Source organism: Actinoplanes sp. NPDC024001, from assembly GCF_040638955.1.
Lineage (GTDB): Bacteria > Actinomycetota > Actinomycetes > Mycobacteriales > Micromonosporaceae > Actinoplanes.
Genome location: NZ_JBEZZB010000005.1, coordinates 1 through 110699, shown reverse-complemented (window position 1 = coordinate 110699; position 110699 = coordinate 1). Strand labels below are relative to the sequence as shown.

112 protein-coding genes and 2 pseudogenes (1 of these 114 running past the window's edge) are annotated in these 110699 nt (G+C 71.8%); 53 read left to right on the top strand and 61 right to left on the bottom strand.

Going from position 1 to position 110699, the window contains the following annotated elements:
* A protein-coding gene (locus tag AB0F81_RS04175) for a GNAT family N-acetyltransferase (RefSeq protein ID WP_360190633.1) crosses the window boundary here: on the top strand, window positions 1-52 show its final stretch. The gene continues 233 nt to the left of window position 1, outside the view; only the last 52 of its 285 coding nucleotides appear in the window; its start codon lies beyond the left edge, outside the window; its stop codon occupies window positions 50-52.
* Window positions 53-138: 86 nt separating this feature from the next.
* Here AB0F81_RS04175 and AB0F81_RS04170 read toward each other — a convergent pair whose 3' ends face one another.
* Window positions 139-1704 (bottom strand): glycoside hydrolase family 3 protein, encoded by a 1566-nt coding sequence (locus AB0F81_RS04170; protein WP_360190630.1) that lies wholly within the window; start codon window positions 1702-1704, stop codon window positions 139-141.
* A 259-nt stretch (window positions 1705-1963) separates the two neighbouring features.
* Between AB0F81_RS04170 and AB0F81_RS04165 the strand changes: the two genes are divergently transcribed.
* Together AB0F81_RS04165 and AB0F81_RS04160 are read left to right on the top strand one after the other, a co-directional pair.
* The gene (locus tag AB0F81_RS04165) at window positions 1964-2914 is read left to right on the top strand and encodes a TIGR03557 family F420-dependent LLM class oxidoreductase (RefSeq protein ID WP_360190627.1); all 951 of its coding nucleotides are present in this window, start codon (window positions 1964-1966) and stop codon (window positions 2912-2914) included.
* On the top strand, window positions 2911-4548 hold the full coding sequence (locus AB0F81_RS04160) for a RecQ family ATP-dependent DNA helicase (protein ID WP_360190624.1): 1638 nt from the start codon (window positions 2911-2913) through the stop codon (window positions 4546-4548). The genes AB0F81_RS04165 and AB0F81_RS04160 overlap by 4 nt, the downstream gene beginning before the upstream one ends.
* A gap of 25 nt (window positions 4549-4573) precedes the next feature.
* Here AB0F81_RS04160 and AB0F81_RS04155 read toward each other — a convergent pair whose 3' ends face one another.
* From AB0F81_RS04155 to AB0F81_RS04135, 5 genes are all read right to left on the bottom strand, one after another.
* Window positions 4574-4843 carry a hypothetical protein gene (locus tag AB0F81_RS04155; protein ID WP_360190621.1) on the bottom strand — a complete coding sequence of 90 codons (270 nt, stop codon included), beginning with the start codon at window positions 4841-4843 and terminating at the stop codon, window positions 4574-4576.
* On the bottom strand, window positions 4840-5583 hold the full coding sequence (locus AB0F81_RS04150; protein WP_360190618.1) for a hypothetical protein: 744 nt from the start codon (window positions 5581-5583) through the stop codon (window positions 4840-4842). The genes AB0F81_RS04155 and AB0F81_RS04150 overlap by 4 nt, the downstream gene beginning before the upstream one ends.
* A 3-nt stretch (window positions 5584-5586) precedes the next feature.
* On the bottom strand, window positions 5587-5925 hold the full coding sequence (locus AB0F81_RS04145) for a hypothetical protein (RefSeq protein WP_360190616.1): 339 nt from the start codon (window positions 5923-5925) through the stop codon (window positions 5587-5589).
* A gap of 19 nt (window positions 5926-5944) precedes the next feature.
* Window positions 5945-6238: a hypothetical protein gene (locus tag AB0F81_RS04140; protein WP_360190613.1), complete on the bottom strand. Its 294-nt coding sequence runs from the start codon at window positions 6236-6238 to the stop codon at window positions 5945-5947.
* 85 nt (window positions 6239-6323) lie between these two features.
* Complete coding sequence (locus AB0F81_RS04135) at window positions 6324-7355, bottom strand: LacI family DNA-binding transcriptional regulator (protein ID WP_360190610.1); 1032 nt, start codon at window positions 7353-7355, stop codon at window positions 6324-6326.
* Between the two features lie 100 nt (window positions 7356-7455).
* Between AB0F81_RS04135 and AB0F81_RS04130 the strand changes: the two genes are divergently transcribed.
* From AB0F81_RS04130 to AB0F81_RS04100, 7 genes are all read left to right on the top strand, one after another.
* A complete protein-coding gene (locus AB0F81_RS04130; protein WP_360190607.1) occupies window positions 7456-8667 on the top strand; it encodes an amino acid ABC transporter substrate-binding protein in 1212 nt (403 codons plus the stop codon).
* A 7-nt stretch (window positions 8668-8674) separates the two neighbouring features.
* Window positions 8675-9562, top strand: a complete 888-nt coding sequence (locus tag AB0F81_RS04125; protein ID WP_360190604.1) for a branched-chain amino acid ABC transporter permease — start codon at window positions 8675-8677, stop codon at window positions 9560-9562.
* Complete coding sequence (locus AB0F81_RS04120) at window positions 9546-10580, top strand: branched-chain amino acid ABC transporter permease (protein ID WP_360190601.1); 1035 nt, start codon at window positions 9546-9548, stop codon at window positions 10578-10580. The genes AB0F81_RS04125 and AB0F81_RS04120 overlap by 17 nt, the downstream gene beginning before the upstream one ends.
* On the top strand, window positions 10577-11305 hold the full coding sequence (locus AB0F81_RS04115) for an ABC transporter ATP-binding protein (RefSeq protein ID WP_360190598.1): 729 nt from the start codon (window positions 10577-10579) through the stop codon (window positions 11303-11305). Before AB0F81_RS04120 ends, AB0F81_RS04115 begins: the two co-directional genes overlap by 4 nt.
* A complete protein-coding gene (locus AB0F81_RS04110; RefSeq protein ID WP_360190595.1) occupies window positions 11295-12044 on the top strand; it encodes an ABC transporter ATP-binding protein in 750 nt (249 codons plus the stop codon). Before AB0F81_RS04115 ends, AB0F81_RS04110 begins: the two co-directional genes overlap by 11 nt.
* A gap of 148 nt (window positions 12045-12192) precedes the next feature.
* Window positions 12193-12987, top strand: coding sequence for a LamG-like jellyroll fold domain-containing protein (locus AB0F81_RS04105; protein WP_360190592.1), 795 nt, complete (start codon window positions 12193-12195; stop codon window positions 12985-12987).
* Window positions 12988-13029: 42 nt separating this feature from the next.
* On the top strand, window positions 13030-15054 hold the full coding sequence (locus tag AB0F81_RS04100) for a PQQ-dependent sugar dehydrogenase (protein WP_360190589.1): 2025 nt from the start codon (window positions 13030-13032) through the stop codon (window positions 15052-15054).
* A 166-nt stretch (window positions 15055-15220) separates the two neighbouring features.
* Here the strand turns inward: AB0F81_RS04100 and AB0F81_RS04095 are convergent, their stop codons facing one another.
* Both AB0F81_RS04095 and AB0F81_RS04090 read right to left on the bottom strand, forming a co-directional pair.
* Window positions 15221-15895 carry an MBL fold metallo-hydrolase gene (locus AB0F81_RS04095; protein WP_360190586.1) on the bottom strand — a complete coding sequence of 225 codons (675 nt, stop codon included), beginning with the start codon at window positions 15893-15895 and terminating at the stop codon, window positions 15221-15223.
* 12 nt (window positions 15896-15907) lie between these two features.
* Window positions 15908-18475 (bottom strand): AAA family ATPase, encoded by a 2568-nt coding sequence (locus AB0F81_RS04090; protein ID WP_360190584.1) that lies wholly within the window; start codon window positions 18473-18475, stop codon window positions 15908-15910.
* A gap of 97 nt (window positions 18476-18572) precedes the next feature.
* Between AB0F81_RS04090 and AB0F81_RS04085 the strand changes: the two genes are divergently transcribed.
* A complete protein-coding gene (locus tag AB0F81_RS04085; protein ID WP_360190581.1) occupies window positions 18573-19628 on the top strand; it encodes a class I SAM-dependent methyltransferase in 1056 nt (351 codons plus the stop codon).
* Window positions 19629-19698: 70 nt separating this feature from the next.
* Window positions 19699-20202: a hypothetical protein gene (locus AB0F81_RS04080; protein ID WP_360190579.1), complete on the top strand. Its 504-nt coding sequence runs from the start codon at window positions 19699-19701 to the stop codon at window positions 20200-20202.
* Between the two features lie 37 nt (window positions 20203-20239).
* Here AB0F81_RS04080 and AB0F81_RS04075 read toward each other — a convergent pair whose 3' ends face one another.
* A complete protein-coding gene (locus AB0F81_RS04075) occupies window positions 20240-21358 on the bottom strand; it encodes an FAD-dependent monooxygenase (protein WP_360190577.1) in 1119 nt (372 codons plus the stop codon).
* A 37-nt stretch (window positions 21359-21395) separates the two neighbouring features.
* Between AB0F81_RS04075 and AB0F81_RS04070 the strand changes: the two genes are divergently transcribed.
* Window positions 21396-22232: a helix-turn-helix transcriptional regulator gene (locus tag AB0F81_RS04070; protein WP_360190574.1), complete on the top strand. Its 837-nt coding sequence runs from the start codon at window positions 21396-21398 to the stop codon at window positions 22230-22232.
* A gap of 16 nt (window positions 22233-22248) precedes the next feature.
* Window positions 22249-22626, top strand: coding sequence for a VOC family protein (locus AB0F81_RS04065; protein WP_360190572.1), 378 nt, complete (start codon window positions 22249-22251; stop codon window positions 22624-22626).
* Here AB0F81_RS04065 and AB0F81_RS04060 read toward each other — a convergent pair.
* The 5 genes from AB0F81_RS04060 to AB0F81_RS04040 all read right to left on the bottom strand — a co-directional run bounded on the left by AB0F81_RS04060 (window position 22623) and on the right by AB0F81_RS04040 (window position 27427).
* The gene (locus tag AB0F81_RS04060) at window positions 22623-23249 is read right to left on the bottom strand and encodes a response regulator transcription factor (protein WP_360190569.1); all 627 of its coding nucleotides are present in this window, start codon (window positions 23247-23249) and stop codon (window positions 22623-22625) included. The genes AB0F81_RS04065 and AB0F81_RS04060 overlap by 4 nt on opposite strands.
* On the bottom strand, window positions 23246-24469 hold the full coding sequence (locus tag AB0F81_RS04055) for a histidine kinase (RefSeq protein ID WP_360190566.1): 1224 nt from the start codon (window positions 24467-24469) through the stop codon (window positions 23246-23248). Before AB0F81_RS04055 ends, AB0F81_RS04060 begins: the two co-directional genes overlap by 4 nt.
* Window positions 24470-24475: 6 nt before the next feature.
* Window positions 24476-25216 carry an ABC transporter permease gene (locus AB0F81_RS04050; protein WP_360190563.1) on the bottom strand — a complete coding sequence of 247 codons (741 nt, stop codon included), beginning with the start codon at window positions 25214-25216 and terminating at the stop codon, window positions 24476-24478.
* Entirely contained in the window at window positions 25213-26127 is a 915-nt protein-coding gene (locus tag AB0F81_RS04045; protein WP_360190560.1) for an ABC transporter ATP-binding protein, read from the bottom strand. The genes AB0F81_RS04050 and AB0F81_RS04045 overlap by 4 nt, the downstream gene beginning before the upstream one ends.
* 94 nt (window positions 26128-26221) lie before the next feature.
* Window positions 26222-27427, bottom strand: coding sequence for a glycosyltransferase (locus tag AB0F81_RS04040; protein WP_360190557.1), 1206 nt, complete (start codon window positions 27425-27427; stop codon window positions 26222-26224).
* 109 nt (window positions 27428-27536) lie between these two features.
* On the opposite strand from AB0F81_RS04040, the gene AB0F81_RS04035 reads away from it, so the two are divergent.
* Complete coding sequence (locus AB0F81_RS04035) at window positions 27537-27998, top strand: SRPBCC family protein (protein ID WP_360190554.1); 462 nt, start codon at window positions 27537-27539, stop codon at window positions 27996-27998.
* Here AB0F81_RS04035 and AB0F81_RS04030 read toward each other — a convergent pair.
* Window positions 27974-28864: a helix-turn-helix transcriptional regulator gene (locus tag AB0F81_RS04030; RefSeq protein ID WP_360190552.1), complete on the bottom strand. Its 891-nt coding sequence runs from the start codon at window positions 28862-28864 to the stop codon at window positions 27974-27976. The two genes, AB0F81_RS04035 and AB0F81_RS04030, sit on opposite strands and share 25 nt — an antisense overlap.
* A gap of 23 nt (window positions 28865-28887) precedes the next feature.
* Window positions 28888-29235 (bottom strand): hypothetical protein, encoded by a 348-nt coding sequence (locus tag AB0F81_RS04025; protein ID WP_360190549.1) that lies wholly within the window; start codon window positions 29233-29235, stop codon window positions 28888-28890.
* Between the two features lie 163 nt (window positions 29236-29398).
* Here AB0F81_RS04025 and AB0F81_RS04020 point away from each other — a divergent pair, with 163 nt between their 5' ends.
* Both AB0F81_RS04020 and AB0F81_RS04015 read left to right on the top strand, forming a co-directional pair.
* Window positions 29399-29575, top strand: coding sequence for a hypothetical protein (locus AB0F81_RS04020; protein WP_360190546.1), 177 nt, complete (start codon window positions 29399-29401; stop codon window positions 29573-29575).
* Window positions 29572-29838 (top strand): hypothetical protein, encoded by a 267-nt coding sequence (locus tag AB0F81_RS04015; protein ID WP_360190543.1) that lies wholly within the window; start codon window positions 29572-29574, stop codon window positions 29836-29838. Before AB0F81_RS04020 ends, AB0F81_RS04015 begins: the two co-directional genes overlap by 4 nt.
* Here AB0F81_RS04015 and AB0F81_RS04010 read toward each other — a convergent pair.
* On the bottom strand, window positions 29807-31396 hold the full coding sequence (locus AB0F81_RS04010) for an NAD(P)/FAD-dependent oxidoreductase (protein ID WP_360190540.1): 1590 nt from the start codon (window positions 31394-31396) through the stop codon (window positions 29807-29809). The genes AB0F81_RS04015 and AB0F81_RS04010 overlap by 32 nt on opposite strands.
* Window positions 31397-31468: 72 nt before the next feature.
* Between AB0F81_RS04010 and AB0F81_RS04005 the strand changes: the two genes are divergently transcribed.
* The 3 genes from AB0F81_RS04005 (at window position 31469) to AB0F81_RS03995 (ending at window position 32587) form a co-directional block, all read left to right on the top strand.
* Window positions 31469-31855 (top strand): DUF2795 domain-containing protein, encoded by a 387-nt coding sequence (locus tag AB0F81_RS04005; protein WP_360190537.1) that lies wholly within the window; start codon window positions 31469-31471, stop codon window positions 31853-31855.
* Window positions 31856-31867: 12 nt separating this feature from the next.
* A complete protein-coding gene (locus AB0F81_RS04000) occupies window positions 31868-32332 on the top strand; it encodes an SRPBCC family protein (RefSeq protein WP_360190534.1) in 465 nt (154 codons plus the stop codon).
* Window positions 32333-32401: 69 nt separating this feature from the next.
* A complete protein-coding gene (locus AB0F81_RS03995) occupies window positions 32402-32587 on the top strand; it encodes a hypothetical protein (RefSeq protein WP_360190531.1) in 186 nt (61 codons plus the stop codon).
* A 159-nt stretch (window positions 32588-32746) separates the two neighbouring features.
* Here AB0F81_RS03995 and AB0F81_RS03990 read toward each other — a convergent pair whose 3' ends face one another.
* Complete coding sequence (locus tag AB0F81_RS03990; protein WP_360190528.1) at window positions 32747-33442, bottom strand: hypothetical protein; 696 nt, start codon at window positions 33440-33442, stop codon at window positions 32747-32749.
* Window positions 33443-33563: 121 nt separating this feature from the next.
* On the opposite strand from AB0F81_RS03990, the gene AB0F81_RS03985 reads away from it, so the two are divergent.
* Window positions 33564-33773 carry a hypothetical protein gene (locus tag AB0F81_RS03985; RefSeq protein ID WP_360190525.1) on the top strand — a complete coding sequence of 70 codons (210 nt, stop codon included), beginning with the start codon at window positions 33564-33566 and terminating at the stop codon, window positions 33771-33773.
* Here AB0F81_RS03985 and AB0F81_RS03980 read toward each other — a convergent pair.
* The gene (locus AB0F81_RS03980; protein WP_360190679.1) at window positions 33761-34201 is read right to left on the bottom strand and encodes a hypothetical protein; all 441 of its coding nucleotides are present in this window, start codon (window positions 34199-34201) and stop codon (window positions 33761-33763) included. The two genes, AB0F81_RS03985 and AB0F81_RS03980, sit on opposite strands and share 13 nt — an antisense overlap.
* A gap of 528 nt (window positions 34202-34729) precedes the next feature.
* On the opposite strand from AB0F81_RS03980, the gene AB0F81_RS03975 reads away from it, so the two are divergent.
* A complete protein-coding gene (locus AB0F81_RS03975; RefSeq protein WP_360190522.1) occupies window positions 34730-35086 on the top strand; it encodes a DUF6401 family natural product biosynthesis protein in 357 nt (118 codons plus the stop codon).
* 280 nt (window positions 35087-35366) lie between these two features.
* Here AB0F81_RS03975 and AB0F81_RS03970 read toward each other — a convergent pair whose 3' ends face one another.
* Window positions 35367-37760, bottom strand: coding sequence for a hypothetical protein (locus tag AB0F81_RS03970; protein ID WP_360190519.1), 2394 nt, complete (start codon window positions 37758-37760; stop codon window positions 35367-35369).
* A gap of 309 nt (window positions 37761-38069) precedes the next feature.
* Between AB0F81_RS03970 and AB0F81_RS03965 the strand changes: the two genes are divergently transcribed.
* The 8 genes and pseudogenes from AB0F81_RS03965 (at window position 38070) to AB0F81_RS03930 (ending at window position 44212) form a co-directional block, all read left to right on the top strand.
* Window positions 38070-40244, top strand: a complete 2175-nt coding sequence (locus tag AB0F81_RS03965; protein ID WP_360190517.1) for a SpoIIE family protein phosphatase — start codon at window positions 38070-38072, stop codon at window positions 40242-40244.
* A complete protein-coding gene (locus AB0F81_RS03960; protein WP_360190514.1) occupies window positions 40241-40906 on the top strand; it encodes an HAD family hydrolase in 666 nt (221 codons plus the stop codon). The genes AB0F81_RS03965 and AB0F81_RS03960 overlap by 4 nt, the downstream gene beginning before the upstream one ends.
* 1 nt (window position 40907) lies before the next feature.
* The gene (locus tag AB0F81_RS03955) at window positions 40908-42140 is read left to right on the top strand and encodes a cation:proton antiporter (RefSeq protein WP_360190511.1); all 1233 of its coding nucleotides are present in this window, start codon (window positions 40908-40910) and stop codon (window positions 42138-42140) included.
* 144 nt (window positions 42141-42284) lie between these two features.
* Window positions 42285-43001 carry a VOC family protein gene (locus tag AB0F81_RS03950; RefSeq protein ID WP_360190509.1) on the top strand — a complete coding sequence of 239 codons (717 nt, stop codon included), beginning with the start codon at window positions 42285-42287 and terminating at the stop codon, window positions 42999-43001.
* Window positions 43002-43055: 54 nt separating this feature from the next.
* On the top strand, window positions 43056-43265 hold the full coding sequence (locus AB0F81_RS03945) for a DUF3072 domain-containing protein (protein ID WP_360190506.1): 210 nt from the start codon (window positions 43056-43058) through the stop codon (window positions 43263-43265).
* A gap of 100 nt (window positions 43266-43365) precedes the next feature.
* Window positions 43366-43602, top strand: coding sequence for a helix-turn-helix domain-containing protein (locus tag AB0F81_RS03940; protein WP_360190503.1), 237 nt, complete (start codon window positions 43366-43368; stop codon window positions 43600-43602).
* 1 nt (window position 43603) lies between these two features.
* Window positions 43604-43795: pseudogene (locus AB0F81_RS03935) on the top strand (Clp protease N-terminal domain-containing protein); the annotation flags it as partial.
* Window positions 43796-43891: 96 nt separating this feature from the next.
* Window positions 43892-44212 carry a Clp protease N-terminal domain-containing protein gene (locus tag AB0F81_RS03930; RefSeq protein ID WP_360190677.1) on the top strand — a complete coding sequence of 107 codons (321 nt, stop codon included), beginning with the start codon at window positions 43892-43894 and terminating at the stop codon, window positions 44210-44212.
* On the opposite strand, the pseudogene AB0F81_RS03925 reads toward AB0F81_RS03930, so the two are convergent.
* Window positions 44189-44476, bottom strand: a pseudogene (locus AB0F81_RS03925) (GNAT family N-acetyltransferase); the annotation flags it as partial. The gene AB0F81_RS03930 and the pseudogene AB0F81_RS03925 sit on opposite strands and share 24 nt — an antisense overlap.
* A gap of 114 nt (window positions 44477-44590) precedes the next feature.
* Between AB0F81_RS03925 and AB0F81_RS03920 the strand changes: the two are divergent.
* The 3 genes from AB0F81_RS03920 to AB0F81_RS03910 are packed head-to-tail and all read left to right on the top strand — an operon-like array spanning window position 44591 to window position 47196.
* Window positions 44591-45031 carry a MarR family transcriptional regulator gene (locus tag AB0F81_RS03920; protein WP_360190501.1) on the top strand — a complete coding sequence of 147 codons (441 nt, stop codon included), beginning with the start codon at window positions 44591-44593 and terminating at the stop codon, window positions 45029-45031.
* 3 nt (window positions 45032-45034) lie between these two features.
* Window positions 45035-45982 (top strand): pirin family protein, encoded by a 948-nt coding sequence (locus tag AB0F81_RS03915; protein WP_360190498.1) that lies wholly within the window; start codon window positions 45035-45037, stop codon window positions 45980-45982.
* A gap of 14 nt (window positions 45983-45996) precedes the next feature.
* Window positions 45997-47196 carry an aminopeptidase gene (locus AB0F81_RS03910; protein WP_360190495.1) on the top strand — a complete coding sequence of 400 codons (1200 nt, stop codon included), beginning with the start codon at window positions 45997-45999 and terminating at the stop codon, window positions 47194-47196.
* 124 nt (window positions 47197-47320) lie between these two features.
* Here the strand turns inward: AB0F81_RS03910 and AB0F81_RS03905 are convergent, their stop codons facing one another.
* Entirely contained in the window at window positions 47321-47446 is a 126-nt protein-coding gene (locus AB0F81_RS03905; RefSeq protein ID WP_360190492.1) for a hypothetical protein, read from the bottom strand.
* A gap of 100 nt (window positions 47447-47546) precedes the next feature.
* On the opposite strand from AB0F81_RS03905, the gene AB0F81_RS03900 reads away from it, so the two are divergent.
* Window positions 47547-49130 carry a phospholipase D-like domain-containing protein gene (locus tag AB0F81_RS03900; protein WP_360190489.1) on the top strand — a complete coding sequence of 528 codons (1584 nt, stop codon included), beginning with the start codon at window positions 47547-47549 and terminating at the stop codon, window positions 49128-49130.
* Here the strand turns inward: AB0F81_RS03900 and AB0F81_RS03895 are convergent.
* Genes AB0F81_RS03895 through allB form a run of 5 tightly spaced genes read right to left on the bottom strand, consistent with a single transcriptional unit; the run spans window position 49121 to window position 54261 of the window.
* Entirely contained in the window at window positions 49121-49720 is a 600-nt protein-coding gene (locus AB0F81_RS03895) for a GNAT family N-acetyltransferase (RefSeq protein ID WP_360190486.1), read from the bottom strand. The genes AB0F81_RS03900 and AB0F81_RS03895 overlap by 10 nt on opposite strands.
* Before the next feature lie 11 nt (window positions 49721-49731).
* Complete coding sequence (locus tag AB0F81_RS03890) at window positions 49732-50826, bottom strand: methyltransferase domain-containing protein (RefSeq protein ID WP_360190483.1); 1095 nt, start codon at window positions 50824-50826, stop codon at window positions 49732-49734.
* Between the two features lie 17 nt (window positions 50827-50843).
* Complete coding sequence (locus AB0F81_RS03885) at window positions 50844-51977, bottom strand: phosphotransferase (RefSeq protein ID WP_360190481.1); 1134 nt, start codon at window positions 51975-51977, stop codon at window positions 50844-50846.
* Window positions 51974-52948: an allantoicase gene (alc, locus tag AB0F81_RS03880; protein WP_360190479.1), complete on the bottom strand. Its 975-nt coding sequence runs from the start codon at window positions 52946-52948 to the stop codon at window positions 51974-51976. Before alc ends, AB0F81_RS03885 begins: the two co-directional genes overlap by 4 nt.
* Complete coding sequence (gene allB / locus AB0F81_RS03875; RefSeq protein ID WP_360190476.1) at window positions 52948-54261, bottom strand: allantoinase AllB; 1314 nt, start codon at window positions 54259-54261, stop codon at window positions 52948-52950. Before allB ends, alc begins: the two co-directional genes overlap by 1 nt.
* 92 nt (window positions 54262-54353) lie before the next feature.
* Between allB and AB0F81_RS03870 the strand changes: the two genes are divergently transcribed.
* The gene (locus AB0F81_RS03870) at window positions 54354-54782 is read left to right on the top strand and encodes a glutaredoxin domain-containing protein (RefSeq protein ID WP_360190474.1); all 429 of its coding nucleotides are present in this window, start codon (window positions 54354-54356) and stop codon (window positions 54780-54782) included.
* 12 nt (window positions 54783-54794) lie between these two features.
* Here AB0F81_RS03870 and AB0F81_RS03865 read toward each other — a convergent pair whose 3' ends face one another.
* The 4 genes from AB0F81_RS03865 to AB0F81_RS03850 all read right to left on the bottom strand — a co-directional run bounded on the left by AB0F81_RS03865 (window position 54795) and on the right by AB0F81_RS03850 (window position 58142).
* Complete coding sequence (locus AB0F81_RS03865; RefSeq protein WP_360190471.1) at window positions 54795-55073, bottom strand: hypothetical protein; 279 nt, start codon at window positions 55071-55073, stop codon at window positions 54795-54797.
* Between the two features lie 134 nt (window positions 55074-55207).
* A complete protein-coding gene (locus AB0F81_RS03860; protein ID WP_360190468.1) occupies window positions 55208-56347 on the bottom strand; it encodes an aldolase/citrate lyase family protein in 1140 nt (379 codons plus the stop codon).
* A 16-nt stretch (window positions 56348-56363) separates the two neighbouring features.
* On the bottom strand, window positions 56364-57911 hold the full coding sequence (gene aceB, locus AB0F81_RS03855; RefSeq protein ID WP_360190465.1) for a malate synthase A: 1548 nt from the start codon (window positions 57909-57911) through the stop codon (window positions 56364-56366).
* Between the two features lie 54 nt (window positions 57912-57965).
* The gene (locus tag AB0F81_RS03850) at window positions 57966-58142 is read right to left on the bottom strand and encodes a hypothetical protein (protein ID WP_360190462.1); all 177 of its coding nucleotides are present in this window, start codon (window positions 58140-58142) and stop codon (window positions 57966-57968) included.
* Between the two features lie 315 nt (window positions 58143-58457).
* Between AB0F81_RS03850 and AB0F81_RS03845 the strand changes: the two genes are divergently transcribed.
* Window positions 58458-60290, top strand: a complete 1833-nt coding sequence (locus AB0F81_RS03845; protein ID WP_360190459.1) for a helix-turn-helix transcriptional regulator — start codon at window positions 58458-58460, stop codon at window positions 60288-60290.
* Window positions 60291-60513: 223 nt separating this feature from the next.
* Here the strand turns inward: AB0F81_RS03845 and AB0F81_RS03840 are convergent, their stop codons facing one another.
* Genes AB0F81_RS03840 through uraD form a run of 4 tightly spaced genes read right to left on the bottom strand, consistent with a single transcriptional unit; the run spans window position 60514 to window position 63580 of the window.
* Window positions 60514-61860 (bottom strand): 8-oxoguanine deaminase, encoded by a 1347-nt coding sequence (locus AB0F81_RS03840; protein ID WP_360190456.1) that lies wholly within the window; start codon window positions 61858-61860, stop codon window positions 60514-60516.
* Entirely contained in the window at window positions 61857-62717 is an 861-nt protein-coding gene (gene pucL / locus AB0F81_RS03835; RefSeq protein WP_360190453.1) for a factor-independent urate hydroxylase, read from the bottom strand. Before pucL ends, AB0F81_RS03840 begins: the two co-directional genes overlap by 4 nt.
* Window positions 62718-62721: 4 nt before the next feature.
* Window positions 62722-63084: a hydroxyisourate hydrolase gene (gene uraH / locus AB0F81_RS03830; RefSeq protein ID WP_360190450.1), complete on the bottom strand. Its 363-nt coding sequence runs from the start codon at window positions 63082-63084 to the stop codon at window positions 62722-62724.
* Entirely contained in the window at window positions 63074-63580 is a 507-nt protein-coding gene (gene uraD / locus AB0F81_RS03825) for a 2-oxo-4-hydroxy-4-carboxy-5-ureidoimidazoline decarboxylase (RefSeq protein ID WP_360190447.1), read from the bottom strand. The genes uraH and uraD overlap by 11 nt, the downstream gene beginning before the upstream one ends.
* Window positions 63581-63776: 196 nt before the next feature.
* Here uraD and hrpB point away from each other — a divergent pair, with 196 nt between their 5' ends.
* Window positions 63777-66323, top strand: a complete 2547-nt coding sequence (gene hrpB, locus AB0F81_RS03820) for an ATP-dependent helicase HrpB (RefSeq protein ID WP_360190674.1) — start codon at window positions 63777-63779, stop codon at window positions 66321-66323.
* A gap of 130 nt (window positions 66324-66453) precedes the next feature.
* Here hrpB and AB0F81_RS03815 read toward each other — a convergent pair whose 3' ends face one another.
* From AB0F81_RS03815 to glgX, 8 genes are all read right to left on the bottom strand, one after another.
* Complete coding sequence (locus AB0F81_RS03815) at window positions 66454-68895, bottom strand: EAL domain-containing protein (protein ID WP_360190445.1); 2442 nt, start codon at window positions 68893-68895, stop codon at window positions 66454-66456.
* A 57-nt stretch (window positions 68896-68952) separates the two neighbouring features.
* The gene (locus tag AB0F81_RS03810; RefSeq protein WP_360190442.1) at window positions 68953-69675 is read right to left on the bottom strand and encodes a protein phosphatase 2C domain-containing protein; all 723 of its coding nucleotides are present in this window, start codon (window positions 69673-69675) and stop codon (window positions 68953-68955) included.
* 81 nt (window positions 69676-69756) lie between these two features.
* Window positions 69757-70791, bottom strand: coding sequence for a hypothetical protein (locus AB0F81_RS03805; RefSeq protein ID WP_360190440.1), 1035 nt, complete (start codon window positions 70789-70791; stop codon window positions 69757-69759).
* Complete coding sequence (locus AB0F81_RS03800) at window positions 70788-72026, bottom strand: transporter substrate-binding domain-containing protein (RefSeq protein WP_360190437.1); 1239 nt, start codon at window positions 72024-72026, stop codon at window positions 70788-70790. The genes AB0F81_RS03805 and AB0F81_RS03800 overlap by 4 nt, the downstream gene beginning before the upstream one ends.
* A gap of 78 nt (window positions 72027-72104) precedes the next feature.
* A complete protein-coding gene (gene yidD / locus AB0F81_RS03795) occupies window positions 72105-72470 on the bottom strand; it encodes a membrane protein insertion efficiency factor YidD (RefSeq protein WP_360190434.1) in 366 nt (121 codons plus the stop codon).
* Window positions 72471-72494: 24 nt separating this feature from the next.
* Window positions 72495-74225 carry a malto-oligosyltrehalose trehalohydrolase gene (treZ, locus tag AB0F81_RS03790; RefSeq protein WP_360190432.1) on the bottom strand — a complete coding sequence of 577 codons (1731 nt, stop codon included), beginning with the start codon at window positions 74223-74225 and terminating at the stop codon, window positions 72495-72497.
* A complete protein-coding gene (gene treY, locus AB0F81_RS03785; protein WP_360190429.1) occupies window positions 74222-76489 on the bottom strand; it encodes a malto-oligosyltrehalose synthase in 2268 nt (755 codons plus the stop codon). The genes treZ and treY overlap by 4 nt, the downstream gene beginning before the upstream one ends.
* Entirely contained in the window at window positions 76490-78601 is a 2112-nt protein-coding gene (gene glgX, locus AB0F81_RS03780) for a glycogen debranching protein GlgX (RefSeq protein WP_360190426.1), read from the bottom strand.
* A 288-nt stretch (window positions 78602-78889) separates the two neighbouring features.
* On the opposite strand from glgX, the gene AB0F81_RS03775 reads away from it, so the two are divergent.
* Both AB0F81_RS03775 and AB0F81_RS03770 read left to right on the top strand, forming a co-directional pair.
* Complete coding sequence (locus tag AB0F81_RS03775) at window positions 78890-80755, top strand: amylo-alpha-1,6-glucosidase (RefSeq protein WP_360190423.1); 1866 nt, start codon at window positions 78890-78892, stop codon at window positions 80753-80755.
* Window positions 80755-82005 carry a glycosyltransferase family 4 protein gene (locus AB0F81_RS03770; RefSeq protein WP_360190420.1) on the top strand — a complete coding sequence of 417 codons (1251 nt, stop codon included), beginning with the start codon at window positions 80755-80757 and terminating at the stop codon, window positions 82003-82005. The genes AB0F81_RS03775 and AB0F81_RS03770 overlap by 1 nt, the downstream gene beginning before the upstream one ends.
* Before the next feature lie 212 nt (window positions 82006-82217).
* On the opposite strand, the gene AB0F81_RS03765 is transcribed toward AB0F81_RS03770, so the two are convergent.
* Genes AB0F81_RS03765 through AB0F81_RS03745 form a run of 5 tightly spaced genes read right to left on the bottom strand, consistent with a single transcriptional unit; the run spans window position 82218 to window position 86274 of the window.
* Window positions 82218-83117 carry a ketopantoate reductase family protein gene (locus AB0F81_RS03765; RefSeq protein WP_360190418.1) on the bottom strand — a complete coding sequence of 300 codons (900 nt, stop codon included), beginning with the start codon at window positions 83115-83117 and terminating at the stop codon, window positions 82218-82220.
* 1 nt (window position 83118) lies between these two features.
* On the bottom strand, window positions 83119-83382 hold the full coding sequence (locus AB0F81_RS03760; protein WP_360190415.1) for a UBP-type zinc finger domain-containing protein: 264 nt from the start codon (window positions 83380-83382) through the stop codon (window positions 83119-83121).
* Window positions 83379-84953: a Na+/H+ antiporter gene (locus AB0F81_RS03755; protein ID WP_360190413.1), complete on the bottom strand. Its 1575-nt coding sequence runs from the start codon at window positions 84951-84953 to the stop codon at window positions 83379-83381. The genes AB0F81_RS03760 and AB0F81_RS03755 overlap by 4 nt, the downstream gene beginning before the upstream one ends.
* A 33-nt stretch (window positions 84954-84986) precedes the next feature.
* On the bottom strand, window positions 84987-85574 hold the full coding sequence (locus tag AB0F81_RS03750; RefSeq protein WP_360190411.1) for a fibronectin type III domain-containing protein: 588 nt from the start codon (window positions 85572-85574) through the stop codon (window positions 84987-84989).
* A 31-nt stretch (window positions 85575-85605) separates the two neighbouring features.
* Window positions 85606-86274, bottom strand: coding sequence for an EcsC family protein (locus AB0F81_RS03745; RefSeq protein ID WP_360190408.1), 669 nt, complete (start codon window positions 86272-86274; stop codon window positions 85606-85608).
* Window positions 86275-86409: 135 nt separating this feature from the next.
* On the opposite strand from AB0F81_RS03745, the gene AB0F81_RS03740 reads away from it, so the two are divergent.
* Window positions 86410-87315, top strand: coding sequence for a PAC2 family protein (locus AB0F81_RS03740; protein ID WP_360190405.1), 906 nt, complete (start codon window positions 86410-86412; stop codon window positions 87313-87315).
* Here the strand turns inward: AB0F81_RS03740 and AB0F81_RS03735 are convergent.
* A complete protein-coding gene (locus tag AB0F81_RS03735) occupies window positions 87312-88079 on the bottom strand; it encodes an alpha/beta hydrolase family protein (RefSeq protein WP_360190672.1) in 768 nt (255 codons plus the stop codon). The genes AB0F81_RS03740 and AB0F81_RS03735 overlap by 4 nt on opposite strands.
* Before the next feature lie 204 nt (window positions 88080-88283).
* Between AB0F81_RS03735 and AB0F81_RS03730 the strand changes: the two genes are divergently transcribed.
* The 3 genes from AB0F81_RS03730 (at window position 88284) to AB0F81_RS03720 (ending at window position 92786) form a co-directional block, all read left to right on the top strand.
* The gene (locus AB0F81_RS03730) at window positions 88284-88910 is read left to right on the top strand and encodes a hypothetical protein (RefSeq protein ID WP_360190669.1); all 627 of its coding nucleotides are present in this window, start codon (window positions 88284-88286) and stop codon (window positions 88908-88910) included.
* 1390 nt (window positions 88911-90300) lie between these two features.
* Window positions 90301-91224, top strand: coding sequence for a DMT family transporter (locus AB0F81_RS03725; RefSeq protein ID WP_360190402.1), 924 nt, complete (start codon window positions 90301-90303; stop codon window positions 91222-91224).
* Window positions 91225-91538: 314 nt separating this feature from the next.
* On the top strand, window positions 91539-92786 hold the full coding sequence (locus AB0F81_RS03720; protein WP_360190399.1) for a serine hydrolase domain-containing protein: 1248 nt from the start codon (window positions 91539-91541) through the stop codon (window positions 92784-92786).
* Here AB0F81_RS03720 and AB0F81_RS03715 read toward each other — a convergent pair whose 3' ends face one another.
* Together AB0F81_RS03715 and AB0F81_RS03710 are read right to left on the bottom strand one after the other, a co-directional pair.
* A complete protein-coding gene (locus AB0F81_RS03715; protein WP_360190397.1) occupies window positions 92787-93068 on the bottom strand; it encodes a sulfurtransferase TusA family protein in 282 nt (93 codons plus the stop codon).
* Complete coding sequence (locus tag AB0F81_RS03710; protein ID WP_360190394.1) at window positions 93065-93721, bottom strand: metalloregulator ArsR/SmtB family transcription factor; 657 nt, start codon at window positions 93719-93721, stop codon at window positions 93065-93067. Before AB0F81_RS03710 ends, AB0F81_RS03715 begins: the two co-directional genes overlap by 4 nt.
* Window positions 93722-93789: 68 nt before the next feature.
* Between AB0F81_RS03710 and AB0F81_RS03705 the strand changes: the two genes are divergently transcribed.
* Complete coding sequence (locus AB0F81_RS03705; RefSeq protein ID WP_360190391.1) at window positions 93790-95037, top strand: MFS transporter; 1248 nt, start codon at window positions 93790-93792, stop codon at window positions 95035-95037.
* 50 nt (window positions 95038-95087) lie between these two features.
* A complete protein-coding gene (locus AB0F81_RS03700) occupies window positions 95088-95552 on the top strand; it encodes a MerR family transcriptional regulator (RefSeq protein ID WP_360190388.1) in 465 nt (154 codons plus the stop codon).
* Window positions 95553-95608: 56 nt separating this feature from the next.
* On the opposite strand, the gene AB0F81_RS03695 is transcribed toward AB0F81_RS03700, so the two are convergent.
* From AB0F81_RS03695 to AB0F81_RS03685, 3 genes are read right to left on the bottom strand one after another with little or no spacing between them, the layout of a single operon-like run.
* A complete protein-coding gene (locus tag AB0F81_RS03695) occupies window positions 95609-96331 on the bottom strand; it encodes a cation transporter (protein ID WP_360190385.1) in 723 nt (240 codons plus the stop codon).
* The gene (locus AB0F81_RS03690; RefSeq protein ID WP_360190382.1) at window positions 96331-96660 is read right to left on the bottom strand and encodes a metalloregulator ArsR/SmtB family transcription factor; all 330 of its coding nucleotides are present in this window, start codon (window positions 96658-96660) and stop codon (window positions 96331-96333) included. The genes AB0F81_RS03695 and AB0F81_RS03690 overlap by 1 nt, the downstream gene beginning before the upstream one ends.
* A 44-nt stretch (window positions 96661-96704) precedes the next feature.
* Complete coding sequence (locus AB0F81_RS03685; protein ID WP_360190379.1) at window positions 96705-97097, bottom strand: hypothetical protein; 393 nt, start codon at window positions 97095-97097, stop codon at window positions 96705-96707.
* 68 nt (window positions 97098-97165) lie between these two features.
* Between AB0F81_RS03685 and AB0F81_RS03680 the strand changes: the two genes are divergently transcribed.
* The gene (locus tag AB0F81_RS03680; protein ID WP_360190376.1) at window positions 97166-97615 is read left to right on the top strand and encodes a nuclear transport factor 2 family protein; all 450 of its coding nucleotides are present in this window, start codon (window positions 97166-97168) and stop codon (window positions 97613-97615) included.
* A gap of 3 nt (window positions 97616-97618) precedes the next feature.
* Here AB0F81_RS03680 and AB0F81_RS03675 read toward each other — a convergent pair whose 3' ends face one another.
* From AB0F81_RS03675 to AB0F81_RS03665, 3 genes are all read right to left on the bottom strand, one after another.
* Window positions 97619-98365: a L,D-transpeptidase family protein gene (locus tag AB0F81_RS03675; RefSeq protein WP_360190373.1), complete on the bottom strand. Its 747-nt coding sequence runs from the start codon at window positions 98363-98365 to the stop codon at window positions 97619-97621.
* Window positions 98366-98414: 49 nt separating this feature from the next.
* Entirely contained in the window at window positions 98415-99284 is an 870-nt protein-coding gene (locus AB0F81_RS03670) for an NAD(P)-binding domain-containing protein (protein ID WP_360190370.1), read from the bottom strand.
* 65 nt (window positions 99285-99349) lie between these two features.
* Entirely contained in the window at window positions 99350-99781 is a 432-nt protein-coding gene (locus AB0F81_RS03665) for a MarR family transcriptional regulator (RefSeq protein WP_360190367.1), read from the bottom strand.
* Between the two features lie 85 nt (window positions 99782-99866).
* Between AB0F81_RS03665 and AB0F81_RS03660 the strand changes: the two genes are divergently transcribed.
* Window positions 99867-100673 carry a hypothetical protein gene (locus AB0F81_RS03660; RefSeq protein WP_360190364.1) on the top strand — a complete coding sequence of 269 codons (807 nt, stop codon included), beginning with the start codon at window positions 99867-99869 and terminating at the stop codon, window positions 100671-100673.
* 3 nt (window positions 100674-100676) lie between these two features.
* On the opposite strand, the gene AB0F81_RS03655 is transcribed toward AB0F81_RS03660, so the two are convergent.
* A complete protein-coding gene (locus AB0F81_RS03655) occupies window positions 100677-101186 on the bottom strand; it encodes a hypothetical protein (RefSeq protein ID WP_360190362.1) in 510 nt (169 codons plus the stop codon).
* A 288-nt stretch (window positions 101187-101474) separates the two neighbouring features.
* Between AB0F81_RS03655 and AB0F81_RS03650 the strand changes: the two genes are divergently transcribed.
* Entirely contained in the window at window positions 101475-101825 is a 351-nt protein-coding gene (locus AB0F81_RS03650; protein WP_360190359.1) for a hypothetical protein, read from the top strand.
* Here AB0F81_RS03650 and AB0F81_RS03645 read toward each other — a convergent pair.
* On the bottom strand, window positions 101798-102115 hold the full coding sequence (locus tag AB0F81_RS03645) for a hypothetical protein (RefSeq protein WP_360190356.1): 318 nt from the start codon (window positions 102113-102115) through the stop codon (window positions 101798-101800). The two genes, AB0F81_RS03650 and AB0F81_RS03645, sit on opposite strands and share 28 nt — an antisense overlap.
* 175 nt (window positions 102116-102290) lie before the next feature.
* Here AB0F81_RS03645 and AB0F81_RS03640 point away from each other — a divergent pair, with 175 nt between their 5' ends.
* The gene (locus tag AB0F81_RS03640) at window positions 102291-103028 is read left to right on the top strand and encodes an SDR family oxidoreductase (protein ID WP_360190667.1); all 738 of its coding nucleotides are present in this window, start codon (window positions 102291-102293) and stop codon (window positions 103026-103028) included.
* A 123-nt stretch (window positions 103029-103151) separates the two neighbouring features.
* On the opposite strand, the gene AB0F81_RS03635 is transcribed toward AB0F81_RS03640, so the two are convergent.
* On the bottom strand, window positions 103152-103775 hold the full coding sequence (locus tag AB0F81_RS03635; protein ID WP_360190354.1) for a hypothetical protein: 624 nt from the start codon (window positions 103773-103775) through the stop codon (window positions 103152-103154).
* 252 nt (window positions 103776-104027) lie between these two features.
* Between AB0F81_RS03635 and AB0F81_RS03630 the strand changes: the two genes are divergently transcribed.
* On the top strand, window positions 104028-106157 hold the full coding sequence (locus AB0F81_RS03630) for a DUF4132 domain-containing protein (protein ID WP_360190351.1): 2130 nt from the start codon (window positions 104028-104030) through the stop codon (window positions 106155-106157).
* On the opposite strand, the gene AB0F81_RS03625 is transcribed toward AB0F81_RS03630, so the two are convergent.
* Window positions 106147-106863, bottom strand: coding sequence for a carbon-nitrogen hydrolase family protein (locus tag AB0F81_RS03625; protein WP_360190348.1), 717 nt, complete (start codon window positions 106861-106863; stop codon window positions 106147-106149). The genes AB0F81_RS03630 and AB0F81_RS03625 overlap by 11 nt on opposite strands.
* Before the next feature lie 179 nt (window positions 106864-107042).
* Between AB0F81_RS03625 and AB0F81_RS03620 the strand changes: the two genes are divergently transcribed.
* The 3 genes from AB0F81_RS03620 to AB0F81_RS03610 all read left to right on the top strand — a co-directional run bounded on the left by AB0F81_RS03620 (window position 107043) and on the right by AB0F81_RS03610 (window position 110562).
* On the top strand, window positions 107043-107444 hold the full coding sequence (locus tag AB0F81_RS03620; protein ID WP_360190345.1) for a hypothetical protein: 402 nt from the start codon (window positions 107043-107045) through the stop codon (window positions 107442-107444).
* A 218-nt stretch (window positions 107445-107662) separates the two neighbouring features.
* A complete protein-coding gene (locus AB0F81_RS03615; protein WP_360190342.1) occupies window positions 107663-107857 on the top strand; it encodes a hypothetical protein in 195 nt (64 codons plus the stop codon).
* Window positions 107824-110562 (top strand): AAA family ATPase, encoded by a 2739-nt coding sequence (locus tag AB0F81_RS03610; RefSeq protein WP_360190339.1) that lies wholly within the window; start codon window positions 107824-107826, stop codon window positions 110560-110562. The genes AB0F81_RS03615 and AB0F81_RS03610 overlap by 34 nt, the downstream gene beginning before the upstream one ends.
* Window positions 110563-110699: the final 137 nt, after the last annotated feature.

Sequence of the window (110699 nt, the reverse complement as noted above, 5' to 3'; positions counted from 1 at the left end):
CGCCCACTACATCGCCGAGCACCCGGAGTACGCCGACCTGGTCGCCCGCTGAACCGGCCGCGGCGCCTGAGCCGGCCGGCGGCGGCTCAGGCGGCCGGCGGCGGCTCAGGCGGCCGGCGGCGGCTCAGGCGGCCGGGCTCAGGCGGCGACCGGCTGGGGTGCGGGCTCGGGCACGTCCACGCCGGCGATGATCTCGGCGGCGGCCCGGCCCAGCGCCCGGGTCGCGCCGAAGGTCGCGATGTGCACCCCGCCCAGGACGGTCTCCGGGATGCCCATCTCCACCACGATCGCGTCCGGGCGCAGCGCCAGCACGCGGGTCAGGGTCTCGGCGATCCACGGGTGCCGGTGCACGTCGCGGACCACCAGCACGATCGGGCGCTCACCGGCGCCGGCCAGCACCGGCTCCGCCGGGTCGGGCAGGCCGGCCAGGTCGTCGGCGGTGAGCCGGCGCGAGGTGGTGCCGGGAAGCAGGTCGGCCAGCGGCGCGCCGAGCCCCCACGGCGTCTCGCTGCCGATCGCGATGTTGCGCGGCGGGGCGAACTCGACCACGTGCGGGGCGGTGGCGACCGGCAGGGTCGTGGCGTCCGAGGTGGTCACCTTGACCGCGCGGCGGGCCGCGGCGAAGCCGACGGTCGAGCCGAGCACGGCCACCTCGGTCTGCGCGGCGGCGTCGGCGATGGCGCGGGCGCCGGTCTCGATCTGCCGCCGGGTGGTCCAGGCGGCGAGGCGGCGGACCCGGGCGACCGCGTCGTACAGGCGCTCCTCGGGCAGCTCGCCGCTGCGCACGGCGGCCACGATGGCGTCGCGCAGCCGGGTCGCGGTCTCCTCGTCGGCGTGGTCACCGCCGACGCAGATCGCGTCCACCCCGGCGGCCAGGGCGCGGACCGTGGCGCCGGTGAGCCCGTACCGCCGGCGCACGCCCTGCATCTCGATGCCGTCGGTGACGATCAGGCCGTCGAAGCCCAGCTGCTCGCGGAGCAGGCCGGTGAGGATGCGCGGGCTCAGGGTGGCGGGCAGCTCCGGGTCGTACGCCGGGATGAGCAGGTGGCCGGTCATCACGACCTGCGCGCCGGCGGCGATCGCGGACCGGAACGGGACCAGCTCGCAGGCCTCCAGCTCGGCGGCGCTCTTCGCGATCAGCGGCACGTCGTGGTGCGAGTCGACGGCGGTGTCGCCGTGACCCGGGAAGTGCTTGGCGCAGCCGGCCACCCCGGAGTCCTGCAGGCCACGGATGAAGGCGGCGGTGTGCCGGGCGACCAGCTGCGGCTCGGCGCCGAACGCACGGACCCCGATGACCGGGTTGGCCGGGTTGTTGTTGACGTCGGCGTCCGGCGCGTAGTCCAGGGTGATGCCGGCGTCGGCCAGCTCCCGGCCCAGGTCACGGGCGACCGTCTCGGTCAGCTCCGGGTCGTCGATCGCGCCGAGGGCCAGGTTGCCGGGGCGCGAGCTGCCGAGCCGGGACTCGAACCGGGTGACGTCACCCGCCTCCTCGTCGATGGCGACGATGACATCGGGGTTCTCGGCACGCAGTTGCGCGGTCAGCGCGGCCACCTGGGCCGGTGACTCCACGTTGCGGGCGAAGAGGGCGACGCCCCCCAGACCCTCCCCCAGCCACCGGCGGACCCAGTCCGGTGCGGAAGTGCCGACGAATCCCGGCTGCAGGACCGCAGCGGCGAGTTCCGGCAGATCGCCGTGAATGGACATGAGCCCCCGTACCTCCATATTCGCGAGCGTCGATGTGAACGCTCTCCCCCGTCCGGGGACCAATGGTCACACCCGCCCCAGGCATTAGTCAACAAACCTTTCTATTAAGTGTTCCTGAAGGATCGGTACGATGCCGGGATGCAGGTCGACTGGTCCGAGGTGCACGCTGTACGGCTACTCGGTGTAGCCCTGGCCGTCCTGTTCCTGCTCTGGGCCATCCGCCGCATGTTCGGCGGCAAATAGGGGTAACGGGGCGCCCATGCGCATCGGATACTTCCTGTCGAGCGAGGAGTACTCGCCGGCCGAACTCATCGAGCAGGCCAAAGGTGCGGAGCGAGCCGGCTTCTCCGGCCTGTGGATCTCCGACCACTACCACCCGTGGGTCGACGCCCAGGGGCAGAGCGCGTTCGTCTGGTCGATGATCGGCGCGCTCAGCCAGGCGACCCAACTGGAGATCACGACGGCGGTGACCTGCCCGACCGTACGCATCCATCCGGCCGTCATCGCGCAAGCCGCGGCAACCAGCGCGGTCCTGACCGGCGGGCGTTTCCGGCTCGGCGTCGGCACCGGCGAGGCGCTCAACGAGCACATCTTCGGCGACGCCTGGCCGGAGGCCGAGGTTCGGCTGGAGATGCTGGAAGAGGCCGTCGAGATCATGCGGGAGCTGTGGAAGGGCGGCGTCGTCTCCTACCGGGGCAAGCACTACACGGTCGAGAACGCCCGGGTCTACACGCTGCCCGAGAAGCCGGTCGAGATCCTGGTGTCGGGCTTCGGACCGAAGGCGATCGAGGTGGCCGCCCGCATCGGCGAGGGATACGTCAGCACGATGCCCGACGGCGACATGGTCAAGCAGTTCCGCTCCCAGGGCGGCGGGAACCGGACATGCCAGGCCGGATTCAAGGCCGCGTTCGCCGCCACCGAGGAGGAGGGGGCGCGCATCGCGTACGAGAAATGGCCGAACGCCGGCGTGCCCGGTGAGCTCTCCCAGGTGCTGCCCTCGCCCAAGCATTTCGAGCAGGCCTCGCAGCTGGTGACCCAGGACATGATCGCCGAGGCCTTCGTGTGCGGCAACGATCCGGAGAAGCACCTCGAGATGATCAAAAAGTACGCCGACGCCGGCTTCGACGAGGTCTACGTGGCCAACACCGGGCCGCACTACCAGGGCCTGTTCGACCTGTACGCCCGCGAGATCCTGCCGAAGTTCGCATGAGACTTCCCGTCTACGGACCCCGGCTGCGCAGGGTCGCCCGGAAACACTTCGGGTGGCCCTCGCTACGCCCCGGCCAGTTCAAACCGATGCGCGCGGTGCTGCGCCGCAAGGACGCCCTGGTGGTGCTCCCCACCGGCGCCGGCAAGTCGGCGATCTACCAGATCCCGGCGGTGCTGCTGCCCGGCCCGACCGTGGTCGTCTCGCCGCTGCTCGCCCTGCAGCAGGACCAGATCACCGCCCTCAACGAACGCGACGACCCCCGCCTGCGCGCGGTCCGGGTCAGCTCGGCGGAGACTCCGGCCCAGCAGCGGGAGGCCATCGAGGCGATCCGCACCGGACAGGCCGAGTTCCTGTTCATCACGCCGGAACAGCTCAGCGACCCGGAACGACTCGCCGAGGTCCGCTCGCTCAAACCCGGCCTGGTCGCGGTCGACGAGGCGCACTGCATCTCCGCGTGGGGCCACGACTTCCGCCCCGACTACCTGGCGCTCGGCGACATGATCAAGCAGATCGGCCGCCCGCCGGTGCTCGCCCTCACCGCCACCGCCTCCCCGCCGGTGCGCGAGGACATCATCGCCCGGCTGCGCCTGCACAAGCCCGAGATCCACGTGTCCGGACTGGACCGGCGCAACCTGTTCCTCGAGGTCGCCTACTGCCCCGACGAGGACTACCGCTGGCGGCGGCTGACCGCGCTGCTCGACGAGGGCGAACGCCCCGGCATCATCTACGTCCCCACCCGCCGGGCCGCCGAGGAACTCGCCGAGCGCCTCACCGAGTCCGGCTACCCGGCCGCGTTCTACCACGGCGGCATGGCGTCCGGGCTGCGCGAGCAACGGCACGAGGAGTTCCTCGACGACAAGGTCGACATCATGGTGGCGACCTCGGCGTTCGGCATGGGCATCGACAAGCCGAACATCCGCTGGGTCGCCCACGTCGCCCTGCCGGACTCCCCCGACAGCTACTTCCAGGAGATCGGCCGGGCCGGCCGCGACGGCGAACCGGGCCGCACGGTGCTGCTCTGGCGCTCCGAGGACGAGGCGATCCAGCGCTTCTTCAGCGGCGGCTCCCCCGACGCCGAGGAGCTGCAAACCCTGGCCGGCGCGCTCCACAAGGGACCGCAGACGAAGACCGCGCTGCAGAAGGAGACCGGGCTGGGCCCGCGCAAGCTGGGCCAATATCTCAACCTGCTGGAGCAGGCCGGCGCGGTGCGCACCGGCGCGGGCAACAAACTGACGGTCCCGGCCCGCGCGCCCCTCCCGGCCGCAGCCGCCGCGGCGGCGATCGAGGAGTACGAACGGCAGCAGGCGGTGGTCCGCTCCCGCACCGACATGATGCGCGGTTTCGCCCAGAGCCGGCAGTGCCGCACCGAGACCCTGCTCGCCTATTTCGGCGAAGACCTGAAACGCCCGTGCGGCCATTGCGACAACTGCGCCGACGGCACCGCCCAGGCCGTCGCCGAGGCCGAGGCCGAGGGCCCGTTCCCGGTCCACAGCCGCGTCGCCCACGGCGAATGGGGCCAGGGCACGGTGATGAACTACGAGGAGGAGCGGATGACCGTCCTCTTCGACAGCGTCGGCTACAAGACCCTCTCGGTCCCGGTCGTGGTCGAGCAGGAGCTTCTGACCGGCGCTTGATCCACTCAACGGCCGAGCGGACCAGTCAATCCTGGTCCGCCAAGTCGTCGATCTCGGCTCGACAGCGCCCCACGTGTTCGGCGAGTTCCTGGGGTTCGAGGTTTCGGTACCAGTTCGTGAAGCCGGACAGGGACGGCTCGAATGCCTCGGCGTAGGCCGACGCCCTCATTGCCGCGATCAAGCTGATCCGTCCGCCCAGCACCTCACCCGCCAGTTCACGGATACGCTCGTCACCGGCCTCGCGGTGAAGATGAACCAGGAGCCGCTCGACGAGTCGCTCTTCACCCGGGCTCATGGCAGCGCCGTCCCAGGATGGTGATAGGCGCTCTGAGGCAACCGATGTTGCGCCAGCACATCCACGTCGGCCGCCGCCGACTGGACGTATCCGGTGGCGCCGCTGACGATGGCAGATCCGGTCGCTATCAACTTCCGCGCCCGCTCCGTCAGCGTGGCGATCCGATAAGCCTCATAGGCAGCGATGCCCCACCCGGTGACGGCACCGACTCCCGTCCCGAAGGACGCGGTTCCGGCATATGCGGCCAAGGCCGCGATCATCGCAGCGTCGGAGATGTCCTTCAGGATCCCGGACACTCCCTCCATGAGGCGGTAGGTCCCCTCGGCGGCGGTCTCGTAGGCCTTCGCGAGTTCGTTGAGCGGAACCTGTTGTTCGCTGACCGCGGCGCTCAGCCCGGCGAAGTACGTGAAGGCCGCGTCGGCGGCATTGCCGTCCCAGGAGAGATCGAGCTCGACATTGCCGCAGGAAAGGTTGATACCGAGGTCCTGCAACGCGCCGGCAAGGTTGCGAAAAGCACCGGCACACTGCCAGACCAGCTCCCAGTCACCGGCGAACGCTGCCGCGGCCTCTCCGAAGACATCGTGTCCGGTCGTCTGTTTGACCAGCTCATTGACCACGTGCGACGGGCTGAGCCAGTCCAGCGCGACAGAGACGTTGGAGAACGGCTGACCGAGTATCGACTCGCTGTGCTCTTCCGGGTTCGTCAACCGCCGCAGGGGATCGGTAGCGTCGCTGAACATCGCTCAGCTCCTGTCGGGGTCTGGTCGCTCGACGCCGGGAAAGGCAGAGTCCAGGGACGCGGCAGCCGCCTGATCGGTCTCGCGGTACACCATGGATGCGTCATCGACTCCGGCCTGTGAGGCGTCCAGCAACCCCACGAGTTCGTCGAGCATGGCGACGAGCGTCCGGCGGACGGTGAGGTGCTCGTAGGTCAGCGGGTTGATGATCCCGCCGGTCACCGGCGAGATTTCCGGCACGTAGGCGTCGAGGTAAGTCCGGAATTCGCGAGCGTCGTCGGCAGCCCTGCGGATCAAGCCGGCATAGCTGTCCAAGGCCGGTGGGTGGACGCGAAGAGCGGTCATCGTTCCCACTTCCGTTTACTCAGGCGACGAGTGCCCGGATCCCGAACAATGCGATATCACCGAGCAGCACCACTCCGACGGCTGTGGCCAGCCGCCTCGCGGAGATCCGGGAGTCACGAGTCGACATGCTCATCACGGCGAAGACGGCGCCGACGAGATTGATCGGCACGGCTACGAGCACCGGCGCCCATGCGCCGGCCGCTCCGGCATCGCTTGCCACCAGCGCGAGGGCGACCACGGGGCCGACCGCGAAGAACAGCACGGCCAGGCTGAGGTACCAGCGCAACTCGTGTGTCGGGTCATCCAGTCCCACGGGCCCTCCAGTTCTCGCGGGCAGTCACAGGGGAGTACCCGCACCGGGCAGTAGCCGGTTCAAAAGCCGGCCGAAGACGGCATGCTCATCGAGGTGCCGGGCCCGTCGAGTTTCTGACGATCAACTCCTGGCCGGTCGCGCGCTTGCGGGGGCGGCTCGTCGGGGGCTTCAGGGCCAGCTCCAGGGCCATCCGGCCCATCTCGGTCATCGGCAGGCGGACCGTGGTGAGGCTGGGCGAGAGGTCGCCGGCGACGGAGACGTCGTCGAAGCCGACCACGGACATCCGCTGCGGCACCGGGATGGCGCGTTCACGCAGGACGGCGAGGACGCCCATCGCCATGGCGTCGTTGAGGGCGATGATCGCCGTGGTGTCGAGGCGCTCGCGCAGGATCTTCTCGGTGGCGACGCGGCCGCCCTCGCGGACGAAGTCGGTGTGCACGACCGGCATGTCGTCGAGTGACAGGCCGTAGGAACGCAGTGCGGCGGCCACACCGGCCATCCGGTCGGTCACGGTGTTCAGTTCCGGGGGGCCGGCGACCAGGGCGATCCGGCGGTGGCCGAGTTGGAGCAGGTGCTCGCCGAGGGCGCGGCCGCCGGCCTCGTTGTCGGGCAGGACCGCGTCGGCGCCGAGGGCGTGCCGGCCGATCACCGCGACCCGGCCGCCGCCGCGCTGATATCCGGCCAGGACGGTACGGGCCTCGGCCTCCACGCGCGGGTCGCCGTAACCGGAGCCGGCCACGATGATGATGCCGACGCGCTGGGCGATCAGGTTGCGGATCTGGCGCAGCTCATGTTCCGGGTCGCGGCCGGAGTGGCAGATCTGCACCAGCAGGTTCTGCTCGTCGGCGAGTTTGATGACGCCGCCGGCGATCTCCGAGAAGTACGGGTCGTCGACCTGGTGCACGATCAGGCCGACGGTGGAGCTGGCGCCCCCGGCGAGGGTGCGGGCGAACGGGTTGGCGACGTAGCCGAGCTCCCGCGACACCTCGCGGACCCGGTTCGCCACCTGCTCGCTGACACCGTCACGGCCGGCCAGGGCGCGTGACGCGGTGGCCAGCGAGACGCCGGCTCGTTCGGCCACGTCGATGAGGCGCAGCCCGGGGCCCGGTTTCGGCATCGACCACTCCCACACTATTGCTGGTGATCAATATCACAGCATAGAGTACGAAAGCGCTTACGGAAGCGCTTTCGCACTCGGTGCAGAGGAGCGTCCGAGGATGTCAAAAGCTTCGAAAGCCCTGGCCGCGGCCATGATCCTGACACTTGGCGCCTGCTCCGGAGGGGGCGGGGACGATTCCGGCGAGTCCACTGACGACCCGATCGTGGTCGGCATCTCGCTGCCGCTGACCGGCGACTTCTCCGAGCCCGGCAAGGGCGTCCAGCAGGGCTACGAGGCCTGGGCGAAGATCGTCAACGACAGCGGCGGGCTGCTCGGCCGCCAGGTCGAGCTGAAGATCCTGGACGACCAGTCCAACGCGGACCGGGTCGTCGCCGACTACGAGCAGCTGATCGGCAAGGACCAGGTCGATCTGGTCTTCGGCCCGTTCTCCACCCGCCTCGTCGTGCCCTCCGCCCGCGTCGCCGAGGAGTACGGGATGCTCTTCGTCGAGCCGGCCGGCGCCGCCAAGGAGGTCTTCGAGCAGGGTTTCAAGAACCTCTTCTACGCGGCTCCCGCGGTCGCCAACGACCACTACAACCACCTGGCCGAACACATCCTGGCGATGCCCGCCGACCAGCGGCCCAAGACCGCCGCCTACGCGGCGATGGACGATCCGTTCGCGCAGGGTACGGCGTACGGGCTGAAGGAGAAACTGGAGGCCGGCGGGGTCAGGACCGTGGTGAACGAGGTCTACCCGCCGAACACCACCGACTTCAGCGGCATCGCGGCGAAGGTCGCCGACGCCAAGGCCGACGTGCTGGTCGGCGGCTCGCAGCACCAGGACGGCGTGAACCTGATCGTGGCCCTGCAGCAGCTCGGCTACCAGCCGAAACTGGCCGCGTTCTCCACCGCGCCGACCAACCCGGAGTTCGCCAAGGCGGTCGGCAACAAGACCGAGGGGATCCTCTCCCCCACCGGTTACAGCCAGGACGCGCAGTACCCGAGCAACAAGGAGTTCGTCGAGAAGTTCACCGCGCAGTTCGGCAAGGCACCGGAGGAGGACCAGGCCAACGGCTACACCACCGGCCAGGTGGTGGCGGCCGCGGTCACCGCGGTGGGTTGCGCCGAGCAGGGCGACTGCCAGAAGAAACTGGTGGATTGGGTACGCGCGAACACCGTGGAGACCGTGGTCGGTCCACTGTCCTGGGACGGCACCGGCAAACCCAAGGGTGCTCACATGATCCAGCAGTGGGTCGGCGGCGACATCAAGATCGTGTTGCCGGCCGACGTCAAGGAGGCCGAGTTCGTCTTCCCGAAGCCGGCCTGGTGAGTCGCTGATGCCCTCCGGCGCGCTGCTGTTCCAGAGTGTGCTCCTGGGGATCCTGCTGGGCGGCCTCTACGCCCTGCTCGCCTCGGGGCTCACGCTCTACTTCGGCATCATGCGGGTGGTGATGATCGCCCACTCGGCGTTCCTGATCCTCGCCGCCTACCTGGGCTGGTGGCTGCACGAGCGGGCCGGGCTGGATCCGCTGCTGACCATGCTCGGCACCGTCCCGCTCTTCTTCGCGGCCGGCGTCGGGCTGCAGCGGCTGCTGCTCACCCGCCTGCGCCCGGCCACCCTGACCATGATGTCGGTGCTGCTGACGTTCGCGATCGCCCTGCTCATCGAGGGTCTGCTCGGGTACGCGTTCACCGGCACGCAGCGGCGCGTCCAGCTGGGCTACGGCTCGGCCAGCTTCGAGGTGTTCGGCGCCCGGGTCGCGGTGGTCAAGCTGATCGCCTTCGGGCTCGCCGTGGTCGCGCTGACCACGCTGTACGTGCTGATGAAGCGCACCCGGTTCGGCTGGGCACTGCGCGCGACCATCCAGCACCGGGACGCGGCCCGGCTGCTCGGCATCGACACCGACCGGGTGGCCGGGTACGGCTTCGGCATCGGCCTGGCCACCGCGGCGGTCGGCGGCACCGCGCTGTCGCTGGACACCACGATCTACCCGTCGCTGCACTGGCACTGGATCGGCCCGCTGATGGCGATCATCGTGGTCGGCGGGCTGGGCAGTGTGCCGGGGGCGGCGATCGCGGCGATGGTGCTCGGGATGGCGCAGAGCCTGCTGCAGATCCCGATGGGCACCACCTGGGCGCAGACGGTCTTCTACGTGGCGCTCTTCGCGACCCTCGCGATCCGACCACAGGGGTTCTTCGGAGGTCGCCTTGCCCAACGCTTCTAGGATCCTCAAGCTCGTCGCGATTCTGCTGCTCGCGGTCGCCGTGCTGGCGTTCCCGAGCCTCGCCCCGAACCCGTACATCCTGTCGGCGGGTGTGCTGGTGGTCTACTACGCCGTCCTCGCCACCTCGTGGAACTTCGTGGGTGGCTTCACCGGATACATCTCCCTCGGGCACGGGGCGCTGGCCGGGCTCGGGGCGTACGCGACCGGTCTGCTCGCCGCGAAAGCCGGAGTGCCGTCGTTCCTGGCGCTGGCGCTGGCCGGGCTCTTCGTCGGGCTGCTCGCGGTGCCGATCGGGCTGGCCGCGCTGCGGGTCCGCGGGGCCTCGTTCGTGATCGTCTCGATCGCCCTGGTGCTGATCATGCTGCTGGTCTTCCAGAGCTGGGCGTCGGTCACCGGTGGTTCCCGCGGGCTGGTGGTGCCGCGGCCGTTCTCGGTGACCCGGCCGGAGCACCACCGGATCTTCTACTTCCTCTTCGCCGGTCTGCTGGCGCTCGCGCTGCTCACGTGGTGGCTGATCGACCGGTCCCGGTTCGGGCTGGGCCTCAAGTCGATCCGGGAGGACGAGGACAAGGCCGAAGCCCTCGGGACCGCGACGTACGCGTACAAATTGATCGTTTTTGTGGTCTCGGCGGTGTTCACCGCGCTCGGCGGTGGTCTCTACGCGCTGTGGTTCGGCGACCTGGACCCGGTCTTCCAGTTCTCCATCCTGACCGGCTCCTACCTGGTGCTGATGGCGCTGCTCGGCGGCGTGCGGCAGCTGTTCGGGCCGGTCGCCGGGGCGCTCATCGTGGGCAGCGCGCTGGAGTACTTCAAGGTCCAATACGGCGACACCCCCATGCATCTCGTGACCACCGGTCTGCTGCTGGCTCTGGTGGTGCTTTTCATGCCGGACGGGGTGCTGCCCGCAATCGGCGATCTGATCAAACGGTTCTCCCGGTCGAACCAGACGTCGATCCGCGAGGTCAGCGCGGCCGAACTGCGCGAGCAGCGGCTGCAGAAAGCGGGAGGGACCAAATGAGCCTCGCGACCACCGAGCTGCGCAAGGCCTTCGGCGGGGTGACGGCTCTCGACGGGGCCACGGTCGACTTCCAGCCGGGGAAGGTGAACGCGCTGATCGGGCCGAACGGGTCCGGCAAGACGACCTATTTCAACTGCGTGACCGGCATGATCAAACCGGACGGTGGGCGGGTCACCTACCGGGGGCGGGACCTCACCGGCAGGGCGCCGCACCGGATCGCCCGGGCCGGCGTCGGGCGGACGTTCCAGCTGTGCCGCACGTTCCCCCGGATGACCGCGCTGGAGAACGTGCTTGCCGCCGTACCCCCGCGGGGTTTGACCGGGGGACTGCGCAGCGCGCGCGGCCGTGCCGAGATCGAGCGGGCAATGGGCTGGCTGACCCGGCTCGGCATCGAGCATCTGGCCGGCTCCGAGGCCCGGGACATGTCGTGGGGCCAGCAGAAACTGCTGGAGCTGGCCGGGGTGCTGATGGCCGAGCCGGAGACGGTGCTGCTCGACGAGCCGGCCGGCGGGGTGAACCCGGCGCTGCTCGAACGGATCGGGACGCTGATCCGCGAGCTGAACGCGGAGGGCCGGACCTTCGTGATCGTCGAGCACAACATGGACCTGGTAATGAGCATCAGCGATCACATCGTGGTCTTCGACCGCGGGCGGCCGATCGCCGCGGGCCCGCCCTCGGTGATCCGCACCGACGAGCGAGTCCTGGGGGCATACCTTGGCGTCTGAGCTGGCACTGACCGACATCGTGGCGGGTTACGGGCGGGCCGCGCCGGTGCTGCGCGGATTCAGCGTCGAGGTGCCGGCCGGGAAGATCGTCTGCCTGGTCGGGCCGAACGGGGCCGGCAAGTCGACCGTGCTCAAGGTGGCCGGCGGGTTGCTCCGGCCGCGCGAGGGACGGGTCGAGGTCGGCGGCGCGGACGTCACCGGCCGCGGACCGCAGGCGATGCTCGCCGCCGGGGTGTCGCTGGTGCTGCAGGGCCACAGCGTCTTCCGCGAGATGACCGTCGAGGAGAACGTGCTGCTCGGCGCGTACACGATGCGTGACAAGGCCCGCGTCGCCGAGCGTGTGGCCTTCGTGAAAGAGGTCTTCCCGGTGGTCGCGGACCGCTGGGGATCGCTCGCCGGGCTGCTCTCCGGCGGGCAGCAGAAACAGGTGGAGTTCGCCCGGTCGCTGATGGTCGACCCGAAGGTCGTCCTGCTCGACGAGCCGTCGATGGGTCTCGACCCCAAAGCGACCAGCACGGTGTTCGCACAGGTCGTGCGGATGCGTGACGCCGGGACCGCGGTGCTGCTGGTGGAGCAGAACGCTCGGCGCGCGCTGGAGACCGCCGACCTCGGGTGCGTGCTCGATCTCGGGCGCGTGCACATCTCCGGGCCCGCCCGGCAGCTTCTGGCCGATCCGCAGCTCGGGGAGCTCTATCTCGGCGGGCGTCCCGCCGAACCTCCGGTACAGCCGAAGATCTGAAAGGTCGCCCATGAGACTCGCGATTGCTGTCTCTGCGGTACTGATCCTGGCCATCGGAACACCGGTCAATGCGGGCGATCACGGTCCGCGTGACGTACACCCATCCCTGCGATCCGATCTGATCGCCTTCTACGACTTCGATCATCCGATGCCTGACGATCCGGCCCTCGAACGGGACCAGGGCCGGTCGTCCACGGAGATCGAGCTGATCAACGGCGGCGCGGATCAGCGCGTCGTCGACTCCGCCTACCCGGGCGCACGGCGGGCCTTGCAGACCCGCCAGGTCGGGCTTTCCCTGTCGAACGACGACTGGAAAGCCGGCATCTATTCACCGACCGGCGTGCGTACGCTGCGCGCCTTCAACGCCGTCAGCGGCACCACGGTGGCCGGCTGGTTCAAACGCTCGATGGACGGCCCGGCGCTCAACACGGTCACGCCGGCCCCGGACGACCGGTTCAACGCGATCGGGCTGGCCGGCGTCCTGACCGGTGACTCCGACGGGCACGCGGTGCGCGCCCTGCTCGAACTGATCGACGTGCAGGGCACGCTGCGCCTGGTCGCCCTGGGACGGCGGCTGGACGGCGGCGCCTCGCAGACGTTCGCGGCGAGCGCCGACTGGCAGACCCTGCTGCCCAAGGACCAGTGGGTGCATCTCGCCGCCACGTTCGACTTCAACACCGCAACCATGGCGCTCTACCGCAACGGCGTGCCGGTGGAGGGCTTCTACACGGTCGCGGGTGACCCGTGGCAGGTCGCCGGGCCCGGTCCGCACGTCACCACCGCGACCGACCCGCGCGGCATCAAGATCGGCGGGAGCTTCCCGCAGAACACCGTCGAGCGCAACCCGTGCGACTGCCGGATGGACGCGCTGATGTTCCTGGACCGCTCACTGACGGCCCGGGAGGTCGCGAACCAGTACCGCTTCATGAAGACCCGGGGGTAATTCATGCGCCGCTTAGTCGTTTTATTACTATTCTCCACATTAGTGGGTCTGCCAAGTCCGGCCTACGCCGCCGAGGCGATCGACGACCCGGTCCCCCACGAGCCGGTGATGTCCCGGCTGGGCCTCGTGCTCGAGGAGTACGCGCAGTTCCCGCAATCGTTCACCAACCCGCCGCTGACCGATCAGCGGCTCAACCGGATCGCCCGGATCAACACGATCATGGAGGTGCCGGACGGGTCCGGCCGCCGGGCGGTGCCCGACCTCAACGGCAACCTGTACCTGGTCGAGGACGGCGTACCCCACGTCTACCTGGACGTGGCCGCCACCTTCGCGCCGCAGTTCTTCTCCGGCCGCGGCCTCGGCCAGGGCTTCGGCTACGTCACCTTCCATCCCGACTTCAAGAACAACGGCCTGTTCTACACGATCCACACCGAGCAGGCGTCGCTGACCACGGCCGTGCCGGACTTCCAGCAGTCCGGGACCACGCTGTTCCACGGCGTGATCAACGAGTGGACGGCCACCGACCCGGCCGCCGGCACCTTCGCCGGCACCCGGCGGGAGATCGTGCGGTTCGGTTTCGCCGGCCAGATCCACGGCGTCCAGGAGATCAACTTCAACCCCACCGCGCGGCCGGGCTCGGCCGACTACGGCAAGCTCTATCTCGCGGTCGGGGACGGCGGGATCGGCGTACGCACCACCGACCCGCAGAACCTCGCCATCCCGCACGGCAAACTGCTCCGGATCGACCCGGCGGGCACCAACTCGGCCAACGGCAGGTACGGCATCCCGGCCGACAACCCGTTCGTCGGCCAGGCCGGCGCGCTCGGCGAGATCTGGGCGTACGGCTACCGCGACCCGCACCGGTTCAGCTGGGACCGGGCCACCGGGAGGATGTACCTCGGCCACATCGGGGAGAAGTCGACCGAGGCCATCTACGAGGTACGTAAGGGCGACAACGGGGGCTGGAGCGAGCGCGAGGGATACCTGCTCTTCGACCGGGCCGCCACCAACGTCTGCGACCGCCTCTACCCGCTGCCCGCCGACGACGCGCAGTACGGCTACGACTACCCGGTCGCGGTCTACGACCACAACCCGGCGCCGGGCTGGAACTGCAGGGACGACGTGGGTGTCGCGGTGGCCGGCGGCTTCGTCTACCGCGGCACGGACATCCCCGCGCTGCGCGGCAAATACGTCTTCGGCGACCTGGTCGCGGGATACGTCTTCTACACCGAGGTGAGCGAGATGCGCCGCGGCGGGAGGCCCGCCACGATTCACCGGATGCACCTGTTCAACTCCGCCGGCGAGTCGGTGCGGATGCAGCAGCTCTCGTCGCCCGGCGCGCCGGGTGACCCGGAGCGGGTCGACCTGCGGTTCGGCACGGACAGCCGGGGTGAGCTCTACATCCTGGCGAAGGCCAACGGGAAGATCTGGAAGGTGACCGGCCTGAGGACGTTCGCGGCCGGACCGGTCGGGCACACTCGGGTGACGCACACCGCGGGTGCGGCCAACTGGGCGCCGGTGACCCCGGCGAAGTGGCAGTTCACCAACCGTGAGGTGATCCTGGCCGAGGCCGGGGTCGAGCGGCCCGGTCCGCGGCGGCCGTTCGAGTACGCCGTCCTGACGAAGGGACCGGCGTTCGGCAGCGTGGAAATCCACGCGGACGTCCGGCTGGACACCCCGGTGGAGATCTCCAACCGGGACGTGATCATCGTGTTCGGCTACCGGTCGGACACGGAGTTCTACTACGCGCATCTCTCGTCGGACAACACGATCTATCCGCACAACGGGATCTTCAAGGTGAACAACGCCGACCGGGAACGGATCGACTACCAGTGGAACGGGCGGTCCCGGGGCGCCAACCCGGCGATCACCGATGCCGCGTGGCACGACGTCAAGGTCAAGCATCTGCCGGCGAGCGGCGAGATCGCGGTCTACGTGGACGGCGAGCGTGACCCGGTGATGACGGCGGTGGACAGGACGTTCACCTCGGGGCGGGTCGGGTTCGGCTCGTTCGACAACATCGGCCGGACCCGGAACTTCACCGTCACCGGCACCCCAGCCGGCTGACCGCCAGGGTCGCGTCCCGCGCCCGGAGGGAGCACTGGCGGTCAGCTCGGGTTGCCGGCTGACGGGCAGGGTCGCGTCCCGCGCCCGGAGGGAGCACTGCCGGTCAGCCCGGGGAGCCGGGCTGACCGGCAGTGTCGTTTCAGCGCGCTTGAGGCAGCACTGGGCGTCAGCCGGATACGGCCTTGCGGAAGGCCTCGACGGCCATGCCGGAGACAGCCCGGCCATGACCGAACACCGCATGCTCGAACTCCAGCTCGGCCAGCCGCGCGAGGCTGTGCCCGGCCCGCACCGGATCCGCGGTCACCACCCGGGGCGGGCCGGTCACCCGGCCCCGCCGGCTGCCCGCGGCGTCGCCGGCGAAGAGCACCCCACCGGAGCGATCCAACAGGTACGAAACGTGCCCGCGAGTGTGCCCCGGTGTGTGCAGGGCGGTGAACCCGGGCAGCGGCTCCGAGGTGTCCGCACTGATCAGCTGATCGATCTTCGTCGGCTGGACCGTGCCGATCACCCGGGCGGCCAGCCTGCCGAACAGGCCGGTCGGCGTGGCCGGCGGGTTCGCCCCGGTGATGTCCGGCGCGTCCGCGGCGTGCGCGATCACCCGGGCCCCGGTGCGTTCACGCAGGTCGGCGAGGCTGCCCACGTGATCCGGGTGGTGGTGGGTGATCAGGATCGTGCTCACCTCGCCGAGCGGACGGCGGATCGAGCGCAGTGCCCGCTCGATCAGCGGCGACCGGCCCGGCAACCCGGTGTCGACCAGCACCACACCGTCGTCGGTGACGACCACGTGCACGTTCACGTACCCCAGCCGGAGCTCGAAGACCCCGTCGACCACCTCTCGCACCTGATCATTGTGTCAGCCGGTGGACAGCAACCCCAGCTCACGGGCCTTCGCCACGGCCTCGCGCCGGGTGCGGGCGGCCAGCTTGGTGAACACGGCGGCCACGTGGGCGTCGACCGTACGCGTGGACAGCACCAGCCGGGCGGCGATCTCCGGGTTGCTCAGCCCCTCGGCGAGCAGGCGCAGCACCTCGGCCTGCCGGCCGGTCAGCCCGGCCGGATTGCCTCGGGTACCCGGCTGCGGTCCGCGCGGGATCCGGGCCACCCCCAGCTGCCGCAGGCGGGACCGGACCCGGCGGGCGAGCGGGTCGGCGCCCAGCGCGTCGAGCAGCCGGACCGCGGTGAGCAGGTCGTCCGGGTCCGTGCTGTGGCTCAGCGCCACCGCCTGGTCGTAGCGGCAGCCGGCCCGTTCCCAGAAATCGGCCGCCTCTCTCGGGTCGCCGTGCGCCTGTATCGCGTACGGCTCGGCAAGCGGGACGTCGGCGCCCAGCCGGTGCAACCAGTAGGCAAAGGCGCCCAGCCGATGGCCGCCCTCCGCCGCCCGCGCCCGGCGGAAGACCGGCAGCAGCCGGCCGGCGGCCGCGGCGTCGCCGCGCAGCCAGGCCGCCTCGGCCATCGCCGCGCCCGCGGGACCGATCCGCTGAGCCTCACCGATGCTCTGAGCGATCTCCCAGGCCTCCGCGATCAATTCCTCGCCGCCGGGCAGGCCGCGGCGGATCCGGGCGAGACCGAGCACGACCAGGGCCGGGGTACGCATCATCGCCGGCGCCCCGGACTCCCAGCGGGCGTGCCGTTCCGCCTCGTCCCACTCGCCGCGCAGCAGGAACGGCATCGCGCTGGTGATGTGCAGGTAGGTCAGGAAGCCGATCAGCTCGGTCCGCTCGGCGTAGGCCCGGCCCTCGTCCAGCAGCCGGCTCGCCTCATCCAACTGCCAGTTGTAGATCAGGTACCAGCCGATGTTGGCGTAGGCCCGGCAGGCGTGGTCGGCCTCGCCGGCGGCGATCGCGACGGCCAGGCTCTCCTCGAGCAGCTTGCGGCCCCGCACGTCGTCGGTGTCCCAGACCGCGAAGCCGACGTTGTTCAGTGCGTGCGACAGGATCCCGGGCTCTCTCTGTTTCCGGGCCAGCTCGATCGCCCGCTCCCCCACCGCCACCGCGGCCGCGTTCTGCCCGCCCAGCGCGTAGAGCTGCGACTGATTGCTCAGACCGAAGGCGAGCGCGGCGTCGTCGCCCGCGCCCTCCAGCACGTCGACCGCCTCGACCGCGGTCGCCTCCGCAGCGGGCCGATCGTTCCAGTACCAGTACAACCGGCTGAGCCGGCGCAGAGCCAGGCCGAGGGCGGCCCGGTCGGGCAGGCCGCGGCGCAGGGCGACCGCCTCGCGCTGGGCGGTCACGGCCGGTTCGGCCATGCCGAGCATGTAGGACTCCTCGGCGTACGCCTCCAGCAGGCCGGCGCGCTCGGCCGGAGCAAACGCGGAACGGTGCTGCAGCACCAGCCGGTAGTGCGCCACGGCCTCCCGGTGCGAGCCGGCGGCGGCTGCCTCGGCCGCCGCGGCCGGCGCATAGCGCACGATCAGGTCGGCGTCGCCGGCCTCGTCCGCATGGTGCACCAGCCGGGACAGGTCGGCGCCGCCGCGCTCCAGCAGGGCGGTGAGCACCGCGCGGTTCGCAGTGATCCGGTTGGAGGCGGTGAGCGACGCCTCCACGGCACGCCGCATCAACTCGTGCCGGAAACCCACCCGGGCCGGGGTCACCGTGAGCATGCCCCGCTGCTCGGCCGGGACCAGCGTGTCCAGCCCGCCGGGCACGATCGCCTCGACCAGCCAGCGCTCCACTGTCGACGGCACCACGGCCAGCCGGGTCAGGGCGTCCCGGCAGTCCGGCGGGAGGGTCCGCAACCGGGCGTACACCGCCTCGGTCACCGTGGCCGGCACCTTGTCGGCGTCGCCGGCGCCGAGCAGTTCGGTGACGAAGAACGGGTTCCCCGAGGTGATCGCGAAGACCCGGTCGGCGTCCTGGTCGCCGACCAGGCTGCGCACCGCCCCACGGGAGAGCCGGGTCAGCGGCAACCGGCGCATCGGCGCGCCGGTCACGCCGAGCAGCCCGCGCACCGGGTGGTCGGCGCCGATCTCGTCGTCCCGGTACGTCGCCACCAGCACCGCCGGCAGTGCGGCGATCCGCCGCACCAGGAAGCGCAGCACGTCGAGGGTCGCGTCGTCGGCCCAGTGCAGGTCCTCGACCACCAGCACGGTGGGGTGACCGGGCCAGTCCAGCTCGGCGCGGAACGCCTCGAACACCTGGGCCCGGTCACCGGAGGTAAGCGCCTCGGTGAGCGAGGTGCCCACCTTGCCGATCAGGTCGCGCAGCGGGCCGAGCACCCGCGGGGTGGCCAGGTCGTCGCAGTAGCCGACCAGCAGGCGCCCCTCCGCCGGCAGCACCGACCGGACCGCCTCGACCACACTGGACTTGCCGATCCCGGCCTCACCGGTGACGAGCACGACGGAACCCTGGCCGTCCAGCGCCCGCCGCGCGGCGGCGCCCAGCTCGGTCAATTCGTGATCGCGTTCCAGCAGGGCCCGTGCCATGGCGCCGATCTTAGGTACCGGACTAGGTGACCGCGGCGCCCGAGCTAGGTATCCGACACCGATTTCCGCAGCCAGCGGGGCCCGTAGAAACGAATGCATGACAATCAACGAAGCGAAACTGATGGAATTCGTGCACAAGTTCGTCGGCGACGTCGCCGCCACGATGGCCGCCGGCGGCGTCGTCGTCGGTGACCGGCTCGGCCTGTACCGGGGTCTGGCCGAGGGGCCCGCCCTGCCGGAGGAACTGGCCCGCCGCACCGGCACCGCACCCCGCTACGTCGAGGAGTGGCTGCGCGGCCAGGCCGCCGGTGGCTACGCCGAGTACGACGCGGCGACCGGCAGGTACTCGCTCACCGAGGAGCAGGCGTTCGCGCTGACCGACCCGAACGGGCCGATCTTCGCGCCCGGGGCGTTCCAGCTGGCCCTCGGAGCGCTGCGGGCGGAACCGCGGATCACCGAGGCGTTCCGGACCGGGGCCGGGCTGGGCTGGCATCAGCACGACGAGGACGTGTTCACCGGCTGTGAGCGGTTCTTCCGGCCGGCGTACAGCGCCCACCTGGTCAGCGAATGGCTGCCGGCGTTGGAAGGGGTCGAGGAGAAGCTGCGGCGGGGCTGCCGGGTCGCCGACGTGGGCTGCGGGCACGGCGCCTCGACGGTGCTGATGGCGCAGGCCTATCCGGCGTCGTCCTTCACCGGCTCGGACATGCACCCCGAGTCGGTCGATCAGGCCCGCAAGCGGGTGTCCGAGGCGGGGCTGGCCGGCCGGGTGGACTTCGAGGCGGCCGGGGCGCAGACCTTCGGCGGCGGGCCGTACGACCTGGTCACCACGTTCGACGCGCTGCACGACATGGGTGACCCGCTGGGCGCCGCCCGCCGGGTCCGGTCCCAGCTGGCCCCGGACGGCACCTGGATGATCGTCGAGCCGGCGGCCGGCGCGTCGGTCAGCGACAACTTCAACCCGATCGGCCGGGCGTACTACTCGTTCTCGGCGTTCCTCTGCGTGCCGAGCGCGCTCTCCCAGGAGGGCGGTTACTCGCTCGGCGCCCAGGCCGGCGAGGAGCCGATCCGGCGGCTGGTCACGGACGCGGGCTTCACCCGCTTCCGGCGGGTCGCCGACACGCCGTTCAACATCGCGTACGAAGCGCGCCCCTGAACGTTTCTGATCATGTGCCGGTCGGGTAGGTAAGAATGCTGTCGGCCATCCGATCGGAAAGGATCCGCGAGTGACGGACGAACCGCTCTACGCCCAGCTGGGTTTCACCGACGCTGAGTGGGGGCTGCTCACCGGCCTGCCACAGTCGGTGCTCACCGCGGCGAGTGCCGCCACGCCCGACAGCGCCCGCAAGACCCGCGCCGAGAGCGCGGCGGGGCTGGACCGCATCTCGGACGCCCGCGCCTCGGCGAGCGGGCTCGTCTCCGCGGTCGCCGCCGCGGCTGTCGCCGAGGCCGGCGACCCGGAGATCGGCGAGGAGCCGCCGGTCATCGAGCCGAGCGACCCCGCGGGGTACGCGGCGGACGTGCTGGTCCGGGCCGGTGAGGCGGCGACGCTGCTGTCCACGAAGGCGTCGCTCGCCGACGCCGAGACCTACCGGCACTGGCTGCTGGAGATCGCCGACGCGGTGGTCGGGGCGGCCTCGACCGGTGGGCTGCTGGGGATCGGCTCGGAGACGGTCACCGAGGACGAGCGGTCGTTCCGCGACGAGCTCGCCCAGGCCCTGACCGCCTGACCTCGTGTGGAGTTCGGGTGCGCCGCGCGCCCGAACTTCACACGGCCGGCGGACGCCAGGTCAGAACCGGGTCCATCTGGCGCAGCACCAGGTCGGGACCGAGCCGGCCGGCCAGCGCCATGCCGGTGTTGCGCAGCCACTCGGCGGCGGGATTGCTCAGGCCGGCCATGCGGGCGATCCGCCGGGAGGCCTTCATCACCGCCGACGTGCGCGGCAGCCGCTCGGCGGTGTACCGATCCAGGTCACCGGCGTAGGCGGCCAGCACCGCGGCGTCCTCGATCGCCTGGCAGGCGCCCTGGCCCAGGTTCGGCGTCATCGCGTGGGCCGCGTCGCCGAGCAGCGCCACCCGGCCCGCGTGGAACCGCGGCAACGGCTCGTCCAGACAGCGGATGTCGGTGCGGGTGACCACGGTGGCCGCCCGGATCAGCGACGGGATCGGCTCGTGCCAGCCGCCGAAGTGGCGCAGCATCTCGGCCTGCTCGTCGTCGGCTCGGCCGTCGGCGGGGGCGGGCGCGGTGGCATAGCAGTAGACCCGGCCGTCGCCGAGCGTGGCCACCCCGAACACCTTGCCGGCGCCCCACGTCTCGGCCGGCTCGAGCGTCCCGCCCGGGTGCGGCACCACGATCCGCCAGCTGGTCACACCCGTGTAGACCGGACCGGGGTGGGTGGGGAAGAGCTTTGCCCGTACCGGGGAGCGCAGTCCGTCGGCCGCGACCACGAGATCGGCGGTGAGCGAACCGTCGGCCGTGACCACCTGCCCGGTCGCCGGGTCGACGTCCTCGGCCGGCAGGCCGAGGCGGAGCGCGCCCGGCGCCAGGCCCTCGGTGAGCACGTCGACCAGCGTCGCGCGGTGCACCACGATGACCGGCTCGCCGTAACGAGCGGTGGCCCGGTCGGCGTCGGTCCGCGAGATCCAGCCGCCGTCGGGACGCTGGATGCCGGCCGCGCCCTGCAGGGCGGCGAGTTCCCGCAGGCGCCCGCCGACGCCGAGCGCGTCGAGGACCCTCAGCGCGTTCGGCGCGACGGCCAAGCCGGCGCCCACCTGGTCGAGTTTCGCGGCCCGTTCCAGCACCGTCACGTCCCAGCCGCGGCGCTGCAACGCCACCCCGGCTGCCAGCCCACCGATTCCGGCTCCGATGATCACCGCGCGCGACATGCCACGATCTTCGCATCATCGGGGGACACTCGAACACATGGTGCTCGACGAGTACGCGCAGGCCCGCCCGGCCGCCCACCTGCGGCCGTTCGTCGCGCTCTACTCCGGTTACCGGCAGCAGGGCCTGCCGCCCGCCCGGCATCGCGGCCTGCCGTCGCCGTACCTGACGTTGATCTTCACTTTGGACGATCCGCTGGTGATCGCCGCGCACCCGGACCGACGGCAGACCCCGGGCGCCTATCGCGCGCTGGTCGGCGGCCTGCACCTGGGCCCGGCCGTCATCACCCACGACGGCAGCCAGTCCGGGGTGCAGGTCGCGGTGCACCCGATCGGCTGCCGCGCGCTGCTCGGCCTGCCCGCCGGCGAACTCGCCGGCCTCGACGTGGAGGCGACCGCGGTGCTCGGCGAGCGGTTCGTCGGCGAGACCCGGGAGCGGCTGCGCGAGGCCGCGGACTGGCCGGCCCGCTTCGCGGTCCTGGACACCGTGCTGGGCGGCCTGCTGCGCGACGGTCACGGTCCCGACCAGGTGGGGTACGCGTTCCGCAGGCTGCTGCGGCACGACGTACCCATCGCTGACCTGGCCGCCGAGGTGGGGTGGAGCGGGAGATATCTGACCGACCGGTTCCGGGCCGAGCTGGGGTTGCGGCCGAAGGAGACCGCCCGGGTCGCCCGTTTCGACCGGGCCAGGCGGTCGGTGCGGCCGGATCGGCGGCTGGCCGACGTGGCCGCCGCGCACGGTTACGCCGACCAGTCCCATCTGGTCCGCGACTTCCAGGCGTTCGCCGGGTGCGCGCCGTCGCAGTGGCTGGCCGACGAGTTCGGTTTCGTCCAAGCCCTGCCGCTGTTACCCGGCGACGATGAGTTTCATGACTGACTCACCTTCGCCACAGGTGTGGCCCACGCTGGTTGCGAACGACGCCCGAGCCCTGATCCGTTTCCTGGTGGACGCGTTCGGGTTCACCGAGACGGTCGTGCACGGCGAAGGCGACCGGGTGGACCACTGCGAACTGGCCTGGCCGCTGGGCGGCGGCATCATGCTCGGCTCGGTTCGCGAGGCCCCGGACAATCCGTGGCCACTCAAGCCCGGAACATTCGGGGCATACGTGGTCGCTGATGACATCGATGCGCTGTATGCCCGCGCGGTGGCGGCCGGCGCGGAGATCACCCGGAAGCCGTTCGACACCGATTACGGTTCCCGGGACTTCAGGGCACGCGACCCCGAAGGCAACCTCTGGAGCTTCGGCACCTATCGCGGGGAACCCCGCTAGTCCCGGCGCAGCAGGCCCTGTTCGAACGCGGCGGCGACGGCCGAGGCGCGATCGCGGACGCCCAGCTTGGTGTACGCGTGCAGCAGATGCGTCTTGACCGTCGCCTCACTGATGAAGAGCCGCCCGGCGGTCTCCCGGTTGGTGCAGCCGCGCGAGATCAGCGTCAGCACCTCCAGCTCACGCTGGCTCAGCGGCTCCTTCGCGGGTGAGCGCAGCTCGCCCATCAACCGGCCGGCGACCGCCGGGGAGAGCACCGACTCGCCGCGGTGCGCGGCCAGCACCGCGCGGAACAGATCCTCCCGCGGGGTGTCCTTCAACAGATATCCGGTCGCCCCCGCCCTGATCGCCGGCAGCACGTCGCTGTCGGTGTCGTACGTGGTGAGCACCAGCACCCGGATCGCCGGCTTGCGCGCCTTGAGCTCGCGGATCGTGCTGACCCCGTCCATCACCGGCATCCGCAGGTCGAGCAGGACCACGTCGGGGCCGACCGCGTCGATCACCGCGAGCGCCTCCCGGCCGTCGCCCGCCTCGCCGAGCACCGTGAACCGGTCGTCACCGGCGAACATGCCGCGCAGCCCGTCGCGCACCACCGGATGGTCGTCGACGATCACCAGCCCGATCACGCCGTCCCCCCGACCGCGATCGCCGGCACGCAGGCGGAGATCGCCGTGCCCATGCCCGGCTCCGACTCCACCTCGAGCGTCCCGGCGATGCGGGACAGCCGTTCCCGCATGGCGTGCAGCCCGAACCCGCCGCTGTCGGAGACCTCCCGGGGGTGCTCCGGGTCGAAACCGGCGCCGTCGTCGCGCACGTCCAGGGTGACCACGTCCTCCATGTAGGAAAGGGTGAGCCCGACCCGGCCGGCGTCCGCGTGGCGGGCCACGTTGGCCAGCCCTTCCTGTGCGGTGCGCAGCAGCGTCGTCTCGATCTCGGGGAGCAGCCGGCGGGGTGTCCCGGTCGTCACCAGCTCGGCCCGCACCCCGGTCATCTCGGTCCAGCTCTCCACCACCTCGCCGAGCGCGTCGGGCAGGGCGGCGCCGTCCAGGTGCTGCGGCCGGAGCGCCTGCACCGAACGGCGCGCCTCGGCGAGACCCTCGCGGGCCAGCCGTTTCGCGGTGTCCAGGTGACGCCGGCGGTCGTCCGGCCGGCCGGTGGCCGCGTCGGCCGCCTCGAGTTGGGTGACGATGCCGGTGAAACCCTGGGCCAGCACGTCATGGATCTCGCCGGCCATCCGCTGCCGCTCGTCGAGCACGCCCGCCTCCCGCGCCTGCACCAGCAGTTGAGCGTGCAGTCCGGCGTTCTCCCGGAGGGCCGCCTCCAGCTTCTCGAGCATCTCGTCGCGCCGGAGGCTGTTCTGCTCGGCACGGTTCTCGGCGAGGAGCATGACACCCGCGATGAACAGGTTGATCACGACGGCGATCCCGTAGAAGACGCGCCCGCCGCCGGCCGGCTCGACCGTCGGGATGCCGCCGACCTGGGCGAGTGCCGCGAGGGCGGCCACCGGAGCCGCCGCGACGACCCGCCACCTGCCCCGGAACGCGTAGCCGGCGAAGATGTAACCGGTCCAGGTGAAGAAGCCGAAGAGCGGGCTGCTCCAGATCAGCAGCGCGTTGCAGGCCAGCAGGCCGACGAAGAAGACCAGCATGAGGCGCGGGCGCTGGTCCCAGTGCGGGTGCAGAGTGACCCACCAGAGGACCCAGGCCGCGGTGAGCGCGACGACCAGGCCGATGACCCAGAAACTCTGCCGGGGCACCGGGGTGTCCTGGGCGGCGATCACCAGTCCGAGCGAGACGGCCAGCGTCCCGAACGGCAGCCAGGTGCGCCAGACCTCGCGGTCCACCATGGTGCGTCACTCCCACCTGAAAAGCCTCGCCGCGGCGGCCCCGAAGACCACCAGGTATCCCACGAGCACGGTAACCGAGAGCAGGTTCGGCCAGTGACCCGTCATCGCCTCGTGCATCAGGCGCTCGCCGGCGGCCAGCGGGGTGAAGTCGGCGATCCGCTGCACCACGTCCGGCAGCACCTCACGCGGTGCGTAGAGGCCGGCCAGGAACATCAGCGGGAAGAACAGGATGAGGCCGATCGCGTTGGCCGCCTTGCCGCTCGGCGCGACCGCCGCGATGAGCAGGCCCACCGCGAAGACCCCGATGACCGCCAGCAACACGGCGAACAGGAACGCGAGCGGCGACTCCGGGAACGGTACGTCGTACACGATCCCGGTCACGACGAACACCAGGATCGAGGAGAACACCACGGTGACCGCGGAGAACGCCAGCTGGGCGCCGAGCAGCGCGATCGGGCTGACCGGGGTGGTGGCGAGCCGGCGCAGGATGCCCTTCTCACGGTAGTTGGCGAGCACGGTGGGCATGCCCTGCAACCCGATCATGGCGATGCTCAGGGCGATCACGATGCCGGCGTAGACGTCGACCACCCGCAGGCCGCCCAGGTCCGGATTCGGCTCCCGGAACGACGGAATCGCACCGAGGATCATGATGAGGACGAGCGGGAAGAGGGCCGCGAAGAAGAAGTACATGGGTTCGCGCAGCGCGGTGCGGAACTCGGTCACGACGAGCTTGCCGAAGACGTTCATCGCGGGGACTCCTCTGCGGTGCGGCCGGTCAGGCGTACGAAGGCATCGTCGAGAGTGGCCTGCTCCAGGCGCAGCTCGACGGCGACGATGCCGTGCGAGGCGAGCACCGAGGTGACCGCGTGCAGCAGGTTGCCGGTGCCGACGACCTCGATCCGGTCACCGTGCCGGTTGATCCGGCTGACCTCGGGCAGCGAGGTGAGCAGCTCGTCCTCGATCGGGGCGGACGGGCGGAACCGGATCGTCTGATCCGCGGTGGCGGTCTGCTCGACCAGGCCGGCCGGGGTGTTCAGGGCGACCACCTCGCCGCGGTCGATCACCGCGATCCGGTCGCAGAGCCGCTCGGCCTCCTCCATGAAATGGGTGACCAGCAGCAGCGTGACGCCCCGGTCCCGGACCCCGGAGATCAGCTCCCAGGTGTCCCGGCGGGCCTGCGGGTCGAGGCCGGTGGTCAGCTCGTCGAGGATCGCGATCTGCGGGTTGCCGATCAGCGCGAGCGCGATCGAGAGCCGCTGCTTCTGACCGCCGGAGAGCTTGCCGAAATAGGTGTTCAGCTTCTCGCCCAGACCCAGGTCGCCGGCGAGCCCGCGCCAGTCCGCCGGCTGCGGGTAGAACGCGCTGTAGAGCTCGAGCACCTCGCGGACGGTCAGCTTCTCCTGCAGCTCGCTCTCCTGCAGTTGCACACCGACCAGCTTGCGCAGGGCCGGATCACGCGGCGACCGGCCCAGGACGGTGATCTCGCCGCCGTCCGGCGACCGCAGCCCGGCCACACACTCGACCGTGGTGGTCTTGCCGGCGCCGTTCGGGCCGAGAATCCCGAAGATCTCGCCGGCTTCGACCGTGAAGGACACGTCCCGGACGGCGACGGTTTCGCCGTACCTCTTGCTGAGGTTCCTGACTTCGATGACTGGCATGCACCCAGCGTCACGTAGACGCCGGGGCGCCCGATTCCACCAGCGAGCGATCGCTGCGATCAACCGATCGGTGGATGCCGGCCTCCACCGGTGTCTAGGCCACCGCCTCGGTGTTCACCTCGGCGTTGCTGCCGCTGCCACCGCGGCGCAGGCCGGCTACCGCCGAATAGATCGAGCCGACCTGGGCGGCCACGCGCTTCCAGGAGTACGCCTGCCGGGCCCGGTCCAGCGCCGCCGTGGCGTAGGTGAACCGGCGCACCTTGTCGTTGACCAGGCGGCGCAGCGCGCCACCGAGCGCGCGCGGATCGCGCGCCGGCACCAGATCGCCGGTCAGGCCGTCCACGACGGTCTCGGTGAGCGCTCCCTCAGCGGTGCCGATGATCGGTACGCCGCAGGCCATCGCCTCCAGGGCGGAGCGCTCCTCCCACGGCGTGGCGACCAGCAGGTCCGCCGAGCGGTACCAGTTCGGCATCTCGTTGCGCGGCACCGCCCCGACCAGCCGGAACCGGTCGGCCACCCGGAACTGCTCGGCGAGCGCCCGCAGCACCTTGGCGCCCGGGTCGGCGGGCAGCTGCTCGGCCGGCGGGCCGCCGACCACCACCACCTCGGCGCCGGGGACGTAACGCATCGCCTGGATGACGTCACCGAACCCCTTGCGCTCGACCAGCTTGCCGACGGACAGGATGCGGGGACGCTCCGGGTCACGCGGCACGGCCGGGCCGTCGGGGCTGAACCGGTCGCTGTTCACGCCGGCCGGGACGATCGACAGGCGCGCCCTCGGCACACCGATGCGGACCAGCCCGCGTACCTCGTCCTGGGTCTGTGCGACCACCCGGTCCACCGCCCGGCCGAGCGCGCGCTCGTAGCCGGACCGGGACGGACCCGGCGTGCCCGCGCCGGACTCGGCGGCGCCCAGCTCATGGAAGGACTGCACCACCGGGATGCCGACCTGGCGGGCCGCGGTCACCGCGGCCAGGCCACTGGTCCAGAAGTGGGCGTGCGCGACGTCCGGCACCCAATCGGTCTCGCGCCACTGCTCGCTGAGCACCCGTGCGAACTCGCCCATGTGCGGCAGCAGCAGATCGTCCGGGACCGGCTGGGCCGGGCCGGCCGCGACGTGCACCACCCGCACGCCGCTCGGGGTGAGCACCACCTCGGCGGCGTCCGGGTCCTCCCGCCGGGTGTAAACGCGTACGTCGTGGCCGAGCTCCGCCAGCGCCTCGGAGAGCTCGGCGACGTGGGCGTGCTGGTCGCCCGCGCCGAGCGGGCTGGCGTGCTCGGAGATCATCGCAATTCGCACGGGGTCTCCTCCAGCCGGAATCGAGTACGCGGTGCCAGTTGCCCGAGTCCCCCATACGTAAACATGGCTGGATCGTTACGAGCGTCGCAAGCAGGGTATTCGGGGTGCCGTGGCGATAGTTGCGCGTACGGTTCAGGCCCCACCCGATCGTGTGTTCGCCGTCCTCGCCGACGGCTGGACCTACAGCGACTGGGTGGTCGGCACGGTGCACATCAGAAACGTGGACGAGTCCTGGCCCAGCCCGGGCTCGAAACTGCACCACAAGGCCGGCCCGTGGCCGCTCTCCCTGCACGACGCCTCCACGGTGCTCACCTGCACGCCCAACCGGCGGCTGCGGCTGAACGCCGGGCTGTGGCCGCTGGGCGAGGCGGTGGTCGACATCCGGCTGGAGCCGGTCGGCGACCACGCCACCAGGGTGGTCATCGAGGAGGACTTCGAAGCGGGTCCGCTGCGCTGGGTCCAGAACAAGGTCAACGATCTGATCCTGCACCGGCGCAATGTCGAGACGCTACGGCGGCTCGCCGACATCGCCGAGCGGGACCGGACTCAGCGGGGCGCGGACAGGCGGTGAAAGAGGTCGGCGTACTTGTCGAGGATCGGGTCGATGTCGGTCACCGCGTTGACGGCGATGCTGTCGAAATACTGCCGGTAGATCCGGATGTCGGCGCGTGACCGGGAGGTCGTCGAGGCGCTGACCAGGTCGATCATCAGCCACTCGTCGTCGAGCAACTCGAAGCCGACCAGCGGGGCCTCGCCGAGAACGGCGTCGGCGGGGATGATGCCGAGCCAGACGTTGGGCTGGGCGGCGATGGCGCGGATCCGTTTGATCTGGGCGAGCTGGTCCTCGGGAGTGCTGAGGCGGTTGCTGAGCGCGGACTCCATCAGCAGGAAGAAGAACCTCTTGTCGGGGGCGGCGAGGATCTGCTGACGGTCGAGGCGCCTGGCCACGGCGTTCATGAGAGCGGCGGGCACCCGGTCGCCGTGGACCGCGGTCATCAGCCGCTGAATGGTCCCGATCACGGCCTCGGCGTAACCGCTGTTCTGCAGCAGCCCCGGAACAACGGTCGGCTGAAATACCCGGATCTCCCGCGCTTCGCGCTCGAGCCTGCCTACTTCGATCTGTTTCTTCGCCAGGGTGGAACTCGTGAGGGACGGCTCCGGAGGCCGTTCCGCCGCTCCGCGGACGGCGACAGCGAGCTTCACCAGTTCGTCAGCCTCAGCCGGCGACATCTGCAGCGCGTCGGCAATCCGGCGCACGTCCTCGGGAGTGACGGAACTGCGGCCTGTTTCGATTCGGGAGATCTTCGCCTGACTCATCGAAACCCGCTCAGCGAGAGCCTGTGCGGTGAGGCGCAGTTCCTCCCGGCGCTCTCTGATCCGTCCGCCGACCTCACTCGAACTCGGTCGAGGGGTGCCGGACTCCCCGTTGTCGGACATCAGTCCGGCCCCCTCCTTCGCGGTCACCCCCGCGCGGTCGCACCCAGGGCTTGGGCGAGCAGTTCCGCGGGAATTTCGACGAGTTGTTCACCCTCCGGAAGAGTGACGCCGGCGGCCGACGCCGCTTCACTCGATACCGTGTAGCCCTGCACGAGAATGGTGCCGCGGTTGGTGGCAAAAACCGTCGGACACGTGCCTGTTACGCACGAAGCCGCCAGAACCTCGACGGATAGGGCGGTGTCCGCCTTTTCGGAAATTTCGCTTTTGGTCACGGCCGTATAGCTTAGCGCCGCGATGGGGTGCAATCCAGGTGCTATCTGGCTGAAAACCTTATGGCCAATTGCCAGTTGGCTGCAAGCGGAGATCGCCATGGGACTTTCAGAAGCTGAACGCTGCATTGCAAGTGCGCTCCGCCGACTTGCATATTCGAAGCAAGCGCCGCGTCGCAACGGATGACAGAGCCGTCACCGCTTCTCCCTGCACCACCACCGTGGTCTCGGACGGGGGTCCGACATGTTATCGAGCCAACCAAGCTTGATCTATCTCATCGCCGCAGCCGCCTGCCTGCTCCTCTCGCTCCGCCTGATCAGAACCGTTCTCGTCCCGATGGGCGCGCTCCTGCGCGCCGCCGCGGCCGCGACGGTGGCCGCGCTCGCGATCGTCGCCGCGCTGCTGCTGGTGGTCGCTGCCCTCGCCGGCGCGCTGCTATGAGCGCCGCCGACGTGCTCGACCTGACCGTCTTCGCCGTCGTCGCCGTCCTGGTGCTGCTCCTGCTCATCGTGGAGATCAGCGCGGCCACCCTGCCGGTCCTGATCGTGATCACGATGGTGCCGCGCGAGGAGCGCCGCGAGCTCGCCGAGCTGATCGCGTCGATCGACAGCTCCCGCCGCCTGCGGTTGTGGCCGGCTCTGCGCGCCGCGACCGTCCGGCGACGGCAGCTGCTCAGGCGTAGATCATCCGGTGTGCACCGTTGATCGCCGCCCGGTAGAGCTTCCCGGTCAGCGCCCGGTCCCGGGCGAGCGCCGCCCGTGCCGCGTTCGCCCCCGGCGCCCCGTGCACACCTCCGCCCGGATGCGCCGACGCACTGCCCAGGAAGAGCCGGTCCACCGGGGTGTCCGGCCGGCCCAGGCCCGGGATCGGGCGCAGGAAGAGCTGCTGGAAGGCGGCCGACGTACCGCCGCCGAGCGCGCCGCCGACCAGTGACGGGTTCGTCTGCTCCATGTCCGCCGGCGAGTAGACGTGCCGGCCGGCCACCTGGCCCAGGAATCCGGGCGCGTACTCCTCGACCACGCTCTCGATGCGCCCGACGTGCTCGTCGATCTCGCCGGCCGACCAGGACGCCCGGTGCGGCAGGTGCGTGTACGCCCACACCGACTCGGTGCCGGCCGGCGAATGCGTCTCGTCCGCCGTGGTCATCTGCCCGAGCAGCAGGAACGGGTTCCGGGGAATGGTGTCGGTGGCCAGGTCGGCGGCGAACCGGGTGAGGCCGTTGAGGTCCGCGCCGAGGTGCACGGTGCCGGAGCCGGCCGCGGCCGGGTTCTTCCACGGCACCCGGGTGCGCAGCGCCCAGTCCACCTTCACGGTCGCGCCGTCCCACCGGAAATGGGCCAGGTCCTCGGCGAACCGGGACGGCAGCCAGCGGTCACCGACCAGGTCGAGGAAGAGCGCCGGGGCCGGCACGTCGGCGATCACCGCACGCCGGGCCCGCCAGTCCCGGCCGTCCACGGTGCGCGCGCCCATCGCCTTGCCGCGCGCCACCAGAACCCGGCTGACCGGCGCGTCGTAGACAATCTCGCCGCCGCGTTCGGTCAACCGGCGGACCAGGGCGGTGGTGATCTCCTGGGCGCCGCCGACCGGGACCGGCCAGCCGTGCTCCTGCCCCAGCATGATCAGCAGCCAGCCGAACACGCCGCCGCCGGCCTCCTCGGGCGAGAGGTCGGTGTGCATGGCGCAGCCGGCCAGTGCCACCTTGCCGCCCTCGCCGCGGAACAGTTCCGAGCCGAGTTCGCGGGCGGAGAGCACCAGGCGCCGGGCCAACCGCAGTGAGCCGCCCACCCGGAGCCGGCCCGCCAGCCCCAGCCCCGCACGGACCGGCGGGAACGGGGTGAACAGCGTGTCCAGCATCGGGGTGGAGACGTCGCGCCAGTCGTCGTACGCATGCCGCCACCGCTCCCCGTCGCCCGGAGCGAACCGCTCCATCGACTCCATGGTCCTGGCCAGGTCGCGGTTGATCGTGGCGGCGCGGCCGTCCGGCAGCAGGTGGGTGAGCACGTCCGGGGCGTGTGTCCAGCGCAGGCCCTGCTCGCCGAGGCGCAGCGACCGCATCACCGGCGACGCGTACCCCAGCGGATAGAACGAGCTGAACAGGTCGGACAGGTAACCGGGGGCGGTCACGTAACCGGAGCGGACCGCGCCGCCCGGGTCCGCGGTGGCCTCCAGGACGCGCACCGACCACCCCGCGTCGGCCAGCAGGTTCGCTGCCACCAGCCCGTTGTGCCCGGCTCCGATCACGATCGCATCCACAGTCTCCACTACCGCACGCTACCCAGCGGATGCTCCGGAAAACACCGTTTAGTCCGGCGGTCGCCGGGCACTCGAACAATCATGGAACGGGGAAGCACGAAGCACGGCGTCATCCTCGACGAGCAGATGAAGAGCGAGACCCGCGGCAACGTCCGCGGAACCGCTGGAGGACGCGCCGAGGAATGGAAGACGCCCGAGCCCGCCGGCGAGGACCAGCCGGAGGTGACCGTGGTGCCGGAAGGCGGCTACGGCCGCGGAGTACCCGACGGGGTCGGCAGCGCCCACGGTGAGGCGTTCAGCAGATTCGGCACCTATCTCGGCCTGTCCGCGTTCCCGGGTGACCGGGCCGCGCTGGAGGGGTCGGCACGGACCTTGGAAGCCCCGGACGAAGTGATGCGACGTTTGGCCCGCCTCCCTGAGGGGACGGTTTACCAGAACGTCGCGCAAGTCTGGGAAGCCAGCAAGTGAAGGGAGAACCACGTGAGTACGGTTACCGAGTTCGTTGATGTCAACGTCCCGGTACGGACCGCTTACAACCAGTGGACCCAGTTCGAGGAGTTCCCTCGGTTCATGGAGGGTGTCCAGGAGATCAAGCAGATCGACGACACCCACACGCACTGGAAGACGGAGATCGCCGGCGTCAAGCGCGAGTTCGACGCGGAGATCACCGAACAGCTCCCGGACGAGCGGGTGGCCTGGCACGCGACCGGCGGCGAGAAGCAGGCCGGCGTGGTCACCTTCCACCGGCTCGACGACGACCACACGCGGGTGACCGTCCAGATGGACTTCGACCCGCAGGGCCTCGTCGAGACCGCCGGTGACAAGCTCGGCGTCGTGGACCGCCGGGTGAAGGGCGACCTGCACCGGTTCAAGGAGTTCATCGAGAGCCGCGGTGGCATCGAGACCGGCGCCTGGCGCGGCCAGGTGGACCGGCCCGGTATCTGATCATCCATGACGAGACGGCCGCCTTCGGGCGGCCGTTTCGCTTTCCCGCCCCCGGGTACCCGATCAACCATGACTGATCGTGAGAACGACGGCGTCTGGCGCGACGAGGAAAAGCTGCCGCTCGACGAGCTGAACAAGGCGATGGCCACCTGGGACACCGACGGCCAGAACGACCCGAGCGACAACGACACCGGCCAGGAGCCGGCCGAGGCCGATCCGCGGCCGAGCACGACAGGCCGAAGCGGTCCGCATTAAAACCATTTTTTGTACGGTCGTGCGAGGTTCCGTGGCATCGACGGCCCGCCGGGTGCCAGTCACTCTGGTCACCCGGCCGCCGGGCTCACCCTTGCGGTTGCGCTCCCGGCCCGCTCCTCCCATGGCGCCGACGCGCCCCTGGCCGCGCTGTCGGCCTGCTCAGCCGGCGGAGTCGGCCCGGCGCAGGATGAGCTGGCCGACGCCGCCCTCGGAGCGGATCTGGTAGCGGTTCGCGGCGTGGGCGTAGCCCCGTTCGCGCAGGACCGTGCCGGCCGCGGTGCCGTTGTTCGCCGCCCACGGCGTCTTCACCGACCCGGCCCCCTCGGTGAAACGGATCTTGAACGGGGCGGTGGTGTCCGCCGTCAGCACGGCGGTTCCGGTCCCACCGGTGAAGGTCACCGGCACCGTGCCGGCCGGATCCGGCAGCCACACCTCGGCCAGGCCGGACGCGCCGAGGTCGATCCGGTTCACCCGGCCGTTGCGCAGGTTCAGCTGTTGCTCGCCCGCGCCGGCCGGCAACCGGATGTCCCAGCGGACGTGCCGGTTCAGCACGATCCGCACCTCGTCCGGGCCGTCGGCGCCGGTCCCCCGCAGCCGGACCAGGATCCGTCCGCCGCGGCGGTTCACCACCGGCGCCACACCGGAATCGGGGCCGGTGCTGATCCGGTACAGCTGGCCGGGGAGGGAGGCGAGCTGTACCCGTACGCGACTGGCTGCGTCACCCAGAGTGAGCCACGCCCCGGTCCGGCCCTGCAGCGGACCGGCCAGGACGCGGTCCGGCGCCGGCGGCGCCGGCTGCGGCGGCCGCGACTCGGACGCCGAGCAGGCGGCCGTCGCGACCACCGCGACCAGCACGGACAGGCTTGTGGCAAGAGCGCTTGAGCGACAGCGACGCAAGGCGGTGGGCACCATCGGACAACGGAGAATCGGCCGAACGGGTGACGGCGATCCGTCCTGATCGAGCCAGACTGTCCGAGTGCGATCTGCCGGTTTTCTGTCCGAACGTCAGCGCCGCTTCGCGTGGCTGGGTTTTCTCCTCGCCGCCTTCCAGGCTCCCCTGGCAGCGAAGCTGGTCGATGACGCGTCCTGGTTCTTCGCCATCGTGGTGTCTCTCGTCGTCGCCACCGTGATCATCGCGGACGACGCCCAGCGCCGCCGGCCCACACCCGCCGACTACCCGGAGTAACCCGGCAGCGCCTCATGCCCCGGCCGCCCATGGGTGCGCCGGCGCTCTTTCAACTCCGCCTCGTAGAGGTGGCGTCGCCCCTGCGCCAGCTGGTTGCGCGCGTCCCGCTCCACGTCGCGGAACTCGGCGTAGTACCCGTCGTCGTACGCCTCGACGATCTGGAACGTCCAGTGCCCGGGGATGACGTTGCGCCCGATCAGCTCACGCTGAATCCGGTCCGCCATCTCGGTGTGCCCGGCTTGCATGAACAGCGAGACCGCCTCGTCGAGCATGAAGTCGGCCGTGCCGGTGAGCTGATGCATGGCGTAGAGGTGCCCCCGCACCCGCTCCACCGTCTCCAGCGCCTCACTCAGCTTCCCCAGCGCCTGGACGGTCACGTCATCGAGTCCTTCGGGCCGCCGATGCTCCGCATCCGGCCCCTCCACCAGCTGACGCTCCGCACCCTGCCCGTCCACCTGGTCCTCCGCACCCCGCCCGTCCCGCGGCTGCTCCGCATCCGGCCCGTCTCCGTGCTGGCGTTCCGCACCCAGCTCGGCGGCTCGCTGTTGCTCCGCATCCGGCCGGGTGAGCCGGTGGCGTTCCCCTCCCAGCCCGCTGACCGGCTGACGCTCCGCGTCCGGGCCGCTGGCCCACTTCTCAGCCTTCGCCATCCCTGTCCCCTTCCCGCGCGTTCCCCCGCGGCCGCCTCACCGCGCTGCCCGCGTCGCTCTCACCACGCTGACAGCCGACCATGCCGGGCCGCTGCTCTCCAGCGCTGCCTCAATACCTCCGAATCACCACCCCGAACCTCCTCGTTGCCTCCCGGCACCCCCAACGGGCCGGAGCGATCCAGCGATCGCGAGCGAGTTCCGGCCGGGACGTGGATCTCGGGCGTTGACGCAGACCGGGTGGGTTCAACCGAGCTGCAACGGTACGAAGAACCGTTGGCTACCCGAAGCTCCATAACGTTTCTTCTCATGAATGGCCTGTTCAGCAACGCCGCCGCCCGCGCTGCTCACCGCTCCGCCCACGCCTCGCTCGCCGACCTGACCGCCGCTGTCGGCGTCAGCGGCCTCGCCGCCGCGCAGGAGAACCCCGGCCTGATGTCCGTGATCGACCAGCACGCCGCCGGCGTGCGGGACAGCCTCTCCGCCGACGAGCGCCCGCTGACCGCGATCCTGCTCGCCGCGTACGCGGAGGGCGTCCGCGACGCCGCCTTCCAGCACGGCTGGACCGCCCCCGAGGGCACGATCGACTGGACCGAGAACGACTGGGTCCTGCGCCGCCTGCTCGCGGTCTGCGTGCTGGCCCGCACGCTGCCGACCTCCCGCTGACCCGAACCCCACCCACCCGGCACCCACCGGCCGGAACCCGCTCCCGCCCCTCAGCCGTCCACCAGCCACCCAGTAACTGACCAGCCCACGTAGTAACTGACCAGCCACAGGGCCGGCACCGGACACCCGGTGCCGGCCCTCAGTCATTCCCGAGCAACCCGACAGACCCGGATTCACCACCAGGGTCCCGTCCGGCAGCGGCACCGGCGGCCAGGGTCGCTGTCGCCGTTGCCTCGGCCGTCGCCGAGCCGAGGGCCAGAACGACCGCCGGAGCCGATGACTACGTTCGGCGCCGGTCGCTGCCGGGTCCGGGATCGGTGGGTGGCTCGTCGTCAGGAACGCCCTGCTCGTCGTGGGCCTTCTCTGCGCCGGGCAGGGGAACCACCTGCGTGCGGTCGGCCTCGTCGGCGGGTTCGATCACTACCGAACGGTCGGGTCCGGGGATGCGGATCAGGCTCGATTCCCGCACATCCGACCCCGAAGTGATCACCGTCGTGTCGGCGGTGTCGTCGTCACCGCTCCGGAAGATCACCGTGTCAGTCGTCTCCTCGCCGGCCGCAGACGTGTCGGCAGCGTCGCCGCCGCGCCGGAAGATCACTGTGTCGGTGGTGTTCTCAGGAGACTCCGCCGCGCCGCGACCCTGTGCCCCAGCGACGTCCTTGCTTTGCGACGCCGAGCCATCACCGCCGCGCCCCGAAAGACCTGCCGCGCTTCCAGCAGCTGCGCCGTCGTCGGCAGCTGCGCCGTCGTCGCTTCGCCTGGATGCAGCAGAGCTTGGGACGGAAGCCGCGTCTCCGCCGGCCTGCCCGGAAGCGCTCGCGGGAACACCGTCGTCGTCCCGCTGCCGGGATGCCGCGGAGTCAGCGGCCGACTCTGCTGCCTGCGGAGAGGTTGCCGACGGCGACGCTGCCGCGCCGGCGGCAGGCTTCGCCGACTGCCCAGACGCCGCCGAGTCACCTACCTGCCCAGACGCTGCCGCGCCGGCGGCAGACTTCGCCGACTGCCCAGACGCCGCCGAGTCACCTACCTGCCCAGACGCTGCCGCGCCGGCGGCAGGCTTCGCCGACTGCCCGGGCGCCGCCGAGTCGCTTGGCGGCTCGGAGGCTGCCGCGTCGGCTGTTGGCTCCGGTCCCTGCTCAGATGTCGCAGAGTCACTTGCCGGACCGGACGCTGCGGGCTCGGGCGCTGCCGCGGACACTGCGGGCTCGGGCGCTGCCGCGGACACTGCGGGCTCGGGCGCTGCCGCGGACGCTGCGGGCTCGGGCGCTGCCGGCTGCCGGGAGGCTGTGGGCCCGGTAACGGCTGAGCCGGGCGCGGCGGAGGCGGGCGCGGCGGGGGCGGATTCGGGCGTCGAGGCCCGCGCGGATGTGGCGGCTTGCGTCACGTCCTCGGTGGGGGACGACGTGTCCACGGTGTCGTCGCCTCGGCGGAAGATGACCGTGTCCGTCGCGTTCTCCGGGGAGGTGGACGGCTCGCCGGGCGGGCGGAAGACGACCGTGTCGGACGCCGTCGTGTCGACGGTGTCGTCGTCGCCTCGGCGGATGACTGTGGTGATCTCGTCTTCCGGGTCGCTGGTGAAGCCGGGGACCGGGGCCACCCGCTCGCCGGGCGGTGCGGAGATCACCTGGGTGACGTCGGCGTCGCGCTCCTGAGCACGACGGTCCTCGGCGGCCTGGCGTGCGGCACGGGCCCATTTCTCGGCGTCGGAACGGCGTTCCTCCTCGGCACGACGCTCCTGCGCCAGGCGGGCTTCCTCGGCCAGGCGGGCTTCCTCCAGCTTGCGGGCCTCCTCGGCGGCTCGCGCCTCCTCGGCGCGGCGGGCCTGCTCCGCGAGGCGAGCTTCCTCGGCGAGGCGGGCCTCCTCCGCCAGGCGCGCCTCTTCGGCGAGCCGCGCTTCCTCGGCCAGGCGCGCCTCCTCGGCCAGGCGCGCCTCTTCGGCCTTGCGGGCCTCCTCCTCGGCGGCCTGCCGGGCCCGCTCCTCCGCGTAGGCGCGGGCCTGGCGGCGGATCGCGGCGGACTCGGTGGCGGCCCGGTCGAGCCAACCCTCCCAGCGTTGCTGCATGGGGCGGATCAGACCGCCGCCGACACCGACGATGATCACGCCGGCGACGGTGGCGAGGATCGCGATGAGCAGCGGGCGGGTGACCGAGGTGGCGATGCCGATCTGGTCCAGGCCGGCGATCACACCGAGCGTGACGATGATGGCGGCGACCGCTTTGGCGAGGACCCGCGCGTAACCGAGGTCGCCGAGGGCGGCGACGATCAGATCGTGGGCGGCGCCGGCGACCGCGGCGGCGACCACCACGACGACGATGCCGACGAACACCTGCGGCAGCCAGGAGATCAGGGCGTTGAGGAGGTCGCTCACCGGGTTGGGACCCCAGAGACCGAAAGCGATCTGCAGGGCGATCAGCAGCACGACGAAGAACGCCAGCCGGGCGCAGACGTCGCTGGCGCTCGGCGCGTTGCCCCGGAACAGCCGCCCGGCCGGGCCGCGCTCGACCGCCCGGTCGAAGCCGACGCGGCGCAGCGCCTTGCCGGTGACCGTGCGGGCCAGCCGGGCCAGCAGATACCCGACGATCAGGATGGCGAGGAACGCCAGCGCATATGGCAGGAACAGCACCACTGATCGCCACAGGTCACTCAGCCCGCGACTCAGCCCGTCCTGGCTCATCCGCCCTCCTTCGCTCGGCGCTCGGCCACCTCAACGAACGATAGGACTCCGGAGTACCACGCGCCTGCGACAATCTCACCGGCCCCGACAGCCCCAGCGGGGATCAGCGGCGGCGCGGCCGTTGACGGTGCAGCCCGTCGGCCACTCAGCGGGTGTGCCGTCGACGCCGAGAGCGATCGCCACAAGATCGCCTCTGACCTGGCACTTCGCGTCACCCTGAGCGTGAAAAACGCTCGCCAACCAGTCAATAACCGGACGGACGGCCGGTGGGGCATCGTACAAACGGACCACTCGGGATAGGCTTTCCGCATGGTCGGCTCGGGAGGGATGGGCTCCGGTGGGCTCAGCTCGGGTGGGCTGCGCCCGTCAGCGATCTCGGCATTGCCCGTGCAGGGGGTCGGGGCGGAGCACACCGGCAAGGGCTGTGCGGCGCTGGTGCACGCCCTCGACTGGTCCCGCACTCCCCTGGGCCCGATGGTCGGCTGGGACCCGGCGGTCCGGGCGGCCGTCGAGCTGATGCTGGCCTCCCCGGTGCCGATGATGCTCACCTGCGGCGACGAGTTCGTGGTGCTCTACAACGACGCCTATGCCGAGGTGCTGCACGCCCTGCATCCGACGGCGATGGGCCGCCCGGCCGAGGAGGCTTTCGGCCAGGCGTGGCGCCAGCCCGGCATGGGTGACGTGGTCGCGCAGGTCTATCGCAGCGGCCGCGCGGTCCTCGAGCCGGAGAGCCAGGTGCCGGTCACGCCGGGCGGCACCGAGCCCGCCTTCTACACGCAGGGTTATTCGGCGATCCGCGACTCGCGCGGCGCCATCGCGGGGGTCCTGACCGTGGCCGCCGAGACCACCCAGGTGATCCACCGCCTGCAGAGCCTCGGCGAGTTGACCGCTCGTCTGGCGGGCGCCCTCACCATCGATGACGTCACCCGGGTCGTCCTGACGTACGCGATGGCCTCTTTCGACCTGGACCACTGCGTGCTGGCGGTGGATGACGGCGGTGCGTACCGCTATGTTCGCCGCATTCGCGGCGAGATGCTGGACGAGGCGGACGAGCGTCTCCCACCGGTGTGGCGCCGGATCGGCGCCGATCCGGCGGCGCCGCTGGTGGCGGCGGCGGAGAGCGGGCGGGCGAGTTTCGTCGCCGACGGCGAGCCGCTGCGGGCGGTGGCGACCGACCGGCACGAGCGGCGGATCCGTTCGCTGGCCGTGCTGCCGCTGCGCACGCCGTCCCTGCGCGGCGCGCTGACCATGGGTTTTCGGCACGCGCACGCCTGGCTGCCCGCGGAGCGGGCGCTGCTGAAAGCCGCGGCCGAGCTGGTGGCCCAGGCCGCGGAGCGGGCGCGGCGTTTCGAGGCCCAGCACGGTACGGCGCAGCTGCTGCAACGGAGCATGCTGCCGGAGCACCTCCCCGAGCTCGACACCTTCCGGATCGCCGCCCGTTACGACGTCGGCGTGGACGGCAACGCGGCCGGTGGCGACTTCTACGACGCCTTCCACCTGCTCGACGGCCGGCTCGCCATGGTGCTCGGCGATGTGGCCGGGCACGACGTGCGCGCGGCGGCGGTGATGGGGCAGGTGCGGGCCGCGCTGCGGGCGCTGGCGCTGACCGATCCGGCGCCGCCGAGCGTGCTGGCCGGCCTGGACCGGCTGGTCGGTTCGCTGGGCGCCGAGTCGCGCAACGAGGAGATCTTCGTGACCGTGGTGTACGGCGTGCTCGACCCCGCCGACGGCACGATCACCCTGGCCAGCGCCGGTCACCCGCCCCCGGTGCTGCGCCGCGCCGGGCAGGGCGGCGAGCACGCCACCGCCGAGCTGGTGAAGGTGCCGCCGGGCGCTCCGCTGGGGCTGGGTGGCCGCTGGCAGACCGGTTCGCTGGTGCTGGAGCCGGGCGACACGATCCTGATGTTCAGCGACGGCGTGGTGGAGCGCCGCGGCCGGCCGCTCAACGACGGCCTGGACGCGCTGGTCGCCGCCGCCGCGGCGTCGCCGAGCGGGGATCCGCGCAACCTGTGTTCGCTGGCCACCGCCGCGGTCGAGGGCACCACCGACGACGACGTGGCGGTGCTCGCGGTGGAGCACGCGCTCGCGATGAGCCGGTCCGCGACGATCAAGGTGCCGGCCGAGCCGACCGGGCCGAGCCGGGTGCGGCAGTGGATGACGACCCGGCTGCGGGAGTGGTCGGTGCCGGAGCCGGTGATCGGCGCGGCGATCCTGTGCACCAGCGAGCTGACGACGAACGCGCTGCTGCACGCGGGCACCCCGGCCCAGGTGCACATCGACCTGAACGCGGAGCGCCTGCTCGTGTCGGTGGCCGACACCGGCACCCGGGGCAGCGTGATCCGGGCGCAGACCGACACGCTCGCCAGCCGGGGTCGCGGGCTGGGACTGATCGAGGAGCTGAGCGACTCGTGGGGCACCGACCCGACGGTTCGTGGATCAACGGTCTGGTTCGAGATGTTGCTGGCGGGTAATGCCAGGGCATGAGGCCCGGAGTTCTGTTCGACGTCGACGGCACCCTGATCGACACCACCTATCTGCACGCCGTCTCCTGGTGGGAGGCGCTGCGGCAGCACGACCGTGACGTGCCGATGTCGGAGATCCACCGCGGCATCGGGATGGGCTCCGACAAGCTGCTCGACCATCTGCTCGGCACGGACCGGGACCGCAGCGCGGACGAGGAGATGACCACCGCGCACGACGTGCTCTACGGCGCCTGGTGGGAGCGGTTGCGGCCGCTGCCGGGCGCGGCCGATCTGCTCCGCGCGGTTTCTCAGAGGAATCTGGCTGCGGTGCTCGCCTCGTCGGCTCGTGCGGCCGAGCTTCAGCAGCTGCGCCGGGTGCTCGGCGCGGACGACGTGATCGCGGCCGCCACCTCGTCGGCGGACGCCGAGGAGAGCAAGCCCGCCCCGGACATCCTGCAGGCGGCGCTGGACCAGTCGGACGTCGACCCGAAGCGGGCGGTGTACGTCGGCGACTCGGTCTGGGACGTGCAAGCTTCCGGCAAGCTCGGCATTCCCTGCATCGGTGTGACCTGCGGTGGCACCAGCGCCGCGGAACTGCGCGAGGCGGGCGCGATCGCGACGTACGCGAACCCGGCCGACCTCCTGCGCGACCTGGAGTCCAGCGCCATCGCCCAGCTCGGCTGACATGCAGCTTTCCGATGTGGTGTTCGCCCTGATCGGGGTGGGCGCCCTGCTCGCAGGCATCCTGCCGCGCCTGGTGGAGCGGCGCCCGCTGTCCATGCCGATCGCCTTCCTGGCGCTGGGCCTGCTGGTTTTCGGGCTGCCGCTGGGCCTGCCCGAAGCCGATCCGCTGCGGCACGCCAAGCTCACCGAGCACCTCACCGAGGTCGGCGTGATCGTCGCGCTGATGGGTGCCGGGCTGAAGATCGACCGCCCGTTCGGCCGGCGGCGCTGGGCGTCGACGGGCCGCCTCCTGATCATCGCGATGCCGGTGACGATCGCCGCGATGGCGCTGCTCGGCTGGTGGTGGGTGGGCCTGGTGCCGGCCTCCGCGATGCTGCTCGGCGCCGCGATGGCACCGACCGACCCGGTGCTCGCCTCGGACGTGCAGGTGGGTGAGCCGACCGACGAGGAGGACTCGGAGGACGAGGTCCGGTTCGCTCTCACCTCGGAGGCCGGCCTCAACGACGGCTTGGCCTTCCCGTTCGTCTACGCCGCGATCGCCATGGCGATGGGCGGCTCGTGGTTCGGCGAGTGGGTGCTGCAGGACGTCCTCTACAAGGGAGTCGTCGGGCTGGTCGGCGGCATTCTGATCGGACGGCTGCTCGGCAAGCTCTTCTTCCGGGCGAAGCGGGACGAGCTGCGCCTGGCCCGGCACTCCGAGGGCTTCCTCGCGCTGGCCGCCACGTTCCTGGCGTACGGGCTGGTCGAGGTGGTCGGCGGCTACGGTTTCCTGGCCGTGTTCGTGGCGGCGCGGGCGATCCGGGCGGCCGAGCGGTCCCACGAGTACCACCAGGTGCTGCACAACTTCGCGGAGCAGACGGAGCGGCTGTTGACCGTACTGTTGCTGCTCCTGCTCGGTGGCGCCGTCGTCGGCGGCCTGCTGGCGCCGCTCACCTGGCAGGCCGCCGTGGCCGGCCTTCTCCTGATCTTCCTGGTCCGGCCGCTGGCCGCGTTCGCGGCGTTGCGCGGCGCGCCCGGCACCACCGCGGAACACTGGGTGATCGCGGCGTTCGGGATCCGTGGCATCGGCTCGTTTTATTACCTTGCGTATGCAATGACGCACGCCGATTTTCCGTCCGCGGATCTCATCTGGGCGACCGCCGGATTCGTGGTCGTCGTCTCGGTCGTCCTGCACGGAATCGCCGCAACACCCGTGATGCGTCACCTGGATCACTCAACCGCTCACGCTAAGTGATACTTTTCTGCTCTAAACCGGACAATGAACCGTGCGGTGGTGACGAAGCGTTATCAGTGCCGTAGAGTGCTCAACCAACTGGGGATGTCCACAACGGAGCGGCTCATGCGGATCAGAGGCTATGCACCCTTGACACCATGCTGGGTGGAACTGGCGAGTGCGGACCCCGCACGCGCGGCAGAGTTCTACGGAGAGTTGTTCGGCTGGGAGTCGGCGGGTGATCGGTTCAAGCTCGGGGGGCGTGCCGTCGCCGGCCTCACCCGCAGCCGGCTCGACCGGCCGGACGGCTGGCTCACCCATCTCAGCACCCCCGACCTGGAGGAGACCCTTGAGCAGGTCGCCCTCTCCGGCGGGCACTGCCTGAGCCATCCGGCCGAGGCACACGGCGGGCGCCGCGCGATCGTGGCCGACCCGTCCGGCGCGATCATCGGTCTCTGGCAGGGCTACGACTTCGCCGGCGCGCAGGCCGGCGGCGAGCCGGGCACGATGTCGTGGCCGGAGCTGATCACCGACGACCCGCACGCGGCGGCCCGCTTCTACGGCTCCGCGTTCGGCTGGCTGCTGCGGCACGAGTTCGGCACCGGCGAGTGGCTCAACCAGGCACACGACGCGATCGCCGGGCTGGCCGCCGGTTACCGCGGGGCCTGGTGGCGGGCCGCCTTCCAGGTGGACGACATCGAGCAGGCGGCCGTCCACTGCGAGCGGCTGGGCGGCACCGTCGTCAGCCAGCCGGCCGAGGCCGGGCTGACCGCGTTCGCCGAGCTGGCCGACCCGTACGGGGCGCGCTTCACGGTGGCGGCGCCGGTGCACCACCCGGTCGAGCTGACGGTTTCCCTGGGCAATCTGCCCGCATGGGAATGACCTTCGGCGGGTAATGGCACAGGCGTTCGAGTTCACGACCGGAAGGACGGCGTCATGGCCGACCAGACGAGCGCCGATAGCGGCAACAAGATCAAGGACCCCGCCGACTGGACCACGGGCGAGGAACCGGCGACTGGTGCGCAGGAGTCGTATCTGCACACCCTCGCCACCGAGGCGCACGAGGAGGTCCCGGAGGACCTCACCAAGGCGGACGCCTCCCGCATGATCGACGAGTTGCAGGAGAAGACCGGCCGGGGACGCTGAGCCCCGGCCCGCAGGACCGGCCCGGTCGGGCCGGTCCTTCTCTTTGCCCTCAACGTCAACCTGAGTTGACAGACGACGCCTGTCAACGTACGTTGACAGCATGACTGAAGCGACCGATCTGGCCGCGGCCGCGAGCAGCGCGGACCCCCGTGTCGGCCTGCGCGCCGTCGTGGCCCTGCGCCGCCTCCTGGAGGGCCTGGAGCACCTTCAGGTCGCCAACGCGCGCGCCAAGGGCTGGTCCTGGCAGGAGATCGCGGACGCACTCGAGGTGACCCGCCAGGGCGTGCACAAGAAACACGCGAAGCTGATGCCGATGCCGGATCCACGGGAGGACTGAGATGTTCGAGCGATTCACCAAGGACGCCCGCACGATCGTGGTCAGCGCGCAGAATCAGGCCCGCGAGCTGGGCCACGAGATCATCGGCACCGAGCACACCCTGCTCTCGCTGCTCGCCTCCGAGAACGGCTCGACCCGTGACGCGCTGCGCGACGCGGGCGTCGACCAGGCCTACGTCCGGGAGGCGATCATCCGGCACGTCGGGGACCGCAGCGAGGCGGCCGCCATCGCCGACCGCGACGCGGAGGACGCCGCGGCACTCAAAGCGATCGGCATCGACCTCGACGCGGTGCGCGCCGCCATCGAGGAGAACTTCGGGGCCGGCGCATTGCGGCTGCCCCGGCCCGCGCCGAAGAAGAAGGGGATCTTCGGCCGGTTCTCCGCCGGGACCAGCCACATCCCGTTCTCGCCGCGCAACAAGAAGGTGCTGGAGCTCTCGCTGCGTGAGGCCATCCGGCTCAAGCACAACTTCATCGCACCGGAGCACATCATGCTGGGCATCCTGCGCGAGGGCCAGGGCCTGGCGGCCCAGATCCTCGCCGAGCGCGAGGTCGATTTCGCTGCGGTGCGCGAGCAGCTGACCCGCTCACTCAACAGCCACGCGATCTGAACCCTCATCGGTACGACCGAGCGGCCGCCCCGTCCCGCGGCCGCTCCGCCTCGCCCCGGCGTAGAGCGGCTCACCCTCCGGCGACGCGCGCGGGTCGACGGCACCGGCACCGCGCTCGCGCAACCAGTCCAGCAGGGCGGTCATGCAGGCACGGGGGTAGCCCCGGCACCGCATGTCGACGTCGGTGGCCACGCTGAAGACGTACCCGACGAGGCCACCCGGGTTGCCGGGGTTGCCGAGGCGTTCCTCCAGAATCCCGAGCGCGCAGGCAGCGAGGCCGGCACCGTCGGGGCGGTCGGCGACGAAGGCCGCGAGTGCGGGTTCCGCCGATCTTCTTCAGATTTGAAGTTTCAGATTTGAAGGAGTATCGTTCGCGGCATGGCCGAACCGCTCACCGAGATCCAGCTGCAGCACTGGCGCTCGTTCCTCGAGAGTTCCTGGGCCCTGCACACCCGCCTGGAGGACGAGCTGCGCGCCGCCACCGGGCTGAGCATGAACGATTACCACGTGCTGGTCGTCCTCGCCGAGGCCCCCGGCCGCCGGATCCGGATGGGCGAGCTGGCCAACCGCCTGGTGCTCTCGCCGAGCCGGGTCACCTACCAGATCAACTCGATGATCAAGCGCGGGCTGGTCCGCAAGGAGAGCTGTCCCGAGGACGGCCGCGGTTACGAGGCCGTCCTCACCGAGGAGGGGCTCGAGACGCTGCGCGCCGCCGCGCCGGCCCACCTCACCACGGTCCGCAAGAGCTTCATCGATCAACTCGACGACGAGGAGCTGGCCGTGATCGGCCGCGCCTTCGCCCGGATCAGGAAGGTGTGAACCATGCCCGCCATCACCGTCGACGACGTCCTCGTCCTGCCCCGCCTCCCCCGGCTCGACCCGATGACCGAGTTCCGCCCGGTGCGCCGGCTGACCACCGCGCCGCAGGGTTACGAGGGAGAGGGCTTCCCGGTCCGGCGCGCCTTCGCCGGGGTCCCGCTGACCGAGCTCGACCCGTTCATCCACCTGGACCAGATGGGTGAGGTCGACTACGCGCCGGGCGAGCCGAAAGGCACGCCGTGGCATCCGCACCGCGGGTTCGAGACGGTCACCTACATGATCGACGGCATCATGGACCACCAGGACTCGCTGGGCGGCGGCGGCTCGATCACCAACAGCGACACCCAGTGGATGACCGCCGGCTCCGGCATCCTGCACATCGAGGCGCCGCCGGAGCACCTGGTGATGAGCGGCGGCCTCTTCCACGGGCTGCAGCTCTGGGTCAACCTGCCCCGGGCCGCCAAGATGATCGACCCGAAATATCAGGACATCCGGGGTGGGGCGGCGGCGCTGCTGACCACGCCCGACGGCGGCGCCCTGATCCGGGTGATCGCCGGCGAGATCGCCGGGCACAGCGGGCCGGGCTCGACGTTCACCCCGATCAACCTGGCCCACGTCACGCTCCAGCCCGGCGCGCGGCTCGACCTGCCCTGGCAGCCGGACTACAACGCGCTGGTCTACACGCTCTCCGGCGAGGGCTGGGTGGGCACCGACATGCGCCCGCTCCAGCTCGGCCAGCTCGCCACCCACGGCCCGGGCGACGCGATCCGGGTCGAGGCGAAAACCGAGATGGACCTGTTCATCATGGGCGGGCAGCCGATCCGGGAGCCGATCGCGCACTACGGCCCGTTCGTGATGAACACACGCGACGAGCTCAAGCAGGCCTTCGAGGACTTCCAGAAGGGACGCCTGGGCGTGATCCCGGCGGCCCGCATGCCGCACGTGGATTAACTACGCTGGCCGGCATGGACCGGATTCAGCGTTTCGCCGAGGTCGCGGTCCGGGCTGGGGTCAATCTCCAGCCCGGGCAGGGCCTCGTTCTGCGCACGGACACCGCACACCTGGAGATCGCCCGGGCAGTCGTGGCCGCCGCCTATGCGGCCGGTGCGGCCTGGGTGGAGCCCGTCTGGTCGGACGGGCCGATGCGGCGCTCCGCCGTCGACCACGGCGACCTCGGTCAGTTGACCGCCGACCGGCCGTGGGCGCTGCAGCGCATCCAGGAGTGGGCCGAGCAGGGCGCCGCCTCTCTCACCCTCAGCGGGGACGCGGACCCGCATCTGCTCGACGGCGCCGACCCGGTGCGCGCGGCCGCCTTCCCCGCCGGGGAGCGCAAGGCCATGCGCACGGCCATGATGAGCGGCCGGGTGCGCTGGTCCGTGGTGAGCGCGCCGAACCCGGGCTGGGCCCGGCAGGTCTTCGGCGAGCCGGACCTCGACCGGCTCTGGGACGCGGTGGCGACGGCGATGCGGCTCGACGCCGCCGATCCGGCGGCCGCCTGGCGCGAGCGGGCAGCGACTCTCGCCGAGCGGGGCGCGGCACTCGATGCGCTGGAGTTGACCGAGATTCGGTACGTGGGAAGCGGCACCGACCTGACCGTCGGCCTGATCCCCGGTTGCCACTGGACCGGTGGCGGGATGGTCGATCCGGACGGCATCGAGTACATGCCGAACATCCCGACCGAGGAGGTGTTCACCAGCCCCGACCGCTCCCGCGCCGAGGGTGTGCTTCAGGTGACCCGGCCGCTGGTGCTCAACGGCCGGCTGGTCACGGGCCTGCGGCTGACCTTCTCCGGCGGGCAGATCACCGAGGTGTCGGCGGAGTCGGGTGTGGACGCCGTCGAGGCGCAGCTGGCCGTCGATCCGGGCGCGCGGCGGCTGGGTGAGGTGTCGCTGGTCGACCGGGACAGCCGGATCGCCCGGGCCGGCATCGTCTTCCACGACACGCTCTTCGACGAGAACGCCGGGTGCCACGTCGCCTGGGGCAACAGCTTCCCGTTCGCGGTGCCGGGCGCCGTCGCGATGGCCGAGGAGGAGCGCACCGCCCTGGGCCTGAACACCTCGAGCGTGCACACCGACGTGGTGGTCGGCGGCGACGGCATCACCGTGACCGGCACCGGCCCGAAGGGCACGATCGAGATCATCCGCGACGACGACTGGGTGCTGTGACCGCCGGGCCCAGCGTGTGGGCCCAGCGGCCGCGCGTCACCACGGGAGTGGTGGTGTCCGGGGCGCGATAGCCCGTACCGGGAAAGAGGGTGAGTGGGAAGCCGGGCTGGACCGGCGGGGGTTTTCAGGCCATCAGCAACATTGCTGTGGTACCCATCACCACCAGGAGCAGGACTGCGATGAGCAGGCCCTTTTCGGCCGAATCGGCGGTTTCGGGCATGGTCGTGGTGGCCAGCGGCTCGCTGCTCATGTGATCCACTCCTCCGCGGGATCGGGGGGTCGCCGCTCGGCGTGCGAGCGACGGGCGGGAGGCTTACGGTGAGGGCGTCGTCGACCTCGAAGGGGTTGCAGTGCCGCCGCAGGAATGGCTTCTCACCGCTGCCGAACGCGGCAACCCGGACACCTCCATACCCACATGGAACACCGGAAACACGGCTGAACCACTTATTCACGGGCAAATGTACTTCGATCGGCTGGTGGCCGAGGTCGAGGCACTGGAAGCCGGTGATCACCTCTTCTTCACCGACTGGCGCGGTGACCCGGACGAGCGAATGCGCGACGGCGGTCCCACGATCGTGGAGCTGTTCGCCGCGGCCGCCAAGCGGGGTGTCGTGGTCAAGGGCCTGCTCTGGCGTTCCCATCTGGACAGGCTCGCCTACAGCGAGGAGGAGAACCGCACGCTGAGCGACGACATCGAGGCGGCGGGCGGCGAGGTGCTGCTCGACCAGCGGGTCCGCCGGGGCGGCTCGCACCACCAGAAACTGGTGGTGCTGCGCCATCCGGGGCGCCCGGAGCTCGATGTGGCGTTCGCCGGCGGCATCGACCTGTGCCACAGCCGGCGCGACGACCCGGATCATCACGGTGACCGGCAGGCGGTGCGGATGGCGAAGGCCTACGGGCCGCATCCGCCCTGGCACGACGTGCAGCTGATGCTGCGCGGCCCGGTGGTCGGCACGCTGGACACCTCGTTCCGGGAGCGGTGGAACGACCCGGCGCCGCTGGACCAGCACGGGCCGATCTCCACCACCACCGACATGCTGCGGCACGAGGACATGCGCGCCGACCGGCTCCCGCCGCAGCCGCCGGACCCGCCGGAGTGCGGGACACACACGGTGCAGGTGCTGCGGACCTATCCGGCGATGCGCCCGGCCTACGGATTCGCCAAGCTCGGCGAGCGTTCGGTGGCCCGCGGCTACACCAAGGCGATCAAGCGGGCCCGGCGGCTCGTCTACCTGGAGGACCAGTACCTGTGGTCCAAGGAGGTGGCGCAGCTGTTCGCCGAGGCGATGCGGGACAACCCGGAGCTGCACCTGGTCGCTGTGGTGCCGCGGCACCCGGACGTGGACGGAAGGTTCGCCCTGCCGCCCAACCAGGTCGGCCGGGAACAGGCGGTCGAGCTGTGCAAGCGGGCCGCCGCCGACCGGGTGCACGTCTTCGACCTGGAGAACCACGCCGGCACCCCGATCTACGTACACGCCAAGGTCTGCGTGATCGACGACGTGTGGAGCAGCGTGGGCAGCGACAACTTCAACCGTCGTTCGTGGACGCACGACAGCGAGCTGTCCTGCGCGGTCCTCGACGGCACCCGCGACGAGCGGGAACCGGCCGACCCGGCCGGGCTCGGTGACGGTGCCCGGCGGTTCGCCCGGGAACTGCGCCTGGCGCTGATGCGCGAGCACCTGGACCGGGCCGACGGCGACGACGCGGACCTGCTGGACCCGGGCTCGGCGATCGAGGCGATGACCGCCGCGGCCGACCGGTTACGCGACTGGCGCGACGGCGGCCGGCAAGGGCCCCGCCCGCCGGGGCGGCTGGTGCCGCACGAGACGAACCGGCTGCCGTGGTACCAGCGGTGGTGGGCGATCCCGGCGTACCGGCTGGTCTACGACCCGGACGGCCGGCCGTGGCGGGAGCGCCGCGCCGCTCACTGGTGAAGATCGATCCGCATCACCGCGCGCCGCGGGGTGGGGCGGCTGACCTCGGTGAAACCGGCCTCCAGGAAGATCCGGTGGCTGCCGACGTAGAGCTCGCCCCAGCTGTACTCCCGGCCGGTGACGGTGACGATCGGATAGCCCTCCAGGGCATGGACGCCACGCTCACGCGCGAACGGCACCGCGGCCGCGGCGAGGGCCCGGCTCACCCCCTGCCGCCGGAAGCCGGTGCGGGTGACGAAACAGGTCACCGCCCAGACGTCCGGATCGGTGGGGTTCTCGTCGCGCCCGGCCCACGGCACCCGGGCCGTGGCCAGGCGCGGATAGACGGTCCGCGACTCGACCGCGCACCAGCCGGCCGGTTCGCCGTCCACGAACGCCACCAGGCCGCTGGTCGACTCGGCGGCCGGGTCGTCGCAGCCGGTCTGCTCGTGCAGCCGGCGGGCCCGCTCCCCGACCGGGACGGCACGCCACTCGGCTGCCGTGATCTTGAACCACTGGCACTGGCACCGGGACGGCTCACCCCGGGTACCGAAGATCGCCTGCAGGTCGGCCCAGGACGCCTCGTTCGCCGGAACCACCGAGATGCCCATGACACCGCATCCTAGGGGCGCCGGGTCAGATGCCAGGCCCGTGGAACCCAGATCGGGGCGGCCGGATCGCCGTCGAGCGTCATCACGGCCCGCCACGCCCGCATCGGGGGGCGGCCCAGCGACCACCAGCGCCCGGCGAGGGCCACCGCGACCGCGGTGTACCGCTCGGCGTCCGGCCCGGAGGAGAGGACCGAGCCGTCCGGCAGCATCGCCGCGCCGGCGCTGCCGCTGTCGTCGAGCAGCGCCAGATAGCTCTGGTCCCGGGACGGCACCGCGGCGTGGGTGACCCGGCGGTGCCAGGCGCCAGCCGCGAACCAGAGGTCCCGGTAGGCGAGCGCGTCCAGGGCCGGGTCCCACCGGGCCGGTGCGGTCTCGGTCATGTCGCCCAGGGTGGCGGGTGGCGGGTGGCTGCCCCGGTGACGGGCGGTCAGCGGGCCGGCGGCGCTCATGAAACCGGCGGGGCAGACGACCGCGGCGGCCGGGCCGTCGGCGCCGGTGCGCACGGCCAGGACCGGGTGGGTGCCGGCATGCTCGACCGGGGCCACGATCAGGCCGTCCGGTTCCAGCCGGTCCAGCCAGTGCGGGGAGACGCCGGCCACGCCGACGGTCACGATGATCCGGTCGTAGCGGTCGTCCGAGCCGGTGGTGTAGCCGTCGGCGGTGCTCACCCGTACCCCGTCGATGCCGGCGCGGGCCAGCGCCGAGCGCGCCCGGTCGGCGACGTCGGCCTGCACGTCCACTGTGGTCACGGTGGCGCCCAGGGTGGCGAGCAGGGCGGCGTTGTAGCCGGTGCCGGCGCCGATCTCCAGCACCCGCGCGCCGGGGCGCACGTCCAGCGCGTCCAGCATGATCGCCATCAGTGAGGGCTGGCTGGAGGAGCTGCACGGGCGGCCCTCGTTGAGCTTGGTGACCAGCACGTCGTTGCTGTAGACGGTGGGCAGGAACTCCGGGTCGGCGGGCAGCACCCGGCGGCCGTCGCCGCGATGGAAGCCGTCCGGGACGAAGACCTCCCGTGGCACCGCGGCGAACGCCGCGGCCAGGGCCGGGGTCAGTGTGACGCCGTCGCGCCGGATCTGGTCGAGGTAGTGCCGGCGGGCATCTTCCATGCCTGCCACGGTACGTCTCACCGCTGCTCGACAGCGGCCCGAAGACAGTCCGGAACGTCGCCGGCATGGTACGGCCACTCCGCCGGCTCGATCCGGGTGAGGAAATCGGCGTAGGTCACCGCCCCGCGCAACGAGGCGACCGGCCGCAACAGCTCGACGGCCCGCAGCGCGTCGCATCCCGGCCAGCGCGCCGCCCAGTCGCTCAGCACCGCCGGGTCGTCGGTGAGTCGCAGCACGTCGAAGGCCGGGTTGCCGACGCCCGAGTCACCCCAGTCGACGATCACCGGCGGGCCGTCGCCGTCGGTGCGGACGTTGCCGGGGTGCAGATCACCGTGGATCAGCGTGTCCGGCAGGCCGCACGCCGCCACCTCGGCGAACCGTTTCGGCAGGCCGTCGATGAGCTCGGCGAGCCCGGGCAGGTCGTCGAGGTAGGGCTCGGCCACCGCCGCGAACCGCTCGGCGTCGAGCCGGTGGTCCGGGAGCCCGGCGGCGATCAGCTCGGCCGCCCGCCCGGCGAAGTGCTCCTGCACCGGGTGGAAGGCGGCGGCCACCTCGGCACACAGGTCGGGGCCGGCGCCGTAACGGTCGTCGCCGGGCACGTGCGCGAGCAGCATCCGGCCGTGCTCGCCGGCCGCCAGCAGGTACGGGACCAGGCCGGGCGCCATCGCGTCGACCCGGCGCAGCACCTCCGCCTCGTGCGTGAAGAAGTGGGGCACCTGTTTGAGCCAGGCGGCCGTCGTACCGTCCGGCAGGTCGAACCGCCAGATCGCCGACAGGTTCCAGGTGCGCTGCTGGCGGGCGACCGTTGCGGTGACGCCGATCCGGTCCAGCGCGCCGGCCGCCCAGGCCAGCGACGCGGCCGGGCCGCCGACCTCGGCGTACGGCGCGCGCCGCGGGTGCGGGGCGAGATCGGCGCCGGCCGGGATCAGCCCCGCCGGGCGGGCCGTGGTCTCGGCCAGGTAGGTCACGTGCCCACCGGGCGGCGCGGGGCGGTCACCGTGCAGCAGCCGCAGCACGGTCACGTCCACCCCGGCTCCGGCGACCACGTCGGTCACCTCCTGCCACCACGGTGTCGCCACCGGGAACGGCGGCAGCGCGCCGAGCAGCTCACCGGCAGGGTCGACCAGGACCAGGGAAACGGTTCGCGTCACCGTCGCATTCTCGCCCACAGGTGCGCCCGGTCGGCGCGGCCGTGCAGACGCAGCCGGGCCATCCCGCCGTCGGGGAAGACGTCCAGCCGCACGTGGGTCACCTCCGGCCCCTTGACCAGCCGGAACCGGTGCGGGGTGTCCGGGCGCAGCGCGGTCCTCGCCAGCAGCTCGACCTGATCGCCCTCGGCGGTGATCCCGGTCAGCGCGGCCCAGCCCGGTGCGTTGCCCTTGAAGTGGCTGGTGTCCAGGTCGGCGAAGCGCAGCCGGGCCGGGGCGGCGAGCCGCACCAGCACCCAGTCGTTGCCGTCGTCGCGGCGGCGGGACGTCTCCCAGCCGTCGCCCATGTCGCGGGCCAGACCGGGCATCAGCATCCGCTGCGGGTTGCCGTAGAACATGTTGCTGCAGTCGACGACGCGGCCGCCGTACTCCGCCGCGGCCACGTCGAAGATCTTCGGCAGCAGCGCCGGATCGGGCACCACCTCGCCGTGCACGCGCAGCCGGGCCACCCCGCCGTCCGGGAAGATGCGCAACCGCACGTGGGTCCAGCGGCGCCGGTCGGTGACCGGGAACAGGTTGTGGCTGTCACCCTCCAGCGGCGAGCGCGGCACCAGCTCCACCCAGTCGGCGCCGGCCAGGTCCGCCGGGCCCGGATAGCCGGGGACCTCGACCGCCTCGACCGCGGCGAACGGCGGATAGTTGCCGGTGAAGAACGCGGTGTCCACGTCGACGCCGTGGATCTGCCCCGGCGCGCCGAGCCGCACGATCGCGAAGTCGTGCCCGGTCTCGCGACGCCGGCGGGTCTCCCAGCCGTCGTAGACCTGCCCCTTGTGGTCGAAGGTTCGCGGGGCGTGCCCCGGCGGGTGCGGCAGGACCAGATGGTCGGCGGCGGCGAAGAACTCGTCGTTGGCGGTGACCACGCCGCCGCCGAAGGCCCGGGACGCCAGGTCGGGCAGGGCGGTGAAGTCCGCCATCAGTGCTCCCCTCGGACAAGGAAACGGCCGCCGGCCCGGCTGCCGGTCACCGCGCGACCGCGCAGCCAGGTCGTGCGCACCACACCCCGCAGGACCATTCCGGCGTACGGGGTGACGGGGTTGCGGTGGTGCAGTGCGTGCGGGTCGACGGTGAGCCGGTCGTCCGCGGCGAACGCCACCAGGTCGGCGTCGGCGCCCACCGCGATCCGGCCCTTGTGCCGCAGGCCCACCAGGTCGGCGGGGCGGCGGGCCATCCAGTCGGCCACGTCGGCGAGGGTGTGCCCGCGGGCCGCGGCGGCGGTCCAGATCACCGGCAGCCCGAGCTGCACCGAGGCGATCCCGCCCCAGGCGGCGGCGAAGTCACCGGTGTCGCGCCGTTTCAGCTCCGGCGTGCAGGGCGAGTGGTCGCTGACCACACAGGTGATCAGCCCGTCGGCGAGCGCGGCCCAGAGCAGGTCGGCGTTCGCGGAGTCCCGGATCGGCGGGCAGCACTTGAACTCGGTGGCGCCGTCGGGGATCTGTGCGGCGTCCAGGGTCAGGTAGTGGGGGCAGGTTTCGGCGGTCACCCGTACGCCATCGGCTCTGGCCCGGGCGATCAGGGGCAGCGCGGAGGCTGCGGAGAGATGCAGGATGTGCACGCGCCGGCCCGCGGCGCGGGCCACCGCGATCGCGGTGGCGACCGCGGCATGCTCGGCGTCAGCCGGGCGGGAGGCCAGGAAGTCGGCGTACGTGGCGGAGCTCGCCGCCGTCCGCAGGTGGTGGGGGTCCTCGGCGTGCACGACGAACAGCGTGTCCACGGCGTGCATCGCCTCGGCGAGCTGGGCGGCGTCGACGGGTGGGAACTCCGGCACACCAGAGTCGGCGAGGAACGCCTTGAAGCCGAAGACCCCGGCGGCGTGCAGGCCGGGCAGCTCGCCGGCGTTGCCCGGGATGGCGCCGCCCCAGAACCCGACGTCCACGTGGCACTGGCCGGCCGCCGCCGCCTGCTTCACCTTCAGCGCTGCCGGGTCGACGGTGGGCGGCAGGCTGTTCAGCGGCATGTCGACGATCGTGGTGACCCCGCCGGCCGCCGCCGCCCGGGTCGCGGTGGCGAAACCCTCCCACTCGGTGCGGCCCGGCTCGTTGACGTGCACATGCGTGTCCACCAGGCCGGGCAGCAGGGCGAGATCGCCGAGGTCGGTCTCGGCGGCGGCATCGACCGGGGTGCCGTAGTCGTGGACCGCGACGATCCGGCCGTCCGCGACCGCGACCGCCGCCGGCCGCACGCCCTCGGGCGTCACCACCCGCCGGGACCGCACCACCAGATCAACCATGGACTGACCCTACTCACGCTTTGTTTCACCGGGCGTCCATCCGGCCAGCCGGGGATATCGTTACCGGCGGTAGCGGAGTAGCCTCCCGCACCATGGTGCGACGGTGGAGGCTGGCGGCGCTGACCGCGGCCTGTGGAGTGCTCATCGCCTCGGTCAAGATCGGTGACGGCTCCCCGGGCTCCGCGGCCTTCGTGATGCTGATCTTCCTGGGCCTGGCGATCGCGGTGTCACCGCAGGTCTTCCCGCGTCCGGAGACCGCCGCGAACGCGCGGCTCGACGGCCGTCCGGTGGTCTACTGGCGGCCCGGCTGCCCGTTCTGCATCCGGCTGCGGGCCCGGCTCGGCCCGGACGCCGCCCAGTTGCACTGGGTCGACATCTGGAACGACCCGGAAGGCGCGGCGGCGGTCCGGCAGATCACCGGCGGTGACGAGACCGTACCGACCGTGGTGATCGCTGGTGAGGGCTTCGTCAACCCGGACCCGTCCTGGGTCCGGGATCAGATCGCCCCGGCCCAGACCTGACCCACGATCCGCTCAGACCGGAACGTCATCGTCGTCGGCGTGCGTCCAGCCGACGAAGCGGTGGAAGAGCTCGGCGGGCGGGCGGCGCGGCAGATCGATCATCGCCCGGTCCAGGTTGCCCCACATGTACATGGCCAGCGAGACCCGGTCGGCGCCGTCGGTGAGATGAGCCCGGGCCGGGGCGCACGGCCAGGCCCGGCCGCAGGCCCGGCAGTGCCACGACGGCCGCTGCCAGGTGTGTTCGAGCGCCGTGGCGCCCCGCTTCCATGGTGTGAACGTGATGTATCGCAAATGAGTCCCTCCCCGTGCCGGGCGCGCCCGTGGGGTAGTACTCCCCTCACCCGCCAAAGGTTCGACCCGTGTGAATTCCCGGCGCGATTGGCACCCCGGCTCGCACACTCCGCTCCGTGTGAAGTTCGGGTGGGTCAGGTGGCGAGCTCGGTCAGGTGCGGGCGGGGGAAGCCGGCGTCGGTCAGCGCGCCGCAGTCGAGGCCACGGAGTAGGTAGCCGGCCAGGGCCCGGGCGGTGGCGGGCTCGTCGGCGACGCCGCTGTCCTGCCGGTCCAGATAGCGGCGCAGGCGGTCGACGGCGGCGTCACGACCGTCGCGGAAGAACGCGTAGGTGGCGGCGTAGCGGCTCGGCAGCTGAGCGGGGTGCAGGTCCCAGCCCTGGTAGAAGCCGCGTTCCAGGGAGCGGCGGACCAGGCGGTGATGCAGGGTCCAGGCGGCGTGCACCTGGTCGCGGTTGCCGACCGGCAGGATGTTCGTCGAGCCGTCGGAGAGTCGCACACCGGTCTGCGCGGCGGCGGCCTGCATGACCGCTTTGGCGTAGTCGGCGACGGGGTGCTCCATCGACTGGTAGGCCGCCGCGACCCCGGCCGCCGCACTGTAGTCGTAGGTGCCGTAGTGCAGCCCGGTGCACCGGCCGGCGGCCGCGGTGATCAGGCGGGCCACCGTGGCGGTGCCGTCCGCGGCGAGCACCGCTGACGGCAACTCCACCTGAATCTCGAAGGTCAGGGCGCCGGTGCTCAGCCCGTACGCTCGCTCCAGCTTCTCGCAGAGAGTGACCATCGCAGCGACCTGGTCGCTGCCGCTCACCTTGGGCAGGGTGATGGTGAAAAGGTTCTGGTAGGACTCGAGGAAGAGATCGAGGGTGCGCAGCGAGCGACGGCGCGTGGCGGCTTCGAGCGACTTGATCCGGACGCCGAGGAACGGCGGGCGCGGGCCCGCGGTGAGGATCGTGGCCGCTTTCCTGACGGCCGCGTCCTCCTGGTCGTCGTCGCGCACGCCGTAGCCGTCCTCGAAGTCGACGCGCAGATCCTCGATCGGCTCGCGGTCGAGCTTGGCCCGCACCGCCGGATCCGGCCACGGGAAGTCGTGCTCGTCCATCGCGGCGATCGCGATCGTGCCCCAGTCGCGGAACCCGTCGAGCCGGTCGGCGGGCACGTAGACGGTGTGCACGGGCTGCCGCCCGGCGCGTTCCCCCGGGTACCGGTCCCGGAGGAACGCGTCGTGGGCAGCGAGGCGCCCGTCGATCTGTTCGTAGTCATGATCGGACAGGCGCATGCGAGGTCTCCGCGGGTCAGTCGATGGAGTCGTAGGCGGCGCTGGTCAGGAAGTCGGCGAAGTCGTCGGCGAGGGCGACCCGCTCGAACAGCTTGCGGGCGTCGTCGTAGCGGCCGGCCGTCCAGGCCTCGTCGCCGACCTCGGCGCGGATCTTCGCGAGTTCCTCGTCCTCGATCCGGCCGACCAGTTCGGCGGTGATCGGGGTGCCGTCCTCCAGGCGCACCCCGTTGTGGATCCACTGCCAGACCTGCGAGCGGGAGATCTCGGCGGTGGCCGCGTCCTCCATCAGGTTGTGGATCGCCACCGCGCCGTTGCCGCGCAGCCAGGCCTCCAGGTACTGCAGCGCCACGTTGACGTTGTTGTGCAGGCCGGCCCGGGTGACCGCGCCGCCGGTGCCGGCGACGTCGAGCAGGTTGGCGGCGTCGACCGCGACGTCCGGGCGCTTCTTGTCGAGCTGGTTCGGCTTGTCGCCGAGCGCCCGGTCGAAGATCTCCTTGCAGACCGGCACCAGGTCGGGGTGCGCCACCCAGGAGCCGTCGAAGCCGTCGCCGGCCTCGCGCTCCTTGTCCTCTCGGACCTTGGCCAGGGCCACCTCGTTGACCTGCGGGTCGCGGCGGCTGGGAATGAACGCGGCCATGCCGCCCATCGCGAAAGCGCCGCGGCGGTGGCAGGTGGAGACGAGCAATTCGGTGTACGCCCGCATGAACGGCGCCGTCATCGTCACCGAGGCCCGGTCCGGGAGGATCATGTTCGGGTTGTCCCGGAAGTACTTGATGATGCTGAACAGGTAGTCCCAGCGGCCGGCGTTGAGCCCGGAGATGTGCGGGCGCAGCGCGTGCAGGATCTCCTCCATCTCGAACGCGGCCGGGATGGTCTCGATCAGCACGGTGGCGCGGATGGTGCCGACCGGGATGCCTCTTTGCTCCTGGGCATAGGTGAAGACGTCGTTCCACAGTTCGGCTTCCCTGTGGGACTCCATCTTCGGCAGGTAGAAGTAGGGGCCACTTCCCCTGTTGATCAACTCGGCCGCGTTGTGGAAGAAGTAGAGGCCGAAGTCGACCAGCGCGCCGACGGCCGGTTCGCCGTCCACCGGCAGGTGCCGCTCGTCCAGGTGCCAGCCGCGCGGGCGCATCACGATCGTCGGGTACGGGCCGCCGTTCAGCTCGTACGTCTTCTTCTCGGTCTCGAGGGTGATCGTCCGCCGGATCGCGTCGTAGAGGTTGCGCTGGCCGTCGACCACGTTCTCCCAGTGTGGGGTGTTCGCGTCCTCCAGGTCGGCCAACCACACCTTGGCACCGGAGTTCAGCGCGTTGATGGTCATCTTCCGCTCGGTCGGCCCGGTGATCTCGACGCGCCGGTCCTGCAGGTCGGCGGGGGCGGGCGGGGCGGACCACTCGGCGGCGCGGATGTCCGCGGTCTCGGCGAGGAAGCCGAGACCGGCCCCCGCGGCGATCTCCGCGCGGCGGGCGGCGCGAGCCTGGAGAAGCTCGTTACGGCGCGCCCGGAATCGCCGGTTCAGGTCGGCGACGAACGCCACCGCCTCGTCGGACAGGATCTCGGTCATCGTTGACGGTTCCTCTCGGTGTGGTTACTCCCCCGTACCGTAATCGAGCATTATTCACACCCCGGTCTTCGTCCGCTGCAGGGCCTCCGGGTGGCGTCGATGTTGCCACCGCCGACGGCGTTGCGCAGCGCGCCGCACGGTGGCCCGGGAATGGCTGCGAACGGCGACAAAAGCCGCGGCCAGGGTGCCGATGTTGGCGGCGATCTCAGCTACCGAGGTCCAGTAGTTCATGCGGTGGTGCTCCCTGTCTGTTCGGCAGCCGGGGTCATCGCTGGATGACGGCCACCGGCTGTCGTTGGCTTCCCGGCGGGCCCACCCCTGCCTGCTCCCGGCCGGCCATCGCTGGCCTTCGCGGCATGGCCGTTCGGTCCTTTCGCGGCCGGGCCGTGGCCGGCATTCGTGGCCGGTCCGTCGGGTCGGGCCTTCGCCGGGTGCTGGTTGGGCCGGAACAGTGGAGCATCGGCGGGAGGTGTCCGGCGAGCGGATCGGACGCATCCGGACGGGCTGTCCGGTGCGGCGGCGACGGGTGGCGTGAAGCTCACCGGCGTGGATCCCGGCAACGTGGAAACGGCCGCCGAACTCGCGGCCGCGCTCGATCGGCTGGTCCGCGGACGCGGACTGTCGCTGCGTGACCTGGCGAAGGAGGCGCGGAAACGGCAGGCCGCGTTGCCGCCGAGCACGGTCAGCGACGTGCTGCGGGGCCGGACGGTGCCGGCGCCGCAGACGCTCGGCACGTTGCTGAGCGTGCTCGGGGTGGCGGCGGCGGAACTGCCGCGGTGGCTCGCCGCCCGGGAACGCGCGGCCGGATCCGGTGGTGTCCGGGCGCCCGGGGCCGTGCGGGTGCACACGACCCGGGGGCGGCTGCTCGGCGTGCACGCGGCTATCGCGGGTGGGGCGGGGCTTCCCGCGTACGTCTCCCGGGATCTTGACGAGCGGCTGCGGGCCGCGGTCGCGGCGCCCGGTCTCGTCGTGCTGGTCGGCGGATCCTCGGTGGGTAAGACCCGGTCCGCGCACGAGGCGGTGCGGGCGACGCTGCCGCAATGGTGGCTGGTGCATCCGGCCGGCGCCGCGGCCGTGCACGCGCTCGCCGCCGACCCGCCGCCGCGCACCGTGATCTGGCTGGACGAGCTCCAGCACTATCTCGACGGGCCGGAACCGTTGCGAGCGGCACCGGTCCGGGCGCTGATCGAGGCGGGCGCGGTGCTGGTCGGCACGTTGTGGCCGGACGAGTACACGATCCGGACCACACCGCGGACACCACACCAGCCGGACCCTTACGCGCAGGACCGGCGCCTGCTCGACCTGGCGCAGGTCATCGACGTGCCGGACGCCTTCAGCGACGCCGAACTCGGCCGGGCCGAGGCTCTGGCCGGCGACCGGCGTATCCGGATCGCGCTGGACACGCCGGACGCCGGGTTCACCCAGGTGCTGGCCGCCGGGCCGGAACTGGTGCGTCGCTGGGAGCAGGCCCCGCAGTGTTACGGGCGGGCTGTGCTCACCGCGGCGATCGACGCCCGGCGGGTCGGCTGCCACGCGCCGCTGACCCGCGAACTGCTCGAAGCCGCGGCGCCCGGCTATCTGCACGGCCCGGAGCAGGCCGCCGCGCCGGCCGACTGGCTGGATCAGGCCCTCGGTTACGCCACCGCCCCGCTGCACGGCGCGACTTCCGCGCTGGTGCCGACGCCGGCCGGCATGGGACAGACCGCCGGATGGACCGTGGCCGACTACCTGTTCCAGCACGCCCGCCGGGTACGCCGGACCGCACCCCTGCCGGACGTCGTCTGGCAGGCCCTGGTGGCGCTGCACCACCCGAGCGACACGGCCCGGCTCGCGGACAACGCGGCACGCCGGGGCCGGTGGGCCGAAGCGTCCGCCCTCGGCGGTCCGAAGCCCGCGGCGCACCGGCTCGCGATCCTGATGGGCGGGCAGGTCTGCGCCGAGGAGATGCGCGAGCGGGCCGGCACCGACGATCAGGCATATCAGCAGGCCGCCCGGCTCGCCGCCGTCGCTGATCTCGGCGAGCTGCGCCGGCTGGCCAACGCGGGCGACCACGCCGCCGGAAACTGGCTGGTCCGGGTGCTCATCCGGCAAGACCGGGCCGAGGAGGCGATGGGACTGCTCCGCAAGGCCGCGGACGCCGGATCCACGCCGGCCGCCCGGCGCCTGGCCGAGATGCTGGCCGCGGACGGCCGGATCACCGAGGCGGCGGCCGTGCTGCGGGAACGCGCCGACGCCGGATCGGTGGGCGCGGCCCACCAGCTCGTCGGCCTGCTCAGCCGGCACGGCAGGTTCGACGAACTGACGGCCGAGATGGCGGCGGGCACGGCGGGCGCAGCGGTCACGTTGCGGTCCGCCGCGGTCCTGGTCCCTCGGGGCTGATCCCGGCAGCCTTCTCGCGGTGCCGCCGCCGAGGCGTGCCGACGCTGACGAGTTCTCCATGCCCGGCCCGCCGCGGTCGGAGGTCGTCGTCGCTGGCCCATTCCCCCGGCCCGGCCTGCTGCGTCGCTGAGAACCCGCTCGCCGCACCCTGCCTGCCGCGCCGCTGAGAACCCGCTCCCCGCGCCCAGTCTGCTGCGTCGCCGAGTCATCGCCGCCGCCCGGGCTACGCGGTCGCGTCGAGCAGGCGGCGGTGTGCCCGCTGAGCCTGCCGGGTCAAGGTCTCCTCGTCCGCGTTGGCCAACTCGCCGCGCTCGACCACCGGCTTGCCGCCGACCAACGCCAGCTCGACCCGGGCCGGCGGGCCGAAGACCAGCGCGGCCACCCGGTCGTCGATGCCCTCGTGGCCCAGACCGTCGAGTCGCCACAGCACCAGGTCGGCCAGCTTGCCCACCTCGACCGAACCGAGGTCGTCCTGCCGGCCCAGACAGCGGGCGCCGCCGATGGTGCCGAGCCGCAACGCCTCCCGCGCGTCCATCGCCTTCGGCCCGCCGCGCAACCGTGCGGTGTAGAGCGCCTGCCGCAACTCGGCCCCGAGGTGTGAGACCTCCTGCGAGGCCGCGCCGTCCACCCCGAGACCCACCGGAACGCGGTGATCGAGCAGCTCACGCACCCGCGCCATACCCGCCCCGAGCCGGGCGTTGGAGCTGGGGCAGTGCGCGACCCCGGTCCCGGTCGCGCCGAGTCGGGCGATGGCTGTGTCGTCCAGGTGCACGCCGTGCGCGAGCCAGACGTCGTCGCCCAGCCAGCCGACGCGTTCCGCGTACTCCACCGGGGTGCAGCCGAACTTCGCGCGGCAGAACTCCTCCTCGTCGTCGGTCTCGGCTAGGTGGGTGTGCAGCCGGACGCCCCTGCGCCGAGCCAGTCTCGCGGCCTCCTCCATCAGCCGGGTGGTGACCGAGAACGGCGAGCAGGGCGCCACCGCGATCTGCAGCATGGCGTCCGGCGACGGGTCGTGCCAGCGGTCGATCGCGGCCTCGGTGGCGGCGAGCGCCTCGTCGGTCTCCTCGACCACGTTGTCCGGCGGCAGGCCACCGTCCCTGCGGCCCAGGTCCATCGAGCCCCGGGTCGGGTGGAACCGCAGCCCGATCGCGCGGGCGGCCTCGATCTCCGCCTCCAGGACGTCACCACCGTCGCGAGGGAAGACGTAGTGATGGTCCATCGACGTGGTGCAGCCGGAGAGGGCGAGCCAGCCCAGCCCGGCACCGGCCGCCGCGCCGACGATCTCGGCGTCCAGCCGGCCCCAGATCGGGTAGAGCGTGGTGAGCCAGCCGAAGAGCGTCTCGTCCAGCGCGAGACCGCGGGTCGCCCACTGATAGAGATGATGGTGCGTGTTGATCAGCCCGGGCGTGAGCAGGCAGCCCGTGCCGTCGATCCGCTCGCCGGGCTGCTCGCACCGGCCGGACCCGACCTCGGCGATCCGGCCGTCGTCGCCGACCACCACATAACCGCTCGGGTGCTCGGTGCCCGCCGCGTCCACCGTCGCGATCGCGGCGTTCTCGATGATGATCACAGCCACCACTCCGTCAGGGCCGGGGGCACGTCGTCACGGGTCACGGTGCCCTCGATCAGCCCGTAGGGGCGGTCGCCGGCGATGAAGACCTCGTTCGGATTGTCCAGACCGAACGGTGACAGGTCGACCAGGTAGTGATGTTTGTTCGGCAGGGCCAGCCGCACCTCGGCGACCTCGGGCCGCTGCTCCAGAAGCCGACGGCCCATGGCATAGAGGGTCTGTTGCAACGAATAGCTGTAGGTCTCCACGAAGGCGGTCTTCAGCGCATCGAGCGCCCCCTCGAAGGACGCGCCCCAGTCAGCCGCGTCGGCCAGGTGCCGCCAGTGGGCGTCCACCGCGGTGGCCAGGATGCGGTCGGTCGCCTCCGGCAGCGTGGTGAACCGGTCCCTGACGAAACCGTGGAACTCCGACGCCGTCGAGTTGAGCAGCACCAGGCCGGTCACTCCGGAGACCACCTGCGCGGCGTCCCCGGTCACGGTCACCACGGTGGTCCGGGTGTGGTCGCCGCGGCGCTGGAACGAGTGCGGGCCGAGGCGATCCCAGGCATAGGACTCGATCGACACCTTCGCCGTGTGCACCTGCGGCTGCGTGTTGACGAAATGCCGGCCCAGCAGCAGGGCGAACGACTCCGGCTCGCCGACGCCGTGCTCCTTGGCGAACGCATAAACCGTGTTCTTCATCGTGTCGGTCGGCAGGACACCGGAGTTGTCGCCGGTCAGATGCGTCCCGGTCAGATCGCCGGAGAGCGCGACGCTGACGTTGAGGTCCACCAGGGCGTGCGTCTCGCCGTCGCGGTGCACCCGGACCAGCCGGGTCTCCGCCTTGCCGTAACGATTCGGTCCGAGCACGATCGCCAACGCGTCAGCTCCCTCGATAGGTGGTGTAGCCGTAACGGCTGAGCAGCAGCGGCACGTGATAGTGGCGCTCCGGGTCGTGCACGTGGAAGGCGACCGTGATCTCCGGGAAGAAGCAGTCGCCGCCCAGATAGGGCTCCACGTAGAAGAACAGGCGGTAGCCACCGGCCTGCCACTCGTGCATGGGCACCCGGTAACGCAGGCGGCCGTCGTCGTCGGTGCGCCCCTCGGCGACGGTGAGCCAGCCGTCGGAGTCGCGTCGCTCCAGCCGGACATAGACGTCGCGGGCCGGGTCACCGGTCACGGTGTCCAGAATGTGCGTCGAGATCCGCGCGTGGAACTGGGCGGCGGTGCCGTCGTCAGAGGGCATCGAGCACCCGCTCCAGCCGGAGCAGCGCGATCTTGCGCAACTCGTCCCGCACGATCGGCTGCTCGGTCTCGGCGTCGTTGCCGAGCCGCTCCTGGGCAGCCGCCAGGATCTCGGCCTGGCTCCGGCCGCTCGCGAAGATCAGGAAGACGTGGCCGAACCTGGCCTCGTAATCCTGATTGGCCTTGATCAGCGCGCCTTTCGTGGTGTCGTCGGCGCTCTGCGCCGCGGCCAGCTGCTCAGCCCGGGACCAGGAGGCTTCTTTCGACTCGCCGGCGGCCCGCTCCCCGATGCGTGGGTGCGCGGACAGGCCCTGCAGCACATCGGGCCAGCTCAGCGATCTCGCGGCGGCATCGGCCGCGGCGAGCAGCTCGGCCCGGTCACGGTATGGCCGCTTGGCGACGATCTCGGCGCCCCAGGACGGTGCCGCCAGACAGGCCAGCAGATCCTCCGTCAGGCGCTCGGCAGGCAGCGCGTTGAAGGTCTCCACCGCACTCACTCCGTCACCCCCTCGATCATGATCAGTCAAGCAGGATCGGCCCGTCGCCTGCAGGGGCAGACCGAAGAATTAACACGGCCACCCTGCCACGAATCCCCGCCCGAAACATGGCCGGCCGCGCAAGCCTGTGGACAACGGCGAGCTGTGGACAACTCGCGGTTCTGTCGGAGGGATGGGTCAGACTGGCCCGGTGCTGATTCCCGCGGACGCCCTGCCTGACCTTCCGGTCCGCCCCGCCCTGCCGGCGGTGGCCGGCACGCTCATGAGCGCGGGCGCCGCGGTTCTGGTGGCGCCGCCGGGCACCGGCAAGACCACGCTCGTTCCGCTGGCCCTGGCCGGGTCCGGGGAGCGGGTGATCGTGGCGGAGCCGCGCAGGGTCGCTGCGCGGGCCGCCGCCCGGCGGATGGCGACGCTGCTCGGTGAGAGGGTCGGCGGCCGGGTGGGTTATGCGGTGCGCGGTGACCGGCGGGTCTCCCGCGACACGGTGGTCGAGGTGGTGACCACCGGCCTGCTGGTCCGGCGTCTGCAACGTGACCCGGAGCTGGCGGGCACGGCCACGGTGATCCTCGACGAGTGCCACGAGCGCCACCTCGACTCCGATCTGGCGCTGGCCTTTCTCGTCGAGGTCCGGGCCGCGCTCCGGCCCGAGTTGCGGCTGCTGGCCACGTCCGCGACGGCTGACTCGGCACGGCTGGCCGCTGTTCTCGGTTCGGCGGATCAGCCGGCGCCGGTGCTGACCGCCCAGGCCCGGACCTTTCCGGTGGAGGTGATCTGGGCGCCACCACCGGGGCCGGTCGCTCCGCCGAGCGGCCTGCGGGTCGATCCGCGCCTGCTCGACCACGTCGCGGCCACCACCCGCCGGGCGCTCGCCGACGGCGACGGCGATGTGCTGGTCTTCCTTCCCGGCGCGCGGGAGATCGAGACGGTCGCCCAGCGCCTCCGCGACCTCGACGCCGACGTGGTCACCCTGCACGGCCGCCAGTCCGGCGCCGGCCAGGACGCGGCGTTGCGTGCCGGGCCGCGCCGCCGGGTCGTCCTCGCCACCGCGGTCGCCGAGAGCAGCCTGACCGTGCCGGGTGTGCGCGCGGTGGTGGACGCCGGGCTGAGCCGGGTGCCGCGCATGGACCACTCCCGCGGCCTCGGCGCCCTGGCCACGGTGCCGGTCTCCCGGTCGAGCGCCGAGCAGCGCGCGGGCCGGGCCGGGCGGGAGGCGCCCGGGCGGGTCTACCGGTGCTGGTCCGCGGTGCTGCACGACCGCTTGCCGGCCCAGCCCGAGCCGGAGATCGCGGCCGCTGACCTCACCGGTTTCGCGCTGGACCTGGCTCTGTGGGGCCATCCTGACGGCACCGGCCTGGCCCTTCCCGACCCACCCCCGGCCGGCGCGCTGCGCGCGGCCACGGCCACCCTGCACGACCTGGGCGCCATCGGCCCTGACGGACGGGTCACCGCGCGGGGCCGGGCACTGGCCGGTGCCGGTCTGCACCCGCGGCTGGCACGCGCTCTGCTCGACGGCGCGGCGGCGGTGGGCCCCAACCGGGCGGCCGAAATCGTCGCCGTGCTCGATGACGACCGCTCCAGCTCGGGGGATGTCGTCGCCGCCTGGCGCCGGTCCCGCGGCGGCAGCGATCCGGCCTGGCGGGCTGAGGTCCGGCGGTTGCGCACCGCCCTGGACCGGGCGGCTGGCGGCACCGACGAAAACGACCAGCCACCGGCCGAATCGGCCGGCGTTGACGATAACGCTCGCGGCGGCTCGGCTTCGGCACGGCTGCCTGACGATCTGGCGGCTGGGCTGGTGGTCGGTCTGGCCTATCCCGAGCGCGTCGCACGGATCCGGGAACCCGGCAGCCGGGCGTATCTGATGGCCGGCGGTACCGCTGCCGATCTGCCGGACGGCAGTCCGCTCACCGGCGTCACCTGGCTTGCGGTGGCTGATGCCGACCGGACGGCCGGCTCGCGCACCGCGCGGATTCGCAGTGCCGCGCCGCTCGACGAGGCGACCGCGAGCGAGGTGGCGTCAGCGCTGCTCAGCGAGGAGACGGAGATCGGTTGGAGCGACGACGACGTGGTGGCCCGCCGGGTGCGGCGGCTCGGCGCGATCACGCTCGCCTCGGTTCGTCTCACCGACCCGGATCCTGCCCTGATTCAGGAGGCGCTGCTCACCGGCCTGCGTGAGTCCGGTCTGGGGCTGCTCACCTGGACCCGGTCGGCCGAGGAGTTGCGGTCGCGGCTCGCGTTCGCCCATGCCGCACTCGGGGAGCCCTGGCCGGATGTCTCCGACGCCGCGCTGCTGGCGAGCCTGCCGGACTGGCTTCACCTCGGCTCCTCCCGTCGTCGCGCCGACCTGGCGAAACTCGACGTCACCGCCGGCCTGCGCCGGCTGCTCCCCTGGTCGGTGGCGGGCCGGCTGGACGAGATCGCGCCCGAGCGGCTGCCGGTGCCGAGCGGTTCGCAGATCCGGGTCGACTACTCGGATGCCACGGCGCCGGTGCTGGCGGTCAAGGTGCAGGAGGCGTTCGGGTGGCGGGAGGCGCCACGGTTGGCCGACGGCCGGGTGCCGGTGCTGCTGCATCTGCTGTCCCCGGCCGGCCGGCCGGTCGCGGTCACGCGTGATCTCGGCTCGTTCTGGGTGCAGGGCTATCCGCAGGTGCGGGCCGAGATGCGGGGCCGCTATCCGCGTCACCCCTGGCCTGAGGACCCCACCACCGCGGTGCCGACGAGGCGGGCGAATCCTCGCTCCCGATGAACGCCGCACCGCAGCGAGCGCCGGGCTGATGCGGTGAGCGCGGACAGCGTGAACCGAAGCGCCGGACGGACACCGCAGGCGAGGCGTGCTGGAAGGCGCCGGCAAAAGCCCGTGCTGCTGGCGCAACCCCTCAGTTCGTCAGGGCGGTGATCGGGGCCGGAGGGCCGTAGAGATAACCCTGGCCGAGCGGGCACCCCAGTTCCGCGAGCGCACGCGACCGCTCCGGCGTCTCCAACCCCTCCGCAACCACCGTGATGCCCAGCTCCGCGCAGATCGCCAGCACCGAGCGGCACAGCGCGCCCGCCCGGTCCGGCTCGGCCCCGAAGTCGGTCAGGGTGGAGTCGAGCTTCACGATGTCGACCGGGATCGAATGCAGCTGGGCCAGCGCGTTGTATCCGCTGCCGAAGTCGTCCAGGGCGACCCGCACGCCGAGCGCGCGCAGGCGGCCCACGACCTCCGCGGCCCGGGGCAGGTCGGGGATGCGCAGCGTCTCGGTGATCTCGATGATCAGCCGCTCCGCGGGCACGCCGTGCCGCTGCAGGGCGGCGGTCACCGCGTCCTCCAGACCTTGCTGGCCGAGCCGGCCCGCGGAGACGTTGACGTGCAGGTCGATTGGGCGGCCGAAGCGCGCCGCCAGGGTGGCCGCGTCCGCGCAGGCCCGGTCCAGCACGAAGTCGTCGATCGCCGCCACCAGGCCGGTGCGTTCCGCCATGGTGACGAACACGTCGGGGTGCACCCGGCCGGCCACCGGATCGGTCCAGCGGGCCAGCGCCTCCACCGCCACGGTCGCGCCGTCGGACAGCCGGACTATCGGCTGGTAGTGCACCTCGAAGCCGGCCGCCGCCGGGCTGCCGCCCTCGGCCAGCGCGCCGGCCAGCAGCTGCGGCAGGTCCGCGTTCGGCAGCGTGTCGCGCGGCCCGGTGTAGCGGATCAGCGCGCCCTTGCCGTGGCGTTTCACCGCGTACATGGCGGCGTCCGCGCGGCGCAGCAGGATGTCCGCGGAGAGCCGGTCGCCGGACTCGGCGGTCACCAGCCCGATGCTCACGCCGACGCCCACCGAGCGGCCGTCGATCACGTACGGCTCCCGCAGGGTCGCGAGGACCCGCTGGCCGATCGCTTCCGCCTCCGCCGACCAGCTCCACCCGGGCTCCGGCGGCGACGGCGGGGGCGCGGTCCGCCGGGGAACCCAGTCCGCGTTGCCGGTCACCCGTACCCCGGCCGCTGACAGCACGTACCGCCGGCCGCCTATGCGCTGCCGGACCATCGAGCGCAGCCGGCCGCCCGCGGGTCGCGCCGGCGGCGCGGGTTCTCCACCCTGGTCGAGCACCACCGCGAACTCGTCACCGCCGAGCCGGGCCACCAGGTCGGTGGAGCGTACGCACGACCGCATCCGCTCCCCGACCGCGTGCAGCACCCGGTCCCCCATGGCGTGCCCGAACGTGTCGTTGATCAGCTTGAAGTCGTCCAGGTCCGCGAAGATCACCGCGACCGGCGCCTGCGACCGTTCGTGCGCCTCCACCGCCAGCGCCAGCCGCTCTTGGAAGAGCGCCCGGTTGGCCAGCCCGGTGAGCGGATCGTGGTACGCCTGGTGGTGCAGCCGCTCCTGCGTCTCGGCGACCCGGTCGAGCAGCACCGTGTTGTCCATGATCGTGAGCATCTGCCGGGTGACGACCAGGGCGAGCCCGAGCCAGCCGAGATATGCCTGGAACGTCGTCAGCGGATCCCCGGCGACGGTCCGGGCCGCCAGCACCACCCCGGTCACCAGCACCGGCCCGTACGGCAGCAGCAGATGCAGCCAGTCCCGTTCGAGGAGCGCCGCAGCCGGTCGCTGCACCACCGGCCGGGCCGGGCTGAGCGCCGCCGACGTCAGCAGCGCCGGCCCGAGCACGTATCCGGCGGTCTGCAGCCACAGCGGGCCGGCGCCGAGGAGCCGCACCGTGTCGGCCGCGCCGAAGGCGAGCAGCGCCGCACCCGCCAGCCGCAGCGGGCGCCGCCCGGCCGGCGAGTCGGGCCGGGTGGTCAGCAGCAGCCCCACCATGGTGAGCAGGACCAGGTCGGCCACCGGATAGGCGAGCAGCGCCGCCCCGACCACGTCGTCCAGCGGATCCCCCGGGAACACCGACCAGATCAGCGCCAGCACCGAACCGGTGATCAGCACGCTGTCGATGACCAGTGCGATCTGGTCCCGCCGCGGCGAGGTGGGCACCGGGCGTGGCCGGGTGTGTGTCGAGGCGAGCAGGCCGGCCAGCATGCACGCCGGCAGCACCAGGAATCCGATGTCGGCGATCGCCTCCGGGCTCTGCCGGCCGGCGCCGGACAGGTCCTGCACGACCCACCAGAGCCGGGTCAGGGACCAGACGAGCAGGCCGGCCGCGGCCAGGTGGCGCCAGCGCCGGGGTACGCCGGTGCGGTGCCGGGCCGCCGCGAAGCAGACGCCCGCGGCGCCGAGCCCGGCGAGAAGCTGCACCGTGTCGCTGTAGAGGCGCGGCGAACCGGGAACCAGTTCGCCGAGGGCGACCACCACCAGGGCAAGCGCCAGCATGCCGACCAGTCGCACCGTCGTGATCACCACCAGAGTCCCAGCCGCGATCTTGCGGCCGGAGTAAGGTACCTGGTCAGCGAAGCGGGGTCAGTCCCCGGCGGTCACGTCAGCGATGATCACCGTGACGTTGTCCGGGCCGCCGCCGCGCAGCGCCAGGTCGACCAGGCGCTCGGCGCAGGATTTCGGGTCCGGGATGGCCCGCATCTCCTGCTCCAGGATCGGGTCCGGGACCACGCCGGTGAGGCCGTCGCTGCACAGCAGCCAGCGGTCGCCGCGCTGCGGCTCCACGATCACGTACGCCGGGCTGACCGGCTCACCCTGCAGCACCCGGGTGACGACCGCCCGGCGCGGGTGCCCGGCCGCCTCCTCGGGTTTGAGCAGACCCTGGTCGATCAGCATCTGAACGTACGTGTCGTCCTTGGTCAGCTGGTTGAGCCGGCCGTCACGCAGCAGGTACGCCCGGGAGTCACCGACGTGCGCCATCGCCGCCCGCTCACCGTTGAAGAGCACCGCGGTCAGCGTGGTGCCCATGCCGGCGAGCGACGGGTCGGCGGCGACCGTCTCGGCGATCCGCCCGTTGGCCACTTCGAGCGCCTTGTGCAGCGCGTCCATCTGGTGCTCGGTGTCGATCGGGACGTCGAGCGAGACCATGGCGTCGATGGCGATCCGGCTGGCCAAGTCGCCGGCTGCCATGCCGCCCATGCCGTCCGCGACGACGAGGAGCCGGTCACCGGCGTAGTGACAGTCCTCGTTGTTGCTCCGGACGTGTCCCTGATCGGTGACGCCCGCCCACCGGAGGTGCAAGGTCATGGCGTGCAGCCTGCCAGGTCGATGCTCGGCTGTCTGCACGTGGGAGGCGGCGCGTCGTCCATGTCGTAGCAGAAAATACACTCATGCCCGCGACAGCGGGCGACCGAGGCACCTCGGATCGACTTCCGTCACCTTGCGTGTCGGTGCGATCCACTGGAGTGCCGACGTCTCGACCGGCCAGCCGCGGACGGCCACGGCGCTGTCCGGCGGGCGGACCGGCTCGGGGCAGAGGGTCTTCGAGCGGACCTCGCCGTTGGGCACGAAGGTGACCTCGCCGGTCGGCTCCAGCATCGTGGTGGAGGTGTCGTCGACCGCGATGAGCTGACCGCGGATGACCTCGACCGGCTCGCCCTCGGCGGCCACCTCGATGGCGCTGTTAGGCAGCACCGGCGCGCGGAGGAAGACCACGCCGACCACGAACGGCATGGCGAAGGCGGCCACGACCGCCGGCCAGTGGGTGGCGATCCGGGCCCAGCGCTCCGGGACCGGCCCGGTCAGCAACGGGCCGATCAGCGGGGGTACGCCGAGCAGCGCGGCCGTGCTGTACTCGCCGGCTTCCAGGGCGGCGACGACACCCGGCCACACGAAGATCCAGACGAGCAGGCCGGTGAGCACCGGCACGCCGACGGTGATCCACCGCATCAGCCACTTCTCGCCCTGCACGCTCTGCACGGCGGTGAGGCCGAGGATCGCCACGACCATCATCATCAGCAGCGGCAGCATGCGCAGCTGCCAGGTGAAGGCGGCGATGCCGGCGGCGATCACCACGACCCAGCCGGGCATCCGCAGCGCCGCCACGGCCAGGAACGACGTCGCGGTCCGGTCCGGGACGCTGACCAGCAGGATGCCGCCGAGAACCCGGACCACCAGGATCACCGCGGGAATGGTCCAGCTCAGCGTGATGAAGAGCGCGCCGATCATGCCGAGCGGGTTGATGTACTGGACCAGCAGCAGCATGGTCGGCAGGTCCTGCCGGCTCAGGTACCACAGCCGCAGGACGAGCAGCAGCAGCGGAAACCCGGGCAGGACGGCGAGCAGCCAGTTCAGCTCGGCCCGGTAACTCTGCCGGGGCAGCACCCGCTCCTTGGCGACGGCGCCGGTGTGGATCTCGCTCATCCCAGCAGGCTCTCCCACGGCAGCTGGCGTACGTCCGGCCGCTCCGCCCGTGGCTGCTCGGCGATCGCGATCGGGGTCTTGCCGTTCGCCGCGACCTCCACCTGGAAGTTGTCCCGCCACGCCTGCTCCCAGCGGTCGTCCTGCGGGTCGATGTACGACCGGTACAGGGTGAGGTCGACCAGCGTCTTCAGGGCCGGGTTCTCCCCCACGTTGATGCCCCACCGCTCGGTCGCGTCCAGCCCGAGATCCCAGTGCTCGTACTTCTCCGGGAACTTGTACTTGTAGCCGCCGAGGATCGCGGCGTCGGTGCTGACCGCGTCGACCGTGCGCTTGTCCAGCTCCGCGAAGCATTCCCGGACCCGGTTCTTGCGGACCACTATCGCGTTGACCCGATCGAGCGCGGTGCTGCTGGTCGAGGTGGAGAGCGTGCAGACCCGCTGGAACGCCAGGTCCTCCAGCGCGGAGACCGGCTGGTGCCCGTTGAGCGTGACCACCGACTGCTCGGTGTAGAGGTAGGGCGCCGAGAACCGCACCCCGGCGGCCTCCCGGTCGGCGGTGATGCTGTAGCTGGCGATCACCAGCTGCACCGGCACCCGTTTGCCGGTGGCCGGGTCGGTCGCCTGCATCCGGGCCCGGTCCTCGCTCTCCAGCCCGTAGAAGCGGACGTCGTCGGGCCGGAACCCCAGGTCCTCCGCCACCATGTACGCGATGTCGATGTCGAAGCCGGACCAGCTCTTGCTCGTCTCGTCGTAGTAGGCCGTGCCGAACTGGTCGTCCTTGACGCCGACGGCCAGCTCGGTCCACTCCTCCACCCCGGCCTCGGCGCGCAGGTCGGCGACCGACGGGGGCCCGCCCACCAGGAGCCGGCCCAGCGTCACCGCCAGGGTCAGCACGATGAGCGCCCCGAGGCCGGCCAGCCGCCACGCCTTGAAGCGGTACTCCCCGTCGACGATCGACCGGTGCTCGATCTCGGAGATGACCTCTTCCAGCACCTCCTGCTCGGCGATGTCGCGGGAGGCGATCTCCTCGACCGTCGCCGGCTCGGGTTCCGGCGGGCGGCGGCGCAGCCAGCTCCGGTCGCCGTTCCACTGCGACGGCCAGATCCGGTCCGGGCTCCACTGGCGTGGCCAGCGCAGCCCGCGCTCACCGACCGGCGCCGGCGAGCCTGGCTGCTGCTCCGGAGCCGGCTGGGCGGGCCAGACCGCCTCGTCGTCATCCGTGTCCCTGTCGCCCATCGGCTCCCTCTGTCCGTGCCCTGGCAGCTCGCCGGAGCGCATCGAAGCCGCCCCAGGGAGTCATGGTGCACCAGGTTGTCAGGGAACGGGGTCCTCGGTACCGAAAGGGACACCGGGACGGCACCGCGTGAGCCGGGCCGCGGCCAGCCGCAGCCCCGTACCCAGGCCGTGTCTTTCGATCGCCTCCAGCGCGTAGGCGCTGCAGCTCGGGGTGTACCGGCAGCGGGTGGGCAGATGCGGGGAGACGCGGCGATAGCCGCGGATCGCGCCGGTCACCGCCTGCTCGGCCGGGCCGCGGCGCGGGCGCGGGCCGGCGAGCGTGGCAGTGAGCCGCAGCAGCGTGCTGAGCGTCAGGAAGTCACAGCCCGGGATGTCGCAGTCGCAGGTGTTGCAGTCGCAGTCCCGACGTTTCTTCCGCCGTGATTTCTTCTTCCCCCAGCCCATGCGGACATCATGACGGACCGGTGCTCATCGCACGGCGACAACCGCGGCCGTCTCGGCGGGCAGGACCAGCCGGTCGCGCTCGACCACCACGCCGGGCGAGGTGGCGAGCAGCACCGAGCGGGGCAGCGCCCGGACGCTGACCGTCTGGGCCGTCCCGGCCAGGTTGGCCGCCACCACGTGCGAACCGCGACGGATCACCACGTGCTGGTCGCCGTGCCAGACCTCGACGCCGGAGAGCCACGGATCGGACAGGTCCGGCACCCGGCGGCGCAGCGCGATCAGCTCCCGGTAGAACGTCAGCATCGACGCGTGCTCCGGCTTGGCCAGCTCGGACCAGTCGAGCTTGGAACGCTCGAAGGTGGCCGGGTCCTGCGGGTCGGGCACGTCCGCCTCGGCCCAGCCGTGCCGGGCGAACTCCCGGCGCCGGCCGGTCTGCACCGCGGCGGCCAGCTCGGGCTCGGGGTGACTGGTGAAGTACTGCCAGGGGCTGGTCGCCGCCCACTCCTCCCCCATGAACAGCATGGGCGTGAACGGCGAGGTGAGCAGCAGCGTGGCGGCGACCTTGAGCAGGGCCGGCGACAGCGTGGCGGTGAGCCGGTCGCCGACCGCGCGGTTGCCGATCTGGTCGTGGTTCTGCAGGAAGGCGACGAACCGGTGGCCGGGGATCCGCTGCCGGTCGACCGGACGGCCGTGCCGGCGCCCGCGGAAACTGGACCAGGTGCCGGCGTGGAAGAAGGCGCCCTCCAGCACGGTCCGCAGGCAGTCCAGCGAGCCGAAGTCCCCGTAGTAGCCCTGGCGCTCGCCGGTGACCAGCGAGTGCAGGGCGTGGTGCACGTCGTCGTCCCACTGGGCGTGCAGCCCGTAGCCCCCGCCCTCGCGCGGGGTGATCAGTTTCGGATCGTTCAGGTCGGACTCGGCGATCAGCGACAGCGGCCGGCGCAGGTGGCTGGAGAGCGCCTCCACCTCGACGGCCATCTGCTCCAGCAGGTGCACCGCGCCCTCGTCGTGCAGCGCGTGCACGGCGTCCAGCCGGAGGCCGTCGATGTGGTAGTCGCGCAGCCACATCAGCACGCTGTCGACGATGTAGCGCCGGACCCCGTCGGACTCCGGGCCGTCCAGGTTGAGCGAGCTGCCCCAGGTGTTGCTGCCGGTGCTCAGGTAGGGAGCGAACATCGGCGCGTAGGCCCCGCTCGGGCCGAAGTGGTTGTAGACCACGTCGAGCACCACGCCGAGACCTTTGTCGTGGGCCGCGTCGACGAAGCGCTTGAGACCGTCGGGACCGCCGTAGGCCTCGTGCGGCGCGAACCAGCAGACCCCGTCGTAACCCCAGTTGTAGGTGCCGTTGAAGGCGTTCACCGGGAGCAGCTCGACCAGGTCGACGCCGAGCTCGACCAGGTGGTCCAGCTTCTCGATGGCGGCGTCGAAGGTGCCGGCCGGGGTGAAGGTGCCGACATGCATCTCGTACATCACCGCGCCGGGCAGCTGCCGGCCGGTCCAGGCCTGATCGGTCCAGGCGAACGCGGAGTGGTCGTAGACCCGGCTGGGGCCGTGCACGCCGTTCGGCTGCCAGGCCGAGCGCGGATCGGGAAGCGGGTTGTCGACGTCGGGGAGCAGGAACGCGTAGTCGCTGCCCGGGGACGCGGACGGCACGTCGAGCCGCCACCAGCCGTCGTCGCCGGACTCCATCGCACGGTCGGCGCCGTCGATCAGCAGTCGCACCGGCTTCTCGGGTGCCCAAACCTCGAAGAGAGTCATTCTTTCACCAGGAGCGCGACGGGATAGGTGTGCAGCAACTCGGCGACCGACAGGCGATTCCCACCGTAGCTGGTATTCGTGAACACTTCCGTCCAACTATGTCCGTCCAGTGACAGCGTGGTGTCGTGCCAGCCGCCGTGGCGTGACAATCCGACCGGCAGCCGGGTCGCGACCGCCACCACGCCGCCCCGGTCGAAGGCGAGCACGTGCTCGCCCACCCGCCCGTCGGCGAAGATCGGGCGGTAACCGCTGAACAGCTCCGGCCGCTGCCGGCGCAGCCGCAGCACCCGGCTGGTGACCAGCAGTTTCGCGGCGCCGGTCTCGTCCACCGGCGGCAGCCAGCCGTCGTCGAGGCGGCCCAGCAGCTCGCGCCGGGCGGCGAAGTCCACCGGGCGGCGGTTGTCCGGGTCGACCAGCGAGTAGTCCCAGAGCTCGGTGCCCTGGTAGACGTCCGGCACGCCGGGCATGGTGAGCTGCACCAGCTTCTGCCCGAGCGAGTTGGACCAGCCGGGCGGGGTGATCGAGGCGGCGAAATCGGCCACCTCCCGGTGCAGGGCCGGGTCGTCGTAGATGCGGTCGACCATCTCCCGCAACGCCGTCTCGAACTCCTCGTCCGGGCGCTGCCACGTGGTCGCGCTGCCCGCCTCACGAGCGGCCTTCTGCGCGTACGCCTGCAGTCGCTCCCGGGAGATCGGCCACGCGCCCACCGCGACCTGCCAGATCAGATGGGCCAGGCTGGGGTCCGGGAGCGGAGCGAACCGGACCCAGCGGCGAACCACCTCGGTCCAGTCACCGGGCACCTCGGAGAGGACTGCCAGCCGGGCCCGCACGTCCTCGCCGCGCTTGGTGTCGTGGGTGGAGAGCGAGGTCATCGAGTCCGGCCAGTCGAGCTGCCGCTCCTCGGCCGCGTGGTGGAACTCGTCGGCGGAGACGCCGAACTTCGCCGGGTCGTTGCCGACCTCGTTGCGGGCGACGAACCGGGTCCAGCGGTAGAACGCGGTGTCCTCGACGCCCTTGGCCATCACCGCCCCGGTGAACTGCTGGAACCGGATGGCCAGCTCGTCGCCGGGGTTGCGCAGGCGGCCGGTGAGCTGGTCCAGCGCGGAGATCAGCTGCGGGCGGCGGCGCCCCGCCTCGGAGCGGGCCACCGCCAGCTGGCGGGAACCTTCCGGCAGGTAGGAGCGGTAGACCGGGAAGCATGCGGCAAGCTCGGCGAGGGCGCGCGGCGCGCCCTCGATGTCGGGTACGAGCCGCGCCAGGCGGGCGAGCTCGGCGGCGAGCAACTCGGTGGCGACCGCGTACTTGCACTGGTGCACCAGGTCCTGCCAGGACGTCTCGCCGCCGGTCAGGTGGTGGTCCAGGGTGTCGAAGAAGGCCTCCGTGCCGGGATCCACGAAAACACCGTTGACCTGCGCCATCGCGTCGTAACCGGTGGTGCCGGCGACCGGCCAGCGGGGCAGCCGCTCACCGGGCTCGAGGATCTTCTCCACCACCAGCCAGGCGTCCGGCGCCGCCTCCCTCAGCCGGGCCAGGTAGCCGCCGGGGTCGCGCAGCCCGTCCGGGTGGTCGACCCGGATGCCCTGCGCGATGCCCTCGCGGTACCAGCGCAGGATCTCGGCGTGCGTGGCGTCGAAGACCTCCGGGTCCTCGACCCGCAAGCCGGCCAGGTCGACGATCGCGAAGAACCGGCGGTAGTTCAGCTCGGCGTCGCCGCGGGTCCAGTTGACCAGCTCGTAGTGCTGCCGGTCGTGGACCTCCCGGGCGGTGCCCTCGCCGGTGCCGTCGGCGATCGGGAAGCGCTTGTCGTAGTAGCGCAGCTCGCCGTCCTCGACGCGCAGCTCGTCGAGGGCGTCCGGGTCGTCGGCCAGCACCGGAAGCAGCAGCCGGCCGCGCGACCAGTCGATGTCGTAGAAGCCCGAGAACTCGGATTTCTGGCCCTTTTTCAGGACGTCCCACCAGGTGGGGTTCACGTGCGGCACCGCCACCCCGGCGTGGTTCGGCACGATGTCGACCACGAGGCCGAGGTCGGCGGCCTGGAGCGCACGGTGCAGCGCCCGTAGGCCGTCCGCGCCGCCGAGCGCCGGGCTGACCTGCGAGTGGTCCACGACGTCGTAACCGTGTTCGGAGCCGGGGGCCGCGGTGAGCAGCGGGGCGGAGTAGAGGTGGCTCACCCCGAGGTCGGCCAGGTAGTCGGCGAGCTCGGCGGTGGTCTGTAGCGGGAAGTCGGGACGGACCTGGACTCGATAGGTACTGCTCGGGGGCATTTACACCGTCCTGTCGAGCACGATGAGGGACCGGTCCGGCACCCAGATCTTGTGTCCGGCCTCCACGACGGACGGGCGATCGGGGGACGGATCGGCGGTTTCGATGACTCTTTCCCACTTCTCCCCGTACTCCGCGGGAGGCGTGGTGAACTCGAGCGGCGCGTCGTGCGCGTTGAAGAAGAGCAGGAACGAGCTGTCCACGTGGCGCTGGCCGTACTGGCCGCGCTCGCGGATGCCCTCGCCGTTGACGAAGAGCGCGACCGCCCGGCCGAAGTCGTTGCCCCAGTCGTCGCCGGCCATCTGCCGGCCGTCCGGGGTGAACCACTCCAGGTCGGGCAGCGGGTCGCCGCCGCCGCGGGCGGTCACCGGCAGGCCGGTGAAGAACCGGCGCCGCTGGAACACCTGGTGCCGGTGCCGGAACGCGGTCAGCTTGCGGGCGAAGTCCAGCAGCTGCTCGTCGGCGTTCTCCCAGTCGATCCAGCTCAGCTCGTTGTCCTGGCAGTACGCATTGTTGTTGCCGTGCTGGGTGCGGCCCAGCTCGTCGCCGTGCGAGATCATCGGAACGCCCTGGCTGAGCATCAGCGTGGCCAGGAAGTTGCGCCGCTGCCGGGCCCGCAGCTGCAGGACCTTCTCGTCGTCGGTGGGCCCCTCGATGCCGCAGTTCCACGACCGGTTGTGGCTCTCGCCGTCCCGGTTCTCCTCGCCGTTGGCCTCGTTGTGCTTGTCGTTGTAGGAGACCAGGTCGTTGAGCGTGAACCCGTCGTGCGCGGTCACGAAGTTGATCGAGTGGAAGGGCTTGCGCCCGTCGTCCTGGTAGAGGTCGGCCGACCCGGTGATCCGGGAGGCGAACTCGGCCAGGGTGGCCGGCTCGCCGCGCCAGAAGTCGCGCACGGTGTCCCGGTACTTGCCGTTCCACTCGGTCCAGTTCGGCGGGAAGTTGCCGACCTGGTAGCCGCCGGGGCCGACGTCCCACGGCTCGGCGATCAGCTTCACCTGGCCGACCACCGGGTCCTGCTGCACCACCTCGAAGAAGGTGGAGAGCCGGTCCACGTCGTAGAACTCGCGGGCCAGCGTCGAGGCGAGATCGAAACGGAAGCCGTCCACGTGCATCTCGGTCACCCAGTAGCGCAGCGAGTCCATGATCAGCTGGAGGCTCTGTGGGCTGCGCACGTTCAGGCTGTTACCCGTACCCGTGTAGTCCATGTAGAACTGCGGCTGGTCGTCCACCAACCGGTAGTAGGTCCGGTTGTCGATGCCCTTGAGGCTGAGCGTCGGACCGAGATGGTTGCCCTCGGCGGTGTGGTTGTAGACGACGTCGAGGATCACCTCCATACCGGCCGCGTGCAGCGCCTTCACCATGCCGCGGAACTCCTGGGTCTGCTGGCCCAGCGAGCCCATCGCCGAATACCCGTGGTAAGGCGCGAAGAAGCCCAGCGTGTTGTAGCCCCAGTAGTTGCGCAGCCGCAGGTCGTGCAGCCGGTTGTCGTGGACGAACTGGTGCACCGGCATCAGCTCGACCGCGGTCACCCCGAGGCTCTTCAGGTGCTCGATGATCGCCGGGTGGCCGATCGCCGAGTACGTGCCGCGCATGTCCCGCGGAATCTCCGGGTGCCGCTGGGTGAGCCCCTTGACGTGGGTCTCGTAGATCACCGAGTGGTGGTACGGGATGTCCGGCCGGCGGTCGTTGCCCCAGTCGAAGTAGGGGTTCACCACCACGCCCTTGGACATGTACGGCGCCGAGTCGAGGTCCGACATCTGGTCCGGGTTGGCGAAGTCGTACGCGTACAGCGACGGGTGCCACTCGATGTCCGAGTCGACGGCCCGCGCGTACGGGTCGAGCAGCAGCTTGTGCGGGTTGCACCGCAGTCCCCGGTGCGGCTCGTACGGCCCGTAGACCCGGTAGCCGTACCGCTGCCCCGGCTCCACACCCGGCAGGTACGCGTGCCAGACGAACGCGTCCTGCTCGTGAAGCTGCACCTTCCGCTCGTTGCCCGACGGGTCGAACAGGCAGAGCTCGACCGCCTCGGCCACCTCGGAGAAGATCGCGAAGTTCGTGCCGGTCCCGTCGTACGTGGCACCCAACGGGTACCTGTGACCAGGCCAGACCTGCATGTCGTGCTCCCACCCCTCGGCCGTCGCTGTGCTCGCGACCGCCCGGCGAGCTATGCCCGTCAGAGGGATCGGCTAATCCTGCGCGGCCGCGTCAGTGGTCATTCTCGCGGAATCGACTGCTAACGTCGGCCCGACTGTCCGGTTAGCCGCTGATATCTCCCCGTCCGGGGGTTTGGCGTGTCCCAAATCGAGCATTGAGGCACTGTGCCGCAAACTGATCAGATCACATTCGGTCCACAGGTCTGTGGATCCCTCAGCGAGGACGCCGGCGGAGGCCGGGAATGGCTGGTGACGGACGGGCTCGGCGGATACGCGACGGGAACCGTCAGCGGATTGCGCACCCGCCGCTACCACGCCTTGCTGACCGTTACTGATCAGGACTCAGTGCGCCACGCCGCCCTCGCTGCCCTAGATCTGACGGTGACGCTGCCCTCCGGCGCCAAGATCCCGCTCTTCACCCACCAGTGGGAGTCCGGCGCCCTGGATCCCTGCGGGCACCGCCACCTGGAGACCTTCACCCTCGCCGACGGCCTGCCCCGGTGGCGGTGGCGGATCGGCGACGTGGTCGTCGAGCGGGAACTGGCGATGCGGCACGGGCATCCGTCGCTCGCCGTCGTCCATCGGGTGATCAGCGCGCCCGGCCCGGTGGGACTGGCGATCGCGGCCATGTGCACCTGGCGGGACGCGCACGGTGAGCGGCACGCCGACGGCCCGCCGCTGAGCGTCGAACCGGTCGCCGACGGCGCGGTCGTCGCCGGCGCCTACCGGCTCGCCGGGCCGGGCTGGCAGCCCGGCGGCTCCTGGCACCTGGGCGTGCACACCCGCCTGGAGGCCGAGCGCGGCCTGCCCGCGACCGAGGATCTGCTGCTCGCCGGCACCTTCTTCCAGCAGGCGGGCCCGGGCGATGCGGTGGAGATCTCCGCCTGGGCCGGCGAGCTGGGCGACCGGCCGCCGGCCGCGCAGGTGGTCATCGCGGCCGAGCGCGAGCGCGCTCACCACCTGGTCACCGCCGCAAAAGCCGAGGGGTACGGGGGAACGCTCGCACTCGCCGCCGACCGGTTCGTGATCCGCGCCCCGGACGGTCCCGACGTGGTGGCCGGCTATCCCTGGTTCGGCAGCTACCTCGGCGACACGATGACCGCCTACGAGGGGCTGTTCCTGGACACCGGGCGTGCCGAGGAGGGCCGGGAGCTGCTGATCGCCCGAACCCGGCTGGCCGCCCGCTCCCCCGCCGACCCCACCGAGCCGTGGCAGCGCCATGACAGTCTCGACGCACCGTTGTGGCTGGTCCATGCCGTGGACCGGCACGTCAGCCGGACCGGGGACAGCGACCTGGCCGCTCAGCTCGCGATGTCGCTCGGCCGGCTGCTGCGGCGCCGGCTCAGCGGCGCGGGGCCGCTCAGCGTCGACCCTACCGACGAGCTGCTGCGCCTGCGGCAGCCACCCGGGCACGACGCCGGGAGCTGGATGAACGGCTGGACCGAGGACGGGCCGGTCACCCCGCGGATCGGCAAACCGGTGGAGATCAACGCGCTCTGGGTGAACGCGCTCGCCGCCATGTGCGACCTGCTCGCCGAGGCCGGCATCGACGACACCGAGCCGCGCGCCCGGCACGCCCGGGCCCGGGAGTCGTTCGTGGCCCGGTTCCCCGCCCCGGAAGGTTGGCTCTACGACGTGGTGGAAGGGCCGCCGTCCACCTATCCGCTCGGCGCCGGGGCGCACCACGACGACCCGTCGCTGCGCCCGAACCAGTTGCTCGCCTGGTCGCTGCCGCACGCGCCGATGCGGGGACAGGACGGCGCCGCGGTCCGTACCCTCGGGGAGACCCTGCTCACGCCGCTCGGCCTGCGCACGCTCGCCCCGAACGAGTACGGCTACCAGGGCCGGCACCGCGGTGGGCGGGACGACCGGGACATGGCGTACCACCAGGGCACCGTGTGGCCGTGGCTGATCGGCCCGTACGCCGACGCCCTGGCCGCGACGGGCCGGCCGGACGAGGGCCTGCTCACCGGCCTGGAAGCGCACCTGTCCGAGTGGGGTGTCGGCTCGGTGAGCGAGACAGCGGACGGCGACGCCCCGCACCGGGCCACCGGCTGCCCGTTCTCCGCCCGGGCCGTCGCCGAGGTACTGCGAGTGAAACGAAGGTTTGGCTGATGCGCGTACTGATGCTGTCGTGGGAATACCCGCCGCTGCTGGTCGGCGGGCTCGGCCGGCACGTGCACGCGCTCGCCACCACGCTGGTCGCGGCCGGGCACGACGTCACCGTGGTGACGCGGCACGCGCCCGGCGCCCTCCTCGAGGAATACACCGAGGGAGTACGGGTGATCCGCGCCCCCGACGACCCGCCCGCCTTCGAGACCGACGGCGGGAACCTGCTCGGCTGGGCGATGGCGTTCAACCACACGCTCACCCGGGCCGCCCTGCGCGCCGCCCGCACCGGCCGCTACGACGTGGTGCACGCCCACGACTGGCTGGTCGCGCACGCCGCCATGACCCTGCGCGAACACCTGGACGTGCCGCTGGTCGCGACGGTCCACGCCACCGAGTCCGGGCGGCACCAGGGCTGGCTGCCGGCCGCGCACAACCGCACCATCGACGACATCGAACGCTGGCTGGCGACCGGGGCGGTGCGCACGATCGTCTGCTCGGCGTACATGAAACGCGAGGTCGGCCGCCTGTTCGGGGTGCCGGCCGGGCGCACCGACGTGGTCTTCAACGGGGTCGACGCGCTGCGCTGGCGGGCCCGGCCGCGTGCGGTGGCCGCGGCCCGCGCGCGCTATGCCGGTGACGGGCCGCTGATCAGTTACGCCGGGCGGCTCGTCTACGAGAAAGGTGTGCAGCATCTGCTGGCCGCGGTTCCGATCCTGCGGGAACGGCATCCCGGCCTGCGCGTGGTGATCGCGGGTGACGGCCCCTACCGGGCGGAACTGGAAGCGCTGGGCACGCCCGAGGTGACGTTCGCCGGGTTCCTCGGCGGGCACGAGCTGACCGCGCTGATGGGCGCCTCGGACTGCTACGTGGTGCCCAGCATCTACGAGCCGTTCGGCATGGTGGCGCTGGAGGCGGCGGCCGCGGGAACCCCGGTGGCGGTCGCGGACACCGGTGGGCTGGCCGAGATCGTCGAGCACGGTGTGACCGGGGTCAAGTTCACGCCGGGCGACCCGGCCGCGCTGGCCGCGGTGACCGGGTCGGTGCTGGCCGACCGGGAGTACGCCCGCGCTCTGGCGCTGCGCGCCGCCCGCCGGGTCCGGGAGGACTTCAACTGGCCGGCGATCGCGGAGAGCACCGTCGCCGTCTACGAGCTGGCCCGCGCCACCGACGCCGGGCGGGTCGCCCGGGAGGCGGAGAGCCTGCTCGCCCACGTCCCCACCTCGCGGCCCGCACTCCTGAGAACCACCGTGTGAACCGGGGGTGCGCTCCGCACCCCCCACTCGCCACAGCCGGGAGGGACAGCCCGCGGTGTGTGGATTTCGGGGGCTTCGCGCCGGAGATCCACGCAGCGGGAGACGTGCTTAAGCCCGGCGGTCGCGCTGCGGCCTGGAGTGGCGCTCAGCTCGCGCTTGGCCACGGGAGCCGTAGTTCGACGGGCGTGGTGGCCCGTACCTCGAATGGGATTTCAGGGACTGCCGCGGCTCGCGCTGTAGATCGAGAGGCCGGTGTAGGCCGCGGAGAGCAACGGCGTGGCGACGCCGTGCCGCGCGGCCTCGGCGACCATGTCGCCGATGATCGCGTCGGCTTCGACCGGCAGGCCCTGGGACAGGTCGCGGTACATCGACGAGGTGGTCGGCTCGGTCGTGGAGATCGCGGTCTCCAGCATGGCCAGCGCCTTGGGGCGCGGTGCGTGACCGGCCGCGGTGGCGACCGCGATGGCTTCGGCGGCGAGCGCCTGGCCGAACGCCGCGCCGCCGGGCGCCGCGTTGATCGCGCCGATCGAGGCGCGCATCAGCGTGGTGGCCGCGCCGAGCGTGGCCAGCAGGACCCACTTCTCCCACATCTCGTGGAGGATCGACGAGGACGCCCGGGCGTCGAAGCCGGCGCCGGTCAGGGTGGCCGTCACCGCCTCCAGCCGGTCGTCGGGGCCGCCGTCGAGCGGGCCGAAGGCGAGCCGGTGCAACCCGGTCATCTGGACGATGTCGCCCTCGCCGTCCAGGGTGGCGTGGATCATGCAGACGCCGCCCCAGGCGCGTTCCGGGCCGAACGCGCCGGTCATCGCCTCGACGTGCCGCATGCCGTTGAGCAGCGGGATGATCACGGTGCGCGGGCCGACCGACGGGGCGAGATCGGCCAGGGCCGACTCCAGCGAGTAGCTCTTCACCGCCAGCAGGACCAGGTCGTAGGTGCCGGTCACCGTGGTTTCCGGGTGCAGGACGGCCTGCCCCTTGATCCGCAGCCCGCGCTCGGCGAGCCGGGCGGCGCGGCCCGGCCGGACCAGGAACGTCACGTCCCGGCCGGCCTGCAGCAGGCGTCCGCCGAAGTACCCGCCGGTCGCGCCGGCCCCAACGACGAGGGTCCGCACGTCAGCCCAGCAGCTCGTCGTCGAAGCACCAGCGCCAGTGCTCGCCCGGCTCGAACGAGCGCATCACCGGATGTCCCTCGGCGGCGTGGTGCGCGGACATGTGCCGGCGCGGCGAGGAGTCACAGCAGGCCACCAGGCCGCAGCCGAGGCAGAGGCGCAGGTGCACCCAGTTGTGGAAGCCTTCGGACACGCACTGCGTGCACCCGTCGGCGTAGGCGGTCAGCGGCGCCGGCTCGCCGGCTTCCTTGAGATGCTGGCAGGTCAATCGTCACTCCGTTGCAGCTGGGACTCTTCCAGGTCGAGCTCGCGCTGGGCGCGGACCAGCACCTCCTCGGGGATCCGCCCCTCGTTCCGGGCGATCTTGAAGACGTGCCGCTCGGCTTTGATCATCTCGCGACGCAATCGACCGTACGCCGCCGACGGGGTTTCCCGCTCCTGGCTGCCGAGCCGTTCCCAGGCGTTGTTGGACCGGCTCTCCACCAGACCGCGCAACCGCTCCACGACCGAGGTGGGCGCGCCGCCGGCGTGCTGCTCCAGCGCCTCCAGCGCGGCCCGGCTCGCTGTGTGCTGCACACCGGCCTCGGCCAGGGCGTCCTCGGCGCTGCTGTCCTCGCGGACGCGCAGCCGCCGCGCCACCCAGGGCAGCGTGGTGCCCTGCACCAGCAGGGTCAGCACGATGATCGCGAACGCGACGAAGACGAACAGCTCGCGCGGGTACTCGGGTACGCCGTCGACGCCGGGCTCCGGCAGGGTCTGCGCCGCGGCCAGCGTCACCACGCCGCGCATGCCGGCCCAGGCGATGACGGTCGGCACCGTCGGCGGCGGCCGGTCCTCCCGGTTGCGGATCCGCGGGATGAGCCGCGCGAGATAGGTGGCCGGGTACATCCAGAGGAACCGGATCAGCACCAGCGCCCCGAAGACTACCGCGGTGACCTGCACGGTCGTCGCCATGTCGGTCTCGATGCTGCTCACCACGGTCCGCAGCTGAAGACCGACCAGCAGGAAGACGACGCCCTCCAGCAGGAAGTTGATCAGCCGCCAGACCGCTTCCATCTGCAACCGCGACGAGGCGGAGAGCAGGTAGGGGATCCGGTGGCCCAGGTAGAGGCCGGCGATCACCACGGCCACCACGCTGGAGGTGTGCAGCTCCTCGGCGACGATCACCACGATGAACGGGGTGAGCAACGCCACCGCGTCGTCCAGCAGCGGGTCCTCGATCTTGCGGTGCACCCAGGCCGCCGCGACCGCGAACCCGAACCCGATCAGCAGGCCACCACCGGCCTTGAGCGCCACCTCGCCGGCGATCTCGGCGAACCCGACCGCGGCGCCGGCCAGCGCCCCCGCCGCGACCCGCACCATCACCAGAGCGGTCGCGTCGTTCAGCAGGCTCTCGCCCTCCAGGATGGTGACCACCCGGCGCGGCAACCCCACCCGGCGCGCGATCGCCGTCGCGGAGACCGCGTCCGGCGGCGCGACGATCGCGCCCAGCGCGACGCACGCCGCCAGCGGCACCTCGGGCAGAAGCATGTGTACGAGGTAGCCGATCACCAGCGCGGTCAGCACCACGAGGCCCACCGCGAGCAGCAGGATGGGCCGTAACGCGAGCCGGAACGCGGGCACCGAGGTCTGCAGCGCGGCGACGTAGAGCAGCGGCGGCAGGATCCCGATCAGCACCAGCTCGGGCTCGAGGTGCGCCTCCGGGAAACCCGGAACGTAGGACAACCCCAGCCCGGCGACCAGCAGCACCAGCGGCGCCACAAAACCCAGCCGGCGGGCCAGAGCCGCGCCCACGACCGAGATCGCCACCAGTACGACCGTGTCGATGATGCCTTCCATGCCGGGAAGCTTAGAGACTCCCGGATCGATGGTTCAGGTGGTGCTCACCACCTGCGAGCGCGCCACCGTCCTGGTAGTGGTCCCCTCCAGGCCGGTCTGCCTCATCACCACGTCGACCGAGAAGACGTAGTCGGTCCCCGGCTCCAGCCCGGTGACCGTGGCGCTCACGTCACCGCAGGTCTCCGGCGCGGCCTGGGTCCAGCCCACCTCGCTCTGCGCGCCGACCCGCAGATCCTGGCTGATCGCGGTCACCCGGTAGTCGACGATGTTGCTGCCGCCCGGGTGGTACCAGGTCACGACGGCCTCGGTGCTGGCCGGCTCCACGTCCAGGCCGTTGATGCCGCCGGCGCTCTGCACCGGCGTACAGCTCGCGCCGGGTTTCGCGGCCGGGGAACCGGAGGCGCTGGGCAGCGGGGGCAGCGTCAGGCTCGGGGTCGGCGAGGCAGTGCCGAACTTCACGGTCGGCGACGGCGTCGCCTTGCCCTCCTCGACCAGGAGCCACTCGGCGCCGCCGACCGCGTCCCGCTCGATCGGGGTGGCCTCGGAGGCGCACCCGGCGAGCAGCAGCGGCAGCGCGATGACGGACAGGGCGACGGCCGACCTCTTGCGATATCCCAGCACGTCAGGGAGATCGGGCCGTCGCCCGCGATGCTTAGCCGTTCCGGTAGTGGATCGCGGCACGCCGCGCCAGATCCTTGGTGGCCGCCGAGTTGACCCAGGTGCCGAGGATCATGCCGGCGCCGGGGATCATCTTGGCGAACACCCGCCGGGCCGCACGCACCCCGGCCATCTGCGCGAGCCGCACACCCATGGTGATCAGTACGCGGGTGAGCGGCCGCCCGGAGTTGCCGGTGAAGAGCCGGCTGGCTCGTTCCCGGCCGGCCGCGACCCCGAGCGCGATCCGCGCGGTCTCGCCGATCCGGTGCACTTTCTGCAGGACCAGGAGCTCGGTGGCCCGCTCCTGGGCGGTCGGGTCGGCGCCGAACGCGGCGGCGATGTGCAGCACCATCCGGGCCTGGGTCCAGGCCAGGACGCCGACGTCGAGCACCGCGCCGGGCAGCCCGGCGGCGCCGGAGACCGCACCGGAGACCCGGGCCAGCGTGGTGAAGTGCTTGACCGCCAGCGCGGCCAGTTCCTCGGGGCCCAGCTCGGGCCGCTCGGCCCGTTTCTGCTCGACCCAGCGGTCGGCCTCCGGGCCGAGCCGGCGGACCGCTTCCAGGGCCAGGTGTTCAGGGGCGTACTGCGGGTCGGCCTTCATCCGGGACCAGAGCGTCCCGGGCGGCGTGGTCGTTTCGAACGGGGTGGCGATGGGTTGCGTCACAGTTCAACTCCGAAGGGGGGCTGCACCTCATTGTGACGCCCCTCCGCACGTAAGTGATCATCGCAGTTGGTGGAATGAACGACGCTGGTTCACTGTTGGCACAGGAACCCGCTTGCTTACGAGGAGGTCCGCAGCGTGCTTGATCCACACGGGCTCTACGAGGTGGCCGGTGATCTGCCGACCCTGGACAGCCCGGTGCTCATCCAGGCGCTCACCGGTTTCGTCGACGCGGGCAGTGCGATTCAGCTCGCCCGGGAACACCTGCTGGAGCACCTGGAGAGTGAGGTCATCGCCACATTCGACCTCGATCAACTGCTGGACTACCGGTCCCGCCGCCCTCCGATGATCTTCGTGGCCGACCACTTCGAGAGCTACGAGGACCCCAAGCTCGCCCTGCACCTGGTCACCGACCAGCTCGGCACCCAGTTCCTCCTGCTCGCCGGCCCGGAGCCGGACCTGCAGTGGGAGCGGTTCATCGCGGCGGTCACCGCGCTCATCGACCAGCTCGGCGTGCGGGTGACGGTCGGCCTCAACGCCATCCCGATGGCCGTGCCGCACACCCGCCCGGTCGGCGTCACCGCGCACGCCACCGACAAACGGCTGCTCGGCGACCACGAGTCCTGGCTGCAGCGGGTGCAGGTGCCGGCCAGCGTCGGCAACCTCCTCGAGTTCCGGCTCGGGCAGTCCGGCCACGACGCCCTCGGCTACGCCGCGCACGTGCCGCACTACCTGGCCCAGACCGGCTACCCGGCCGCCGCCGAGCTGCTGCTCGACTCGGTCTCCGCCAGCACCGGCCTGGCCCTGCCGACCGGCGGGCTGCGCGAGGCCGCCGCGCTGGTCCGCGAAGAGGTCGACAAGCAGATCGCCGACGACGAGCAGGCCGGCCGGCTGGTCACCTCGCTCGAAGCGCAGTACGACGCGTTCCTGCGCGGCCGCCAGGGCAACCTGCTGGCCGACTCGGACTCCCCGCTGCCGACCGCCGAGGAGCTCGGCGCCGAGCTGGAGCGCTTCCTCGCCGAGCAGAGCCGCGACGACGGCTAGCGTTTGATCAACCAGTCGAGCACGCCTGGGAGCTGCTGGTCCCAGTACTCCCAGGTGTGCGCGCCGGGCCCGAAAGCGGCGTCCAGCTCGACGCCCGCCCGGGCGCAGGCCTGCACGAAACGCCGGTTCTGCGCCAGCAGGTGATCCTCGGCGCCGCAGCGCAACATCAGCCGCGGCAGCGCCGCGCGGTCCGCGACGCGGACCAGATGCAGCAGATCCTCCTCGCCACCGGCCACGTGCCGGTCGGCGAAAACCCGCGCGACCAGGGCACGCATGTGCGGTCGCCGGTCATGTTCCTGCATGTACGCCATATCGAGCGCCCCCGAGAGTGTGGCGGCGGCCGCGAACCGCTCCGGCTCGCGCAGCGCCCACTTGATCGCGCCGTAGCCGCCCATCGACAGGCCGGCGACGAAGGTGTCCTCACGACGGCCGGACACCCGGAAGAACCGGTTGACGATGCCAGGCAGCTCCGCGGACAAAAAGTCCCAGAAGCGCATCCCATATGCCTCGTTGGCGTAGAAGCTGCGGTGCACCTGTGGCATGACCACGGCGAGCCCGCGCTCCCTGGCATAGCGCTCCACCGACGTGAACCGGGTCCAGCCGGTGTGGTCGTCGGTCAGGCCGTGCAGCAGGTACAGCAGCGGCGGCGGATTCTTCGTGCTGCCGCCAGGCCTCTCGGCGTCGTCGCCGTCGGGCAGCAGCACGGTCATCGAGGTGCTCAACTCCAGTGCCTCGGAGTCGAAATCGCAGCGGATCACGGCCATGCCCACAGTCTCCGTCATGCGCGGCCGTCCAGTTGGGAATGTCGTACCCGTCGATTAGAATGTATGTACGAAAGAGGGGCCCTGAGCTGCGGATCTTCGGCGCTTACGGGCGCTCGCAGCGCGAGTGAGGAGACCGACGTGACCACGTCCACCCTGTCCACGATCTCGACCACCCCCGTGCCCGTGATCCCTCCGTATGCGACGATGCTCGGCTTCACCCGCTACGTGTCTCGCACCGGCCCCGCCAAGGCCACGTTCGTCGGTGGACTGCGCCGCCAGCGGGAGCGGCGGAGCGGCTTCAACCCGCACGGCCAGCTCGTCAAGGCTTTGAAGGCGGACATCGCCTTCCGCACCGGCGGCAGCTATCTCACCGGCGTGATCGACCTGGTGAAGGATCGCTGGAAGCCGCTCTACGAGGCGCTGCGCGCCGGCGCCCGCACCTATCTCGACTCGCTCGGCGACCCCGAGCTGGTCAGCCTGGCCCAGACCCGCGACGCCATCGCCGCCGTCGGCCCGCTCGCAGTGAAAATCAACCCGCACTTCGGCCTGCGTTATGAGGACGGTCGCCGGGAAGCGGTCCGGCTGCACTTCGACGAGGAGCCGCCGAGCGCCGAGGCCACGACCGCGATGCTGCACCTGATGGCCCGCCACATGGACCAGATCCTTCCGAACGCCGAGCCGGTCCTGGTCGACCTGCGCCGCGGCGTCACGCATCGCATCGACCCCGCTGCCCGCCCCGGCGACGTCGAAAGCTGGCTCGCCGGCGAGGCGGCGGCGTTCACCGCCATGTGGTCGGCCACCGCCAGCCCAGCCACCAGCCCAGCCGCCTGATCATCTGCCGCCCGCCGCCGCCGCTGCCGCTGCCCGCCCGGCGCCGGCGCCGGGCGGGCAGGCCAGCGGGAGCTGCCCGCCCGGCGTGCCGTTCCTCGCTGCTCAGTGCCCCTCCCCGCCAGCGTTCCCCGGCGTGCGGTTCCTCGCCGCTCCCTGACCCTCCCCGCCAGCGTTCCCCGGCGTGCGGTTCCTCGCCGCTCCCTGACCCTCCCCGCCAGCGTTCCCCGGCGTGCGTGCGCGCCGGGGAACGCTGTGCGTTGCGGGCCCTTCCGCCGGGCGCTGTCCGCTCTTGTTGGTTTCGCTTTCGCGGTCCTGTCCGGGCAGTCTCCCGAGCTGCCTTGTCCAGGCGCTCGCGCACCCGGAACTGCCTCATCCGAGCTGCCCTGTCCAGGCGCTCGCGCACCCGGAACTGCCTCATCCGAGCTGCCCTGTCCAGGCGGTCTCGCATCCGGGCGTCTCATCCGGGCGCAGATCGTGGCGTTCGAAGGTTCGCCCGCTTCCGTGCGCTCCGCGACAGCCGCTTCTGCGCGCTACATGCGTGACGGCTCACCCCCGGGGGCTGGCTGACTCGCAGTGCTGCCATTGGCCCATCATGCGAGCACTGCCGGTCAGCCAAGCCAACCGGCCGACCCTCAACGCTGCCACCCGCCCACCAAGCGAACACTGCCGGTCAGCCAAGCCAACCGGCTGACTCCCAGCGCTGCCACCCGCCCGTCATGCGAGCACTGTCCGCCAGCCGAACCGACCGGCTGACTCCCAGCGCTGCCACCCGCCCACCAAGCGAACGCTGTCCGCCAGCCGAAACCAACCGGCTGACTCCCAGCGCTGCCACCCGCCCACCAAGCGAGCACTGTCCGCCAGCCGAACCAACCGGCTGACTCCCAGCGCTGCCACCGGCCCACCATGCGAGCAGTGCTGGTCAGCGGGGTCGGGCGGCTGGCCTGCAACGCTGCCGCTGGCGCGTCGAGCGAGCAGTGCTGGGCAGCCGGATTGGCTGGCTGACCGGAAGTGCTGCGGCTGGGGGGCCAAGCAGGTGCTATGTCCGGCCGGGTTGGACGGCTGACACGGGGTGTCGACTTGAGGCGGATGTGTCCGTGCTGCGCGAAGCCGACGTGGGCCGGCGGGTGGGCTGACTACCCGTGTGACGGATGGGAGCTGGCGTGGCCTCGACGTCGCCGCCTGGGTCGTGGCCCGGCTCTCAGTGGGGTTATTGGGATGGTTGCGCATCGGGGTGGTGGCTAGGCTGCCCACGTGAGTCCGTTCCCGGGCGTTCTGCCGCCTCCGCGCTCCTGACCGGAGCGCCCGCCGCACCGATCGAGCGTCGCTCGGTCGGTGTTCCTGTGCTGCGCTCCGCCAGCGGCCGGAACCGACTCACCTTCTCGGAGCGCACGTGTCCACTTCCATGTCCTCATCCGTCTCGGCCGGTACCCGGCTGAGCCTTCTGCAACTGTCTGCCGCCGGGGTGCTGTGGGGCACCACCGGTGTCGTCGTTCAAGTCGTCGCCGGGCGTACCGGTCTGGGCGCCCTGGCCATCGGGTTCTACCGGCTCGCGGTCGCGGCGATGGTGCTCGTCGCGATCGGTTTCACAGCGCGGCGGCAGATCCTGGCGGCGTTCCGGGCCGCGCCGCTGGCGACGGTGGCGGCCGGGGTGGGCCTTGCCGCGTACCAGGCGCTGTATTTCGTCGCGGTGCGACTCGGCGGGGTGAGCGTTGCGACGGTCGTCAGCCTGGGTCTCGCGCCGGTGCTGCTCAGCGCGTGGGAGACGCTGCGCACCCGGCAGCGTCCCAGCTCGGCCACGCTCAGCGCGTCCATCGCGGCGATCATCGGACTGGTTCTGATCGGCGGCGCGACCATCGAACCCGGAGCCACGGCCGCTGGACTCGGTCTGGTCGCGGCGGTGGCTTCCGGTGTCGTCTACGCCGCTTCCACTGCGGTCAGCAGGCACACTGCGCAGGGCGTACCCCCGCTGGTCTTGACCACGCTCTCCTGCGTGATCGGCGCGGTGGCGCTGGCGCCGCTGGCGGCGCTGGAAGGCCTCGCCTTCGCGCCGGCGCCGGCGCCGGTCGGGCTGCTGGTGTACGCCGGAGCGGTTACGACCGCGCTGGCTTATGCGCTTTTCTACTCCGGGCTGCGGCACACGTCCGGGAGCGTCGCGGTGGTGGTCACGCTGCTGGAACCGGTCACCGCCGCGCTGCTGGCGGTGCTCCTCATCGGTGAGCCGCTCGCCGGGAGCACCATCGTCGGCAGTCTGCTGCTGCTCGGGGCGGTGGCCGCGCTGTATCTGGGCGCCGGGTCGCGGCCGTCGGGCGCATAGGGGCGCTTCGTTCTCCGGTCGCCGTGCCCGCTGGCGCCTTTGGTTGCTCGCGGGCAACGGCGGTCCGTCACGGCAGCGAGGCGGGCGAGCACTCGGGGCAGCAACGCGGGGCGGCGGGCGGCGGGCGGCGGGCGGCGGGCGGGGGGCGGCGAACCCAGGCCGCGGGCGGCGGGCGGCAAGGCAGCGGGCGGCAGGCAGCGAAAGTCCAATCCCAGCCCCATCGGCGACAGGCGGCGAAGAATTTGCACTCAGGGTGTCGAAATAGCCTGCGCATCGGGGTAGCGTCAGCCCACCCCGTTCGCTGTGGAGGCCCCATGGTGTACAAGATCGACGTTCCGGCTCACCTGCTCGGTGGGGACGTGGACGAAGGATACGGGCCGGTGGCCGACGCCTTCCGCCGCAACTTCGCCGAGCACGGGGAAGTCGGCGCCGCCTGCGCCGTCTACCGCGACGGGCGCAAGGTCGTCGACCTCTGGGGCGGCTACCGCGACGGCCGCACCCGCGCGCCGTGGCAGGAGGACACCCTTGTCACCGTCTTCTCCTCCACCAAGGGCGTCTCCGGTCTCGCCGTAGCGGTCGCACACTCGCGCGGCCTGCTGGACTTCGACGCGCCTGTCCGCACCTACTGGCCCGAGTTCGCCGAGCACGGCAAGCACACGATGACCGTCCGCCAACTGCTTGCCCACCAGGGCGGGCTCGCCGCGATCGACCGGCCGCTCAGCGTCACCGACCTGGCCGACCTGGACGTCGTCGCCGCCGCCCTCGCTGCTCAGCGCCCGGCCTGGGAGCCGGGGACCCGGCACGGCTATCACGCCATCTCGCTCGGCTGGTACGAGGGCGAACTCATCCGCCGCGTCGACCCGGCCAAGCGTTCCCTCGGCCGCTTCTTCGCCGACGAGATCGCCGCCCCGCTGGGCATTGAGTTCTACATCGGCCTACCGGACTCCGTCGATCCGGACCGGATCGCGCACATCCACGGCTACAAGCCCGCCGAGTTGCTGCTGCACATGGGTACGATGCCGCGCGGTTTCGTCCTGAACTTCCTCAACCCGCGCAGCGTTACCGCCCGCTCGTTCGCCAACCCGAAGGTGCTCTCGCAGACCGGCAACTACAACCTGCCCGAGGTGCGCCGCCTGGAGCTGCCCGCGGCCAACGGCACCGGTGAGGTCCGGGCGATCGCCCGCGCCTACGGCGACGCGGCCACCGGCGGCGCCGCTCTCGGGCTGACCCCGTCCACGGTGGATGCCCTGGTTCGCCCGGCCGAGCCACCCACCGGCGGCCCGCGTGACGTCGTGCTCCGGGTCGACACCGCATTCTCGCTCGGCTATCTCAAGCCGTTCCCCAGCTTCCGGTTCGGCGCTTCCGGCAATCAGGCGTTCGGTACGCCCGGCGCGGGCGGTTCCTTCGGGTTCGCCGATCCGGAGACCGGCGTCGGTTTCGCCTACGCGATGAACCGCTCCGGTTTCCACATCTGGGACGATCCACGCGAGCTGGCCCTCCGGGAGGCGCTTTACCGCACGGTGCTCGGCGAACGGCCCCAGCACCCCGGCCGCCGGGGGTAGTCAGCTTCCCGCCACGAGCCGCCACGGTTGGCGGTCGTCGGTGGGCCGGCCACCACCGACCACCCGTACCTGATAGGTCGGCCGTGACTCCCCCACCAGCGGGCCCAGATATTCGTGGCCGGTGAGATGGCACCAGGCGGGCAGGTCCAACGGCGCCGCCGGGTCGGTGGCGATGAGCTGGATGATCGTCCCGTCCGGCACCTGCAGGGTGAGCTTGCGCAGCTCCAGCAGCAGTTGCACGCATCGCCGGTCGCCGCCGTCGAGCACCACGGGGGCGTTCATGCGGCAATCGGCAGGTCGGCCAGGCGCCACTCCAGCATGCCGTCCTCCAGCCGGGCCGCCCGGCGACCGTGCGCGGTGAGCATGCGGACCGCCTCGTGGGAGAGCACGCAGTACGCCCCGCGGCAGTACGCCACCACGTCCACATCATCGGGCAGCTCAGCGAGCCGGCCGGCCAGCTCACCGAGCGGAATGGAGACCGCCCCGGGGATGTGGCCGGCCGCATATTCCTCCGCCGGCCGCACGTCCAGCACGACGACGCCCCCGGCGGCCAACCGCCGGCTCAGCTCGTCGCGGCTGACCGCCTCGGTGTCCTCGGCGCCGAGGTAGGCGTCGCGGGCCACAGCGACCTGCGGTGACCGGGTCGCCGCGACGTCGCGCAGGCAGGTGTAGAGCGCGGCGACGTCCGGCCCGGCCAGCCGGTAGTGGATCCTCGTCCCGTCCCGGCGGGTCGCCACCAGCCCGGCCTGCCGCAGCGTCTGCAGATGCGCCGAGCAGGTGGTCAGCCCGAGACCGGCCGCTGCCGCCAGGTGCTCGACGCTGCGCTCGCCCTGGGCGAGCAGGTCGAGGATCTCCAGGCGTTTGCCGCTCCCCAGGGCCTTGCCGACCCGGGCGAGCGCCTCGAACAGCTCCGCCTTGACGACCGGATCACCCACGCTCGACCTCCTCCAAAGTTTCATGGAATAGTGTAGGGCCTCCGACACCCCCCGAAGGAACCGCCCTGATGAGCATCACCACCCCGGTCAGCCGCGAGGTCCTGCACCGCCGCACCCTCACCGTGGTCATGGCGTCGCAGGTGTTCAGCGGCGCCGGCCTGGCCGCCGGCATCACGGTCGGCGCGCTGCTGGCCGAGGACATGCTCGACACCACCAGCCTGTCCGGCCTGCCCTCGGCGCTGTTCACCGCCGGTTCCGCGGCGACCGCCCTGCTGGTCGGCCGCCTGTCACAGCGTTCCGGGCGGCGCGCCGGGCTCACCGCCGGTTATGCCGCCGGCGCACTAGGCGGGGCCGGTGTCGTGCTCGCCGCCACCCTGGACAACATTCTGCTGCTGTTGCTCTCGCTGCTCGTCTACGGCGCCGGTTCGGCCACCAACCTGCAGGCCCGCTACGCCGGCGCCGATCTGGTCGGCCCGTCCCGGCGGGGCCGCGCGATCAGCAGCGTGCTCGTCGGCACGACCCTGGGCGCGGTCGCCGGGCCCAACCTGGTCGCGCCGATGGGCACCCTCGCCGAGCAGTGGGGCGTCCCGGCCCTGGCCGGGCCGTTCGCGCTGGCGACGCTGGCCTACGGCACGGCGGGCGTCCTGATCTTCGCTTTCCTGCGGCCCGATCCGTTGCTGGCCTCCCGCACGCTGCCGCCGGAGGATGTCACGCCCGGTTCGGTGTCCGCCGACCGCGGCGGCCGCCGCTTCACCGGGACCGTCGCCGCCGGCGCCGCCACCATGGTGCTCACCCAGCTCGTCATGGTCGCGGTGATGACCATGACGCCGGTGCACATGCAGGCCCACGGCCACGACCTGCACGCCACCGGCCTGGTGATCGCCATCCACATCGGCGCCATGTACCTGCCCTCGCTGGTCACCGGCGCCCTCACCGACAGGTACGGCCGGGTGCCGATGGCGGTCGCCTCCGGGGTCACGCTGCTCGCCGCCGGCCTGGTGTCCGCCGCCGCGCCCGCCAACGCCGTACCGTTGCTGGCCCTGGCACTCGCCCTGCTCGGTCTCGGCTGGAACCTCGGCCTGGTCTCCGGCACCGCCATGATCACCGACGCCGCCCCGCCGCAGACCCGCGCCAAGACGCAGGGCGCCGTCGATCTGTGCGTCGCTCTCGCCGGCGCGGGCGGCGGCATCGCCAGCGGCATGGTCATGGCCGCCACCAGCTACGCCGCCCTGTCGATCGCCGGCGGCGTGCTGGCCCTGGCCGTCATCCCGTTCGTCGTCGCGAGCGCCGCCCGCTCCCGCGGCGCGGTGAGCTGACCGCGAAAGGGTTGCATCCGGTACCCAGCTACAGGTTTACCGTCGATGACATGACCAGCGAAATCGGCGCGGTGAGCGGCCTGCGCAGCAGCCAGGTCGCGGCTGCGGCCGGCGTCAACCCGCAGACCTTGCGCTACTACGAACGCCGCGGCCTGCTCGCCGAGCCCGACCGCAGCCTCGGCGGCCACCGGATGTATCCGCCCGAGGCGGTCACGGTGCTGCGGGTCATCAAGGCCGCCCAGCGGCTGGGGTTCACCCTCGACGAGGTCGCCGACCTGCTGGACACCGGCCGCCACCGGCACGGACGCCGCCCGGACGCCGGGTTGCGCACCCGCGCACAGCAGAAACTGGCCGAGGTGGAGGCGAAGATCGCCGATCTGCGGGTCATCGCCGGCACGCTGCAGGCCGCCGTAGACGCCGGATGCGACGACCTGGTCACCTGCGCCGGCGAGCCCTGCTGTCCGATTCCGTTCACCGCGATCACGGTGGGCGCACCGGAACCCACCGCCGGCTGAGCGGTTCCGACGGCGCCGGCAGCAAGGTAGCTCACCCGCCACCCGCTCCACCAAGATCAGTCAGGCGCACAGCAGTCGCAACCGCCCTCGCCGACCCGCCGCGGGATCTCCGAGGCCAGCGGTGGAAGGTCCGAAGCCGACGCCGGGAGATCCGAGGCCGGCGGCGGCACGGCGCAGCAGGCATCACCGCGCCAGGCCTCCCGGCCTTCCTTCGCCGCGACCGCGGCGATCACCAAGGCCGCGATCGGGTCGGCCCAGGCCCACCCGAACAGGCTGTTCACGGCCAGACCCACCAGCAAGACCCCGGAGAGGTACGTGCAAAGCAGCGTCTGTTTCGAGTCAGCCACCGCCGAGCGGGAGCCGAGCTCGCGTCCCGCCCGCCGCTGCGCATAGGACAAGCCGGGCATGATCGCCAGGGACAGCACCGCAAGCGTCAGCCCGATCGTGGAGTGCTCCGCCTCCGCCCCGCCGACGAGCGCCCGCACCGACTCCACCGTCACATAGGCGGCGAGCGCGAAGAACGACACCGCGATGATCCGCAGCGCCACCTTCTCCCTCGCCTGCGGATCCCGCCCGGCGAACTGCCACGCCACCGCAGCCGCCGACGACACCTCGATCACCGAGTCGAGACCGAAACCGATCAGCGCGGTCGACGAGGCGACGGTCCCCGCGGTGATGGCGACGATCGCCTCGACCACGTTGTAGGTGATCGTCGCGGCCACCAACAGCCGCACCCGCCGGTTGAGCACCGCGCGGCGCTGCGGCGCGAGAACAGCCATCAGCAGCAGCCTTTCTCCGCCGCATCGGCACAGGCCGACGGGTCGACCGCGAGCACGACCCCGAGCAGATCACCGAGCGCGTGGGCGAGCCGCGGGTCGGCCAGCTCATAGCGGACCCGGCGCCCCTCCGGAACGGCGACCACCAGTCCGCAGCCCCGCAGGCAGGTCAGGTGGTTGGACAGGTTCTGCCGGGTGGTGCCCAGCAGTTGCGCCAGCTCACCCGGATAGCCGGGCCCGTCACGCAGGGCAAGCAGCAGCCGCGCCCGGGTCGCATCGGACAGCGCGTGCCCGAATCGCGCCAGCACCGCCCCATACGTCAAAGTCTCCACACCGCGGACAGTACAGCATTCGCTGTACTGTCCGCAGTTCACCGTCAGGACGGCAGAGCCACAACCCCGTCCTCATCGCTCACGACATGCGCACCCGGCGTGAACCGGCACCCGCCGATCTCCACCGGCACGTCCCGCTCCCCCGCACCGGCCTTGCCGCTGGTGTCGATGTGGCGGCGCATCACGTCAGCGGCACCGGCAGCGTCCCGGTTGATCACGCAGTTCCTGGTGCTCGGCGGCCTTCTGGTCGCGCTCCTGCTGGCTGCGCTCCACCTCGAAGCCGAGCCGCCGGTCGCGTCGAGGGCGCTGATCAGGATGTCGTTGTGCGAGGCCGGGTAGATGGCGGTGTGGAACCGGCGGCGGGCGACCAGGTCGACGAAGCCGGGGTTCTGCGAGCGCGCTGCACGTGCCCACCCTGGCCAAGATGCGCGACGCAATCGCGTGCTGTGCGGTCTTGCCGCCACCTGATCAGCATTACCGCTGGTCGATGCCGCATCATGTGCCGATGCGTTTCAAGATCATCACTGCCGTCGTGGTCGCCGGCGCCCTGCTGGCCGGCTGCTCCTCGTCCTCGTCCTCGTCCTCGTCCAAGAACAAGAACTCGACCACCAAGTCCCGCACCGCCACCAAGAAGCCCAAGCCGACCAAGAACACCCAGGAAGAGCTGCGGGCCGCCGTCCAGGCCTACAGCGACGCCTTCCTCACCGGCGACGCCACCACCGCGTACGGCCTGCTCTCCGACCGCTGCCGCAAGCGGCTCTCGCAGGCCGAGTTCACCGAGACCGTCACCGCGGCCAAGGAGCTGTACGGCAGCCCGCTGCCCTTCCAGAGCTACTCGGCCACCGCCACCGGCGACCTCGCCCGGGTCTCCTACACCTACTCGATCAAGGCGATCAACCAGGAGAAGGAGCCGTGGACCCGGGAGGCCGGCCGTTGGCACCAGGACGACTGCTGAGCGTCAGGCGCGGGTGATCACCGACGACGGGCCCATCACGATGCGCGGGCGTTTCGCCGGCTTGAGCCACTTGAGCAGCTTCACCATGTTCGCCCGGCTCACCGACACACAGCCGGCGGTCGCACCCTTGCCGCTGGCGTGCAGGAAGATCGCCGAGCCGCGGCCGACGTGTGCCGGCCTGCCGGCCACGTACTCGCCGCGCCCGGCGTCCCAGCGCACCTTCCCCGGCTTGTTGAAGTCGATCACCGCGGCGTAGGCGTACTGCTTCGGATAGGCCGCCAGCCGCTCCGCCTGCGACACCCGCCAGGTGCGGTTGCGCGACGCCGACGGCTGGAACAGGTTGTAGGTGCGCGGGTCACGCCGGTCGCCCACCCAGTAGTCGTTGCGGTCGACCTTCCGGTACGGCAACCGGGTGCCGGGATCCGCGCGGACCCCGAACGCCTGCGTGATCGTGAAGGTGCCGACCGGCGTCTGCCCGGTGTCCTGCACGCGGCGGGACGCCCACGCCCATCCGCCGTACCCGGTCCGGGCCGGCATCGCCGTGAAGACCTGCCGCCACCGGCCGTTCGCACCGCGCTGGTAGGCGCGCAGCGTCGCGTGGGTCGACGACCAGCCGCGACCGGTCACCACGATGAGCTGCTTGGCGTTGCCGACGTGGGCCAGATCGTCCGGCAGGGCGGCGGCGGCCGGCGCCGCGGGGACCAGAACCGCCGTCACCACGAGCGCGAGCACCGCCGCAAGCCTTCGCACAGTTACCCAGCGTTGCCGATCTCCGGGCCCGGCCGCAAGACCCTGACGGTCACGCGGCCCGGATGCTCTCCACGATCCGGGCGAATCCCTCGCTGCCGTGCCCGGCGTCGATCTGCCGCCGGATCAGCCGCTGCACCATGTCGACGACCTCGGTGCTGATGCCCTGCTCGGCGCTGGCGGCCACGATGTCGCCCAGGTCGGAGAAGTCGAGGCTCTGCTGCCCGGCCACGGTGTAGTCGCCGCCGTCGATCACGGTGGCGAATCCGTCCAGCTCACCGGCCATCGCCGCCAGCCACGGCGAGGCCATCGCGGCGAAGTCACGGGCCGGCACCCCGGCGGGCGCGACCATCGCGACGCCGTGCATGAACCCGGCGAACATCACGTACATGCCGGCGAGCAGCGCCAGGTCGTAGAGCGAGGCCAGCCCGGCGTCGGCACCGAGGTACCGACTCGCGCCCCACTGCTCCAGCAGCGCCCGGTGCTGCTCGAAGGCCCCGGCGTCACCGCTGTAGAGGATGCTCGCCCCGGGCTGGCCGATCATGCCGGGAACGGCCATGATGCCGCCGTCCAGGTAGGTGATCTGCGCGTCGGCGGCCCAGGCCGCCAACTCGCGCGCCTGCGCCGGCGACGTCGTGGTCAGATTGATCACCGTACGCCCGGCGAGCTCGCGTGCCAGCGGATCGAGGGTCTGGTGCACCGAGGCGTGGTCGAGCAGGCACACGATGATCAGGTCGTTCGCGCGTACCGCGTCGTCCGGCGTCCCGGCGACCGTGACGCCCGGGCCGGCCAGGTGATCCGCCTTGCCGGGAGTGCGGTTCCAGAGGGTGACCGGATGGCCGGCCTTGAGCAGCGCGGTCGCCAGGGCGCTGCCCATCGCGCCGAGGCCGAGCAGGGTGACAGGAGTGGCGTTCGTCGTCATGCTGTCGATCCTTGGCGTCACCCGCTGAACGCGCCAGTACCCACTAAATAGTGGGGTACTTACCCTCAGGTAAGTGAGCCGAGCGCCTTGCGCAGCAACGTCACGAGCTGCTCCTGCTCGCCGGCGTCCAGGTGCGAGGCGGCGGCGCGCGCGAAGGCGAACGACTCCTCGAACTGCGCGTACAGCGAGCTGCCGTGATCTGTCCGGACGATCTGCCGCGACCGCCGGTCCTGCGGGTTGACCTGGCGCCGCGCCAGATCGCGGGACTCGAGGCGGGCCACGATCTGCGTGACGTTCGAGGCGTCGCAGCCGAGCTCCTCGGCCAGCTCGCTCATCGCGCGGGGCGCGCTGAGCCGCCCCAGCACGCAGGCCTGCGCCGGGCTCAGCCCGTGCCGGCTCGCGGCGATTTCGTACGCCCGGTCGTACGCGTCGACGAAATCGAACATCGCGCGTTCCGCCTCGGTCGACGGGGAGACGGGGCCTGACGGTACTGCCATGTCCCGACTCTAGCAAAAGCTTGATGCACTCAAGGATTCGTGCAAGGCTGATGCTTGATTGAATCAAGTATCTCGGGAGGAAGTCATGGCAGTCGTGCTCATCACCGGTGCCCGCGGCAAGACCGGCCGCGAGGTGGCCCGCCAGCTGGAGCAGACCCCGGTCACCGTCCGCGCCGGCTCGTCGCGGCCGGGCAACGCCACCGTCCACTTCGACTGGGACGACCCGGCCACCTGGCCCGCGGCCGTCGACGGCGCCGACGCGATCTACCTGATGCGGCCCGACCTGCCGGCCGCCCCCGACCTCGTCGGCCAGCTGGTCAAACTCAACCCGGACGCGCACATCGTGCTGCTCTCCGAGCAGCGCGCCGAGCTGCAGGACTGGGCCGGCCAGGTCGAGGAGGCGGTCACCTCGCAGGCGGCCGGCTGGACGCTGCTGCGCCCGTCCTGGTTCCAGCAGGTCCTGACCGACCCACGGTTCTACCGCGACCGCATCCGCGCCGACGGTGTGCTGAGCCTCGCCTCCGGCGGGGCGCCGATCGCCTGGATCGACACCCGCGACATCGCCGCGGTGGCCGTCGCCGCCCTGCTGGCGCCCGGCGACCACCACGGCCGGACCTACACGCTGACCGGCCCGGAGGCGCTCACCGTCCAGGCCGTCGCCGACCAGCTCTCCCAGCGGCTGGGCCGGCCGGTCCGCGCCGTGGACCCCGACCCGCAGGAGGAGATCCGCGACCTGGACCCGTGGCTCGCCGGCATCCTCACCGACCTCTACAGCCGCGTCCGCCGCTCCGACTTCGCCGAGGTGACCACCACCGTCGAGCAGATCACCGGCCGCCCGCCCACACCCATGAGCGCCTTCATCGACGCCCACCTCGCCGAGTGGCGCCGCTGACCCTCACCGGGCCCTGCGCCGCCACGCGGCGCCGGCGACAGCCACCACAATGATTCCCACGCCCACCATCCACCAGGGGAAACTCCGCCCCGGCTCCGCCGCCGCCGGCACTGCCGGCGCGGCAACGGGCACCGCGGCAGCCGGCGAGGCCGACGACGTAGCGGGTGGCAGCGCGGCCACCCCGATGCAGAGCCCGGTCTCGCCGGCCCGCGAGTTGACCCGGTATCGCGAGCCTTCCCGGAACTCGTAGCCACAACTCGCCTCATTGCGCGACACACTCAGCCGCAGCGGCGCCGCCGGGTCGGCGGCACCCTTCTCCACCGATTCGACCACCACCCGAACCCACCGGTCCGTCACCTCGGTGACCCGGCCGACGACGATCAGCTCAGCCTGCCGTTGCTGCTCAGCCGCATCCCAGGCACAGCTGCACGCCCACGCCGGCCCCGCCGGCGACACCGCCACGACCAGCCCCAGCACCGTCAGCACCATCAACAGCCCAGCCCGCAGTCTCATAGCTCAACCGACGCACCGGATCCGCCGACGGTTCCCTCCGATCGTCACGGCGCGGCCGCGCGCACGGTGGGGCGGTCGTCGACAAAACTGATCAGCGACGGCGGGAACTCGACAGGATCCTGACGATGTTGACCGCGCATCGGCGCGATGCTGCGCCACTGGACCGCCCCGGCGCCTTCCCCTGGCGCTCCCGCCCCCGATGAGACCGGAGCCGGCACCGGCGGGTTCGCGGGCCCGGTGCCGGAACCCCACGTTCGGGCGCGTCCGGGGCCGGGTATGCAGTCAGCCATGGCGAAGTATGTGCTCAACGACGCGGCGGTGCGGAAGGCGCGGCAGCTCATCAAGGCCCGGCAGTATGTGCTGGACAGCGACTGGGGCAGCGTCCAGCCGCGCGCCGAGGCGGAGAACGCGTTCCTGGACAGGCATTCCTGGGACGAGTACGCGCAGTGGCACCTCGGGCTGACCGACGGCGCCGCCGACGAGACGAAAGCCCGGTACGCGTTCGTCTTCGGCGACTTCCGCAGGCTGCACCGGACCGGCCTGATCGCCTGCGTCTACCGGGCGTCGGAGTGGCGGCACAAGGACGTCGAGATGGCCGCTCACGACCTGCTTCAGGAACTCGACGCGGCGTCCGGCTGATCGCGGTGGAACCAGACCACCGCGTCCGGCAGTTCCGCTGACACCCGGCCGGCCAGCAGCCGGCCCTCCTCGGCGAACGCCTTCTCCTCCGCCTCGGTGACCACCCGGCTGTCGTACGGATCAGCGATGTTGATCATCGACTCGTGCCACTGCTGCCAGGCCTCCAGGCGGCCGACGAGGCTCGCGGAGAGTCCGAGCTCCGCCGGCTCCCGGGTGTCGAAGATCCGCTCGTCGGGATCCCACACCCAGAGGGGCCAGCAGCCGTAGTCCGCCATCACCTTGATCCGCACCCGGCCGAGCCTAGGGGGCTTGCGACAGTCCCCGGCTTCGCCGCCTCATCCTTGATCGACTTCGTCTCCGCGAGCCGGAACGGGGTTCGCGAGCGCGAGACCTGCCGCTGTCTGGGCCGACGTGTCCGCGGGTAAGGGAACCGATCACGACGAACGAACTCGGGGATGCGTGACCATGGTGGAAACGGCGATCGTCACCGGCGGCGGCGACGGACTGGGACGCGAGCTGGCGCTCGGTCTGGCGCAGGCGGGCTACGGCGTGGTCGTGGCCGACGTGGACGAGCAGGCCGCACAGGCCTGCGCGGCCTTGATCGCGGCGCACCGGACGCCGGTCCGTGCGCTCGCCGCTGACGTGCGCAAGCCCGAGGACCTCGACCGCATCGTGGCGGCCGCGCAGGAACTCGGCGGCCCGCACGTCCTCGTCAACAACGCCGGCGGCTGGACGCCGGGGCAGCAGTACCCGCGGGCGGCGGCCGCCGACTGGGCCGCGACGATCGACCTGAACCTCATCGCCCCGATGCTGCTCAGCCAGCTGGTCCTCGAACCGATGCGGGCGCGCGGCGGTGGGGCGATCGTCAACATCGCCTCCAGCGCCGGCATCGGTCACGGGGCTTACGGCTCACCCGAGTACGGTGCGGCGAAAGCCGGGCTGATCCGCTTCACCGCCAGCCTGGCAGGCCTGGCCGACAGCCACGGGATCCGGATGATGGGCGTGGCCCCCGACTGGATCGGCCTGAGCCGCGCCGTCGACCAGTGGCATCGCCTGAGCGAGCCCGAGCGCGCGGCGTCGCGCCCGCTGATCCCCCCGGCCGAGGTCGTCGCCGCCGTCCTGGACCTGATCCACCGGGGAGCCGCCGGAACGGTGGTGGAGATGTGGGGCGGTGATCAGCCCATCGTCCACACCCCGGCGTAACCGCACACCGAAGGCGGCCGCACCACATGCCACCGCCGCATTGTCTTCGCCCCACAACGGTCCCGGTTCGGCCTGCGGCACCATCGCGCTGGAAGCGGCCCGCAGCCGATCGGACCGGCACCATCAGCGGCCCGCGGCGTCGCCGCTCGCCACCGGCACGCCATCTTCCTCCTCGGCCCACGGGTCGACAGCTGTCCGGATCTCCGGTTCCGTCTCCGGCTCCGTCCCCGGCTCCGGCTCCGTCCCCGGCTCCGGCTCCGGCTCCGGCTCCGGCTTACTTTCTCCCACGACGCCCGGCTTGAGCGAGTGCGCGGCGATCGAGGCCGAGATTCCCACCGCCGCCACGAGAAAGGCAAGGCACAGCAGAAGCAGCGCGGCTTCGACCGGAACGAACCAGGATGGCCGGCCACTCGCCAGATTGACGTCCAGATTGGCCGTGTTCAGAACATCGGGCCCGGGCAGCGTCACCTGAACCGAGACTCCCGGAATTCTGATGACGATCTCGGCCAGAACATAAAGGACGCAGAGCGCGCCGAGCAGCCAGATCCCGAAGAAGGCGCCGGCCAGCCGCCGCGAGATGTGGCGGACCAGCAGGAGCAGCCCGATTCCCAGCGTGAGCTTGGCGAGGGCACCGACGAGCACAACGACCCGAACATCGCCCCGGACGGTATCCAGCTCCCGATTCGCTGTCGCGAGGGCCGCCAGAGCCAGCAAGGCGATCCCGGAGGCTTTGACGAACGCCTTCACGAGCGCGACAGATGCGGGTCGCCGCCGCGGCGTATCCCGTCGCGTGTCCCCCGATCCTGTCACGCATGCGCACGCTAGCCGACCGGCGCAACAGGCCGCTCCCGGCTCGATCACACACCTGCGGCTGTTCAACCGGCCGACTCCGAGGCCGGCTGTCCCGCCGGCACGGCAGGCAGGGGTGGGTTCGCCGGCGAGGATCTCGCCGGTCGATGATCTACCGCGACAGCGGAACAGCGCGGAGTGGAGATGACGATGCCGGACCCTACCGTCATGGCCTGGCAGGACGGGGAGCGCGAACTCTGGCTGTCCCGCGCCGCCGCGCTCGATCACGGGCGGGAGCAGCCCGACTGGGGTCTGGCGGTGGCCCGCGCGGACCGGCTCATCAACCTCACCCCGCCGCAGGTGGCGTGGCTCTTCGCCAAGGGGCCCGAGGCGGCCGCCCGGGCGCTGATCGACACTCCCGCACTGCTGCGGCAACGCCAGCGGATCGACATCCTCCGGGTCGCCGTCGCCCGGTTCGAACTGGACGCGCTGCCGCTCGCCCTCAGCGAGGCCGGGGAAAACGCCGACCACCTCGGCGTTCTGCTGCTGCCGTTCCGAGGGCCGGAACCCGCCGTCCTCATCGCGGGATGGCTGCGGCACCTCGGTTCCGCCCGCCGGTGGGCACGACTGTGGCTGGAGCGGCACGCCGAGGCCGCGGCGCGGGCACTCGTCCCGGCCGCGGCGGGGCGCCCCGGCCGGGCACGCCAGCAGGCCAGGGACGCACTTCGCCATCTGGCCGCAGTCGGTCACGGTTCGCTCATCGAGGCGTACGGAGTGAGCGCTTCCTCCGTACCCTCGTGGTTCTCGAATGCGGCGCAGGCCGCGCGGAAAGCGAAAGCACCGGCCTGGTCGCGTCCGGAACAGCTGCCGCCGATCGGCCTGGCCGGCGGCGGGACGTTGCCCGCGGACGAGGTCGCCCGGCTGCTCGACGGGCTGACCCGGTCGACCCTGGAGGAGGCACCGGAACCGGCGCCCGGTGATCCCGCACCGCCCGGCAGCAGCCTGCCGCTGGTCGTCGAGTCGTCGGCGGCCGCGCAGCCGATGGTCGCCGCGCCCGGCCCGGAGGCCGAGAAGCTGATCGCCGAGTGCGACCGGGAGAGTCTGGCGCGGTTCGGCCGGGCGCTGCTGGACGGGTGGCTCGCCGAGGAGATGCCGGCCTCGGAGGCGTGGGTGGTGCTGGCGCAGGCCCACATCGGCGACGACGCCACCATGGACCAGCTCGCGCCGCTTGTGCGGTCCTGGCCGCCGCGCAGCCGGTACGCGCGGGCGATCGACGGGCATGCCGTGCTCGCCACGGTGGGTACCGATGTGGCGCTGCGGCACCTGCTGGCGATCGAGGCGAACATGTCCGGCGGGGCGATGAACGAGCGGGCTCTGGTCTATCTGACGCAGGCCGCCGCCCGGCGTGGGCTGTCCGTGACGCAGCTGGCGGACCGGCTCGCGATCACCCACGGTCTGGACCACGGGGTCACGCTGGACTACGGGCCGCGCGCCTTCGCGGTGGCGGCTGACGAGCACCTCGTCCCGTACGCCGTGGGTGCCGACGGACGGCGCCTGGCGAGGCCGCCGAAGCCCGGGGTGAAGGACACCAATCCCGATGCCTACCAGCAGTTCCTGCGGTTGAAGAAGGATCTGCGGGCGACCGCCGCGGCGCAGATCGCCCGGCTGGAACGGGACATGCTCGCCCACCGGCACCGCCCGGCCCGCGACCTTCCGGACGTCCTCCTCCCCCACCCGATCCTGGGCCCGATCGCCCGGCGGTTGCTGTGGGGCGAGTACGACCGGGAGAACCGCCTGGTCCGGGCGCTGCGGATCGCCGAGGACGGCAGTTTCGCCGACGTCCACGACAGCACCGCGACCGTCGACGCGGACGCGCCGCTCGGGATCGTCCACCCGGCCGAACTGGGCGGCGACCTGGACGCCTGGACGCAGCTGGTCGCCGACTACGAGATCCTGCAGCCGTTCCCGCAGGTGCTGCGGCCGGCGGTGACCCTGACCGAGGAGGAACGGGCGGCGACGAGCCTGCCCGGTTTCGGCCCGGTGCCGCCGGACCGGATCCTGGACCTGGTGCGCGGTCGGTGGCAGGGCAACGCGTACGACAACCCGAACCGCCTGCACACCCAGCTGACGCGCGAGTTGCCGGGTGGGCTGACCCTGGTGGCCGAGGTCGACCCGGGCGTGCCGGCCTCGACGTACCTGACGCAGGTGGACGACCAGCGGATCACCGAGATCTGGGTCGACGACACCTGGTCGGATCACTGGCAGGCGGCCCGGCGGATCCCGTTCGGGGCGTGCGACGCGGCCGCGCTGTCGGAGGTGCTGGTCGAGCTCAGGTCGTGACCATGCCGACGGTCAGGGCCGGGACCTGGGCGAGCACCTGACCGTTCGGGCTGATGACGCTGGTGGGTCCGTAACCGATCCGCTGATCGTCGCGCCGCCCGGTCACGTCGGCCGAGATCAGCCACATGCCGGTCTCCCGGGCCCGTTCGGCGCGGATCGCGTTGTGCATCGGTCTCCAGAACTGCGCGCTGCGGTGCCGCATCATGTTCTGCGCCGGCACCAGCAGAACGCGACACCCCTGCGCGGCCACCGCCCGGGCCGCGGCCGTGAACCTGGTGTCGGCGCAGATGTTGATGCCGAACCGCACACCGCCGGCCTCGAAGACCGGATAGTCGCGGCCGGCGGTGAAGGCCCGTTCGCCGCTGGTCAGGTGCGTCTTACGGTAGACCCCGACGACCTCACCGCCGGTGATCACGGCGGCCGAGTTGAAGAACTCGTCCCCCTGCCGCTCGATCATCCCGAGCACCAGGGTCTGCCTGATCGGCGCGAGCCGCGACAGGACCGCCGCGAACGCCGCCGATCCGAGCTCGAGCGCGTTCCGCGACAGGAAATCCGGCGTCACCAGATAGCCCTGCAGGAAGCACTCGGGGAACAACAGCAGGTCGACGCCGGAAGCGTCCGGCGCGTGGGCGAACGACTCCACCACGGCCAGCGCCGCCGGCACGTCCTCGATCAGCTCCGGTGTCTGACAGGCTCCGATCCTCACGCCCGGCCCTCCTTCGGCAGACGTGACCCACTCTGCACGGGGAGGTCGCCGTCGGCTACGCCACGCGTGAGCCGGTCTCTGCTGGCGGCACATCGGCCGCGCCGGATGGCCGGGCGGGCCGAGAGGTGGAAGAGTGCGTCGCGAGATGGCACCCGGCGATCGTTCTCTGGAGGTCTTGGATGACTGAGCCTGAACCGGCGACCTGCGGGCAGGGGCTGGTGGCGAACGCCGGGCTGCCCGCGGCGCTGGGACGAGTGGCGGCGACCATGGCGGACGTGCTGGAGCGGCACATGGCGTCGCTCGATCAGGGTGATCCGCGCTCGGCGGCCGAGCACGCGGTCTACGGGGAGCTCGCCACCGGGCATCGGCGGGCGGCCGAGCAGCTGCTGGCGGCCGGTGAGCGGATGGCGGCCCAGCAGGAGCTGCCGATGGGGCCGCACGACATGGAGGTGCTCACCGACCCGGCCACCATGCAAGCGTTCCAGGACCTGGTCGTCGCCAAGCGGCACCTGCTCGGCCTGCTTCGCGACGGCGTGGACGAGGACGACGCGATGCTCGCCATGATGCGCGACGAGGCTTGATGCGCGGCGAGGCTTGACCCGGCCCTTGGGGCAGGGGCCACCCTGGGTGCATGACGCATTCACTCCCCGAGCCCGCCACAACCGATCTAGGTATACCTAGGTGGCGTGCGCGGGCCGGCTAAGCCTCGCTGAGCTGGGAAGTTAGGTAAGTGCTCCCGATGTGGCAGCGGGCCCTCCGACCGAGGATTGATCCATCACCGGTTGAGAGGGAGAAAACCATGATGATCCATCCGGACCTGCTGCTGGACCTGGCGAACGACCGTCACCGCGAGCTGGTCGAGGAGTCCGACAGGCAGCGTCTGCTGTCGATGGCGCGGGTGGCCCGCAGGGTGAGAAAAGCCCGTACTGCCCGTGGCCGGCCCGCCGGTAACCTGGCGTCGTGCGAACCATCCGCGGCGGTGCCAGTTCGGTGATGATCGGGCGAGAGGGCGAGCTGCGCCGGTTGGCACAGCTCGCCTCCGCGCGTGAGCCGACGGTGGCGATCATCGCCGGCGAGCCGGGGATCGGGAAGACGCGCCTGGTGCACGAGCTGCTGGCGACCGTCGCGCCGGGCACCGTCGTCCTGGTCGGTCAGGCCGAGCCCGGCTCACTGTCGAGGCCCTACGAGGTGCTGCTGGACGCCATCGACGGCCGCCCGGAGGTCGACGAGGAGCAGCTGACCGCCCTGGCCGACGCCGAGCGCAGCCCGGTCGAGCGCCTGCACACCGGGCTCGCCATCGTGGCCGACCTGATCGGCGACGCGCCGGCGGTCATCGTCTTCGAGGACCTGCACTGGGCCGACTCGGAGAGCGCGGCGCTGTTCGAGCGGCTCGCCGAGCAGCGCGGGCAGCGGCTGCTCATCGGGACCTACCGGCCGGACGAGGTCACCCGCCGGCAGCCGGTGGCCGGGCTGCTGGCCCGGTTGGATCGCCGCCACGCGGTCAGCCACGTGCGCCTGGATCGGCTGACCCCGGCACAGACCGCGGCGTTGCTGGCGGCCGCGACCGGGGCGCCGGCGCCGCTGCGGGCCGTCACAGCGCTGCACCAGCGCACCGGCGGCAACCCGTTCTTCCTGGAAGAGCTGCTGCGCGCGCTGCCCGAGTGCGACCTCGAGGATCTCGTCGAGCAGCCGCTGCCGTGGACCCTCGCCGAGGTGCTGCGCCGCCAGGTGGACGACCTGGAGCCGGTCAGCCACCGGGTCGTCGAGGCGGCCGCGGTGCTCGGCCACCGGATCCCGTTCGACCTGCTCGCCGACGTGACCGCCGTGGGCGAGGACGAGCTGATCGCCGTGCTGCGCGACCTGGTCACCCGGGGTGTGCTGGTCGAGTCCGGCGAGGACGAGTTCGCCTTCCGGCACGCGCTGGTGCGGGAGGCGATCGCCGGGCAGCTGCTCGGCCGGCAGCGGCGCCGGCTGCACGAGGCGGCGCTGGAGGTGCTGCTCAGCGGCGGCGCCTCCGACCCGGCCATGGTGGCGCACCACGCGCACGGCGCCGCGCGATATGACGACATGGTCGCCGCGGCCCGCCGTGGCGCCGCGCTCTACCTCTCGATCGGCTCGACCTTCCAGGCGCTGCAGCTGGCCGAGATGGCGCTCGACGAGGTTCCCGACGACACCGGCCTGCTCGCCTCGGCCGCGCGGGCGGCGTGGCTGGCCGGGCTGCTCGACGACGCCCTGCGTTACGGCCGGCGCTGGCGTGACCTCGCGGAGAGCAGCACCGACCGGGCCGAGTCGCTGTACCTGCTGGTGCGCATCGCCTGGGAGTCCCGCGAGACCGACGTGATGCGCAGCCTGACGCAGGACATCGAGACGCTGATCGCGCAGCTGCCGCCCGGCGCCGACCAGGCACGGGCGATGACCGCGATCGCCCAGTCGGCATATCTGCGCGACGAGCTCGACGCCGCGCTGCTCTGGTCGGACCGCGCGCTGGCGCTGGCCGACGAATTCGACCTGCCCGGGGTGCGCCTGGTCGCGCTCGTCGAGAAGGGCTCCACGCTGATCGACCGCCAGCAGACCGCCTCCGAAGGCCGCAAGATCCTCTCCGCGGCTGTCGACGAGGCGGAGAAGAGCGGCGAGTGGGTGCTGGCGGCCCGCGCCCTCAAGACCCTGGTGCACGATGTGCCGCCCGGCTCACCGGCGGAGCACGCGGAAGTCCTGGAACGGATGCGGGTCGACGCCGAACGCGCCGGGTTCGAGTCGCTGGCGGTGGCGTCGTACTCGCAGGGGCGGGCCCGGCTCGCGCTGCGCTCCGGTGACCTCGACGCGGCGATCGCCGCCCTGGAGGAGGGCCGTGAGCAGGACCGCAGCTATCGGCGCCGGGGTCGCTGGGCCGACTATCACGGGGTGTTCCTCGCCGGGCTCTACCTGGAGGCCGGCGAGCTGGACCGGGTCGAGCAGCTCATCGCCGACCTGGCGGAACTGCCGAACAACCCGCCCACCACGATCCCCGGCCTGGCGTTCCACCTCGCCTGCCGCCGTTCGGATCTGCCGCGCGCCGAGGCGGCCCTCGACGAGCTGTTCAGCGCGCTGGCCGGGCAGCTGTGGCGCAGCGGCGAGCAGGCCCACGACCTGATCTCCGCGGCGCTGGAGGCCGGCCTGCCGGCGTCCCGGCTCGACGAGATGGCCGCCGCGCTGCTCGACGCCGAGGTGTGGGACGCGTTCCGGACGCTGGTCGACGCGCAGCTCGCGGAGGCGCGCGGCCGGCACGGCGAGGCGCTGGAGGGCTACCTGTCGATCGCCGAGGCGCACACGCTGGAGCCGGCGGTGCGCGGCACCGTGCGGGTCGGGGCGGCCCGATGCTTGCTCGCGGGCGACCGGCGGGAGGAGGCGGCCGCGCAGGTGGCGGCAGCCGTACCGTTGCTGGCCGCCTGGCGCGGCTGGCGGGTGGCGCAACTGGCGCAGGTGCGCGCCCAGCTGGGCCTGGCCCCGGTCGACTCGCCGGCCGCGCTGACCGGCCCGGCCGCGCTGACGCCGCGCGAGCGCGAGGTGGCCGTGCTGATCAGCGACGGGCTGACCAACAACGAGCTGGCCCGGCGGCTCTACATCTCACCGAAGACCGCCGCCGTGCACGTCTCCAACATCCTGCGCAAGCTGGGCGTCCCCTCACGAACCGAGGTCGCCGACCTGCTCGGCCGCCGCTGACCGGCACGCCGGGCATCGCCTCACGGACCAGGACCGCCGACCCGCCCGGCCGCCGCTGTCCGGCGCGCCGGGCATCGCCTCACGGACCAGGGCCGCCGACCCGCCCGGCCGCCGCTGTCCGGCGCGCCGGGCATCGC

Excerpts from the sequence above, each read along its gene's own strand:
- AB0F81_RS04115 (WP_360190598.1), top strand. The coding sequence starts at position 10,577 with ATGAGCCTCGCGACCACCGAGCTGCGCAAGGCCTTCGGCGGGGTGACG.
- AB0F81_RS03755 (WP_360190413.1), bottom strand. The coding sequence starts at position 84,953 with ATGGAAGGCATCATCGACACGGTCGTACTGGTGGCGATCTCGGTCGTG.
- AB0F81_RS04160 (WP_360190624.1), top strand. The coding sequence starts at position 2,911 with ATGAGACTTCCCGTCTACGGACCCCGGCTGCGCAGGGTCGCCCGGAAA.
- AB0F81_RS03670 (WP_360190370.1), bottom strand. The coding sequence starts at position 99,284 with ATGACGACGAACGCCACTCCTGTCACCCTGCTCGGCCTCGGCGCGATG.
- AB0F81_RS03940 (WP_360190503.1), top strand. The coding sequence starts at position 43,366 with ATGACTGAAGCGACCGATCTGGCCGCGGCCGCGAGCAGCGCGGACCCC.
- AB0F81_RS03970 (WP_360190519.1), bottom strand. The coding sequence starts at position 37,760 with ATGAGCCAGGACGGGCTGAGTCGCGGGCTGAGTGACCTGTGGCGATCA.
- AB0F81_RS04085 (WP_360190581.1), top strand. The coding sequence starts at position 18,573 with ATGACAATCAACGAAGCGAAACTGATGGAATTCGTGCACAAGTTCGTC.
- AB0F81_RS03965 (WP_360190517.1), top strand. The coding sequence starts at position 38,070 with ATGGTCGGCTCGGGAGGGATGGGCTCCGGTGGGCTCAGCTCGGGTGGG.
- AB0F81_RS03890 (WP_360190483.1), bottom strand. The coding sequence starts at position 50,826 with ATGGAAGATGCCCGCCGGCACTACCTCGACCAGATCCGGCGCGACGGC.
- AB0F81_RS04125 (WP_360190604.1), top strand. The coding sequence starts at position 8,675 with ATGCCCTCCGGCGCGCTGCTGTTCCAGAGTGTGCTCCTGGGGATCCTG.
- AB0F81_RS04075 (WP_360190577.1), bottom strand. The coding sequence starts at position 21,358 with ATGTCGCGCGCGGTGATCATCGGAGCCGGAATCGGTGGGCTGGCAGCC.
- AB0F81_RS03995 (WP_360190531.1), top strand. The coding sequence starts at position 32,402 with ATGACTGATCGTGAGAACGACGGCGTCTGGCGCGACGAGGAAAAGCTG.
- AB0F81_RS04130 (WP_360190607.1), top strand. The coding sequence starts at position 7,456 with ATGTCAAAAGCTTCGAAAGCCCTGGCCGCGGCCATGATCCTGACACTT.
- AB0F81_RS03735 (WP_360190672.1), bottom strand. The coding sequence starts at position 88,079 with ATGGCCGTGATCCGCTGCGATTTCGACTCCGAGGCACTGGAGTTGAGC.
- AB0F81_RS03695 (WP_360190385.1), bottom strand. The coding sequence starts at position 96,331 with ATGGCTGTTCTCGCGCCGCAGCGCCGCGCGGTGCTCAACCGGCGGGTG.
- AB0F81_RS03700 (WP_360190388.1), top strand. The coding sequence starts at position 95,088 with ATGACCAGCGAAATCGGCGCGGTGAGCGGCCTGCGCAGCAGCCAGGTC.
- AB0F81_RS03640 (WP_360190667.1), top strand. The coding sequence starts at position 102,291 with ATGGTGGAAACGGCGATCGTCACCGGCGGCGGCGACGGACTGGGACGC.
- AB0F81_RS04150 (WP_360190618.1), bottom strand. The coding sequence starts at position 5,583 with ATGTTCAGCGACGCTACCGATCCCCTGCGGCGGTTGACGAACCCGGAA.
- uraH (WP_360190450.1), bottom strand. The coding sequence starts at position 63,084 with ATGCCCTCTGACGACGGCACCGCCGCCCAGTTCCACGCGCGGATCTCG.
- AB0F81_RS04165 (WP_360190627.1), top strand. The coding sequence starts at position 1,964 with ATGCGCATCGGATACTTCCTGTCGAGCGAGGAGTACTCGCCGGCCGAA.
- AB0F81_RS03805 (WP_360190440.1), bottom strand. The coding sequence starts at position 70,791 with ATGAGCGAGATCCACACCGGCGCCGTCGCCAAGGAGCGGGTGCTGCCC.
- AB0F81_RS03850 (WP_360190462.1), bottom strand. The coding sequence starts at position 58,142 with ATGAACTACTGGACCTCGGTAGCTGAGATCGCCGCCAACATCGGCACC.
- AB0F81_RS04105 (WP_360190592.1), top strand. The coding sequence starts at position 12,193 with ATGCCTGACGATCCGGCCCTCGAACGGGACCAGGGCCGGTCGTCCACG.
- allB (WP_360190476.1), bottom strand. The coding sequence starts at position 54,261 with ATGGTTGATCTGGTGGTGCGGTCCCGGCGGGTGGTGACGCCCGAGGGC.
- AB0F81_RS04145 (WP_360190616.1), bottom strand. The coding sequence starts at position 5,925 with ATGACCGCTCTTCGCGTCCACCCACCGGCCTTGGACAGCTATGCCGGC.
- treZ (WP_360190432.1), bottom strand. The coding sequence starts at position 74,225 with ATGACTCTCTTCGAGGTTTGGGCACCCGAGAAGCCGGTGCGACTGCTG.
- AB0F81_RS04045 (WP_360190560.1), bottom strand. The coding sequence starts at position 26,127 with ATGCCAGTCATCGAAGTCAGGAACCTCAGCAAGAGGTACGGCGAAACC.
- AB0F81_RS03650 (WP_360190359.1), top strand. The coding sequence starts at position 101,475 with ATGGCGAAGTATGTGCTCAACGACGCGGCGGTGCGGAAGGCGCGGCAG.
- AB0F81_RS03955 (WP_360190511.1), top strand. The coding sequence starts at position 40,908 with ATGCAGCTTTCCGATGTGGTGTTCGCCCTGATCGGGGTGGGCGCCCTG.
- AB0F81_RS04015 (WP_360190543.1), top strand. The coding sequence starts at position 29,572 with ATGAGCGCCGCCGACGTGCTCGACCTGACCGTCTTCGCCGTCGTCGCC.
- AB0F81_RS03915 (WP_360190498.1), top strand. The coding sequence starts at position 45,035 with ATGCCCGCCATCACCGTCGACGACGTCCTCGTCCTGCCCCGCCTCCCC.
- AB0F81_RS04055 (WP_360190566.1), bottom strand. The coding sequence starts at position 24,469 with ATGGTGGACCGCGAGGTCTGGCGCACCTGGCTGCCGTTCGGGACGCTG.
- AB0F81_RS03720 (WP_360190399.1), top strand. The coding sequence starts at position 91,539 with ATGGTGTACAAGATCGACGTTCCGGCTCACCTGCTCGGTGGGGACGTG.
- AB0F81_RS03705 (WP_360190391.1), top strand. The coding sequence starts at position 93,790 with ATGAGCATCACCACCCCGGTCAGCCGCGAGGTCCTGCACCGCCGCACC.
- AB0F81_RS03945 (WP_360190506.1), top strand. The coding sequence starts at position 43,056 with ATGGCCGACCAGACGAGCGCCGATAGCGGCAACAAGATCAAGGACCCC.
- AB0F81_RS03715 (WP_360190397.1), bottom strand. The coding sequence starts at position 93,068 with ATGAACGCCCCCGTGGTGCTCGACGGCGGCGACCGGCGATGCGTGCAA.
- AB0F81_RS04050 (WP_360190563.1), bottom strand. The coding sequence starts at position 25,216 with ATGAACGTCTTCGGCAAGCTCGTCGTGACCGAGTTCCGCACCGCGCTG.
- AB0F81_RS03910 (WP_360190495.1), top strand. The coding sequence starts at position 45,997 with ATGGACCGGATTCAGCGTTTCGCCGAGGTCGCGGTCCGGGCTGGGGTC.
- AB0F81_RS03770 (WP_360190420.1), top strand. The coding sequence starts at position 80,755 with ATGCGCGTACTGATGCTGTCGTGGGAATACCCGCCGCTGCTGGTCGGC.
- aceB (WP_360190465.1), bottom strand. The coding sequence starts at position 57,911 with ATGACCGAGATCCTGTCCGACGAGGCGGTGGCGTTCGTCGCCGACCTG.
- AB0F81_RS03620 (WP_360190345.1), top strand. The coding sequence starts at position 107,043 with ATGACTGAGCCTGAACCGGCGACCTGCGGGCAGGGGCTGGTGGCGAAC.
- AB0F81_RS04030 (WP_360190552.1), bottom strand. The coding sequence starts at position 28,864 with ATGTCCGACAACGGGGAGTCCGGCACCCCTCGACCGAGTTCGAGTGAG.
- treY (WP_360190429.1), bottom strand. The coding sequence starts at position 76,489 with ATGCCCCCGAGCAGTACCTATCGAGTCCAGGTCCGTCCCGACTTCCCG.
- AB0F81_RS03860 (WP_360190468.1), bottom strand. The coding sequence starts at position 56,347 with ATGCGCCTGTCCGATCATGACTACGAACAGATCGACGGGCGCCTCGCT.
- AB0F81_RS03810 (WP_360190442.1), bottom strand. The coding sequence starts at position 69,675 with ATGACCTTGCACCTCCGGTGGGCGGGCGTCACCGATCAGGGACACGTC.
- AB0F81_RS03630 (WP_360190351.1), top strand. The coding sequence starts at position 104,028 with ATGCCGGACCCTACCGTCATGGCCTGGCAGGACGGGGAGCGCGAACTC.
- AB0F81_RS03905 (WP_360190492.1), bottom strand. The coding sequence starts at position 47,446 with ATGAGCAGCGAGCCGCTGGCCACCACGACCATGCCCGAAACCGCCGAT.
- AB0F81_RS04070 (WP_360190574.1), top strand. The coding sequence starts at position 21,396 with ATGGTGCTCGACGAGTACGCGCAGGCCCGCCCGGCCGCCCACCTGCGG.
- AB0F81_RS03975 (WP_360190522.1), top strand. The coding sequence starts at position 34,730 with ATGAATGGCCTGTTCAGCAACGCCGCCGCCCGCGCTGCTCACCGCTCC.
- AB0F81_RS03920 (WP_360190501.1), top strand. The coding sequence starts at position 44,591 with ATGGCCGAACCGCTCACCGAGATCCAGCTGCAGCACTGGCGCTCGTTC.
- AB0F81_RS04025 (WP_360190549.1), bottom strand. The coding sequence starts at position 29,235 with ATGGCGATCTCCGCTTGCAGCCAACTGGCAATTGGCCATAAGGTTTTC.
- AB0F81_RS03870 (WP_360190474.1), top strand. The coding sequence starts at position 54,354 with ATGGTGCGACGGTGGAGGCTGGCGGCGCTGACCGCGGCCTGTGGAGTG.
- AB0F81_RS03960 (WP_360190514.1), top strand. The coding sequence starts at position 40,241 with ATGAGGCCCGGAGTTCTGTTCGACGTCGACGGCACCCTGATCGACACC.
- AB0F81_RS04005 (WP_360190537.1), top strand. The coding sequence starts at position 31,469 with ATGGAACGGGGAAGCACGAAGCACGGCGTCATCCTCGACGAGCAGATG.
- AB0F81_RS04155 (WP_360190621.1), bottom strand. The coding sequence starts at position 4,843 with ATGAGCCCGGGTGAAGAGCGACTCGTCGAGCGGCTCCTGGTTCATCTT.
- alc (WP_360190479.1), bottom strand. The coding sequence starts at position 52,948 with ATGGCGGACTTCACCGCCCTGCCCGACCTGGCGTCCCGGGCCTTCGGC.
- AB0F81_RS03680 (WP_360190376.1), top strand. The coding sequence starts at position 97,166 with ATGCGTTTCAAGATCATCACTGCCGTCGTGGTCGCCGGCGCCCTGCTG.
- AB0F81_RS03615 (WP_360190342.1), top strand. The coding sequence starts at position 107,663 with ATGATGATCCATCCGGACCTGCTGCTGGACCTGGCGAACGACCGTCAC.
- AB0F81_RS03800 (WP_360190437.1), bottom strand. The coding sequence starts at position 72,026 with ATGGGCGACAGGGACACGGATGACGACGAGGCGGTCTGGCCCGCCCAG.
- AB0F81_RS04090 (WP_360190584.1), bottom strand. The coding sequence starts at position 18,475 with ATGGCACGGGCCCTGCTGGAACGCGATCACGAATTGACCGAGCTGGGC.
- AB0F81_RS03655 (WP_360190362.1), bottom strand. The coding sequence starts at position 101,186 with ATGAGACTGCGGGCTGGGCTGTTGATGGTGCTGACGGTGCTGGGGCTG.
- AB0F81_RS03660 (WP_360190364.1), top strand. The coding sequence starts at position 99,867 with ATGGCAGTCGTGCTCATCACCGGTGCCCGCGGCAAGACCGGCCGCGAG.
- AB0F81_RS03665 (WP_360190367.1), bottom strand. The coding sequence starts at position 99,781 with ATGGCAGTACCGTCAGGCCCCGTCTCCCCGTCGACCGAGGCGGAACGC.
- AB0F81_RS03730 (WP_360190669.1), top strand. The coding sequence starts at position 88,284 with ATGCTCGGCTTCACCCGCTACGTGTCTCGCACCGGCCCCGCCAAGGCC.
- AB0F81_RS03895 (WP_360190486.1), bottom strand. The coding sequence starts at position 49,720 with ATGGGCATCTCGGTGGTTCCGGCGAACGAGGCGTCCTGGGCCGACCTG.
- AB0F81_RS04135 (WP_360190610.1), bottom strand. The coding sequence starts at position 7,355 with ATGCCGAAACCGGGCCCCGGGCTGCGCCTCATCGACGTGGCCGAACGA.
- glgX (WP_360190426.1), bottom strand. The coding sequence starts at position 78,601 with ATGCAGGTCTGGCCTGGTCACAGGTACCCGTTGGGTGCCACGTACGAC.
- AB0F81_RS04170 (WP_360190630.1), bottom strand. The coding sequence starts at position 1,704 with ATGTCCATTCACGGCGATCTGCCGGAACTCGCCGCTGCGGTCCTGCAG.
- yidD (WP_360190434.1), bottom strand. The coding sequence starts at position 72,470 with ATGGGCTGGGGGAAGAAGAAATCACGGCGGAAGAAACGTCGGGACTGC.